Consider the following 115,343-nt stretch of genomic DNA (forward strand, 5'->3'; position numbering starts at 1 on the left):
AACTGCCATCTTGAAGCTCCTGCTGCGCGTCGGCATATTCAGGCTTCTTGGCTCGCTTATCGGCCTCCTGCTTGCTCTCGGGAATCACCTGCAGCTGGCGGTCGAATAAGCGCCGTCCCAGCTCGTCTCCCCCGATGTGCGTCCCGTTCTTTAGTGTGACGCCATTGCGAATATCGTCTTCGGTTACGCTCTGGAGCGTCTTGGAGAGGGCGATCGCCAAGCTGTTACCTTTATCCAGCAGCTGGGCCTCCGCATCCTCATTAATTTCATGCCATTCGAAAGAGTAGATCACGCCCATCAAAATAAACAGGATCACACCGGTAAAAATCATAAACTTTCCAGTTAAAGTTGAGAACCAGTTCGTCATAGGAATCCCCCCCGTTTACCGAGACCGCTGAAAAAGTCATCACTGCGAGTCCGGAACATTCTTCCGATCGCTGTTGTCCCTGAATTTCTTTGATTATATACCGCTTATAGCGATTGAAATCCGGTGACAAAGGCGAACGCTTTCTCTTCTACAGAACGATTCCGTACTCTACGCTTGTTTTTTCAGCGGCCTCCGTTTACCATGGATGCTTTTTCCATCATTATACATGGTTGTTTGGGAAAATAGTCCTATTCTCGTTAGAAAATTATGACAATTTAAGAAACAATGCGACAAATTTCTCGTAAATCGACCCTAATTAGGACCATCGCTGCAGTTAGGATCCTCCGTATGGCCCGCTAATCGGCGGCCTCCTCCCTGAGGTAGACCGCTGAAAAAACGAGAGAAATGACCGAAAGAACGCTTTCCTATTCATTTTCTATTTATAGTTCTCGTCTGCACCGTTTCCTCCCCGGATCATATCGGCGACGGCCGTATAAATATTGGGCGGATGCTCCGCAAGGCAGTGGCATAAATATAAATACCATGCCTCCCCATACGTCAGATAAATGCGTACGCGTAGTCCCGCTTCCTTCATTCGCCCGCTAAGCTCGGGACGAATGCCGTAGAGCATTTCAAGCTCGGAGTGCTCGCTGTGCAGCAGCCCTTCCTGAACGAGCTTTTCGATTAAAGGCTCGTCATGCGTAGCCGCAGATACAAACCGCTTCGCTTGAATACAGCGGCGAACCAGAGCGGCAAACCGCTCGTTCAAGGCATCGGAACGGGGCATAGCCTGCAGTGCAGGCTCCTGGTAGGCGCCTTTCACAATACGCAGACTGCCCTGGAGCGGGAGCAGCTCCTCCAAGTCTCCGGGAGTGCGATAGAGATGCGCCTGCAAGGTAATACCTATCTGGGGATACCGGCTAGCCGCTTCCTTATATAGAGCCAGAATGGAATCGGTCTTGGCCGACTCTTCCATACTGATCATCAAGGTGCACCCGTTCAAGCCTGCCTCTTGAGCGAGCTCCTGGAGATGCTGTGAAGCCAGCTCCGAATCGATCGAGAGCCCGATATGGGACAAGTCCAGCGAAATGCGGCCGGGCCGCCCCATGGCTCCTGCGGATCTTATCAGTTCTCTGAACTGCTGAACGGCCTGCCTGCATTCGGTCAAGCTCGTTACATTCTCGCCGATGAATTCAAGCGAGACAAGGTACGCCCGGCTCTCCAGCCGGGCAGCTGCATCCAGCGCATCCTGCATCGCGTCGCCTGTGACAAAACGCCGGGCCGCCCGGCTTACTAGACCGTACAGCAACGGAGACTGCTTCAAATGCTGCTTGACGTCTTGGCGCCGAGCTGCGGATTTGAGCGCTTCGGCAAACTGCTGTTCAATCGTCGTATCTCTCATATGTGTTCCTCCCTCCGGTTACTGAGAAACATTATAAAATGGAGGGAGCGGGCACGTATTGTACAAAATTGCTGCAAGCCGCATTTAAGCCTGCATTGCCGCCGCATACTTCTGCGGGGTGATGCCGACGGTTTGCAGAAACGTTCGGGTCAGATGGCTCTGATCATAGAACCCCGCTTCCGCGCCGATGTCGGCGATCGGCCGGCGCTTGCAAAGCTCTTTTTTGACATAATTGATTCGAAGCAGATTCTGGTAAGCATGGGGAGGCAGGTGGCTGCCCTTCTTGAATAAGTGACTGAGGTGGTACTTGCTGAGGCCTGTCGCGTTTTCCAAATCGGACAGCGTGATCTTAGCTTGATAATGCTCATGAATATATTCTTTGATCCGTTTCACATGCTTCGGCTCGGCCGCCTCGCGGCGCTCTGCCTTCCCCCCGCTGTCACAGCCCAGCATTGGAAGCAGCTCTATAAAGCCGGCCTCGATTTCCATCGGTGAAAGCAGCCCGTCGAAGGCGCGGACACACCGGTTCACAGCCTCTCCGATGCCCCGGGCCTGCCGATGCTCCATAAGAAACGGAGCTTCTCCCGGCTGGCCGTCAGGGAACACTGCCTTTATCCAGGCGGGATGGATAAACAGCATTTTGTAAGTCCATCCTGAGTCGGGGGCCGGATTGCAGGCGTGCGGCATGTAAAGAGGGAAGCACACTACGCTGCCCTCATCGCCCTGAAGCTCCTTGCCCTCATACCAGACCCGCGTTGTGCCGCGGTCAATGATACCAACGGACAGCTCCTCGTGAAAATGCTTCTTGTAGCATAGGTCCTGCAAGCTGCACCATTTGGCCTCCAGATGCGGCAGCGACGCTTCCCGATAAAAACGGATCCCCTTCATCATTACACAACCTTTCCTGGAACGGATCTGTCGACGGGCTACCTGCCCTGTACGAACCGCAGCAGAAGACCGGTCTCCGGCATCCGGTAGCCTCCACCCTCCTGCGCATGCAATACCATAAGTCCGGAAAGGATGGACAAATACGATGCGATCAGGCGGCTTGCATCTCCTTCGGCAATCTCGCCCAGCTGCTGGCCTTCGGTAAACAGCGGAAGCAGCTGTTCGACGAACCTCTCCATCGAATAATGCTCGACCAGCTGTCTGGCTTCCTCGGGAACCCCTTCCGCCGTACGGGTCTGGTGGATCAGCAGAAAGTAAGGCGCTCCTTTCTCATCCAGAATGTTTTCCGTCAAAGCTTTTATTTTCTCTATCGGCGATCCGGGGAGCTCATATATATGATTCATCTCCGATGCCGCTTCCGTCATCGCATCCCGGACAAGAGTGATAAACAGCTCGTCTTTGGACTTAAAGTAATGGTACAGCAGCCCGTGACTGATGCCGGCCTCGGCGGCGATCATGCTCATCTTGGTACCGAGGCACCCCCGCCGTGCAAACACCTTCAGCGCTGCCTGCATAATCTGGTCTCTGCGCTCATCCCGAATCTGGTGCAGCTGCTCATCGTTTAAAGGCGCCATGGATTTCTCACTCCTTTGGCCTGTCATTTGGCGTCGTTTATGAGTATATCATGACTACGGACAAGATTTAAGGGATTTAAGGGCGGTGCACCGGCAAAATCCGGCAGCATCTCCTCCAAGGCTGCCTCTAAAGATCCGCCGTGCTGCTCCTCCAGCTCGCGAAGCCATTGTTCCCCTTCCTCGGAAGCGGAGAGGACCGAAACGGACCATCTCCGGATTCAAAATCTCCCCTGGCGACAGCATTAACGTATTGACCGCCCAATAAAGCCCGAACAGCTTGCTGGTCCTGCCGCTGCGTCGCATGCTTCAAATACAAATCCATATATTTCGAACCAAAGGCGATGCCTTTTAACGGCTCCGCTCCTTCATAGGATACGCCGTTCCACTGCATGCCTTCCGCGCAGTTTAACCACCAGGCAGGCTCGATCACCCGCTGCAGCTGATTCAGCACTTCCTTTTCAAAACCGTCTGTGGATTCCTCGCTACGCTTCTTGAAGCACGCTTCCAGCACCTCCGCTTCTATTGCGACCACCGTCATCCCTTGACCGTAAATCGGATCATAGATGCACAAGGCATCGCCGAGAACGAGCAGTCCGGCAGGCCAACGCTCCATTCGTTCATAGTGTCGGCGGTATAATTCCGGCACCCGAAATGCGCGCGGCGCGGTGATCGGCTCAAGCTCCCGCGTCAGCTCGTCAATCAGCGGACTCGGCAGCGCGGCTACAGCCTGCTCGAAGGAAGCTTCGTCCGTCGGCGGATACTGGCCGCCCGGCCGGTAAAGCAGCACCTCGGCAACGTTATGCTCAATAAAGGAGAACACGCCGGTAAGGGTTCCCTGTACCGGCTGCCCCGCGATATTGACAACATCCCATTGCTCAGGAATATGACTCATGTCCGCCGGTACCCGGTAGCGCCGCGTACTGTAACCTAACGATTTTTTCAGCACAACCGGCTTCGGAACCGGGTAACCGAGACCTTCCAGCCACTCCGGCAGCCGCGAGCCCCGACCGCTCGCGTCGAACACCCAGTCGGCGTGAAGCGTCCTCTCCTCCCTTCCCGCTTCGCGTTCGCCGCACCCGGACTCCGTTGACTGCCGCACCGTCAGGTGAAGCCAGCAGTCCTACGACATCGCATTTCGTCAGAACACGAACCTGAGGCATGGCCATCACCCTCTGACGAAGTACCCATTCGAGCACCGCTCTGCTGAATTTAATATCATGGCGCGGATATTTCCCCTCAAAGCTGCCATAAGCATTCATGTTAAATACGATTTTGTTGAAGGAGGAGGGCGCTCCCTGAGCCAGTAAATCTTCCTCATAGCCTGGGAACAGCTTCTCCGTGATCAGCTTGCCGCGCTGCGTAAAACGGTGCGGGTGAAACGCCTGCGGGGTACCCGCCCGGTTCTCGGGCGCAGCGGAGAACTCGTCTTTGTCTATAATAAGAATTTCTTCGAAAAATTGCGACACAGCTTTTGCCGTCATGAGACCGGCGATACTTCCGCCAATAATAATTGCCTTGCCTTCGTTAGGGATCAACATAAGATCACTCCTCATTTTTTTGATTGACCAATTCAGTCAATATTGGGACAAAAATTTTTTGCAGTCATGATCGTCACGATCGACTCCCCTAAGGACAGCCGGTCTGCAAGAATAAGACTGCTTTCATTCACTGGTTTTTTTGATTGACTCATTCGTTCAATTCCAAGATAAACGATTTCCTTTCAATCGTCAACCCCTTTTTTGGTCTAATTTTCCTTTTTATTCTGAGACTGGGCATGGAAAGGAATGGAAAGAGACATTTGCCCCTGCCCATTCCGATACCGATACCGATAGCCGGATCATTCCAGCAGACATATCCTGCATGCACCCGTTCTCCTGCTCTTTCCAATGCTATTTCCATGCCCTTAGCGGTTCAACCGCATGACCTGCTTTCAGATTCCATAAAGGCATTCGGAGCTGCAGCCGGATTGGGCTATTATAACCGCCGAATATCGCTCATCACTCGCATCGGCCTATCCTCCCAACAAGCTTCCACTATCCGCCATGCGCTGACGGCATTATTCAATCCAGCCCACACACCGCCTTACAATTCGACGCGATAAATGCAGGGGGTCCCTTCTTTGTCGGAAGTAAAAATAACAAAGGAACTGTCGGGAGCAAACGACGGATGCGGGTGCGCATCCTGCGTATTTCCGTAGCTGGCCCATGTCGTGCCATGAGAGCACAGCCGTTCTTCCGTCCGGTTGTTGACATCGACCAGATAAATAAAATGCTGTTCCTTCAGCTGTCCGTCACCGACGATCCTTGTATTCTCGCGGTTGGAAATAAAATGGCAGTATTTCGAGCAGTCCATCCAGATCTCCTCTGTCAGCGTCTCCGGCTCGATGAACCGGATGCTCTCGTTCACTCCATGATCGTGATTCCGGTACACGAAAGCGAATCTTGCTCCGTCAGCCAGCCAATACTCGTGCGTAATCAGCTCTTCATGCGTTTGCGTTTTGGCGCAGCGGAGTCCGGAGCCGTCGGCTTGCACCAGCCACAATCTAGCATCAATCCGGTTCCACGGCCCTTCGTGGCAAAAAAGCACGGTCGAAGGATCTCCCGGCCGAAGCTGCGGATGCCCGAGCCAGCAGTGCGGCTCTTCGTGCACAATATGGCTCGATTTCCGCTCCAAATCGACGTAGACGATGCGGCAGTGCGGCTTCTTCGCCCATTGGGGCTCGAAGGCTGACCAATCGCCACGGCTCGGCACCACATCGCGCTCGTTCATTTCCACCAGCACCAAATAGCGGTCATCCGAGCTGAGCCCCGGATTGGCATTCGGCTGCCAGCCCTCCGGGGTTTCGTAGCAGCACTCCTCGGACAAATCAGCCATGTCCAGCCGCATCACCCGCCGGTCCCGGCAAAAGATCAGCTGCCGGTCATCGCTCGTCAGCGAGCAGCTGAAATCATGCACGCCCCCTCCTTCCGTCAGCTGAAGAGCGGAGCCGTCCCGCAAATCCATCCGGTACAGGTTCCGGTTCCCGTCCCTGTCGCTTGCGTAGATGAGATACCGGTTGTCATTGGTTACCATTTTGTAATAAAAATAGGGATGGTGATTCACTTCTCCCGGTGACGTTAACCTCGTTACCGCCCTTCCTGTATAAGGGTCTGTGTAAGGATGAAACGTATTCCTGACTATATCGCCCTTGGCCATGCCGCTTCCCCTCCGCTTTCATTTCTATTTCGCTGCTGTCTCTAGCGCAGCATTTCCTGCTTTTCCATCGGCTTTAACGGTAAGGTTAGCGCAAGCACCGTTCCGTTCGGCGTACGGTACTCTGCATACACCTGCGGCCGTTCGCCCGGCACAGTGCCTGTATCCGCCGGCAAAGCTCCTGCACCCGTATCCGCTTCGCGGCCTGCTTCCTGTCCTCCCGCCGCCCCTGCGGCTAATGAAGCGGAGGCTTCCAGCGCTGTCCAAGGTGCCCTCCGCCAGCCTGAACGCAAGAACGAGCAGCGCCTGCTCCATTGCGCGGAAATCGAATGTTTTGCGCGCTCCTTCATAAAGAATATAGTCGAGACAGAGCTTCTCCCCATCCTGGACGATGCTCCAATGCGGCGTCTCCCCGTCGAATGCGGCGAAAGCAACATCCGCCTGCATATTCACGCCATTCCCCAAAGAAACGGATACATCCGAAGCTTCTCCTTCCTTTCCGATTTGCGGCTTGATGCCTTCCACCTGCCCGCCTAGTTCGAAGCGAAGCCGAAGATCGGCGGCTTCAATCGTGCCGTCAATCGGATCGAGGCCGATATGCGTGTCCCCTCCGTTCGTGCAAAAGCCGATCCCAAGCAGCACGTCACTGCGCTCCTGCACGCTTGTGAATACAGCGGATGAATAATCGTAGCCGTCGTGCAAAAACCGGAGATGAACATAGCTGAATCCGTCGCCGGCCGGCACGTAGGCCAGCAGGTTGCGGCGCTGGTTCCACATGACGTCCTTGCTGAACGTCCCTAAGCTGACGAAGCCGTCCTTATACGTCGTTGCCGTATTGACGGGCCTGCCCTCCACATTTTTTTGCATAACCTGACGATATTCCTTCGTTTCGGCCAGCTGAAAATACGGAAAATACCGTTCGGGGCAGCGGATCTCGTTCCCGTACCAGTCCAGATTATATGTGAAAGCTTTATCGTTTCGATTGGACGGCGATGGTGACGGAGACGGCACGCCGGCCGTTAGTAAAAAGGAACGGACCGCATCCGTCATCACCGTACTGTAGCTGCGGCTGTGCGGGCCCGACCACTGTCCCGTAGGCACATGGTAATGCTCCGCAATCATGCGCCACGCAACGTCCAGCATCTCCCCGCTGAGCTGCTTGGCTTCCGGCAGCTGCGTCGAAGTGTGGATGCTTGAGAGCTCCTGAACCGCAACGACAGTATACGTCGGGCTGTTAAATTCCTGGAACGTCCCCAGCTCGCGGGTATAGGCGGCGAATTTGCGCAGCCGTTCCAGCCCGTACGCAGCGAAGCGCTCCACACCGTACACTTCCCCGGCGATCAGCGTGACGAACGCTCCCATAATCGCGATGTTCGTGTAGCCGGGTCCGACATCCCGCTTAATAATCGCCTCGCACGCGCAGTGCACTGCCTCGCGGACGCGTTCCCGCAGTGGTGCAGAGAGGCGTGCGCCATGCCGCTGTTCCGCCAGCACCAGTCTTTTCCCGCAAAAATCCGCCCAGTTCCAGTCCGGCGGCGCCATTTGCGTCAAAGGCTCCTCCAGAAACCAGGCCATATCCCATAGGTGGCATGCTCTTTGTTCTGATCCTGCAGGCTGATAACCTTATCCAGAATGTCCTCGGCCCGCTGCAGATAAGCGGTGTCTTCGCTATCGAGCAATCCAAGCGCATATACCAGCGCCGCAAGCGTAGGATGCGTATGCGTGACCTGCTTCAGCGTCGTATGGTAGCCCGGCGTGCTGAACGGCTTAAGCACCATCCTTGCTTCCGGATCGTACTCCGGATGCCACCGCTCCAGCTCCCCCAGCAGCGACTGTTTATGATTTAATGTCATGATCAACACTCCTCCATTCGTTTCCTGGTTTAGATGACGAGTTTATTAAACAAGCATCCCGATCCTCGCACGCTCGGACGGACGGGATCAGGATGCTCCCCGCTCCTGCTAATTGGATTTCAAATTTTTCTGATACCATTCCTGCGCTTGTTTATCCACATTGTCCCCGCCAAGACGCTTCCATTCCTTACGGAGCTGCTCCAGGCCCCACTGCGGCGTATATTGCGCTCCGCCGGTAATGACCTTCGTTTCAATCTCCTCGGCAAGCGGAGCGAACGAAGTCTGAATTTCACTCAGCTCGGGAAAGGTCGGGTTGAACGGAAGATCGCGACGGAACTTGTTCTTCATCGCTACCTGGAGCGATTCTCCCTGCACCTTCGCATATTCCTGGGAAATCGGGTCCTGCGCCGCCATAATCACAAAGTCCTCCGGCTTCGGACTGTATTGATCGAGCACGGCATATTCCGGCGCATAGATGATCTCCTTCTTATTCTTCTCCGCATCAATCGCCTGGGGAACACCGTTCACCATTTTATAATGAACGCCCTCCTGACCGAAGCGGACGTCAAACCAGTTCTTGTCGATCATCCAGTCCAGCAGCTGAACGGCCGCCTTCGGATCCTTCATATCTTTGTTGAACACAATAAGACGGTTGGCCGGCGGCTCCTGATACAAGCCGAACTTGCCGTACTTGGTTGCGACAGGCTCCAGCGGAACGAGCTTGGCATCCGGCACATTCTGCTTTAATTCCCGGTATTCGGCCGGAATGTTCCAGCTGGATAAGTAGACGCCCGCTTTGCCTGTTACGAGCAGCTGGCGCTCCTTTTGAAAGTTTTTGTCCGTAATGTATTCCTTATCGACCAGGCCTTCGTCGAACATGGTTTTCAGCAGCGCCAGTACATCCGCGTAGCAGTCAGGTGAAATTGCCTTTGACGATCTGCCCGTTCTCCAGATACCATAAGCCGCCGTGAGCCGCATACAGCGCCTGAATGATGCCCGTATAGTTAAAATTAAAGGCGGCGCCAAGCGTATCGTTTTTCCCGTTGCCGTCCGGGTCCTTCTCTTTGAATGCCCGCATGACCGTCAGCAGTTCATCCATGGTGGTCGGCATCTTCAGTCCGAGCTTATCCAGCCAATCCTGACGAATCCACATCGCATGGTTGGCGATCGTATCGATTCCGCGGGCGCTCGTAGCTATATAGGTTTTGCCGTCGAACATCGTATAAGGCTTCAGCTCCGGATGCTCCTTCAAATACGCTTTGTACGAGGTGGAATATTTCTCGATATAGTCGTCGATCGGCTGTATCGCTCCTTGATCCTTCAAGGTCGACATATAGTCCCGGCCGAACTCCCACATCAGATCCGGCGCTTCCCCCGCAGCAATCAGCGTGTTCAGCTTCTGGGTCGATTGGGTGCGGAGAATAGGAACCCACTTGACGTTCAGACCGGACTTCTCGTTAATATATTTGGTCACCCGGTTGCTTTCATATGTTCCTTCATCGCTGGCAACCTGCCCCCGATCCAGAATCGTGATGCTGACCTCGCCTTTGGAGGCGCTTTCCTTTGAAGGCGAATCTCCCTTCCCTTCCTCCCCGGTGGAGGAGCAGGCCGCAATCATCGACGTTGTCAAGGTGACCCCAAGCAATGTGGCGATTTGTTTCCGTTTATTCATAGACATTTCCCTCCGTATGATGGAATGTAACCTCGAACCGCATGACCTCTTTGCCTTGTGCTCGCATCAGCCTTTAAGCGATCCGATCAGCACGCCTTTGACGAAATACTTTTGCAGGAACGGATACACGCACAGAATCGGTGCTACCGAAATAATAATGGCGGCAGCGCGAATCCCCTCCGGCGATACCAGTGTCTGCATCGTGGCGCCTTCTCCCCCGCTGGTCGCGTTCGCGTTCAGCAGGCTTTGACTTGTCGTGTCAATCATCTGCAGGAGCTTCACCATGAGAGACTGCTTGCCCGAGCTTGTAATATACATCAGCACATTCATATACGAATTCCACCAGCCGACCGCATAGAACAAAGTAAGCGCCGCAATGATCGGAAGCGATAAGGGCAGGATGATTTTCCAAATGATAACCAAATCGTTCGCGCCGTCGATGGCCGCAGACTCTTCCAGCTCGGAAGGCAAATTTTCAAAAAACGTTTTCATCACGAAAAAATTGTATGTGCTGACGAGCGCCGGCAGCCACAAAGCCCAGTAGGTGTTCATAATTCCCAGCGTTTTAATCAGAATATAATTGGGAATAAGCCCGCCCCCGAACAGCATGGTGAAAGTAATCAGCATCAGCAGCACGTTGCGTCCTTTCAGCCGTTTTCGGCTTAACGGATACGCCGCAATAATCGTCGTGAAGATATTCAAGGCCGTCCCTACCACGGTGATGAGCACCGTATTTTTCATGGCAACGAGCAGCTGTCCGTCCTGAATCAAATTGTCAAAGGAAGCGAAAGTCACATCCTTCGGCCACAGAAAGACCTCCCCCGAGCTGATGGCCCGCGAGCCGCTCAGGGACGTGGCCAGCACGTTGACAAAAGGAAACAGCGTCAGCACGGCAAGAAATGCCAGAAACAGATACAGCAGCCCATAGAGTAGCCTGACGGTTCCCGTTGAACCTCCGGTCATCGTTTCCCCTCCTTACCACAGCCCGTTCTCGCCCATGGCTTTGATGATTTTGTTCACACTGATGATCAGAATTAGACCGATAATCGATTGAAACAGTCCCAGCGCCGTCGTATAGCTGTACTGCGAGCCTTCCAGCCCCACATGGTACACATACGTGCTGATAACGTTCGAAACCTGGTATACCGCTTTATTCTGCAGTATAAAAATTTGCTCGAAGCCGACGTCCATCATCTGTCCTACGCGCAGAATCAGCAAAATCGCGATCGTGCTCCGAATTCCCGGCAGCGTAATGTGCCAGATGCGGCGAAGCTTGCTTGCGCCATCGATCTTGGCCGCCTCATACAGCTGCGGGTCGATGCCCGCCATGGCCGCCAAGTACAGAATGGTGCCCCAGCCGGCGCTCTGCCAGATTCCGGATAAAATGAACATGACCGGCCACCAGAAATTGCTTGCCATAAAGTAAACCGGCTCGATTCCGAACGCCTTGATCACGGTATTGACAATTCCCGTCGATGGCGATAACAACGCGATCACGATGCCCCCAAGCACAACCCACGAAATAAAATGCGGGATGTACAGCAGATTCTGGATGGTGCGTTTATACCATTCTATGCGGACCTCATTGAGCAGAATCGCCAGAACAATCGGGACGGGAAAGGCGAACACGATGCCGTAGACGTTCAGCAGCAGCGTATTCTTCAATACATTAAAGAAATCGGGACTCGTGAACAGCCGTTCGAAATGCTTGAATCCAGCCCATTTACTCCCCCAGATGCCGTCGGCAAAGCGGTAATCCTTGAAGGCGATGATCTCGCCCAGCATCGGCGCATACTTAAATATAAAGTAATAAGCCATCACCGGGACGAGCAGCAAATATAAATATTTGTCCCGCTTGATGTGTTTCCATGCGCCCTTCAGCTGCCGCTTAGGTACTGCGGTTGAAGATACGCCGGCCCGTTCCGCTGCTTCGCCGGTTGGTGTATTCATTGCTCCACCTCCTCTCCGTATACTGTGTCACAGCCCTATCGTAAGCGCTATCCGGACGTTCTGGGTAGCTTCACTTTTTATGGTGTGCACTTTTTTTACAGTTGCGGCTTTTTTTAACCCTACACCGTTTTTAAGGTTTGTGCTGTTCCCGGTACTCTCCGGGCGTCTGGCCGGTGTACTTTTTGAAAATGCGGGTAAAGCTCTGCGGATTGTTATAGCCGACGCGCTCGGCGACGGTATTGATTTTGAGACTCGGATCCTGCAGCAGCTGCTTCGATTTCTCCATCCGGATTTGAATCAGACAATCCATAAAATTCATTTCCGTCGATTCCTTGAACAGCTTGCTTAAATAAGGTACGCTCAGCTTAAATTGAGAAGCCAGCAGGTTGAGCGACAAGTCGCTGTCCATATAATGCTGCTCCAGGTAGGCGACGATTTGATTGACCGTCTCGCTGCCGTTCCTGCTCTCCCGCTTCTCCTGCGTGCGTACGATCAGCTGGCTTAGAAATGCCGAGATATAGCCCTTCATATCGTCCACGTTGGCGCATGTATCGATATCGTGATAAATATTTTCCTTCGGGTCGAGAAACTGCTTGATATCCAGTCCTTTATCCGAGATCGCCTTGATGGAATTCATAATGAGCTGGATGCACATCTGCTTCATCATGTCAGGCGGGACATTGCTCGCTACCATCTCATAGAACAGCTTCTGAAGCTGCGTCTCCAGCCTGGCCTCATCGGTTTCGCGGATCGCTCCGACCACGGCATCTCCCATCGCCCAGATCCGGTAAAATTTATCGTTAGGATGGCCCGCGATATCGTCGATGGAAATGACGGTATTATCGCCCATAATCAGCTTATATTTCAAAGCGTTCAGCGCTTCCTGGTAGGAGCGGTGAATCCCTTCGAGTTCTAGCTGCGGACTGCCTACGCCTATCGTAACGGTCTGTTTAAAATGCGCCGACACATAATCCTTCACAAGATCGGCTACCTGCAGCGCCTGCAGCTGATTCGCCTGCGGATCGTCCTCCTCGAAGCTCATAATGACCGCGACGACGCCGTCGTTCACCTCTACGGATACGCCCTTGCATACACCGGCAACCAACTCGCCGGCCACATTGCTGATCGCATACGTAAATAAATAAACGTCGCGTGGCGAAGCGATCTCCTGCCTGCGGTTCAGCTCGATCACCAGCACGACAAAGCGCGCGTCGAAAAATTCGACACCGAGCATATCGAAATATTTGCGCATCCGGCTGTAATTCGTCTTGTCGGCCATCAGCAGACTCATGATCAGACGCCATTTTAACGCAGGCAGGCTTTCGTGCATCTGCTTCTGCAGCGTTTCATTGTCCGACATCATTTGCTTGAAGAACTTTTCCAAGTAGGTCAGGTCCCCGTGGCGGCCGATTTTTTTCTCGGCGAACGAACGGAAGAACCGGTCCAGCGGACGAAACGTGTAGCTGCTGACCGCATACACCAGCACGACCGCAACGATAAACATGCCTGCTGCGATAGCGTAGAGCAAGTTGCGGATAATTTCGAGCGGACGGTTCATCTCCGGATTGGGCACGACACTGATATATTTCCATCCGTTGTATGCGCTCGACACATAAAAGGTCGTATAGCTTCCGTCCTGCGTATCCCTGATCGCGTAGCCGCTGCCGTTCAGCTCCTTCAATTCCGGAATTGCCGCAATCCTGCTCAGGGGCTGCAGCAGCAGCGACTTATTCTGGGATGAAATAATAACGCCCTGCTGATTGACGACAAAGGTCTGTCCCGGGCGCTGTTTATCAACGTCTTCGATCAGATTGGCTACCGTACGCTCGTCGACATTGACGATAATCGCCCCTTTGCGGTATTGGGGATTGCTGATCAGCGGAAATTGCCGCACGAGCGTCATTACATTTTTGTCCAGCTGAAAGCCGGAGCTGATCTCCGTAATCTTTCGGGTGCCGAGCCACTGCTGGTACCGCGGCATTTGGTTAAAAGCCTGCAGCCAGCTCATATCGTAGAAATCCGCCTCATCTGCAAAAGTGCTGTCCGTCAGCAAACTCTTATTCTGTATCGAGTACAAGTAGAAGGACGAGATGTTGTCGTTGGCGTTCATCAGCGTCTTGAATTTGCTGTTAAGACTGTTAAAATGGCTGAATCTGAGCTCATCGTTCGTATACCTCCCGTTCAAAAAGAAGGCTACCTCCGGCTCCTGGATAAAATTGATCGTATTCGTATCGATTTCGCGCAGCATCATCTCGATTTTTTGCTGGCTCAGATGAAGGAGCGCGATGTTCGTATCCCTCAGCTGCTCCTCGAGGCTCCCTTTGGAGCTGAGATAGGACAGCCAGGCGGTGGAAGAAATAATGAGCAGGAACACGATGCCGTAAATGATTTTGAATCTGGCCGTAATATTGCCTTGAAACAAATGGATCTCCCCTTTCGACAAATCGGTAAGCAAAACCATATGTAAGCGCATACAGTAAATGGAAGTATCTTACTCTCCATCCTTATGGTTCAAGCATACCACATGAAGCGGGGATTCGACGACGCTCCATAAAAAATCGTGAAGCCAGGTTCAAGCGTACGGGGGGCTCAACCGAGGTTAAGGCAGCTGTAGCAAAACAATCCGCAAAGCAGCACAAAGCCCGAACGTGTCCGTCCGGGCTTTCCTCTTGCGTATTATTAGAATGTCGTGCCTCTGCTTAGCAACGGTCATGCACCAGCTTGAGCTCAGTTGTCATGCCTTGGCTGTATAACGTAATACATCTGCTTGTGCAGCTGCCATACTTTAATTGTGCAACTGTTATGAACCCTCTTCGCTTGAGCGCAGTCGCCATGTTATCAGCTTGCGGTATTTATCCGCGCTTTCAGCGCTTCGAGTGAGCATCTGATGGATTCCTTACGCAGCAGAAGCTTCTGCTCGGTATCCGCCGCAGCAAAAAAAGCGTCGCATGCCGCCAGCTGGAGCAGCGTATTTTTTGCCGCCTCCGCGGCAAGCTTGTCGCATCTCACCAAGTAGATGCAGATGCTGTAGCACAGCTCTTCATAGTGCTGCAGTACGGATAGACGCTGCTTCGTCACCACGGGAACCCTTCCTTACATTTGGAATTGGATGATTATTGTCTGCTGCACTCCCATTATAGCGGGAATCCGTTCATCCGAAGAGTACTATCTTTATCTAGTACCCTTTGGGGGCCGCGCCCTCCGGGCGGGTGTCCTCCGGCAGCAGGCCGATCAGCTCCGTCACCTTCGCATCCGGCTTCGGATAGGCGAGAGGCAGCTCCCGCAGAGCTTCTACGATCAAGCTGAGCACCACAAAATCTCTAAACCAGCGGTGGTTGGACGGAACGATATGCCACGGCGCTTCCTTAAAGCTGCAGTGGCTGAACACATCCTCGTAAGCCTGAACGTAGTCGTCCCAATAATTCCGCTCCAAAATATCGTTCGGATCGAACTTCCACGTCTTCTCCGGATCTCTGAGCCGCTGCTGCAGCTTCGAAATTTGGAACGATTTAGAAATATGCAAAAATATTTTGAGCACCTTGGTGTGATTATCGGTCATCAGCTTTTCAAAATGCTTGATCTGCTTGAACCGGCGCTTCGCTTCCTCCTCGTCCGTCTGCCCGTGTACGCGGGTAATAAGCACTTCCTCATAGTAGGAGCGGTTAAAAGCCGCGATATATCCCTGCGCGGGCGCCTCCCGGTGCGTTCGCCATAAAAAATCGTGCGCCGCTTCCTCCGCACTCGGCTTTTTGAATGAAGACACGCGGAAGCCGTGGGGATTGACGCCTGAGAACACCTTTTTAATGGCGCCGTCCTTTCCGCTGCAATCCATCCCTTGGAAAACGACAAGCAAGGAATACTTTTTTTGCGCGAACAGCTTGTCTTGAAGCTCATTCAGTTCTTCCTTCAGCTGTTCGAACTGCTCCTGCACCTCTTCTTTTTCCTTGAAGGAGCTCGTATCGCCGGGATCATAATCGCTAAGCTTGATTCGCTTCCCTCTCGGCAGCCTGTAGGATGCATCCATCAAGAACAGCCTCCTTCCAAAACATAGAATGCTGTTTATTACCCTTTTGCCGAAGGGTTGTCCCACCCTCCATTCAGGATGGCTGATTTCATTGCAGGGAAAAAATTCACCACGCCGCAACCTTTCCGGGAACCCGTCCGTCTGTAGTAGTAATTCCGACACTTCAAGGAGATGAACCCAATGACAACCGGATTTAAAATGGTGACCGGTTCCGTTCTGCTCGCCGGGATGGTCGCTCTCAGTGCTTGCAGCCTGAGCGGCGGCGCCGATTCCGCCACGACAGGCAAGCCGACGGCACCGCCGGCCTCGCCCGTTGAGCCTGCAGCGCCGGCTTCATCGTCCAATGCTGCTGCGTCGGCTTCTTCCGGGCAGGCTTCGCAGGCCCCGGCAGCGGGCGCCTCGCCCGCCCAAACGGCCTCGCCGCCTTCCCAGAGCGCAGCTCCGGCTGCTCTGGATAAGCCGGCTCCATCCGGGCAGACGCAGACAGCGCCTTCCGCTCCTGCGGCTTCCGCTGCAGACACCGCAGGCACGGCCAAGCGGCTGCAGCAGCTGATGGAGCTGGCCAAGTCCGGCCAAGTCCCGGATATCGCCTTCGCCGCTCATACGAATCTCATGGATGATGTAGAGAAATCGTGGGGCGCAGCCGATAAGAAAGACTCGGCAGGCAGCGGCATTTATGCCGTTTACAGCAAGAAGCACGCGGTTATCGGCTTCAATAAGGGCAGCCAGATTTTCGATGTGCGGACGAATGATCCGAAGTGGCGGAACCTTGACGCTGCAGCAGATCCAGCAGACGCTTGGACAGCCGCAGGATACGAAAGTAAACGGAGAGGATACCATCTACATTTATAAAGCCAGCAATCAGTTTCAGCTGAAATTCATCATTCCGAAATCGACGGGAAAAGTTGACCACATCTCCGTTTTCTCCCCGCAGGACTCGGTAAACAACATGGCAGGCTGACCTGATCGGCAGCTTAGAAGCGATCTAACTATACTTATATGTCAAAGGAGAATGAATAATGAAAACTACAGTACGCACCGCTGCACTATCGCACGCTTTGCTAGCTTCCTCCATCGGCCCCGCCTTTGCTGCCGACACGTTCACGGATGTGCAGAACAGTCCGGTTAAAGATCAGATTGAAGCCCTCCATGCCAAGATATTGTGCAGGGCGTAACTGATGATCAATTCGCTCCTGAGCAGCCGATCAAGGCATCCGAAGGGATCACGATGATTGTCAAAGGGCTGCAGCTTAGCGCCAGCGCGCCGAAAGGAGTGGATTCCGCTGCAACGCCTTGGTATGAAGGGGCGTTCGCAAGCGCCCGCGCCAACGGCATCGATCTTCCGGCCGAAGCCGATCCTGCCGAGGCTCTGACCAAGGAGCAGTTTGTGCATTTTGTGATGCAAGCGCTGGAGAAGTCCGGCCGCTTCCCGATGATCAACCTCGTTCCTGTGCCAATTGCCGACCAGGATCAGATGACAGTGGAATATCAAGGCACGATCCAGCGGGCTCTGCATTACAAGCTCGTATCGCTTGATGAGAGGGGAGGCTTTCATCCGAAAAGCAAGCTGACCCGGGCCGAGGCCGCGATTATTCTCTACCGGGCGGTCCAGCTGTATGAGAAGCAGCTGAACCCGCAGCAGCCATCCGCTGCGACCGACACGGACGCTTCCGGTGCGCAGCGCTGGATGAACGTGCCGGAAGGCGTGACGCCGGCAGCCAACGAGTAAAAAGGAGCCGGGCTGATTCGAGGCAGCGATCGGAAAAATGTTCCGTACTCGTAGCGATGACTTTTCAGTGGCCTCGCTGCTTCATGGCTCCTTTGAAGCAAATTTTGCGCGTCTTCAGGCTGTCGTAGCTGTGGCATACCCGCATGCCGTCCCGTCGATGGCCTAGAGCGAGTGTAGCTATTCTGCCGTTCGCGAATGCAGGAGCGCGCTGCGATGCTGGACGGAGGTTAGGCTAGGCGCATAGAACGCCGAAATCTTCGAGGCGCATTTGATGTATGGCCGTCGCCCGGCCCCAATAAACAAGCAAAGCTATCCCTTATTCGCCTTGACAGGCAGGGATAGCTTTTTTTAACTTGATTGAGGATCGGCTAAGCGTTCCTTTCCTTATCCCGCAAGAAACCGGAGCAGCATGATCGAAAGCATGCCCGCTATGACGGTAAACAGCAGGCTGCGCGTGAGCACGGCTACAAGCACCGTGGGCAGTGCAGCCCACAGCTCCGGATGCTGCGTGAGGGGAACCCATTTCCCGTCGGGCACGAACAGCGCCTGGCCGATCAGCGCAGCCATTACGGATACAGGAACGTAGTTCAGCCAGCGCAGCCCCCAGGACGGCAGCTCAAGGCGGCTCAGCAGCAGCAAAGGTACCACCCGGGGCAGGAAGGTCACAAAGGCCGCTCCGAGAATAATAACGAATACGTCCCATCTTACTTCCATTTCTCAATCACCATCCCTATCGTTGAGGCGGCAATCGTCGCTGCAATAATGCCGAGGCTTCCGGAGAAAATGAACGAAGCTCCGACCACGCACACTATGGCGGCGGCAGCGGCTGTCAAATCCGGCTTCCAGGTGCGTCTGCTCATCAGCGTCAGAACCAGCAGACCGATAAACATGCCCGTTAAAGCATAATCCAGCCCGAACCGTTCGGGATTAGTAATCCATTGCCCAAGCAGCGCCCCGGCCAGATTAGCCAGCCACCAGGTGAAATAGGCGGTCAAATTCAATCCGTTCATCCATTGAAATTCGATACGGTTCTTCTCCGCTGCCTTGTTGACCGCCACACCGAAGGTTTCATCGGACAACAAAGCCCCTGCCCATAGCCCCTGAAGCGGCTTCAAATGCCGAAAATAAGGCGATAGGGAAGCGCTGAGCAGCAAATAACGGAGGTTTACGAATAAAGTCGTTATCATAATAGCAGCCGCCGAGCCTCCTGAAGCCATCATCCCCACGGCAATGAATTGGGCCGAGCCTGCGTAAAGAATCAGGCACATCAGCGTAATCTCGGCGAGACTGAGCCCCGCTGTTTTCTGTACTACCCCCGCCGCAATGCCTATGCTGATATAACCGAGCAGCGTCGGGACGCAGTCTTTCACCCCTTGAATAAAGCTGTCCCCATCCTTGCGGGAGACGGCTTGCTCGCCAGGCATATTCGTTAAATCCATCATCACGCCTCCTTGTTCCACATAAACTGACCTATTATAGAAGTTATTCCTATAACGACTATCAAAATCACCAATAAAATACGGTTCAACGAATTGAACCGCGAGCCTTTTTAATAACTCATATAGGGTAACCTGCCGAAAGGCATGCCAAACATCCTTTAGTTTAGCAGTTGTCTCCGTTCGGAAGCCGCTTGCCTGTGACCACCTGGATCAAATCAGGCCTCTCTCTCCAGTACGCTTCCACTTTCTCGGCTCCGAAGGCTTTCGCCACCTCCGCAAACATGATGTCATGCCTTATGTACTCGACGGCGACCAGAACCAGCGCAGGATCCTGGGTTTTGACGGCCCATGCCGGCGTGTTTCCGGAAAAGTTAGCGATCAGCACTTCTTTATTGTCGCGGGCGACGATCGTCAGACGGCCGTGCATGCGTTCCTCCGCAACCTCAGGAGACATGTAATCATGATGGAAGGTGACGCCCATTTGCAGCTGCTTGCTGCCGAACAGAATGGAAAATACCGACACCCCATCCTCCACCCGCCTATTAACCGCGCTTTGGATGAAAGGAACCTGCGGCTCCCAAATTGAGATCCACAGCTCGGATTCCGCCTGCTCGACCATCTCCGCCATTTCGGCGGCAACATGCTCATCGCTGCTGATCCGGCGAATCACATGGACCTTCCTGCTCGCCCTCCAGGGCGGAAAGCTGCTGCTCCAGAAAGTCGAACGATTGCTCGAAGTGGCTGCGCAGCCTGCCGATCAATTCCTTGGCCGCTACCGGCGCATACGTAACGGGCTCGGATGGAACGGTATGTACGGCCGCTTTATCCAGCAGCTTGCCCAGCACTTCGTAGATCATCGAGCGCGGGACGCCGGAGCGCTTGCTGATTTCGTAACCGGTAATCGGAGAATGCTTCAACAGCGTCACGTAGGCCTTGCATTCGTACAGGGAGAAGCCTAATTTCTGCAGCTCCTTAAAAATATCGTCCATCCGCAGAGCCCCTTATTAGTAGTTAGTGTTATACTTACTATAAAAACAGACCGCTGGATTGTCAATCTAAAAATGTGCCGGCTCGTGGAATCATCAGCCTTTCTTCCTTGCTGCGAAAGTAATGGAGCGGCAGCGGAACCGTGTAGGCTGTTCATATTTCTCTTCCTCTATCGTAAGAAGCTGCGTCTCGTAACGAAGCACCTCCCAATCGGCATACAGCTGCTCCAGCAGCGTAAATGCCTCAGCTGTCGGCAGGTTCAGCTCAATCAACGGCTTCACGGGCCGGCCGCTGCCGGATTCAAATTCCTGCACCTGCGTGTTGATCGACAGGCAGTGAATGCCGCCGGGCCGCGCCCCCAGCTTCATCCGCTCAACAACCGCCATCATGGCCTCGACCGACGCCATATGCTCCAGACAACCGCAGGCGACAATATAGTCGTAACCGGCCTCCGGTATCGGATAATGCTCCACATCGGCTCGGCAGGCTTCAACTACGCTTGCTACTCCGTACTTACCGGCATTCTCGCGCAGCTTCTGTACCGCCACCTCCAGCAAATCCACGCCGGTCAGCTTGCCTCCGCCCGGTTTAAGACGCAGCGCGATCGGGATGGCGTGACGCCCGGCCCCGCAGCCCAGATCAAGTACGTCCGCCTTCGCGCGATCATGTATCATTTGCTCCAGCAGCTCCATCACAACCGGCTCAGGCTTGGACATCCATGTTCCCGGCTCCAGAATATCATGCTCGTTATACAGTTTATGATGATAGTTTTTCTCGGCCTTGCGGGCTTGAACAAACTCGGCTTCTCCCATAGTTCCATCGCTCCTCGTTTGAAGTTTGCTTACGCTTCCTAGGATGTTCATACCCGAAAACGCAGTGTGACTAACGCGCAGACGCAAGTCTGTCCCCGCTTCGTCCCTCTCTGCCCAAATACAGCAAAAAACCGGCTGCAACAGCCGGTTCTTCGATTGTTATAACAATTACTTCGTGACGCCGGTATAAATATGAATCGCGTCCCGCAGAAACTCGGCGGTACCTAACCGAGCCTGATCGTAATAGGCGCGAAAGCGTTCATCGTCCACATACATTTGGGCAAGTCCCGCATGCGCTTCCTTACTGTATTCGCTCCAGTAGAGGGTGAGCCACCGCTTGTGCAGCTCCGCCGCCTTCTGGGCCGGCTCGCCCGCCGGATCTCCGGTCTCATAAGCCTCCGCCAGCGCGGCGGTTATTTCTTCGGCAAGCCTCGTCGCTTCGGCATACTCCTCCTCGGTCATTCCTTTCAGCTTCTTATTTGAGCGATCGACCGTCTCATTGCCGTATTTCTCCCTGATCTCTTGACCGTACTTTTTTTCGTTCTCAACATTAACTGCTGCTTAAAGCCTTCAAATTTCTCTTGATCCGTCATGGTTTGTCTCCCTTCCCGAGAAGCAATCGTCTTGTCCACATTCGCTATTAATAAATCCAGCTGCTTCCTTTTGCCAATCAGCTGCTCACGGTGCTCCATCAGCGCCTGCAGTCCGTTAAACTGCGGAGCGCTGACGATCTCATGAATAGCCTCCAAGCTCATCCCGAGCTCCCGGTAAAAAAGAATTTGCTGCAGCCGGTCCACCTCTGCCTCGCCATAGATCCGGTAGCCGGACGAGTTGACTCTTGCCGGCTTAAGAATGCCGATTTCATCGTAATACCGGAGCGTTCTGGTGCTGATGCCCGCTAGGCGGCCCAGCTTTTGTACGGTATATTCCATGGAATCACCTCCTGACAAAATCACTGTACACCTTTACGCTGCGTCAATGTCAATGGCTTTATCCGTATAAATGAATAGTGCTGACCCTATGTTTGTGTGGGGGAGGAAATGGGTATGGGGTTCCAGCCGTTATTGAAGTCGTGTTCCATTGGATGAGATAAAAGCAGTGGGAACACGACTTCAAAGACGGCTCGTAAACTTTCCACCCCATACCCATTTCCTCTTTGGATTTACGTTGTGTCGGGAGTTCATATAATACCTTACATTACTTAAGTTTAATTTACGTTGCTTTACCATATCTTACCTTTACTTTTACCTTTACTTTTTATCCTCGCCGTTGCCTGAGCAGATTTCCATAAGGGTCATTCCTATGTATGCTCTTGCAGCTTTTTTTGAAATAGCAGCAGCCGCAGCTTTGCTCTGATGCAATCGCGTTCCTTACTGCCGAGCGCCTGCCGGCAAAATAAAAAGCAAGCATGCGGCGAAGCATGCTTGCTAATTATCGGCAATCAGCCAAGCCAGGCGGCTGCCAGCCGTTTCATTTCTTCCATCGGGAAATTCGCTCCAGGGCAGGTCGTATCGGAAGAAAGCTCCTTATGACCGACAATGTCCGGCTCCTTCAGATTGTATTTCTTCATAAAATAAGCGGTTAACCAAGCGCCCGCCTGGAGCTGCTTGTCGGGCATCTGCTGGACATCGTAATCCCCTTGGAAGCCGATACCGATCGACCGGTGGTTCCAGCCGCGGACATGGGCGCCCACATGCTCTCCCCGGGCTTTGTAGATGCTTCCGTCGAAACCGATCCAATAATTATACCCGATTCCCTTCCAGCCCTTCTTCTTATGAAAACGGTGGACGTCATATAGACCCCAATCGGCCCGGGACATATGATGATACACGATGATATTCACTCCAGGCAGCGGCTGCAAGGGAGAGCTGAAGCAAAGCATCCCTTTCTTGATCCTGTACCGTCGTCTCATGCAAGCCCACTTCCTTTCCGCATTCCATTCTGTAGACAAATACCGACAATATTCGATTATATCTATAGCATATGAGCGGCAAAAGCGCAGCGGCACGGTGAATGACGATATCCTGTCCACTCTATAACCGAAAACGGATTAATCGAAGTGCACATCCTTACGGATGCCGTCCACCTCTCTCGCTTTCCATTCCCCGGGATTGACGCCCTCCAGCTCCTTGAATACTCTGCTGAAATGATGGATCGTTTTGAAGCCCGCCCGCTCGGAGATCTGCTTCAAGCTCAATGCCGAGTAGGCTATCCATTCCTTCGCCTTCTCAATCCGGATTTGTCTCACATACTCCGAAAAGGTGCAGCCATAGCTCTGTTTAAAGAGCTGACTCAAGTAGCTTTTGCTGTAGCACAGCTGCTCCGCAGCGGACGACAAGGTCAGCTCCTCTCCGTAATGCTCCCGGATATACCGCTCCAGCCGCTGCGCCGCTTCCGCCGGCATCTCATCCCCGTCCCCTTCCGGGGCTTGAAGACCTGTTGCGGGCAGCTTGCTCCCGTCCCCTTTTCGCGCCAGCCTATAGAGTATCTGCAGCAGCGACAGGCTCGCCAGCTCGCCGTAATACCGCTCCTTATGAGTGCCTTCGGCGCGAATGTGCTCAAGCCTATATTTCATCTCCATCGAGGCGTCTGTCTGGTAAGCATGAATGGAACGTGCAAGCTCCGTCAGCGCCGGTTCGCTTAATTGAAATTTCAGATCAAGCGTCCGGCATTTCGTTTTTCCCGGAGACACGAATCCGTGGCTTACTCCCGGACCGATGAAGAACAGCGTGCCGGGAGCAATCGGATACACATTTTCATCCAGATGAAAGCTGCCTTTGCCGTCAATAAAATAAATAATTTGATAAAAATCATGCGCATGCAGATTCAGCCTGCCGCCATGATCGTAGTCGTATCTGGACGTCCAGCGTATGTCCACTCCGTATTTTTCCATGGTGTGCCTCCGTTCTTCCGGTTATCCGGTCTATAGACAAAAACAGCGGTCCTTCAGATAAACAACTCTCCGTCCCTTCCAGCTACAATGAACAACGAATATATCTCTATTGTACCAGACCAAAGGAGTGAACCGTTTTGATCATCAGCGACCGTTTTCCACGCTATACCGACTATGCCCCCTCCGTTCCGGTGTGGTGCTTGACCCCCCACGGCCAAGGCGCCTTCCACCGTTTCTTCGATACGTCGCCTGTCAGCCCCTCCGGCAGATACGTTGCCCTGCTTCGGATGCCGCAGGAGGAACGGCTGCCCCTCCCCGGCGAATCTGCCGAGGTCGTTCTGGTGGATCTTCACACCGCGGAAGAGCGGGTCGTGGCCGTAACTTACGGCTGGGAGACGCAGCTTGGGGCCAATATCAATTGGGGCCCGGACGACACGGCCCTTTACTTTAACGATGTGGATACGGCAACCTGGGAGCCGTTCTGCGTGAAGCTGAACCCATTGACCGGGGAGCAGCGTCGGCTTGAAGGCTCGATCTACCGGATCTCGCCGGACGGCAAAACCTTGATCTCCGCCTGCATGAAGCGGATGCGCCGCACCCAATACGGCTATGGCGTTGTGGTGCCTGACGAGCATGTGCCGCGCAATTTCGGCTTCCGCGAGGACGACGGCCTGTACGTTACCGATACGGAAACCGGAAAGCGGCGTCTTCTCGTATCGATCAAGGACGTCTTCGACCGCGCACAGCCGGCCATTGACAAGTCTCTGTATGAGCGCGGGGAATGCTACGGCTTCCACTGCAAATTCAACCCGCAGGGAGACCGTCTTATCTTCACCATGCGGTGGTTTGACACAAATGAGGCCGAGCCGTGGAACAAGCTGAACGAATATCCGCTGAAGTTCTGGGTGCTGACGATGAAGCCCGACGGCAGCGATATTCGTGTGGCCGTCGGCCCCGAGCAATGGGACAAAGGCGGACACCATATTAACTGGTACCCGGACGGACAAAGGCTTTCGATGAACCTCTGCCTGGACGGCAACAAAAAAATGTATCTCGTACGGGCTAATCCGGACGGCACCGGACTAAGCAAGATTCTCGACAACATCCCCGGTTCCGGCCATCCGACCGTCCACCCTAACGGACGCTATATTTTGACCGATGCGTACGAGAAGGAAAAAGTCGCCTACGGAGACGGAACCGTTCCGCTGCGCTGGGTCGATCTGGCTGCGGAAAGCGAGACGACGCTTATCCGTGTGCAGGTAGGCAATCCGGGGACGGCCGTATCCCCTGCGCTGCGGGTCGACCCTCATCCGGCCTGGGCTCCCGACGACAGGCATATCGTCTTTAACGGCTTCGTCGACGGAACGCGCCGCGTCTTCATCGCGGACCTCGGCTCCGTGCTCGGCCAGCCGTCCTAATCGGCGCCGCCCTGAAACGCCTGCGTGAGACCCCCTTCCCCCTCAAGGAAGGGGGTCTTTCGATCGTAAACGGCAGTGGGCGCAATCATGCTGCGAACGCGCCGGCGCTGACGCTGGCGCTCTCCTTTGTCCCCGGCTATTGCCTGTTGCCCGCTAAAGCGGGGGCAGATCAATAGGTTGGGGGACAACCGCGACTGAGCGCAGAGGCAGCGCACACGCTGCCAAGGCTTGCGGCTTCGGCTTCCATTAAGGAAGCCGTCTCTGTATGGCAAAGAACCCTCCGTCCGCAAGCTGCTTGCGCCGGAGGGCCCTCGATTATTACTTCTTCACCGCTTGGTAAGCCCGGTTCATTTCATCGATGACCTTCATGTAAGTCGCGTCCGCTTTGAGCTTGGCGACATAGCTGTCCCACGCTTCAATCGGCTCCTGCCCCATGATGACCTTCGTTTTCAGATCGTTCATTTTCTTCGTGTAATCCGGGCCGGCCTTCAGCCAGGTTTCGGAAATCAAGCCTACGCTCGGATCGTCTACGCTTGCGGTTTCCCGCTCGTCCACGATCTTCTTGTTGCGCTCGAACAGCTCCTTCGGCATCCCGGTCCGGTATGCCCACAGATATTTATCGAAGCGCTCGAAAATTTTACCGAACGAGCTTTGGGACACGCTGTCCTTGAACGCCTGCTCCGTAGCGATTTTAAATCCGTCCTTGTCCGTCGTGTAATGAATGTCCGGCAGGCCGTAGCAAGCGAGCAGGAAGCCTTCCTCGGAAGCGCCGTAATCCATCAGCGACAGGATCTTCTTCATCTTCGCTTCAGGCACCGATTTCGGAATCAGATATACGCCGCTGAAGCCTGGCGTCGAAGGCGCATATTTGCCTGCGGGAGAACTTAAATAGCTAAGCGGCAGGAAGTTCGCTTCCGGATTCGTCTTGATCAGCTCCGCTTGTACCCGCCAGATCGCCTCGATTGTGTTCGGATAAATCCCCGCATTGCCGGTTTTGGCCAAGTCTTCAGACTGCGTTTCTTTCATAATTGCATAATCCGCAGGCATGAAGCCTTCCTTGTAAATTTTGTTCAGCCACAGCAGCGCTTCCCGCGTCCCCGGCTCGAAAGTCGTATCGATCAGCTTGCCGTCCTGCGCCTTCCATTTGCCGTTGCTGTGGTTCAGCACGCCTTCCACCCAGCCAAGATCGTTCCTCGGCACGAGCGGAATCGTATCCTTCTTGCCGTTGCCGTCCGGATCTTGTTCGGCGAACGCTTTCATCACATTGTACATATCGTCCAGCGTTTCCGGCACCTTGAGATTCAACTTATCCAGCCAATCCTTACGGATAATCGGCAGCCCCGGCCCCCCATGCAGAGGACGGACGGATGGAATAATATAACTTTTGCCGTCAATCTTCGTCTTCTCCCATACCGATTTCGGATATTCCATCAGGTGAGGATAATCCTTCAGGAACGGCGTCAGGTCCCAGAAAGCGCCCTGCTGAATCATCTGGCGCATCAGCGAGCTGTTGAAATCCAGCACCTTCACCAGATCCGGCATTTCGCCCGAAGCGAGAACCAGGTTGATTTTGTCATTATAGCTGTTCGGTGAAGTCCACATGATGTTCAGCTTCGTGTTCGTCCGCTTCTCGAATTCCTTCAGGACCGGATTGTCCGTTCCCGGCGCTTCAGGCGTGTTGAACTCGGTAATGATGCTGATGGACTCCGGCGCTTCGTTCGTCTTGCCCGCCCCATCCTTGGCGGCGGATGGCTCGCTGCCGCAAGCGGACAGCATAGTTGTGGCGAGGATCGCCGAGGCGGTGGCGGCCGCCGCTTTTTTCATATTCATCTTCTTCATGGCAGAACGTTCTCCCCTTTTCTTATGTTCCAGGTTATCGGCCCTCCGGCCGTTACTCTTTAATGGAGCCCAGCATGACGCCCTTGGCAAAATGCTTCTGAAGCATCGGATAAATAATCAGAATCGGCAGGGTGGCCACGACGACGGCGGCCATCTTTAAGGTCTGCGCGGGCAGCTGCTGCTCATTCATAATTTCCGCAGCTCCCGAGCCCTGCGACGAGGTCGACGAATCGATCAAAATATTTTGCAGCAAAATTTGCAGCGGCCATTTGGACGAGACGTTGATGTACAGCACGGCGCTGAAATAGGTGTTCCAATAGCCTACGGCGTAAAACAATCCGAACGCGGCAAGCGCAGGCAGCGATAACGGCAGTATAATGCGGAAGAAAATACCGAAATCGTTATACCCGTCCATCATCGCCGCTTCCTCCAGGCTCGCCGGAATGCTGTCGAAGAAGCTTTTCATCAAGAACACGTACCATCCGCTGCTCAACACGGGAATAATCAGCGACCAAATGCTGTTGATCATCCCCAGATCCCGGACGAGTATGTAATGCGGAATAATGCCCGGGCTGAACAAAATCGTGATCAGGATCATCATCATCAGCTGCTTGCGGATCTTCAACCGTTTGCGGGACAGCCCGTAAGCCAGCGACGCCGTCACCATCAGACTGAGCAGCGTCCCGACAATCGCCAGAAAGGCGCTGATTCCCGTTGCGTTCAAGTAAGTGGAGGTCGACAAAATATACTGATAGGACAGAATCGACCATTTCTCGGGAAACAGAACGAACCCCTGCTTGCGGATGTATTCCGCCGGATCGGTGAAGGACACGATAAACACGTAATACAGCGGGAACAAGGTGACCACACCGATCAGCGCGAGGATCGCATTGTTCGCAGTCCCGAATAGCCTGCTCTCTTTCATCTAGTACAGTCCCTCCTCGCCATAACGCTTCGCCAGCTTGTTCGCGGCAATGACCAGCAGCAGCCCGATCACCGATTTGAACAGACCGACGGCGGTGCTGTAGCTGAACTGGCCCTGCTGAATCCCGTTGCGGTACACATAAGTCTCGAACACGTCCGCCACCTCGGATACGGCGCTGTTCATCATCAGAAACACCTGCTCGAAGCCGACGTCCATAATTTGCCCCAGCCGGAGTATCAGCAGCGTAATAATAATGTGCCGGATACCCGGAATCGTGACGTTCCAAATTTGTCTCAGGCGGCCCGCTCCGTCCATCTTGGCCGCTTCATACAGCTGAGGGTCCACTCCGGCCATGGCTGCCAAATAAATGATGGTGCCCCAGCCCGTTTCCTTCCATATGCTCTGCGCGGTCAGCATCCACCAGAACAGGCGGGAATTGGTCAGAAAGTCCACCTGCGCATAGCCGAGCATAGGCAGCATCTTGTTGATAATCCCTCCGCTCTGCGAGAACAGCAGGAACGTAATTCCCGCGATCACGACCCAGGAAAGAAAATGCGGTAAATAGACGATTGACTGGACGATCCGTTTGAACATGGCGGAGCGCACTTCATTCAACAGCAGTGCGACCACAATCGGCATCGGAAAATAAAAGACGATATTCATCAGGCTAATAATCATCGTATTGCGGAAAAGCAGTATAAAATCCGGATTGGAGAACAGCTCCGTGAAATGACGGAAGCCGACCCATGGGCTTTTCCATACCCCCAGATACGGAGAGTAATCCTGAAACGAAATGATAATGCCCCACATGGGAACATATTTGAACAAAATAAAATACAATACGCCCGGTAAGATCAGCAGGTAAAGAAACAAATCCTTTCGAATACCGGATAAAGCCCTCATGCGCTTGCCTCCTTGACGTTACGTTGTAAGCTTATGCTTTTCCCGGTACTGGCCTGGGGTCATTTCCTCGTGCTTTTTAAAAATACGGTTATAATAGGTAGGCTGGTAGCCTACATGCTCGGCGATATCGTTGATTTTCATATCGGTGCTGACCAGCAGCTCCTTCGACTTCTCCAAGCGCAAATTCGTCAAATAATCGATAAAATTAATGCCCACCATTTGCCGGAAGCTCGCGCTCAGCTTCTGCGGGTACGTGCCGAACCGGTCTGCGCATGCCTCTAGGGAAATATCCGTCATATAGCTTTCATGAAGCAGGGCGAGGACCCGGTCTACGATCTGCTTGGTCTGCAAATCTTTAATCGACTGCATTTCCTCGATAAAAGGACCGATCAGTCTCTGCTTGAACCATTCCAGCATCGCTCTCGGCTCGCGGATTTGCAGCAGCTGCTCGTACAGGTTCACCCCTTGATAAATATGCTGAGGGCTGCACCCGATTTGAAGCATCGCAAACTGGACGTTGCCGAGCAGCTGGAGCATGCTCTGTTGAATGACGAACTCCTTGCTCGTGTTTCTCTGAAGCGTTTCCATGAACTCTTCGGCACATTGAGCCGCCTGGTCGCCCAGGCCCATCTGCATGGATTGAACCAGCATTTTTTCCTGAATAAACGGGTACGGTGTCGCGTGTTCGCCTCTCAGCACGATATCCTCGGAATCGATAATCGAATTTTCCATTGCTATGTCCCTAAAGCGGATCGCCTGACGGGTATCCTCCAGAATCGTCGGAACCTGCTTTAACGAAGAAGTGACGCGGCTGATGCCAATGACCGCCTGCAGCTTCAAATATGCCTGCAGCGGCTCCATCAGACGCCTTGCACAATCGAACAGCTCGGATTTGATCTGTTCTCTCGTACGCGCAAGCGGTGAAATCAGCAGCAGCCCCAGCGTAAGGTCCTGAAAGTTAATGATCTGCGCCTGACTGTTCGCGCTGCTCATAATTTCGCTGACAATATTGGCGGCGGCAAAGGTGAGCAGCTGCTCGTCTCCCTTGGACAAATTGCTGTAGGCATTCATCGAGCCGTACAATTGAATGACCAGCATCGAGCATTGGCAGTCCTCGCTATCGATCCCGAACTGCTGCAGCTCCTCCCTCATCCGTTCCTCTGACAACGAGCTGAGATGGCCTTGCACAAGCTGGAGCAGGAAGCCCTCCCGCAGGGCGGGAATCGCTTTTTCCATCTTCGTCTGCAGCGCCTTTCGCTCACGGTTCATGTAGTTCCACCGGTTCTCGATATACACGACCTCATTTTTTTCGCTAGCGGCCATCCCCTTGGCGTCGGAGCCGAAGACGCTCATCAGATGCTTGAACGGCCGGTACAGCTGTTTGGAAGCATACCAGGACAGCAGAACCGAAAGCAGCAGGCCCACGAGACTCGCTCCGAGCGGCAGCCTGGAGATCAGCTCTACCGGCTTGGTCAAGTGCGACAGCGGCGTCGCGGATACATAGAGCCAGCCGGTATTTTTCAGCTTGCCGTAAGAGACGATATAGGTCTCCTCCTCCTCGGAGTAAAAGAACGATCCGGCCTCCTCCTGGCGCTGCAGCACTTGCCCGCGAATCGTCTCGTCCAGCGTGCCGGCAGCCGCTTCCGCGTCAGACCGCTGACTGTTAACGAGGTAGTCGCCGTGCGGACCCAGAAGAAATGCCGTGCCTTGTCCGACCGGATTCAGCTGCTGCAGCAGTGCATTCAGCTCCTCGGCATTCAGATCAACGATAATCACCCCATAGGAGGGATCGACCGTGATAGGAACCTTTTGCACGAGAGACAGGCTCATCCGGTTCGCCTCGCCTGCAGACTGCGGCAGCGCATCGGTCCAGAAAATGAACTGCTTCTGATCGAGCAGCGACAAGTACCGCTCCCTCTCCCGCGCGTCCTTCAAGGTCCGGCTGCCGTTATCCCCGTCGATCAGCAGGCCCCTTCCTGATTCAAAAATAAAGAAACCTGATGAATCAGCGGATTCGAGCTCTTCATAACTACAAGCTGGTTGTACAGATCGAGCGTGAAGCGCACATCCTTCGTAATCGAACCTTTCCCTGATATCCTTGAATACCGGATTATACGCCCATTGGTTCACCGTAAATTTCAAGTGGGCTAGCTGTGCATCCATCCTTTCCGACACTTGCTCATATTGAAGCTTTTGCGTCCGGCTGACCTCCTTCTCGATTTCACGAATGCCTATGGAATACGTGATCACGGTCAGAAGCGCCATCGGTATGCTGGATATGAGTAAAGTAATGATTAAGCTTTTATGGAAGAAGCTGACGGCTCCTTGCGGTTTTGACCCTTTTTTCATCTTGTGCATATCCCTTCTTCCAGCGGCTTACGCTTACTATAGAATCACGCTGCATTGCGTACAACTGGACATTTTTATTTGCGCTCCGAATACCCATTGTACATTTTTCATCCAATGAATTATACTTTTTCCGACAAAAAAATAACCGCATCATGGTGCGCCAATGCAGCATTTCTTGTCGATTTTTATGCGGTTGAGCCTTGTAAAAAAATATGGCGGTCAACGGCTCCGGCCGGGGGCTGGTTCATATTTCGGAATCAATATGGTAGTATGAATTGTAAAAGCAATGGTACGATTCAGACGTTATGTGGGATCGCGTGCGAAAAGAGGTGGTAAGGATGGGGATAGGTAGTGCGTACGTCATAGGCTTTATCGCCGTTATCATCGTCTGCGCAATGACCTTTTGGGTAACCAAGAAGGCTTATTCGCGCAAATGGGACGAAGAAGAATAATGGACAAAGCTGCCTGAGACAAGCAATAGGCTCCCCTTACAATAGACAGGTGAATGAATAAACCTGCTGCGGTAAGGGGAGCCTATCCGAAAAAAACTCAGACAGCCTTATTTAATTATCCGGCCGGGTCAGCCTGCGTTCGGGGCTAATTCCCGGTTAGCGGCAGCACAGCCGCTCGGGCTTGTACCGGCGGCCATGCCAAGCCATAGCATCCGTCTCAGATTCGGCGGATGGATAGGCCTGATCGTCTCATATAGTAAAATTTACGATATAATGCTGTGGCAATTTTGCGTTATTCGTTTAAAGCTTTTTTCAATGAAGCCAAATTATTGTTCATTAAACCGATGTAGTCCAGGTTGTTCTTCTGATCGTCTGCCGTCAACCCCTCAATCGGGTTCAATACGTCCGTCTTGGCGCCGATTTCTTGAGCGATCGTGCTCGCTACCTTCGGATCGACCAGCGTTTCGAAGAAAATCGTCCGCACCTGTTTCTCCTTCGCAAATTTAACGATATCGGCCATTTTCTCAGGCGATGGCTCCTGCTCCGGAGAAAGTCCGGCGATCGGCACCTGGGTCAAGCCGTACTGCTTGGCCAAATAACCGAAAGCTGCATGCTGCGTAACGAATTCTTTGTGCTTCGTCTGGCTCAAACCGCTTTTAAAGGACTCGTCCAGCTGCTTCAGCTTGGCTATGTAGGCATCCGCATTCTTCTTGTAGTCCTCTTTGTTAGCCGGATCGGCTTTCTCGAACGCCGCTTCGATGGAGGCGACTTCCTTCTGGGCCAGTACAGGATCGAGCCATACATGCGGGTCAAGCACTTTTTCATCTGCGCCGTCTTTATGCTCGTCGGCATGCGCGTGGTCGTGACCTTCCTCCTCCTCTTCCTCCGGGAGCCCTTCCATCAGATCGATGCCTTTGCTTGCCTCCACAACGATCCGCTTGTCATTCGCCGCGCTCTCCAGCGCCTTCTCCGCCCATCCCTCTACAATACCGTTGTAGACGAAAATATCCGCTTCCTTGACCTGCGCCATATCTTTCGCGCTCGGCTCCCAATCGTGGGGCTCCGCTCCTGCGGGAATCAATCCGATGACGTCGGCATGGATTCCCGCCACCTGCTTGCTGAATTCTACCATCGGGTAAAAGGTGGCCACGACTTTTATTTTTTTGCCGCTGTCTGTCGGCTGCGGAGCTGGAGCGGTGCTGGCCGCACCGGTATCGGCCGGGGCGCCCGTGCTTGTGCCGGATGGATTTCCCGTGCACCCTGAGAGTAATAGGACGGCTGCTGCCGCCGTAAATAAGGTTTTCTGAAGCTTTGCTTTCATTGTGTTGTTCCTCCTATACGATTGTTTGTTAGGTTATATGTTTATATGTTTAAGCATCCTCCGAAAATCGGGAAAAAACGCGGGCTTCCTGCATCTCTTCCTGCCGGCTTCGATGATTGAAGCGCTTGTTCAGCTTCACGATCAGTTTCTTCAAACCGATGCCCGTCACCAGGAAAGCCAGCAGCGCAAGGGCAATCGTTCCTCCCGGCGGCGTGCTGAACTCGTAGGAAGCCGTTAAACCGGTAAAGACACCCGTCAATCCGATGGCCATCGCCAAAAATATCGCCGCCGTAAAGCTCGGCGCAATACGGATAGCCAGCGCAGCGGGCAGCACGATCAGCGAGGAAACGAGCAGCACGCCTACAATCGGCATCGCTGCCGCCACAATCATGCCTGTCAGCACGCTGAAGCCAAGCGAGATCCATTCGACCGGAAGTCCGTTGGTCTTCGCGGTCTCCTCGTCAAACGTCATTTGATACAGCGGCCTGCGGAAAATATAGAAAAAGATGCCTCCGATGATAGCGACGAACAGCATTAAACCGAGCTCCGTACTGTTGACTGCAACCACCGATCCGAACAAATAAGAGGAAAAGCTCTTATTGATGCTCTGATTGAGGCTCATAATGACCACCGCGCTGGACAAGCCGCCTACCATAATAATCGCGATGGAAATTTCGCTGTACGTGCGGTAGGACCGTCTCACGTATTCGACCGCGACGGAGCCGGCTACAGCGGTTATAAATCCGGTTAAGGTCGGATTATAATGCAGATAGGCGCCTGCCGCTACACCGGCCAGAGATACGTGGGAAAGCATGTCGGCCATCAGTGCCTGCCGCCGCAGCATTAGATATACGCCCAGCACGGAAGCGAGCAGCGCTATGATCCCACCGGCACAAAATGCCCGCTGCATGAAGTCGTAGTGCAGCATTTCCATCCGCCATCCTCCTTTCGTTCCAGTGAAATAATCCGGTCGAGGTAGCTGTCCACCTCGGACAGTCCATGCGTCACCATAACGACGGTCCGGCCTTGCTCCCTCACCTGGTGATGCATAAAAGCATAAAAGGCGGTTCGGCTCTCCTGATCCATCCCCGTTGTCGGCTCGTCCAGAACGAGCAGGTCCGGCTCCTGGGCCAACGCCCGCGCTATGCAGATCCGCTGCTTCTGTCCGCCGGACAGCTCACCGATTTTGCGGTGGCGCAGCTCCCACAGTCCGACCTGCCGCAAAGCCTGCTCGGTAAGGCTGTAGTCGTCTCTCTTAAGCCTTCTCAGCCAGGAGCCTTTGACGAACCTTCCGGAACCGGACGAATTCCAGAATCGTGCTCGGGAAGCCTCCGTTAAATGAAGCAATATGCTGAGGCACATATCCGACGACCAGCTTTCCTCCCTTGCTGTTGACGGGGGACAGGTACGCTTCCCCCTTCCAGGGCCGGAGCAGGCCGAGCATGACTTTGAGCAAAGTCGTCTTGGAGGCGCCGTTCTGTCCCGTCACGGCAACAAACTCGCCTGCCTGAATGTCCACATTCGCCTGTTCCAGACACGGCACATCGTTATAACCGAACTCCACTTCCTTTAAAGATGCGAGCAGCATCGTTTCATCCCCCCTTTTTTTCTCTGGCATCCGCCTGCAATATATGTAATAATTACGATATACAAGTGAAGCGAGCTGCTTATGAACAGGTTCCTATGGAAACAGGAATTGAGAACAAGCATTGCACTGCGAGGAACTCCGGCTTCGGCGCAGGCCGCAAACACCGATTCCTCGGCGGAAGCCGCCACGCTGAAAATGCAGACGCCCCTGCATTTAATTGTAATTATTACGTTTTAACGAAATTGAATATAACGCTTGTTCGCCTGACTTGTCAATGTTTTTTTTCGAACCATATGCCTGCCCCGTGCCTATTGCGCAGGATTTGCCCAAACGCTTGAGACTGTAGTATTCTATTTTGTGCAAAATGTAATTATTACTTTTAAGATACATATTTCTTCATTCGCCGAATACGATGAAACGTATATCCTGCTTAAAGAAAGGAAGAGCCTTATGCGCATTCCCGTTATTGTATTGAGCGGTTTTCTCGGCAGCGGGAAGACCACGCTGCTCCTTCGCCTGCTGAACGAAGCCGTACAGCGAGGGCTCAAGCCCGGCGTCCTGATGAACGAGCTGGGCCGTCAGGATGTGGACGGTCTGGTCATCCGCGGATTCCAGGACACGCCCGTCGAAAAGCTGCTCGACGGCTGCGTCTGCTGCAGCAAAAAAAGCGAGCTCGGCGGAAGTCTGCGCCAGCTGCTTCAGCGTCAGCCGGATGTGATCTTCATCGAGCTGACAGGCGTAGCGAATCCCGAGGAAATCGCGGACGCCCTGACGGAGCCGGAGCTCCTTCGCTTTATGGCTCTCAAACAGGTGGTGACCCTGCTGGACGCCGAGCACGTGCTGGATTACAACAGCCTGTTCGCCTCCGATCGGCAGCTCGTCCGCACCGTACGGCGCCAAATGGAGGTCGCCGACCTTATTATCGTGAACAAAACCGATCTGGTGCCTGCCGCACAGCTGGCCAAGATTGAAAAAGCGGTCCGCAAGCAAAATGAACGTGCGCCAATCGCCTATGCCGTGCAAAGCGAGGTCGACCTTGCGCCGATCATGGAGCAGTTAAAACCGATAGCTTCGAAGGCTGCCGCCTTCCAAAGCTTTAAGGTGCTGCGAACCGTTGCCGCTGCGCCGGGGCATTCCCATGCCCATGATGATGCGGCGCCTGCCGCCGAGCCGCTCTCCTACTCGCGGGTTCAAAGCGTCACGCTGCCGTGGCCGGAAGCCTCGGGGTTGACGCAGGAGCAGGTGGAGCGGTTTCTGCGCCGGTGGAAGGATCGGCTGCTGAGAGCCAAAGGCTATCTCCGCTTCGGGCCGTCCGCCTCCGCCTTCCTGCTGCAATTCGCCGGAAAGCGTGCCTATTGGGAGCCTGCAGCCTTTGACGGCACTCCTTATGTAGTGGTGATCGGACTGGATTTGGACGAACGGCTGCTGCGGGATGAATGGGAGCAGCTCGGATGAAGAAGGGAAGCATCGTTCGCGGCCTCGCCGGAGCTTTCCTTGCGGGCTGCCTGCTCTCCGGCTGTCAGGCGGAGGTTGCTTCGTCCGGGGCTGCTCGGCCTGTTGCGGACGAAGCAGCAGCCGGGAAGCCTGCAGGAACGGCCCGCGCAGCTGCCGGCTCTCCGGCGGCTGCTCAGCCCGCTCCAGACGCTGCATCGGGCGGGAAGCCTGCGGGCGGGGCCGGTACGGCTGCCGGCCCTTCTGCCGCGGCTGCCGTGCCGGCCGGCAGCGAAGAGCGGACAAGCGTCGAGCAGCCGGATTCGGTGCTCGTTTTGGTGAACAAGCAGCATGCGCTTCCCGAAGGGTACAAGCCCTCCGACCTTGTCGAACCGGACGTACCCTTCCTGTTCAAGGAGCATCTGGAGAAACGGCTGATGCGCAAGGAAGCGGCCGCTGCATTGGAGAAGCTGTTCGCCGGCGCCCGGCAGGACGGGATCGAGCTGGCAGGCGTATCGGCCTTCCGCTCCTTCAGCACGCAGCGTGCGGTTTTCGGCCAGTATGTCCGGCAGGACGGTGAAGATAAGGCACGCAGCTACAGCGCCGTACCCGGCACGAGCGAGCATCAGACGGGACTCGCGATCGATCTGTCGGGAAGAAGCGGAGCTTGTGCCGCGACCGACTGCTTCGACGGCACGCCGGAGGCCCGCTGGATAGCGGAGCACAGCTACGAATACGGCTTCATCCTGCGCTACCCGAAGGGCCAGGAGGCTTTGACCGGATATCAATATGAGCCTTGGCACATTCGCTATGTCGGCGTGAAGGCCGCGGCTGATATATTCAAGCAGCATCTCACTTTAGAGCAGTATCTCGGCGCATTATAATGAAACGATACAGCGGCAAAGTTAACAAGACAGGGTGAGCTGCAGCGATCCGCCTCACTTTAGCATGCCGCGTATTCATACGTATACCAGTATGGCGGCTCGCAGCCTTTGCAAATCAAAAAAACGGCTGAACAGGGACTCGTTCCCCGTTCAGCCGTTTCATCATTTCCTCGCGTTATTCCGCTGCAATTTATTCCGTTACAATGCCATGAACGAGAACCGGCGCATCCGCATGACCGGCAATCCGGATGTTGTCATAAATCATTTCGACCACATCCTCCACCTGCTCCCGGTTCGCGTGAATCGTTACCAGCGATTCACCGGTCTTGACCGGGTCGCCGACTTTTTTGTTAAGCATCAAGCCGACCGCAAGATCGATCTCGGATTCCTTCGTCGCGCGCCCCGCGCCCAGCAGCATAGCAGCCGTACCGATTTCATCGGCAACAATTTCGGCGACAACGCCATCTTCCCGGGCCGGCACTTCGATGCGGTAAGCCGCTTGAGGCAGCTTCTCCGGATGATCGACGACAGAAGGATCGCCTCCTTGATTCGCGATAAATTCCTTGAATTTCTCTAGCGCTTTCCCGTTGCGGATCACTTCTCTCAGCATGTCTTCCGCTTCTTCAAGCGACGAAGCTTTGTTCGCCAGAAATACCATCTGCCGGCCGAGCGCGAGACACAGCTCCTCCAGATCCTCGGGCCCGTTCCCCTGCAGGGTATCGATGGCCTCCTTCACTTCCAGCGCGTTGCCAATAGCAAAGCCGAGCGGCTGGCTCATATCGGAGATAACGGCCATCGTCTTGCGGCCGACATTGTTGCCGATGCGAACCATCGCCTGCGCCAGCTCCCTGGCATCCTCGGCTGTCTTCATGAAAGCGCCCGCTCCGGTCTTCACGTCCAGCACGATAGCATCCGAGCCCGCCGCGATTTTCTTGCTCATAATCGAGCTGGCGATAAGAGGAATCGAATTGACCGTCGCGGTGACGTCCCGCAGTGCATACAGCTTTTTGTCAGCCGGGGTCAAATTACCGGTTTGGCCGATTACCGCGATTTTATGGCGGTTCACCAGATCGACGAACTGCTCCTTGCTGATCTCCACATGGAACCCTGCGATCGCCTCCAGCTTATCGATCGTTCCTCCGGTATGACCGAGTCCGCGCCCGGACATCTTCGCCACCGGGATATCCAGCGCCGCCACCAGCGGAGCCAGCACCAGCGTCGTCGTGTCGCCCACGCCTCCCGTCGAGTGCTTGTCGACCTTCACGCCCTCGATAGCCGACAAATCGATGGTTTCCCCCGAGTTGACCATCGCCATCGTCAGATCCGCTCTCTCCCGCTCCGTCATATCCCGGAAGAAAACAGCCATCGCCCATGCGCTGACCTGGTAATCCGGGATTTCGTTTTTCGTATAGCCCTGGATAATAAAGTTGATCTCGTCGGTTGTCAATTCTCCGCCATCGCGCTTCTTCTCAATAAGATCTACCATTCTCATCGTCTTGTCTCTCCTCATGCTATATTCTTAAAACAACCCCACAAAGTGGGGGCGAGCTTGTCGAGAAACCCTGAACTTGTGTGATACTCCGGTAGGGTATCCTCCTCCAACCGCTGTTGAAACTCGTGAATTGGATTAGATTTAAAAGTATTTTCACGGATTTCAAAGGCGGACGTAAACTAAGCGTTTTTCGTAGAAAAACGGGCTTCGTAAGCTTGGATACCCCACCTGCGTCGAGGCCACTGAAAAAGGTATCGCTCCGAGTCCGGAACATTCTTCCGATCGCTGTTGTCCCTGGATTTCTTTGATTATATCCCGCTTGTAGCGGTTGAAATCCAAGGACAAAGGCGAACGCTTTCGCTTCTACAGAACGATTCCGCACTCTCCGTCAGTTTTTCAGTTGCCTCCCTGCGTCTGTGCTCCTTTTTCACTTAAAGGCGGGTTTCTCGACAGCCTGACCAAGTGGGGCTTTTGCTTCGAAGCGGATTCGGGTACTTTGCGGGGGCCCCGAAATATGTTCAAAAAAACACCCAGCGATGTCTTTCAAAGCTGTTCGACCGTGGTTAACGAAAGTATATAGTGCCGATAGGAAACGTTTTTACTGCGCTGATGCTTGTATCCACTTAAACTTTCCTTTGTGGTAATAAAGGCTGCCGCTGAAGGCCTCTGCAGCCCGCCGCGCCTTAGAGCGATACGGCCGTGTCCAGGGCCACTTCCATCATGTCGTTAAACGTAGTTTGCCGTTCTTCCGCCGTTGTCTCTTCCCCTGTCAGCAGATGATCGCTCACCGTCAGGATGGTCAGCGCATTGACGCCGAACTTCGCCGCCAAGGTGTACAGCGCGGTTGTCTCCATCTCTACGCCAAGCACCCCGTAGTCCATCAGCTTCTGTACGATCGATTTATCGTCGCGGTAAAACATGTCGGAGCTGAAAATATTGCCGACATGCAGCTTCAAGCCCTTGTCCACAGCACGTTCATAGGCCGCTTTCAGCAGTGAAAAGCTGGCGATCGGCGAATAATCGAACCCGCCGAACACATGCCGGTTCATGCTGGAGTCTGTGCAGGAAGCCTGCGCCAGAATGACGTCGCGCACATGAACATGCTCCTGCATGGCGCCGCAGGTACCGACACGGAACAAGTTACGGACGCCGTATTGGCTGATCAGCTCATTCGCATAGATGCTGATCGATGGAATGCCCATCCCGGAGCCTTGAACGGAAACGCGCTTGCCCTTGTAAGTCCCTGTGAAACCGAGCATTCCCCGCACCTGGTTGTAGCAGATGACGTCTTCCAAATAAGTTTCAGCTATATACTTTGCCCGCAGCGGATCGCCCGGCAGCAGAATGGTTTCAGCAATTTCGCCTTGCTTGGCTCCAATATGAACGCTCATGGACATGTTCCCCTTTTATCGAAAATTATTTCAGCTCCGCCAGAAAGCTCTTCCCGTGTTCCGGCAGCGTAACGCCAAAGTTATCCGCAACGGTAGCACCGATATCCGCAAATGTGGTACGAAGCGGAAGCTCCCTGCCGCCTTGAGAGAAGCGCGGCGAATAGACGAGCAGCGGGACATATTCACGCGTATGGTCGGTTCCCCGATACGTCGGATCGTTGCCGTGATCGGCGGTAATGATCAGCAGATCGTCCGCCGTCATTTTGCCGAACACCTCAGGAAGACGGGCATCGAACGCTTCCAGCGCCTCCCCGTAGCCCTGCGGATCGCGGCGGTGGCCGTACAGCGCATCGAAATCGACCAGATTGACGAAGCTGAGACCGGTAAACGGCTGATCCATCTCCGCAATCAGCTTATCCATCCCGTCCATGTTGGACACGGTGCGAACGGCTTTCGTTACCCCTTCGCCGTCGTAAATATCGGAAATTTTGCCGAGCGCGATAACATCGAAGCCCGCGTCCTTCAGCGTATTCATCGTGGTCGGACCAAACGGCTTCAGCGCATAGTCGTGACGGTTCGCCGTCCGCGTGAAGCCGCCGGCCTCTCCAACAAACGGACGCGCGATAATGCGGCCCAGCATGTAAGGGCTCATCCAGCGTAATTTTGCGGCAAAACTCGCAAATCCGGTACAGCTCCTGCAAAGGCACGACATCTTCATGAGCCGCAATCTGGAGCACGGAATCCGCTGAAGTATATATGATCAGAGCCCCGGTCTTGACATGCTCTTCACCAAGCTCTTCAATAATCTCGGTACCGCTGGCCGGCTTGTTGCCGATGACCTTGCGGCCGGTATGCTCCTCGATCCGGGAGATCAATTCCTCGGGGAAGCCGTCGGGAAATACCCGGAATGGCGTATCGATGTAGAGCCCCATAATCTCCCAGTGGCCTGTCATCGTATCCTTGCCCCGGGACGCTTCCTGCATTTTGGTGAAATAAGCAAGCGGCTGGTTCGCCTTGGCTATTCCTTCAATTTCCCGAATGTTGGACAAGCCCAGCTTGGCCATATTCGGCATCTTCAGCCCGCCGCGCTCCCGGGCAATATGCCCGAGCGTATCGACGTCATAATCGTCGAACTGCGCAGCGTCAGGCGCCTCTCCGATCCCGACCGAATCCATAACGATGAGGTGAATCCTTTTAAAATCAGCCATCTCCAAGGCTCCTTTATGCTAGTATGAATTACAAGAACAATCCGGCGACCGTCGCCGACAACACGCTGACCATCGTGGCACCGTACAGCAGCTTGAGTCCGAAGCGCGCAACGACATTGCCCTGCTTCTCATGCAGCCCTTTGACCGCACCGGCAATAATCCCGATGGAAGAGAAATTCGCAAACGAAACGAGAAACACGGATACGATGCCGACGGTGCGCGCAGACAAGCCGGTGTGCTTCCCGAGATCCAGCATGGCTACGAATTCATTGGCTACCATCTTGGTTGCCATAATGCTTCCCGCTTCCACCGCTTCCTTCCAAGGAACGCCCATCAGGAATGCAAACGGCGCAAAAATATAGCCGAGCAGCTGCTGGAAGGATACGCCGAAAATCCCGCTAAAAATGCCGTTGATTACGGCAATCAGTGCAACAAAGCCGATCAGCATCGCCGCGACGGTAATAGCTACCTTGAAGCCGTCCATAATATATTCGCCGAGCATTTCAAAAAATGACTGCTTCTCCTCTTCCTGAACCTCCAGGATATCCTCTTGCTTGGAAACAACGTACGGATTGAGGATCGAAGCAATAATAAATCCTCCGAATAAGTTCAATACGAGCGCTGTAACGACATATTTGGGATTAATCATCGTCATATAGGCGCCTACGATAGACATGGACACGGTCGACATCGCGGATGCGCACAGCGTATATAGACGCTGCTTCGGCAGCATGCCGATCTGTTTTTTTACCGAAATGAATACTTCAGACTGCCCGAGAATCGCGGAAGCGACCGCGTTATACGATTCCAGCTTCCCCATCCCGTTTACTTTACTCAATACCAGACCAATATATTTAATAATGAATGGTAAAATTTTCGTGTACTGCAGAATACCGATAAGCGCGGAAATAAATACGATCGGCAGCAGGACGGACAAGAAGAACGGCGCTTGTCCTTCGTTGGCTATCCCCCCGAACACGAAGTTAACGCCTTCGGCCGCATAAGACAGCAGCTTTTCGAACACGGATGCGAAGCCGCCGATCAGCAATTCCCCGATGCTTGTATTCAGCAGGGCAAAAGCCAGCAAAGCTTGCAGCACAATCATGACAAGAAGCGGCCGGTAGCGGATGCCTCTACGGTCGTTGCTTACTGCATAGGTCAAACCGAATACCACCAGCACGCCTAAAACGGCAACTAAATATTTCATGTTGTAGTTCCTCCAAATGTTTTGTTATTTAAGTATGCCTATCTTAAGCGCTTTCAATCTCTCCGCAAGAAGAAAAATCCCGAAGGATTACTTCTTCTTCATCGCTCCGGCCAGGAATGCCCCCGGGAGCAGCTGCGCCATGGTTCACTCTTCGGTGCTGCCTTGAAGATTCGTCAAATAAATTATCGTATGCTCATCGCAAATCTCGGCTAACACTTGACGGCAGGCGCCGCAAGGCGATACCGGACCGTCCGTATCCGCCACGATGGCAATCGCATCCACTGTAGTATGTCCTTCGGACACCGCTTTGAATACGGCCGTGCGCTCGGCACAGTTGGTTAATCCGTAAGAGGCATTTTCTATGTTGCAGCCCCGATAGACCTTCCCCCCGCTCAGCAGTGCGGCTCCCACCGCAAATCCGGAATAAGGAGTGTACGCCTGCTTACGCGCCTCAATAGCTTCTTGAATCAGCTGCTCTTTCATCGCTGGTTCCCCCTCGGTTTGGAGATTAGTAAGATGCCGAAGACTGGCCGCCTTCCATAATTTTCACGCCGGAGCTTGCACCGATCCGGGTAGCTCCCGCTTCGATCATCCGCTTCATATCTTCCAGGCTGCGAACGCCGCCGGACGCTTTAACGCCAGTCTGTTCACCGACGGTTTTACGCATAAGCGCAACATCCTCCGGCGTAGCGCCGCCTGTCGAGAAGCCTGTCGAGGTTTTGACAAAATCGGCTCCGGCCTTGACAGCCAGCTTGCTCGCCAGCACTTTCTCGTCATCCGTTAAAAGGCTGGTTTCGATGATCACCTTCACAAGCGCTTTGCCCGCAGCCGCTTCGACCACCGCCCGGATATCCTTCTCGACGAGCTCGGCGTTTCCGTCCTTCAATGCTCCTATATTAATAACCATATCGACTTCCGTTGCACCATTGGCAATCGCGTCCTTGGCTTCAAAAGCTTTTACCGCCGATGTCGTGGCGCCAAGCGGAAACCCGATGACGGTGCAAACCTTCACTTCCGTGCCCGACAGCTGCTCCGCGGCATAAGCGACCCAGGTCGGATTCACGCACACCGAAGCAAAGCTATATTTCTTCGCTTCTTCCGTCAACTTCGTAATCTCCGCTTTGGAAGCGTCTGCCCGCAGCAGAGTATGATCGATCATGCCGGCTAAATTCATGGTATGGTCTCCTTTGCCTATTGGCATATTATTTGGGAATGAATCTGTAATCGTTTATAGCATATCCTGTTTCCGGTGACTTCATGGCTATCATAACACGGACTTGAACGTTTGTAAAATGTATTATGAAATTATGTTCAGGTGTGGTTGTGGCAAAAGAATCCCCTCGATGAAAGATGCCTCCGATGGGAGTAAATAAAGAAAAAAACCTGGCCGGATACGGCCAGGCTTGGGGCAAGCCCAAAGCTTAGAGCAAACCTAAAAACCTAAGAAACTTGAGTAAACCCCATCCTCGGCGTGTGGGGGAGGAATGGATATGGGGTTCCAGCCGTTGTTGAAGTCGTGTTCCATTGGATGAGATGAATGCGGCGGGAACACGACTTCAAAGACGGCCCGTAAACTTTCCACCCCATATCCATTCCTCCTCTGATCTGCTTTGTGCTCACTTCAACTTTTATAAAAGGCGGAGCTTCGAGCAGCTATCGCAGCTTCGAAGGCCTGTCCTTGGCGGAAGCGGCTTTATTTAGGCTGACTGGTCGTTCTGTCACCGTGATTACCACGATCATCGGTTACAAGATCGACTATCACTAGCGGATGCTTTGGGCTCGCTTCCACTTTTTCTAAGTGCGGTGCTTTGATACAGCATTTGTACTCAAGCACCTTGCCTTGCCATTTGCGGAAGCATTTTTGCCCCTCGGATTAACGCCCTCTAGCTAACTTAGCAAAGCTTGGGCCGTATATTGATCGGTGACCAATATATTGGCGTACTTGCCGGTCAAGGCCGCTTGAATCGCCTCGATTTTCCGCTGGCCTCCGGCTACAAGAATCGACTTTTCCTTTTTCCGCAGGTCGGAGAGATCGATGCCTACCGTCCGGTTATTAATCTCATCGATACAAATGTTCCCCCGCGCATCGAAAAAACGGGAGCAAATATCTCCTGCGCCGGTTCGCTGCAGCCGTTCCTGCTCTTCTTTATTGAAATATCCGAGCCGAAACAGCAGCGCGTCGTCCTTGACGGTTCCTACCGTAAAAACGGCGATATTCGCTTGACGCCCCAGTTCAATGATCCGCTGGATATGGCGGTCTTTTCCACCATTTCCTTGACGGCGATGCTGTCAAAAATGACGGGCAGCGGCAAATAACGAGCCGCCGTATGGTAGGCCTCGGCAAACAAGTTTACGATTTCCGCGGCGTAGGTGTTGACATGGGAATGGCTGACGCCCCCCTTAAGCTGAACGACCTCCACGCCCTTCACCTGCTTCGGCTGCAGCTGCCGCGCTACCGAATACATCGTCGTTCCCCAAGTGACGCCGATAATGTCCGTGTCCTGCACGATCTCATGAAGATATTCCGCCGCTTTCCTGCTGATATGCTTTTGAATTTCCTGGTATTCGTTCAAGGGCGAGTAGCACACCATGACCGTGTCCAGCTTATATTTTCTTTTCAAATCCTGGGCCAGGGCGTCCAAGTCCTCCAGCGGATCGACGATATCGATCCGGACATACCCGCGCTCTTTGGCATACTGCAGCAGCCTGGACACGGTGGGACGCGAAACGCCTAGCCTTGCCGCGATATCCTGCTGGCTGTAGTCCGACAGGTAGTACAGCCTTGCCGCTTCAATGCTTAATCTTTGCTTTTCATCCTCCATCGTTCCAACCCACTTGTCTGTTATTTTTCGCCGTACGGCTCTTCCCCTTATTATAGTCTCCCGAAGCAGAAGCACAAGCCGGCGAAGCGGACGGGGTGCGGTGGGGTTGATGACCGTTAAGGCTCATTCCCCGCCAGCTGGCTGAAATCGTCGACGAACGGGTACACATACGGCGATGTGGACGGCTCCGTCTTCTGGATGGTGACCGCGTCGATTTTCAATATGGTCATATCGTTATAAACGGTCGTGGACAGCTTGCCGGTCAGCTTCACCCAGCTGTCCTTCGGAAAATGAGCCGCGGCCGCAGACTGCACCATCACTCCAAAAGGAGTCGTGTCCGCAGAGCAGCACTGCATCGCCATGCGGGATACGACGAATTGATCCGGGGACATGCCGTCCTCCCGGTAGACGAAACCGGTGATTTGAACGCTTTTGCCCATGAACGCATCCTTGTATAAATCCAAGGTCGTCAAAAGCTCCATAAAGCCTTTTTCCCGAATCTGAATCAGGTCTTGGCCGTAGAGCTTTTTGCCCAGTCCGGCATACGCTTTCGTAAACGTATCTGTCGGGAACAGCGCGTCCAGCGGATCGTGCCCTGCCGCCGGTACGGCTTCGCTCCCCGGAGCGATCGGATCACTCTCCCGAGCAGCCGGCTTGCTCTGTTCGGCTTCCGGCGGCGCTGCGGACGCCGCTAGCGGTTCCTGGGCCGCAGCCGGAGAGCTCTGCGGCGCAGCCGCTGCGGTCTGGACGGGAACGGAAGCGGGCGGTGCCGGCTGATTTACAGCCGCGGTGCGGGCATTCAAATTCATCCCTTTGATCGCGGCGACCTGGCTGCCCATAACCGTATCCGGCAGCAGCAGGCCGAGCAGCAGCGGGATGAGGAACAAGCTGTACAGCACCGTATTTTTTACAGGTGAGGACGACGGCACGTGCTCGCAGCCGCAGGCTTCGATGTCCTCTTGCCCCGATTGGACCGCCAGCCAAATCTGAAAAACGGCGATAATAAATAGAAGAATCGCACCCAGCTTCACAAACGGCTCCATCTGAGGCGCTATGTAATAGATCAATTTGCCGGATTTGGCAAGATAAGCAATATACACGGAAAATCCCGCAAGGATGGCTCCCCGTATCCAATAATGCCGCGTAAACGTACGTTCTTCGTCCATGCTTTAAGCGCTCCCTTCGGTTTAGGATGATCTGAACAAGGATGGCTGGAAATAGAAATGCTGAAGCAGCAGCGAGCCGGTCAAAACCAATGCAACAATAAGCAGAACAAGCAGCAGGACGAATCTGGCTTTGAATACCGAGAGCAGCATCAGCGTGCTCTTGAAATCCAGCATCGGCCCGAATACCATGAATGCGAGCAGCGAGCCGGCCGAGAAGGTACTGATGAATGAGGATGCCACGAAAGCGTCCGAGGTGGAGCACAAGGATAACACATACGCCAGCCCCATCATGAACAGATGCGAGCTGACCGTACCGCCGCCAATATCCGCCAGACTGCTGCGGGGAACGAATGCCTGAATAGCCGCAGTCAGCAGCGCACCGAACATAAAATATTTTCCCATGTCAAAAAACTCGCTTCCGGCATGCTCCATCATGGCCGCCGCTTTACTCCTGCGGCTCCCATGCCGATGCTCCGCTGCGCTTCCGTTCTCACCCGCATAAAGCGTTGCCGCCGTATGCCGAAGCGGATTCTTCTTGACATACCGCCAGACGATCCACCCGATCGCGGCGCCAACGACGAGCGCCAGTCCCATCCGCGCATACAGCATATCCGGCCTCAACCGGAAAGCCGAGTAGGTAGCGGCGTAAACGATGGGGTTGACGATCGGCCCGACCAGAATAAACACGACGCCGACATAGAGCGGCATTCCTTTGGCGATCAGTCTTCGGATGACGGGAATCAGCCCGCACTCGCATACCGGGAACAGGATGCCGAGCAGGCAGGCGAAACCGAGGCCCAGCCAGGGATTGCGCGGAATCAGCCGCTGAATCCACTGTTCGGATACATAAACCTGCATAAAAGACGAGAGCAGCACGCCAAGCAAAATAAACGGCATCGCCTCCAGAACGAGACCGATGAACATCGTCTTGAACGACTGCAGCGGCGCGCTATCCGGTATCGTCCACCCCGTCCAGCCTGTCCAGACGCCCGGATTCGTCGCCAGAACAAGCAGCAAACTAATGAGGCTGATAAAGATAAGATGAATGCCCCATTCCGATACAACATGCTTCACTTTCCATAACCTCCTGATCTTGCGCCTTGATGCGATAAGTGTATATTAACAGTAATCATTACACTTTTCCACACCAGCGATTTCCAGAAAAGATCATGGCGAATCGTTCGCTGCTTTTGGCCCGATCCTCCACCCCGCCGGACGCGCCGGTACCGCTAGCCTAGCGCGGGCAATTCTGATAAACTACTGATGATATCCATCAGAAAGAGAGACAACGAATGAAAAGGTATTCACCCTATTACGAATATGACCGCGAAGCGTGGGCCGCTCTGCGCGACCATACCCCGCTCCCCTTGACGGCTGAAGAGCTCGAGCAGCTGAAGGGCTTGAACGATCAAATGTCCATCAAGGAAGTTGAAGAAGTCTATCTTCCGCTCACAAGACTGATTCATCTGTATGTCAAGGCTTCCCAGCAGCTGCACGACATTACTTCCTCCTTTCTCCGCAACGGCACGCCGAAGGTGCCCCTTACATCATCGGCATTGCCGGAAGCGTCGCGGTCGGCAAGAGCACCACGGCCCGTCTGCTTCAAACGCTGCTGGCCCGGTGGGAGAGCCATCCGAAGGTTGATCTGGTCACGACCGACGGCTTCCTGTATCCCAATGCCGTGCTGGAAGAGAGAGGCATCATGAACAAAAAAGGCTTTCCCGAGAGCTACGATATCAAGAAGCTGATTCGTTTTATCGCGGACATCAAATCAGGGAAGCCCGAAGTGCAGGCCCCCCTCTATTCTCACCTTACATATGATGTGCTGCAGGATGAGGTTCAGACGGTCCACCAGCCCGACATCCTGATCGTCGAAGGCATCAATGTGCTTCAGGTCAACAAAGGCGCCCGGGTGTTTGTCAGCGACTTTTTCGATTTCTCCATTTATGTCGACGCGCCGGAGAAAGATATCGAGCAGTGGTATATCGACCGGTTCCTGCTGCTCCGCAGTACTGCTTTTAATAATGAGCAATCTTACTTTCATCCCCACTTCTCCAAGCTGAGCCGGGAGGAATCGATCGTGACGGCAAGCCAGATTTGGCATGAAATTAATGCGAAGAATCTGCATGAGAATATTTTGCCGACGAAGGAGCGCGCCCAGCTCATTTTAACCAAGGGCGAGAATCATGCCATTCAAAAAATCCGCCTGCGCAAGCTGTAGCATCGCGGGCGGTCCTCTATCCTTTCATCGTTCATAGTAATTGTATTTCCCTTCATGGATAACCCTCAAGCCGCACCGGAGCAGCAGCCGCTGACTGCCGGGCGGTTTTTTCCTATGCCCTGTCCGGACTCACAGCATCCCTCCCCGCGCCAAAAACGCGGTAGGCGACAGCGAAGTAAACTTTTTGAACATTTTAAAAAAATAAGACGTATCATAATATCCCAAATAGTGGGAAATTTCACTGATCGTCATACCGGGGTTCACAATGAGATTGCGTGCCTCCATTATCCGCAGCTGGTGCATATATTGAATCGGAGATTGACCGTTCACCTCTTTAAATAAGGAAATCGTATAGTTGGGCGAACGCTGAATCATTTCGGCCAGCTGCTCAATCTGTACCTGGCTCCGGTAATGCTCAAGAATATACTGCTGAATCGTCTTGGCAAGCTTCAGCTTGATCGGGGAAACATCCGCCGCTTCGGCCTCCCTTCCGGCTATAGCCAGCAGCTCCTGAAGAATACCCAGCCGGATCAGCTCGGCAAAAGGCTTATTTTCCATATATTCGCGGTATAGGTGAATGAAACGCTGCTTCATGTATTCAAAATTGCGGATTTTCGAGTGGAGCAGGCGTCCGTTCGCCAGAAAAGGAATTTCGTTCTCATTCAGCGCGCTGTGATAAAAGTAGTTAAACAAAACCGTATATTTCTGATGCGGCTCTTCATTCCCGTTCTCCGCCATCCGGCTCGTTCCCTGCGGAATCAGCAGCAGCTCTCCCTCTTCTACCATGAGCGGCTGTCCGTTCAAGTAATACCGTACTTTCCCCTGCGTAACCAGCACGAGAATATGATGCTGAATAACATCCAGCTGATTTCTCCAATTAGGAATCAAGTTGTCAAAAAATGCGGAATAGATGCTGAGCATGGTGTCGCCCTCTCTGTAATGATACCGTTACCAACTCACCGGTTCGGCTATAGGTACACGTAATATTATACATTTTATTATGGCATACATCCTTGATTTGTACATCTTTTTATCATTTTACGAAATAGTTTTATACATCCAATCTTTGAATTGTACATGGACTGTATCTGGAGGTTTACCTATAATTTACCTTATCAGACTGATATGTAAGCGATTTCGCGAAATACCATTTTATAAGGAGGCACTGCCTATGAAACCTGGACTGCGTACCTTTACGCAGCTGCTAGCTGTATTAAGCCTGATTCAAATGAGCGCCTGCTCCCCTGCCGCACCTGCTGGCAGCGACAATGCCAAAGGGAATACATCTTCGGACAGCAAGGGAGCCGATAACGGCCAGGTCGTACTTCGGGTCATGGATTGGAGCGACAGCGTCAAATCGCTTCGGGATGAATTTCACAAGAAGTTTATGGAGAAATACCCGAACATCAAGATTGAGTATACCCAGCTGACCGTGGACCAGTTCAAGAACACTGTCATTACAGCTGTAAAAACGAACGACGCCCCGGACTTGTTTCCCGTACCGACAGGCATGAAGCTATCCACGCTCGTAAAGGATAAATGGTTTCAGCCGCTCGACCCTTATATCGACGACGCATTTAAGAATCAGTTCATTGACGGCACGTTTCAAAACGGCACGACCATGGTCGACGGTAAAATTTACTCGATCCCCGAGGCGATGTCCCTTCCCAGCACGCTCGTATTTTATAACAAAAAGCTGTTCCGCGAAGCCGGCCTCGATCCGGAGAAGCCTCCGGCCACCTACGCCGAATTCCGCGACTACGCGCAGAAAATTACCGCTGCGGGCAAGGGCAAATATTACGGCATTATCGAAGGCGGCAAGCAGAGCAACCGATGGCTTTCCACGCTCAGAGAATGGTCCTCGCTCGGCGGCAGCGGCTTGAACGGCAACTCTCCCGTCAGCCTCGCAACCAAACAACCGACGTACGATTCCCAGGCCGTGCTGGACGTATTCGGATTGTTCAAGGGCTTGGCCAAGGACGGCAGCTTTCATCCCAAGACCATGAGTATCTCCGCGCCCGAAGCGCGCGCATTGTTCGCACAGGATCAGGCCGGCTTTATTATTCAGGGAGCTTGGAACGTAGGCGTATGGAATAAAGATAATCCCAAGCTGGAATACGGCGTCATGGCTCCTCCACTGCCGGAAAGCGGGCGCAAAGGCTCCATACCGGTGACGAGCAGCGGCGCCTGGATCGGACTGTCCGCCAATTCCAAGCATCCGAAGGAAGCGGCGCTCTATTTGAAGGAATTTTATGGGGGCGACTTCTTCCAGCCGAAGCGGGTCGAATCCGGCGATTCCTTTTCCGTGGTCAAAGGCGTTAACGAGAAATACGCCAAAGCCCCCCAGTTGAAGGCTTATTACGATATCGTTCAGAATTACGGCCGCATGATTCCCGATCCAAGCGTAAGAAACCCGGATACCGCAGCGGTTTTCTCGGAATTTAAAGATGTCCATCCCGATGCCGGTGAAATCTTATCCGCCGTCGTTGCAGGGGCCATGAAGGATGAGAAGGAAGCGCTGGCCCAATATTCCAAGCAGCTTGGCACAGCCTGGAACAGCGCGGTCGAAGCCGCCAAAGGCAAAGGAGCCAAGGTGTCCGGCGCCGATTTTGAGTTCCCGAACTGGGATCCGATGAAGAATTACACCTCGGAGGATTACAAAGCGCTGAAGTAACCGCGCCGAGTCAGGAGGGAAAGCTATGGAGAATGCCGTTTTAACGCAGGAACCGGGCACAGCCGCTGCGGGGACGAGGAAGAAGCGCCTCCGCTCGGTCCAAGGCTGGTGCTGGCTGTTTATCGCGCCGAACCTGATCTTTTACGCGATGTTCCAGGGGTGGCCGATTGTTATTAACTGGTACTATGCGCTGCATGACTGGTTCGGCCTAAGCTCGGACATCCAATACGTCGGATTGCAAAATTTTAAAGATATCATACACGATATGTATTTCTGGAAGGCCTACGCCAACAGCTTCAAGTTTATGCTCGGCTCGGTTCCCCTGCTCCTGCTGCTGGCCTTATTCATTGCGCTCGTGCTGAACAATCCGAAGCTGAGAGGAGCAACCGTCTACCGGACGCTGTATTTTATTCCGGTCGTCACAACCGCCTCGATCGTCGGAATTATTATGGTCTACATCTGGGGCTCCGACGGTGCCGTCAACTTCCTGCTGACCTCCGCCGGCATCCTGAAGACCCCCGTCAATTGGCTGGGTGACGCAAACTGGGCGATGTTTACCGTCATCATCATCTACGTATGGAAAAACCTCGGGATGAACATGATCTACTGGCTCGCCGGACTGCAGACCGTCCCCCGGGAGCTGTACGAAGCGGCCCGAGTCGACGGCGCCAACAGCCTGCGTACCTTTATCTACATTACTGTTCCGCAGATCGCGCCGATCGGGCTGGTCATCCTGCTGCTCAACATTGCCGGGTCGCTGAAAGTGTTCGATTTGATCAAGACGATGACGGAAGGCGGTCCGTTCTATGCCACAGATGTCGTCTCTACCTATATTTACAGGTACGCGTTCTCAAGTGAAATGGGTCTGCCCCGGATGGGCTACGCTTCGGCAGCCGGCATCTTCTTCGCCTTCACCATCGTCCTGATAGCTATTCTTCAGGCATGGATCAACGGCAGAATCAATAAATCAGGCAAAGGAGGGCGAATCTCATGAGCACCGTTCGGGTGAAATCGTTCGGAAGCCGAGCCAAGTCGATTCCCGGCATGCTGCTTCACGTTCTGCTTATAGCCATTGCATTCATATGGATCTACCCGTTTCTATGGATGATCTCGGCCTCCTTCAAGAACCAGGATGAATTTTTCTCCAAGGGGCTCAGCCTGATCCCTTCTTCGCTGGACTTCTCCAATTTTGCGAGGGCATGGGACGCAGGACATTTTGACCGTTATTTTCTAAACTCCATCGTCATTACTACTGCGGTTATTATCATCGTGCTGTTTATTACGTCCACGTGCGGCTATGCGCTCGGCCGGTATGCGTTTAAAGGAAAGCGGCTCGTCGTAACGGTGCTGGCCGCCAGCATGTTCGTTCCGCTCGAGTTCTCCATTATTCCGATCTTCGAGCTGATCAAGCGGCTGGGGCTGATGAACTCGCTCAGCGGTATCATTCTGGCGGAATCGGGAGGCGGACATATCGTCTTCGTCCTCCTGTTCGCCGGCTTTTTCCGCCAGGTGCCGAAGGAGCTGGAGGAAGCGGCGATTATGGACGGCTGCGGCTTTCTGAGAACGTTCATTCATATTATGCTCCCCTTGTCCAAGCCGATTGTCGGCAGCGCGGTCATCATGCAGTTCATTTGGACGTGGAATTCCTTCCTGCTCCCTCTCGTGTTGACGCTCAGCAATCCGGATCTGCGCACCCTGGCGGTCGGCTTGTACGCTCTTCGCGGTGAAAATATCGTGGACTGGACCGGCATTGCGGCGGGAGGAACGATCGCGCTTGTCCCTATTATTGTCGTCTTCCTGCTGCTGCAGCGCTACTTCGTCGACGGAATGGCCGGAGCGGTAAAAGGTTAGCCGCCTATCGGAGTGCTGCATCATTAAACAATAAACTAAACCGCCAAAGGAGAATGCTGCATGAAATCAAATAAAACAAGAGTGCTGCTGCTGGATCTGGACTCCACCCGGCCGGATCATCTGGGCTGCTACGGCTATCACCGGAACACCTCCCCGAACATTGACGCTATCGCCAAGGAAGGCGTCCGCTTTACGAATTATTACACGTCCGACGCTCCGTGCTTTCCTTCCCGCACGGCGCTGATGACGGGCCGTTTCGGCATTCATAACGGCGTAGTCGGCCACGGCGGCACCGCCGCCGATGTTCGCCACGATGGCAGCGAGCGCGCTTTCCGCGACCGGCTGAACAAAGAGTGTCTTCCAGGGATTTTCCGCGCTGCCGGGATGAAGACCGCGCTGATCAGCCCTTTTGCAGAACGTCATTCTTCCTGGACGTTCTACGCAGGCTTCAACGAAATGCACAACACCGGCAAAGGCGGGATGGAATACGCCGAGGAAGTGACGCCGGTCGCGCTGCAGTGGATTCGCCAGCATGCGCAGGAGGATAACTGGTTCTTGTATATCAACTACTGGGATCCGCACACGCCTTACCGGACACCCGCGGATTTCCCCAACCCGTTCGAGCAGGAGCCCCTTCCGGAGTGGATTACGGATGAAGTGCTGGAGGCGCATAAGCAGAAAATCGGGCCGCACAGCGCGAGCGAAATTAATATGTACGACAACCGCACCCTGCCGCAATACCCCCGCCATCCCGGAGAGATTACCGACCGGCAAAGCTTGCGGCAGATGATCGACGGCTACGATATGGGTATCCGTTATATGGATGAGCATATCGGCCGGTTGTTCCAGGAGCTGAAGGCTCAAGGCGTCATGGACGATCTGATTGTCATCATTACCGCCGACCACGGCGAAAATATGGGCGAGCTCGGCATCTACGGAGAGCATGCGACGGCGGATCAAGGCACCTGCCGCATTCCGATGATAATCCGCTGGCCTGGACTCCAGCAGAACCATGTGGACCACGGTCTGCATTACCACTTGGATTTGGGTCCAACCTTGGCGGAGCTGCTCGGCTCCCCCGCTTACCCGAGCTGGGACGGGCAAAGCTACGCGCCGGCTCTGCAAACCGGCGCCGATTGCGGCAGAGACTACCTGGTCATTTCGCAATGCGCGCATGTGTGCCAGCGCAGCGTCCGGTTCGGCGATTGGCTCTATGTCCGGTCATATCATGACGGCTACCATTTGTTCGATAAAGAGATGCTGTTCAATCTTCGGCAGGACCCTTATGAGCAGCATAACCTCGCAGCCGAGGAACGCGGCGTCTGCAAGGATGCGGTCTATTATTTAAATGAATGGCACGATGAGATGATGCAGTCCATGCCTTTCGACGTCGATCCGCTGTGGACGGTGATCAAAGAAGGTGGGCCGTTCCATGCCAAAGGCTTCCTGAAGGACTATGTAAAGCGGCTCGAGGAAACAGGGCGAGACTACGGCATCGAAGAGCTGAAGAAGCGGCATCCGAGAGAATTTGCATGACCTAATTTGTTTAAATTCCTTCATTATCGAAATAATAGGCAGGTATGACCATACCGATATAAACGGAAGGAAGATGCTTTGTGACCGAGTCCAAGCCTAAGGGCTTCGTCCAATTTCGCGAGCCTGCCGCCAAGCTTACAGCCGATCTCCCCGGTGACGAAGAGATGCGGGAGCATCTTGAGGAAACTATGCAGAATGACGGTTATCCCGGCGGCTGCGCAGTCATCAGTACCGATCGGCAGGACAATGCCGAATAGCTGACGCGAAGGCGATGCAAAGAGGACGCTCTCTCGATAAGAGGAGCATCCTCTTTTTTTGCTTCAACACGGTTTCTCTTTCTCTGCCCCGGAGAGGCGAATCGCGCCCTGCTTTATCTCTCCGCTGCAGCCGACGGCCTCTGCATTTGGAGCCTGCCTGCCTTCTTCCCTTCCCAATTGACAAGGAAAATGCCTGCGCATATCAGGATGCCTCCCACACCCACATACCATTGCACCTGCTCCCCCAGCAGAAGCCAGCTGGACAGTACCCCGAAGAACGGGGCGAGGAATAAGAAAGAGCTGGTTTTCGCCGGGTCGCCATGATGAAGCAGATAAAACCAGATCGTAAACTGAATAATGGAGCACACAACCGCCAGAATCAGTATGATGGTTATGGATTCCGCCGTAATGACCCAATACGGTTTCTCCGCCGCAGCGCTCAGAACCAGCAGGGCAATCCCTCCGGCCAGCATCTGGTAGGCCGCCAGCACCGTTCTGTCAAAGGCGAAGCCCCACCGCTTGATCAGCAGCGTTGCAGCGGCGAAGCAGACCGCCCCGGCGAAGCAAATGAACGTTCCCGGCTGAAGCCTTAGATGGAAGCCGAACGTAAAAACGACGCCGATAAAGCCTACAATGACGCCAAGCCATTGGCTGCGGCGGTATGCCGCTCCGGTCAGCAGCGTCCCAAGCACGATAACAAGCAGGGGATTCATAAACGTAATGATCGCAGACTCGCTGGAGGTAATCCAGCGCATGCTGTAATACACACAGCCCATCACTCCGGCCGACTGAAACAAGCCGATCACGGCCGCCTGCCCCCACTGCTTCCCTCCCCGTGGTCTCGGTCTTTTTGCCGTCATGACCGCGAGCAGACCGCCCGCCAGAATATAGCGGATGCCCATTAGCAGGAAGGGCGGCGCGTACTGCAGTCCGAGCTTCCCGACGGGGAATGCGATCCCCATAATAAAAGTAGTAATCAAGATTAAAGCTGCATACTTGAAGGTATTCATCTCTCTATTCCTCCACTCTCTTTGTTGATGCTCTTATTGTAGTGGAGGTTTGGTTTTATGTATAATGATTATAAATGATACTTTCAATCATCCAAAATGATATCAAGCTTTTGCGGCTTGCATCGCTTGTCCGCTCCAAGGAGGTATATCGTATGGAAAGCTCCGATCTGCGCGTATTTCAAGCCGTTGCCCGGGAAGGCTCGATTACGAGAGCCGCTTCCCGGCTCGGCTATGTTCAATCCAATGTCACCGCCCGCATTCAGCAGCTGGAGTCGGAGCTCGGCACGGTGCTGTTCTACCGCCACAACCGCGGTATGACTCTCTCCTCCAGCGGCAAGACGCTGCTGGCCTATGCGGATAAAATCGTCGGCCTGCTGGATGAGGCCACCCTTGCCGTCTCAAGTGCCAGCGAACCCCGAGGGCCCCTGACCATCGGCTCGACACAGACCTGCGCGGCGGTCCGGCTGCCCAAGCTGCTGGCTTCCTATTACAGCAGGCATCCCGAGGTGCATCTTTCCCTGCTCACCGGACATTCGCAGGAATTAATGGAAAAGGTGCTGCAATACGAGCTCGACGGAGCCTTCATCGGCTGCCCCTGCGATCATCCCGAGCTGCAGTCCGTCACAGCTTTCAGGGAAGAGCTGATGCTCATCTCGGCCGCGTCTGTCCATCGTCTTGAGGAGGCGCTGACCAAGCCGATTCTTGTTTTCAGCACCGGCTGCTCTTATAGGGAAATTTTGCAGCGGTGGATGCTGTCCAGCGGCCTGACGCATTCCCTGGTGATGGAGTTCGGCACGCTGGAGGCCATCATCGGCGGCGTCTCCGCAGGCCTCGGCGTCTCCCTGATGCCGAAGGCGGTCATTCAAAAGCATGAAGCCGAAGGCTCCTTGCATGCGCATGTCATTCCCGAGCCGTTCCGTTATATGAATACGGAGTTCGTTACACGCAAAGGTTCTTTTCAAAGCAGCGCTCTGCAGGCATTTATTCAGACGCTTCCTCATTTGGACAGCACTAAACAAGCGCCTCTTCCGTCCAATCTGTAAGGAAGTCAGCAGTCAACAGTCTGCACTCCTGTCCAAACGGTTCCATGAAAAAACGCCTCCAGCGCCACTGATTTCGTGGTTTTGGAGGCGTCTTGTGCTTCCTTGCGGGCGAGGGCTGACTCCATCGCTGTTTCCTAGTTGGATCAGCCTATCAGTCCGGGTCAAGATACGCTTGGGGACTGCGGCTGCGCAGCCTTCGGCGTCCGCTTCGAGGTTATAAAATGCACCGAAATAAACACAATAAGGAAAGCAAGCATAAAGCCTGCGGAGAAGCGGTACATCACGGCATAGCCGGTCACCGAGGAAATGGCTCCGAGGATCATTGCGCCCAGCGCAACGCCAAGATCCGTCGAGTTATAGAACATGCTGTTAGCCATACTGTGCTGCTCCTTAGGAGACGATCGAAGCATCCAGGCCTGAATCGTGGGCTGGATGGCCCCGAAGCCAAGTCCGTACAGCAGCGCCGAAACAATCAGAAGCGGAAGCGACACTGCAAAAGAAAGCACGACCATGCTGGCGACTACGCAGACAGCGGCAGGAATCAGCACGGAGGCATGGCCCCGCTGATCGAATACGCGGCCCGAAATCGGCCGGATGATGATAATGGTGATCGCATTAAACAGGAAGAACAGTCCGACCTGCTCCAGATGAACCGATTGGCCGAACAAAGCGATAAAGCTGAGCAGTCCGCTATAGGTAATCGACAGCAGCACATTCAGCAATGCCGGGAATACCAGCTTGACGTTAAAGCGCTGCTTGCCCCCGGAGGCTGCGGCCGAGACTCCCGCCTGCGCTTGCAGCGGCCGGGGCGGAATTGAGCGCGACAAAATCAGAATCGGAAAAATCAGGAGCGCCGTAATCGTTCCGGTCACAGCCAAAGTATTGAAGCCGTGCTGCTTCATCATATTCAAGCCGATCATCGGGCCGATAGACATGGCCAGACTGGTAGAAAGACCGAAATAACCGATGCCTTCTCCCATACGTCTGCCGGGAATAATCTGCGAAACGAGCGTCGGAATCAAGGTGCTTCCCATCCCGAACCCGATCCCGTAGCCAACCCTCATGGCCAGCAGCGAACCGATCGAGCTTGCCCATATATAGAACAAGGTCATGAGCGCGGCAAGTGCCAGGCCTATGAACAAAAGCACGTCGCGATGAACCTTCCGGATCAGCGCGGCTGTTAAAAACCGGGTCGCAATAGCGGACAAAGCGAACACGCTTGTCACCAGGCTCACGGTTAAGTCGCCCGCATGAAACATCCCTTTTACATAGGCGGGAAAGGAAGACAGCAGCATCTGCAAATTCAAAAACAATAAAAAAGAACCGATCGTCAAACAAATAAACGATTTCGTCCAAAGCTTCGCCGGTTGATCTACATTCGTCATATTTCTTCGTCCTACTCTCTATCCGTTAATTCGCCGACGCGGGTATTGATTCGGGCAAGGAGCTTCATGAAAAGCTCATATTCCTCCGCGCTCATGCATTGCTTGATGTCCTGGATCAGCTGCTTCTCGATCGGCAGCGTCACATCAATCAAATCCTTTCCTTTCTCGGTAATAAACACGAGAAAAGAACGCCGGTCCGCTTCGCCCGCCTTCCGGTACACATACCCTTTCCCCTCCAGCTGATCGAGGATACGGGTCGTCGTCGGCCGGTTACCCGGACCGCTCGGCCAGCTCCTTCTGGATGAGACCGTCCTCTCTGCATACCTGGTACAGCACTGACCACTGCTCAGGGGTGATCTCGTGCTCCCTTAACCGGGTATGAAGCACGTTCGACAGCTTGCGGTACGTCACGCCCATTTGAAAACCAATGGAAAGCTCCAGCCCATTGTCCATTGTTTTCATAAGTCACCTTTCCTTTCCGCCCAAATGATTGCTACAACAACTATAATGAATGCAATTAAAAATGTCAACCGGAGCCTACGGATGCTTACAACCGATTGGCCGCATTTTTTTGCGGATTTTTCACATGTTTTCAAGCTTTTTTATACAAGAAAAAACACGCCGGCGAGGCGTGCCCAAATTGTAATATCGTGTCCGCTATATAAACAAGGAGTCAAACAAGCCCGAGGATTTCCCCCTGAAGCTCTTACATCGTCTGTCCGCTGTCAATCGTCAGCACTTGACCGGTTAAGGCTTTCTGCTCCAGCGCCGCGCAAATCATCTCCGCTATATCCTCCGGCGTAGAAACGCGCTGCAGAGGCAAGTGCCCGGCCAGCCGGTGCATCTGCTCCTCCCGGCCATCCCACCAGCGGGTTGCGACGGCGCCCGGCGCCACGCAGCTGACGCGAATGTGCGGGGCGAGCGCACGCGCCAGCGATTTGGTCAAGCCGTGCACCGCGGCTTTGGACACCGCATACGGCATCGAGGAGCCCAATCCGGTGATCCCGGCAATGCTGCCGACATTCACAATGGCCCCTTCACCTGCGGCTTTCATCCATGGGGCTGCGGCGCGAGCGCAGTAAAACATGCCTTTGACGTTCACCGCATACAGCTCATCCCATATCGCTTCCTCGGCTCCTTCCAGATCGTCCAGCGGCAGATGGCGCGTAATGCTGGCGTTATTCACCAGCCAATCGATCGTGCCGAATTGCTTCGCTACCCGGTCCGCCATCTCCCTGGACCTTCCCGGTCCTGCGACACGTCCGCCCGGACGGTCATCGCTTGACCGCCCCGGCTTCGGATCAGCTCCGCCGTCTCTTCCGCTTCTGTACGGGAACGCGAGTAGTTCACCGCGACGGCGGCCCCTCTTCGAGCCAGCTCCAAGCATACGGCCCTCCCGATCCCCGTTCCTCCTCCTGTAACCAACGCCGCTTTCACCTGATTGTTCATACTCCGCTTCTCCTCTCCTTATTCGTGTTCTGCTTGCCTGTTTTTAGTTTAATCCGTACAATTCATTTTGTATAATTGAATTAATGAATCGATATATTCAATTTTTTTGAACTGATAATATGAAGGGAAAAGACCCCCTATGGATGTAAAAACATTAAAAACATTTCAAACCATCGTTGCCTGCGGCAGCTTCCATAAGGCTGCAGAGGAGCTGAGCTATGCCCAATCCACTATTACGATGCAGATCCAGAAGCTGGAAGCCGAAGTCGGAGTTCAGCTGATCGAACGGGGCAAGCATCTTAGGCTGACCGAAGCCGGCCGGTTATTCTACGAGCAGAGCCTTCCGATTCTGCATGACCTGCAGCAGCTGCAGACGCGTATGGCCGACATGCAGGCAGGCGAAGCCGGCCATGTCCGGCTCGGCGTTACCGAGCCGGCTGCCAGCTATCGGCTGCCGGGCATTTTACAGCCGTTTGTCAGCGAATTTCCCCGCATTCGGGTATCGGTCGATATCGGCAGCACAGCCGTATTATGCGAACGCATACTCAGCGGCGAGCTGGATCTTGCCCTTGCTTCCGCCCCGGAGCTGGGGGCCGGGCTTTATTTCGAGCCCCTGTTTACCGAGCAGTTCGTGCTGCTGCTTCCCGAAGGGCACCCGCTGGAGAAGCTCGAAGCCGTCGCGCCGAAAGACATGCGCGATTATCGCTTGCTGATCACTTCCGAAAGCTGTCCCTACCGTAAGAAGCTGGAGCTGGTACTGCAGGAGTCGGGCCGGACTCCGATGGATACGATGGAGATTGGCAGCATGGCCGCGCTGCAGTATTACGTTCAAAGCGGCCTTGGCATCGCGCTGGTACCCAGAGTCGGGCTTTCGCCCGCTCCTGCAGGGACGATCATCCGGCCCGTGAAAGGACGTCCGATCGACATGACGTGCGGCCTGATCTGTAAGGCTTCGGACTATCCTTTGAAGCAGGCCGGGGCCAGGCTGTACCGCCGCCTCCAGGAGCATTTTAGGTCTGAATGACGCTCACAGCGCGAAGCGGCCCATTTTCCCATATCCGTTCGGCCGTTAATCCGGACATAATAAAACCAGGCAGCTAGCATTGGCCGGCTGCCTGGCGAATTCGATTTTTGGGACAAAAATTTCAAAAAAATGCTTCAAAGCATCTCCGCAATCTTCGCGGCAGTATGTTCCCCGTTCAGAATACAATCCGGAATGCCTACGCCATAGTAGGAGCATCCGGCCAGCAAGACGTTGGGGTACGCAGCTCCCAGCCTCGTCTCCAAATCTTTAACCAGCTGCGGGTGCTTCAGATGATAGTTAGGCATCGTTTCATCCCACCGTGTAACCTCGACCGACACCGGCTGGTTCCGTAATCCCGAGCGCCGCCTCGACATCCCGTCGTCCGACCTCCATCAGCTCCTCTTCGCTCAGAGACCGCAGAGCTTCATACTCCGGCCCGGTGTTCTTATAAAAGAGTCGGACAAGCAGCCGCTTGCGCCCGGACGTATGCTCCCACTTGCGGCTGGTTCAGGTACAGGCGTTGCACCTCAGATCGCTGCCCGGGGCGGTAATGAACCCTGTGCCATCCTTGGGCAGACGGCTGTCGGGAATATCGTATCCCATATAAATGCTGGTCAGCGAACGGTTCTTCAGCTGATCGAATGCCTCATCCAGCTGCTTGTCCTGCAGCAGCCGCTGCGCTACGGGATGCAGTGTGCTCAGCACGACGAAATCCGCTTCGACCGTCTCCCCGTTGGACAGAGCGACCCGGTACCTCCCGTAATCCTTACGGACGCTTTCGGCGCGCACGCCTTTATAGATATCCGTTGCCGTCAGCCGTTCCTCCAGCCTGTCGATCAGCGAGGACATCCCCTGCTCGAACGACATAAACTTTTTATCGCCGCTGCCCTGGAATTTCTTTTTATTTTCGGCTAAGCCCTGAATGATGCTGCCGTATTCGTTTTTATAATCCAGCAAATACGGGAGCGTGGAAGCGATGGTCAAATCCTGCAGCTCCCCCGAGTAAACGCCGGACAGTACCGGCGATATTTGCTTCTCCACCAGCTCGCTGCCGAGAAAATGCTCCAGAAACGCGCCGATCGAATCTTCCTTGGTAAACGTCTCGTTCGGTGTGTAAAAGTCCTTCAGCGCGTCGACCTTGCCCTGCGCAGAAACGAGGTTGGTCGAGGCTAACGATTCCAGGCTGAGCGGGATGCCGAAGACGGCATCCTTCGGAATCTGCTTCAGCTCCCCTTCCGTATGAATAAACGAGATGCCGGTCGCGTTATAGACTACCTGCTCCTGCATGCCCAGCTCGTCGAGCAGCGGGGCGACATTCGTTTTGCGGGTAACAATCGAATCGGCTCCGGTTTCCATAATCCAGTCCCCCGACTGCACCGTTCTGATTTTCCCCCAGACGGTCATCCGCTTCAATCAGAATAAGCTTGGCCTGCTTTTCCATCGTTTTTAACGATTTTTGAAGGTAATATGCTGCAGACAATCCGGTGATGCCTCCGCCGATAATGACAATGGTTTTCAATGCGTTCCACCTGCCCAATGAATAAATATCCTGTGCTTGATCTTAGCCCGTTAAATTAACAGTGCATGTCATAATTGTATTATAGCGTTTGCCAGGCTTCGATAACCATGATTAAAGTCACTTCCCGCTTGTAAAATAGACAATTTTCATACATCCGACATTTTTTAAGCGATTACAGCGGTGAGCAGCACTTATTTTTTTCACAGGCTGCAGCTTATCCTTAGGCATCCGCCCTTCCTTCTCCCTTCCGCGGCTGAATACATTAGGAGAAATCGTTACTTAATTCCATCCGATCCGCAAAACAAAAGGAGAGCTGCTATGTCAACCAAGAAGAGGAGATCCGTGCGAACGCTTGGGAGCAAATCGAACCAAGACAGCCGTGCTACTGCGCAGCAAAAAGCTTCAACCGTACATTCCGGAAACGAGACGCTGGAGCTTCCCTGTGTTTAGCCGTATGCTCCGTAAATATGACATGGTCTATGTCAAGCCGGTTCACGGCTCCTTCGGACTAGGGGTAATGCGGGCACGGATCAAGGAGAACAATCGCTCCGTTCGCTATGAGTACCACTACGAGAAACAAAGGCGGAAATATACTTCCCTCCGCAAGCTTTACGCTGCCATGAATCGGAAGAAGCTGAAGAAAGCCTATCTTGTTCAGAAAGGCATTCCTTTATTGAAATGGGATAAACGGCCCTTTGATGTGAGAGTGATGGTGCAGCGAACGGCGACCAAGCCCTGGAAGGCTACCGGCATTATCGGAAGGCTGGCTCATCCGCAAAGGGTTGTGACTAATTATCACAGCCAAGGCACACCGCTGCCTATCGAGCTCCTGCTTAAACCCTATTTAACCCGCACCCAGCGGATGCGGTATAAGTCCATACTTAAGCGGCTCAGCTTGCATGCGGCCAAGAAGCTGCAAAGCAAATTTAAGGGTCTTCGCCAAATCGGCGTCGATATCGGTATCGACCAAACGTTTCATCCGTGGATATTGGAGGCTAACACGTCGCCGGATCCTTATATATTCAAACAGCTTCCGGACCAAAAGGTATTCCGCAGAGTCATGCGTTATGTGAAGGCGAACAGGAAGAAGCGGAGAAGATGATGTTCGGCTGCTTTGGCGCCTCTCCCGGCAAGCCGCGTAAAAAGAGGGTGTCCCAAAAGTAAATTTGGAGACACCCTCTGGAACAAAATAAGATGACATTCGAAAAAACCAAGGAGCTATGCGATCTGTTCTCGCTTAGCTCCTTGGTTTTTGGTATCTATTGCAGCTTTCTTAAGTAGATTGTGGGCAAGGGAAAGCCACCCGACCTCCAGACTTACTTTTGGTAAGCCACGAAGCAGAAATCTTCTAAATCCTCTGTTGTTTTTCATATCACCAAACACAGGCTCCGGCTCGATCATGCGCCTCACTGCCAGGGCATAACCCTCTTCACTGCGGAGCTTTTGCCTTGCTTGGCCCTTTAGCCGCAAATACTTCATGCTGACTTTGATCTCACGGTTACCTTGGGCCTTCGTACACTGTGGTTTCAGCGGGCATTCCTCACAGCTGGTGCTTCGGTAATGCCTGTGTTCGATTTCATACCCACTTTCTGTTTTTTCCTTACTTACCCGACGAAAATGGAGCGGTTGTCCGGCTGCGCATGTCCACGTGTCTTGCTCGCTGTTGTAGGTTCAGTTGTCGATCTTACTGATGTCCTTTTGCCATGCCTTGCTTTTTTCGCGATGGTACGTGCTGTACTTTACAATGGCTTCGACTTTGTTCTGCTCCAAATAGTCATAATTCTCCTCACCGCCATAGCCCGCATCAGCGATGACGGTGTGTGGCAGCTTGCCGAACTGTGATTTTATTTTCTCCAGATGAGGGATGAGGCAGCGCGTATCGGTCGGCCGCTGGTGAACGCTGTAGCCGAGAATGAATTGATTTTCAGTGCCAATCTGTACGTTGTAACCCGGCTTGAGCTGGCCATTTCGCATGTGGTCTTCTTTCATTCGCATAAATGTGGCGTCATGGTCCGTTTTGCTGTAGCTGTTTCGATTTCCTAAGATGATCTCATGTGTCTCATACTTTTGGAGCCGCGGAAGCAAGTCCTTGCGGAGCGCACGCACCGCCTTCTTTAGCGGTTTATCTTTAGGCTTCTCCTGCAGGCGCTCTTCCAACTGCTTGACGGCATGTTCCAGCTTTTCACTTGTGATGGCAGATGACTCTCCCAGCTCGTGAAGATCCCTGCCCTCATGTGCTCCTTCTTCTTGCCTCTCAGCTTCTTCAATGGCGGCGAACAAGGTCTGGACTTTCTCCTGGAGCTTGGCCTTGTGCTTCACGACAGCCTTTCCCCAAACAAACGTATAGCGGTTGGCATTGGCTTCGATCTTCGTGCCGTCCACAAAGTAATGCTCCAACTGCACATAGTTCTCCTCTGCGAGGAATTGAAGAACGGCCGTAAACACAGTCTCCAGTACAGTTTTCATTCGTTCCGAACGAAAGCGGTTGATGGTACGAAAGTCTGGGCGCTGCCTGCCTGCGATCCACATAAACATGATGTTTTCACGGACAGCCTTGGCAATCTGGCGAGAGGAGTAGATGCGTTGTGTGTAGGCATAAATGATGACTTTGGTTAACATCTTGGGGTGATAGCTATCTCGTCCGCCTCCGGGGTAAGCGGCGTCGAAGATAGCGTCGTCGAGACGATTGACGGCAGTGTTTACAACGCGAACGAGGTGGTTTGCTGGAATGTCCTCTTCTAAATCCATTGGCAGGCAAAGTTGATCCATGGTATATTGAATGTACAAAAGAAACCTCTCCTTTATGTGAATGGTGGGTGGTACTTCCATTTTACCAAAGGTAGGTTTCTTTTTGTTGTACAAAATGAGAGGGCGTCCCTCAGTCATTTAATGACTTATGGGACACCCTCCAATTCGTTTAGGTGCGTATGCCTGCACCAGCGTGCTAGAAGGAATGGGGTCTGGGGCCTGGCGCGCGGCCTCCATCTCTAAAGCTGAAGTATTATAGCGGTGATCATGCAGCTTAAAGGCAAAAAAAGACTGCAATGCATCGGCATCGCAGTCCTCTAAAGAGAATAAGTCCGTATCGGCCGGCAGCTACCATTTCTGCCTAGGTCCATCCGTCATTCCCTGATATGCATCAGGAAATCCGGCTTGGACTCATGGATAAAAAGTGCTCTCCGGCGTCGTTGTCGGGCACCAGCGCGAATTCAGCAAAAACTCGATAAGCACATTCTTCGCAGCATCCGTTCCGATATAATGCAGCGCCTCGGCGGCATGCCCTCGAACGTAACGGTTTTCGTCCTCCAGCGCCTCGGCAAGTGCTGGCACGGCGGCATCGGCGGCTGCTCCTATCCGGCAGAGCGCCAAGCCGGCGGTAAACCGTACCTGTGCATCCTCATCCTTCAAGCAGCGGATCAGATGGCTTACGACAGGATCGTTCGGCGCTCCGATCATTCCCAGCGCTTCGGTCACCGTATAACGGATGACCGGCTCGGCCGCTTGGTCAAGCAGCGCGGCAAGCTTGGGAACGGTCGAGGCGGCCTGCTGCCCCAGCTCCCCAAGCGCAAAGGCCGCATGAACAACCGTCTCGGTCCGCTCGTCGGAGAGCGCCGCGGCAAGTCCGTCAACCGCTCCGGTTCCAGGCCGCCGACAAGCCGTAAGCCGCTGTCTTGGACACCTTGACGTTCTCATGGCGCAGCCCCTGCAGCAGTGCCTGTACCCCGGCTTCGCCCATGGCTGCAAGCCCATACGCGGCGTTGATCGCGTTCGGCTCGAAAGCGTCTTCCAGCTGCGCCGCGGCGGCCTGCACCTGAGCGGCATCTGCGGCAGCCGTGTCAGCCAAGCTGCCTACTTGTCCGGACAGCCAATTCCATGTGTCCTTCCACATGTTGTCATGCTCAGCGATCTTCGTGCTGAACGAGGCCGGCTGCCTCCACTCGCGGTCTACGCAATCCCAGCTTGGAGCCGTCGGCGCTTGCGTACGCATAAACTCGAATTTCAGCATAAAGCGCGGCTTGCCAAGAATGTTCGGCGTGGAGCGGTGCCAAATATCGTAATGGATCAAGGCGAAGGTGCCTGCTTTACCGCTGGCTACCGCTTCCCCTTCCGCTTCGTCGGATTCGAAGACGCGGGTCTCGTAATTTTGCGTACCCGGCATCACGCCCGTCGGGCCCAGCTCCACCGGCGTATCCTGCGGGAAGTACATAACCATCGCCCACCACGGATGGTGGTTGCGCATTTTTTTATAGCCCCAATAGCTGTCTTTATGCCAACCGCCGGCTTTCGGCGATGCGTTGAAATGTCCGTGTCTGTGGGTATGCATTAAATAGTTGGGTCCCAGCACGCTGGTCAAAGCTCCGGTCACGATCGGATGATCGAATACCTTTTGCAGATCGCGGATTCGCGGCAGCAGATTATTGCCCGGGTTCCCCTCTTGGTCATACACCTGGTTCAGCTGCTCGGTCAATCTTTGATGAAACTCCTCGGAGAAGTCCGTCTGGAGAATCAGAAACCCTTCCGTAATAAACGTTCTCATTTGTTCGTCGGTCAGCAATACAGGAACTTCGCGGCCCATGCGGCTCTACCTCCTAAATGAATTGTGGTGATGCTCCAAATTATACAGATTCAGGAAGGCAGAGCATATGGAGAAAGCTAATTCAAATTTGCACAAAAGTAAGCATTTATAGACCAAATCATGCCATAATGAAGGCCATTATCAGCTGCCGGATAGAAGCAAGCGTCACCGCGTCTACCTCGCACCGGGCGGCCTCAAGCTGCAGTCCCCGTTTCCCTTCTTCTGACGACCGCAAACGAGGCCAGCGCTGACAACAAAGCAAGCAGCATTCCGCCTCCCGCCATCCACGGATGATATAGAACCGTACCTGCGGTATTCGCCGCCGCGCCTCCGAGACCGGCTCCGAGCGCCAATCCGAGATGAATAACGGAAGTATTCATGCCAAGCACCAGATTGCTCGCATGGGGAGCCTGTTGGATAAAGTACATTTGAAGCGGCGGCGCATTCATAAATGTCGAAGCGATCCACAGCATGATCAAGGCTAGGGCCGCCCATACCGGAGCAACCAGCATCGGTACCAGACTTAACGACAGAAAGGACAGCATAAGCGTCGCTGCAATCATCCGTACACTCCCCCACCGGTCTACTCCGATGCCTCCGGCGCGGGAGCCCAGTATGCCTATGAATCCCAGCGCGAGCATCGTCAGCCCTACCTCCGCGGTTGTCAGATGGAGCACTGACTGCAATAACGGCGTTAAATACGTCAGAACGATGGAGTTGCTCATGTTCAGAAAAAAGGTAACCAGCAGCCCGGTAACGATAACCGGATGGCGCAGCACGGCAAACTGCTCTTTAAATCCTGCAGGAGCGTCGCCTTCGATCTCCGGCAGCAGGCGCAGCAGTCCCAGCAGCACCAGTATGCTGAGGAGGCCGAGCACCGCAAAGATCGTCTGCCAGCCCCGCCACTCCGTAATAGCTATGCCCAGGGGCACGCCCAGCGCCATGGCGCTGCCAAAGCCAAGCGCGATCAGGCTGATCGCCCGGCCGGTCTCTTCAGCCGGTACGAGCTTGGCAATGGAGCTGATCGCCGCGACAAGAAAGACGCCTGCGCTCATGCCCAGAACGATCCGTGAAAAGATCAGCAGCCCCAACCCCGAGCTTACATATGAAGCCAGACAGCCTGCAATGAAAACAGCCAGAGCAGCCGTCAATATTTGTTTTCTCGGCAAGCGCGAAGTCAATGAGATAATAACAGGAGTTCCTATCGCAAACGCGACGGAATAGGCTGTGATGAGCTGGCCCGCCAGACCGACGGACAGGTTCAGATCCTCAGCAATGACATTTAATATACCTCCTACCACAAGCTCCGCACCCCCCGTCAAGAACGCCCCCAGCGCCAGCAAATATAAGGTTAAACGCTTCATCGTATCTTCCTTCCTTTCGCACCTGTACTCATATATTCAGTTCAATGCCTCGCTAGGAGGACGCGGGGAGCGCCACGTCTGGCAATCCTCTATGCATGCATCGGTTCCGCTTGATTGACATTATATGGGGTCTGCTAACATAATGTAAGAAGGCAATTCATTTGGATATTGTCCTGAAATTTTGACCAACTAATTTTTAGTAAGGGAGTTGCTGTGATGGAAACCTTCCCTCAGCAGGAAAACAGGGGCTCTAGCATCTGCGAGGTACTGCAAATTCTCGGCGCCAAATGGGCCTTCCTGGTCATTGCGGAGCTGGCCAAGGGCCCGAAGCGGTTTAAACAGCTTCAGCGGGATGTAGCTATCATCAAAACCCAATCGTTAACCGACACGCTGCGCCATTTGGCGCAGAACGGCATCGTCCTTCGGGAAGTGTTCCCTACGGTTCCGGTTTCAGTGCAGTATTCTTTAACGGAAAAAGGCTTGGACTTCCAGGCCGCGCTTATGGAAATGGAGAAATGGGCCGTCAAATGGGCGCAGCAGCCCTGAATGCTATTACGATAGTCCAGTCTTCGAATCTCTCAAAAAATTGGCATTTGCCACAGGCTAGTAGTATGATAAATAATAGATACAACACCTATTCATCGCCTTTATTTAAGTCTTAGGAGGAACACGAATGAAAAAGCATATTGCCCTGCTGAGCAGCGCCGCACTGGCCTTCTCCATGTTTGCTTCCGCAGCACTTGCCGATACGCCCAAAAAGGCTTCGGATTATAAAGATCTAACCTCGGTCGATGCGGCTCTGCAAGCCAAAATCGACACGTTATTGTCCAAAGGCATATTTGAAGGCGTCTCCGACGATACGTTCGGCATCGACCAGCAGATGACCCGTGCCCAATTCGCCAAGGTCGCGGCGCTCGTCTTCGGCTTGAAAGTAGATATGAACGTCTCGGCCTCCAGCTTTACGGACGTCCGCACGGATGACGCCGCAAACGGATGGGCCGTTCCATATATCGAAGCCGCGCGCGCCGCGGGTCTCGTAGACGGCGTTACGGCGACAACCTTTGCGCCGGGCGATCCGGTAACGGTAGGACAGCTCGATACCTTGTTCTTGAAGGGGCTCGGCCATCAGGTCGATGTGACGGCCAGTCCTTGGTATGCCGATGCCGTCAAGCAGGCTTCCGCGCTCGGCATCCATCCGTCGGATAAGAACGGAGACGCGGTGGCCTCCCGCGCAGATCTTGTGACAGGCGCTTACGGATCGCTTCCTGCTTCGCCGGATGTTCCACAGGAGGATTCTAATTTGGTCTCCGTAACTGCGGCGCAAGCAAACGGCGAGCATGCCGTAGACATCCGTCTGGACCGTGCGGTAGATACCTCTGCTGCCAAGCTGACGCTGACGAAGAACGGCACCGTTATTGACACCAAAACTGCCTGGTCGAGCGACAAGAAGCTTGCTACGCTCACTTTGTCCGACGAGGACGAGAAGCTGACCAACGGAACCTACAAGGTGACGCTCAGCGGCATCGACAGCTTGCTGGTGAAAACGGCTTACCAGACGTTTACAATCGGAACGCCCGGCCCTAGCTCCACTACCGGGGATATCAGCTATTCGATCCCGGACAGCTACGTGCTGAAGGACGTTATTGACAGTGGCATTACCGGGCTTGCAACGGGGTCCGAGGGCTATGTGAGCCAAACGGAAGCCGAGAATCCGACGCTCAGCATGTTCGCGAAGGAAATTGAAATTATAGCTACCGACAAGTCGGGTAACGAGGTAGCCATTCCGGGAATTATCCAGTCGATTACTTCCTCGAATCCATCTGTAGTGAAAGCGGCCGTTTCCTCCGACCACAAAGGCTATGTGCTCGGTAATAAAGCGGGAACCGCCAACGTGAGTGTCGTATACAGCACCGGCAGTGACAACAAGACAATGACCATTCCGGTTGAAGTGAAGAGCGACGCAGTGACCGCCGAGTTGATCGAGGCAAGAGACATGGGATCTTATCAATACATGACGGTTAACGGCAGCGTCTACTCCGGACTATTCGACGCCTACCAGGCGATGGATCTGCTCATCACCGACAATTACGGTATCGAATACGAGCAGGACGAGATTCAAGGTTATAATTTTGCTCTTACGACGATTCTGACTCCCGAAGATATTGTCGGCGACCCTAATAACGGTCCCGTCGGTACGGTCACGATCGATACCAGCGGCATCGTTCATGTAGATGGCAATGTCACCGGCTTTACGCTGGTTGCGAAGCTGCCGAACGGCAAACGCGCAGCCACCGATATTCATATGCGCCAACGTTAATTGGCGGATCGTTCGTTCCCTGATGCAGTCATCTGGCTGCATCACAACAAAGAAGCCCGTCGGCAGTATAGCCGACAGGCTTCTTTGTTTGGATGCTTATTTCAGCGCATCTGCGCTTCGGTTAGCTTTTACCGGAGGTGTGCAAAAGAATGGCGTCCAGGATGACATCCCAATCCCCTCTGGGGATTTCGTGGCCGGTTCCCTCCAGCGTCAATAAGGAAGCCCCGGGAATCGACCGGGCCAAGGCGAGTCCGTGCGCGTACGGAAGCACAGGGTCTTCCGTTCCATGAATAACCAAAGCAGGCGCTTTGATTTCATCAAGCTGTATGTCATACACAGGCTCGTTTTGCAGCAGCGCATGATTGAACATGCTGAGCAGGCTGTTCGCCCGCTTCACTTCGTCAGCCGCAAGCTTCATAGCACGCTTCTCGTCGAACGGATGGCTTGAGCCGCCCAGCAGACGCCAGCCTTCCGCCAGGTAGCGCGTTACAGCCGCTTCATCCGACCAGTCAAGCTGTGCGCTGTTCGCATGATATTGAAGAATCCGTTCGTCGATCGAAGGCAGCTCCTCTTCATAAGGCGCGTACAGACTCGACATCATCATTGTCAATGTAGATACCCTTTGGGGATGGATTACCGCAGCCAGCTGGGCAATCATGCCTCCCAACGACATGCCGACCAAGTGCGCCCGCTCTAATCCGTAACCGTTCAATACCTCCATCGCGTCGTCCGTCATATCCTTGACGGAGTAGTGCAGCTCCCCGGGAGGATACGCAGTAGAACGCCCGACATCCCGGTTATCGTAGCGGATGACGTATCTGCCCTTATCGGCTAAGCGCCGGCAAAAGGCTTCGTCCCACCAAATCATCGAAGCCATAGCCCCCATAATAAGCAGAATCGGCGGGTCGTTCGGGCTGCCGAAGCTCTCGGCGCATAACATTGCGCCATTCGAATCGATCATTTTTTCAGTCATCGTTATACCTCGTTTCCAAAAAATAGACTAGCGTTTTCCGGCTGTCTCTGAAACTTAGCGTAAACGAATGAATTTGATAATCATGACGCAGCCTCTCCTTTGGATTCAGATGAGAGGTTTCCCTCACCGCCATTATAGCATATTTATGTGCTGGAAGCCGCGCCAGAGCCTTGACGGAGCAAACGGAACCTCAGATGAATACCGTTTCCGCATACTGTTTGCGGTAGCTTTGCGGAGCGATGCCGGTTTCCAATTTGAACAGCCTTGAGAAATAGTTGGGATCGGTTATCCCTACCTCTCCTGCAATTTCAGCGATCGGCTTGCTGCTCTGCAGCAGCAGCTTCTTGGCCTGCTCCACCTTAAGGCGGTGCATGAATTGCAGCGGGGCTTGTCCGGTCTCGCGAATAAACAGCTTGCGCAAATGAGATTCGCTCAGCTGCACCCATTCCGCCAGCTCGCTTACCTTCGGCGTAAGATGCGGGCGGCTCAGCAAATGATGGATAACCGTATGTACTCTGCTGTCCCAGCCGCGGGCCGGAAGCTCCGTATTTTCGTAGGCGCCGGGCTGCAGCAGCAAATGAAGCATGCGCAGCATTTGAGATTGAAGCAGCAGCGAGCTTAACGGATCCGCGGAGGCGCTCTGGTGCAGCATCTCGTTCAGCAGCAGGTTGAAGTCAGCCGCGGCTGACTTGTAAATCACGGGCAGCTGAAACGCTTGCGCCCAGCCGCGGCGGTTCAGGAAAAGAATCTCCGCATCGAAGTTCAAGCTGATTAACCGCACTTCTCCCGTCAAAGGGCTGCCGTTCAGCACGCTTTGATCCGGAAGGAGACAAAGCTCTCCCTCACCGCATGTATACGGGCTGCCGTTCAGCGTCAGCCGCAGCGAGCCTTTGTCGACATACCATACGACGGAATGGTTCAATATTCTATCCCGGATCCGCCAATGGGCATCCAGGCTGTAGCGTTGAATGTGCAGGAATCGTACCTGCAGCGACTCGACAAACAGTTGATATGCAGCCATATGCCGGTATGCCTCCCGTTTTCTTAATGAGCCAAAGTACAAACCTTCCCTCATATAATAATGAACGGGAGGTGCTTTTTATGAAAACACGAAGTGTCTTGATCGCGCTATTCGGACTCTGGTTTACGGCAGCGCCATGGATGTTCGGCTATACCGGTCACGCTGCAGCTGTGTGGATGAGTGTTGGTTTCGGCATCGTTCAAGTTATAGCATCCCTCTGTTCGCTTCGCCAGGCATCGGGTGATTCACCGCCTAATCTGATTACTTTTGTTACAGGCATAATTATGGCCGTTTTGCCGTTCACTTTGTTTACGACGGGCCATCATGCCGTTTGGATTACAGCAGCCATCGGCGTACTTACCCTCGTGCTGAGCTTTACCAATCTGAGCCATAGACAGCGGCCTTAATCGCCGATTTCGGCAATCAGCTTGGCAAATCGGAGGCGGAGCTTAGTTGAACAGGAAAGCAGTTAAATAACCCCACAAAGCGGGGCTTATGCTTCGAAGCGGACTCAGGTACTTTGCGGGGCCCCGAAAACATATAAATTGTATCATGTTTAAAAAGCCGGCGCTCGCCGGCTTCTTTGCCTATAGGCCTGCCGCCTGCTTATAGGTCAGGCACAGTCCCTTTTATCGCCTCGTTCCGCTTGAACGTATCTTCACCCGCTACAAGAAACGTCTTGATCCGCTGGGTGTCTCCTCCCCACTGCTCTATCAAAAAGCGCACCTCCGGCGTAGTATACCGAACCGAGAAGGCGACGCGCGGCACATTCGAGCTGTTCGCATTGGAGCCGTGGATGGTCGCTTCGTTGAAGAAAGCGATCTGGCCCGGCGACATTTCCAGGGCCACTGCCCGGCTCTCATCCACCTGATCGGCCGCCAGGCCCTCGCCGAAGGCGCTGTTGGCATCGCCCGTATCGTTGTGCCGGACAACGGTGTTATGGGTGCCGGGAATGACCTTCAAGCACCCGTTCTCTTCAATCGACCAGCCGAGACTGACCCAGGCCGTCGCATTAATCGCAGGCTCCATCGGCCAATAGTTGATATCCTGGTGCCACGGGATGTATTTTTCGCTGCCCGGAGGCTTATACCAGAAATGCATCGCCCACAGGATCAGATCGCTGCCCAGTATTTCCTTCATCGGCTCTACGATGCCCGGGTGGGTTGCAAGCTCATACGCCCAGCGGTATTGATGGTGCCAGGCCGATAAATTTTTGGCGGTGGCGGCAGGCTCGTACCGGGACTGCTCCAGCGCGTCAAAGAACAGCCGGTAATAATACTCGGATTCCTGCAGGGACAAGCCCTGAACAGGTCCGCTGTAGCCTTCCTCCCGGTATTGCCTGATCGAGAACGGGTTGCCTCTTGTTATCATATAAATAACCTCCATCGGTTGGATTTTACATTTCTTATTGTAAAATCAGGTCTGTCCGGAGGGCAGATAACAAATCAATTATTACTAGCACAAAACGCTTATTCGTGGAGCCATGGCAACGCTCTGCGCAAAAGTAAGTCTTCCGAACGATGCAATCGGCTCCGTTTTATGGTAACCTAGGAAAGCCGATCCGGGACGAACATACGTACGCAGTTCCGGACGGCGCGCATCTTAGACGAACCGGAGGAGTTGCACATGCTTCAAAGAACACACAGTGCGGCCGGGGTGCTGGCAGCGGAATGGGTGCTTCATGCCTATCATGTTCCCCTTCTGTCCTGGGATACGGCAGGAGCTCTGCTGCTGGGCTGCTTTGCCGGACCGCTCGCCGATATTGATAAGCCGGGGTCCGTGATGGCCAAGCTTTTTTTCCCGGTCTCATCCCTCCTGCGAATGCTGCACATTCACCATCGCACCATGACGCATTCTTTATTATTTCTAGTATTGCTGGCCACGGCTTCCTTTCCTATTCCGGCCTTATACTACTCAACCTTTTTACTGGCATACGCTTCTCACCCGCTGATCGACCTTCTCAATGAGCAGGGAGTAGCGCTGTTCTGGCCCGTCCGTACAAAAATCCGGCTGCTCCCCAAATTTCTCGCTATCGACACCGGCTCGCGGGCGGAGGATGTCTTTTGTTTTCTGCTGATCTGCCTCTGCTTCTGGCTGCCGGCGCGCGAATGGTGGATCGGTTGGATGCAGCTGGCTATGCGATAGACAAGAGCGGGACAGCAGTTGAAGATAAGCTGGGCCTACACTGGAGATAAGCTGGACAATAGCTTGGATATATGGCAAAGAACCAAGTTTCGTTAGACGGCCTCCGCCGTCCCCGATGCGAAAAACCGGTCTATACCGCTGCAGAGGCTGCCTTGTCGTCGGGTGTGACCAGCACTTTCTTCTCCCACGCCCGGCTTCTCCATCGGTACAGAAGCAGCAGCCCGCGCAGCCCCTCATCCATAACGAATACCGCCCACATGCCGATCAGGCCGAAGCCCCAATGAATCCCGAGCAAGTAAGTGCAGGGGACGCACAACCCCCAAATGATGCACACGCCGGTCATCACGATAAAACGGGCATCTCCCGCCGCGCGAAGCGCTTCTCCGATGACGATGTTCAAGCAGCGGGCCGGCTCCAGGAGAAAGCCCATCGTCAGCAGAAAGGCCCCAAGGGCAATAATCTCCGGGTCACTTCGTAAACAGTCCGAGCAGCGCCTCCCTGAACAGCACGATCAGCGTTACGCACAGCATCGAAAGAAGCAGGCTCAAGCCGAGGCTTCGAAACAGCTGCCGGTAGGCCTGCTCCTTCTCCCCCGCTCCGACAAGCCTCCCGATAATGATCTGTGTCCCGCGGCCCAGAGAAATCGCGAGCACCATAATGAAATACATAATATTCTGCGTATAGATACGAGTCGAAAGCATCTCCGCACCCAAGGACGTAATAAAATAAGTGGTCGCCAGCTGGCTGATGGAATAGACCAACTGGTTCCCCGCGGTCGGAATGCCGATGCTTAAAATCTTTTTCAGATCTTCGACTTTGCTTTGGATGAAATTCGAGAGGGACAGCCGCAGCCGAACCACTTTTCTTAAGATCAGGCTATAGACGATTAAGCCTAACGCCTGACTGCATACCGCGGAGATGGCAACGCCGGGAACCCCCAGCTTCGGAAATCCGAACGGACCGAAGATGAATAAATAATTTCCGAACAAATTAAGCAAATTCATGCCTATGCTTACCATCATCGTGTACCTTGTAAATCCGTGCACCTGGGTAATGGCCGATATGGTCAGATTGATTGCCTGAATGAACAGCGCTCCCCCGACAATGGACAAAAACACTTCGGCCTGAGCCAATAGATCCGGCTCTAATCCAAACAGGCTGAGCAAGGGCCGGCTGAATCCGATCATGGTTATGCTGATCAGCAGACCGAATACAAAATTAAGCGAGATCGCGCCGGCCGCAAACCTGCGCACCTCCTCCGTGCGTCCTGCGCCGAGATACTGCGAAATGACGATGGCGGAGCCTGCGGAAATAACCTGAAGCAGCAAAAAGGTAAAGATGATAAGCTGATTCGAAACGCCGACAGCGGCGACGGCTCCGTCAGATACATGACTGACCATAAAGGTATCTGATGTCCTCATGAACATTTGTAAAGAGGACTCGATAAATAACGGCCATGTTATGGCAAATAGGCTCAGCTTCTTCGTGTTCGTCATCCTGGCGTCAGGCTCCTTCGGCGGGTCAACAGCTCCGCAAGCAGATGTAGTAAGCGCATACATTACCTCTCATTGTATGTCGTATCCTGAGCACGGTCAATTCAAAAATCGCGACATCCGCTCCCGGCAAGCCTTGTCTCCTCAGAATGTCTTTCTCATCCTTCGAATTCACTGATATAATAATAAAACAACCCCACAAAGTGGGGCTATGCTTCGAGGCGGACTCAGGTACTTTGCGGGGCCCCCGAAATTATAAATGCTGATAGGTTAAAAAAATACCCTTTCCATTGGAAAGGGCATCTCAAACACAATAGGAGAACCAAATGATTCTGCACAAAGGGGAAACTCTGTTCCGTCAAGGAGAAACCGGGCCGCTGTACCGGGTCAAAAGCGGGCTGCTCAAAATTATGCGCGTTCATGCCGACGGGAATGCGATTCTTGTCAATGTGATTGTACCTAATGAAATGATTCCTCATCATTCGCTCATAAGCCCTAATCCTTATTTCGGCACGGCGGTCGCCCTCGTCACCTGTGAGATTGAGGTCATTCCCGCGGCCGAATGGTATGCCGCCCTGGAGCAGGACCCGGGCAAATGCCGGCTGATCGCGCTTCAGCTGCAGGACAAGCTGCGTATGATGCAGCAGCGGATCGACCAGTTAACCGCTGTCGCTCCAGCCGAAAAGCTGTCCAAGCTGCAGGCGTGGTTTGAGCGCTATATCTCCCCTTCAAGCCTCACCGACGTTCTGACTCAAGATGAAATCGGCCAGTTCATCGGTCTCCGGCGCGAAACGGTAAACCGGCTGCTGCGGGCCCAGGTATCAGACGACGCCTCCGAAACAAAGCCGCGTATCCAGCGCGTGCGCGCTCACAAAGTCCCGGCCGGACCGAAGAATTCATAGTGAATCCGGCTGGAGTCTACGCCCCATTGCTTCAGCATCCCGTTCACAGCTTTCATAAAAGGAACCGGGCCGCAGAAATAATAATCCGCTTCAAGGGAAGCCGTCGTTTCGGCAAGCCAAGGCAGCTCAATATACCCGTGCTTGTGGAAGGCTTGAAGCGTTTGATCCTGCTCGCTAGGGCTATCGTAGACCCAATATACCGAGATCTGCGGATGGTTGCGGGCGAGCTCTTCCACATGCGACTTCATCGCATGCAGCTCTCCGTTGCGCGCGGCGTGAATGAAGGTAACCGGACGCTGCGGATTCGTGGCAGCCATCGTATTCAGCATGCTGATCATCGGTGTGAGTCCGACGCCGCCGCTGATCAGCACAACCGGTTCCGTTCCTTCCTGATTCAGCGTAAAATCTCCGGCCGGTGCGGAAAGCAGCAGCATATCCCCTTCCTGGATCTGCTCATGCAGGTAAACCGAAACTTTACCGGCCGGACGCCCCTCGATTTCGTCTTCTCTTTTCACGGAAATCCGGTAATACGGCTGGCCCGGCGCGTCCGACAAACTGTACTGACGGATGTGCGTATAAGTATCCCCTCGGATTTCAACCTTAACGCTCACATATTGTCCAGGCTCGAACGCTGGAACCGGCCCACCCTCCTGAGGCACCAGATAAAACGATGTGATGACTTCGCTCTCTTTCACTTTATTCGCAACCCGGAACGGTTTGAAATCCGCCCAGCCGCCCTTTTGCTCCTCCGCCTGCCGGTACATCTCGTCCTCTACTTGGATGAACACATTTGCAATCACTCCGTAGGCTTCGCCCCAAGCTTGCAGGATCTCATCGGTAGCCGCATCTCCAAGAACCTCCTTAATCGCAGCAAGCAGATTTTGCCCGACGATAGGATACTGCTCCGGCTTGATGCCAAGGCTGCGGTGTTTATGAGCAATTTGCCGGACAGCCGGCAGAATGGCCTCCAGGCGATCGATATACAAAGCTGCCGCATACACTGCGTTGGCCAGCGCCGTTTGCTGTCTTCCCTGCTTTTGATTGGCATGATTGAATATATTGAGCAGCTCCGGATGGCTGGTGAAAAGCCGTTCATAAAATCGTTTCGTAATGGCCGTTCCGTGGACCTCCAATACAGGTACGGTTGATTTGATAATTTGAATTGTTTTTTCGTTTAGCATAGCGTTTGCACTCCTCTGTACTTAGGTTTGAACCCAGTATACCCGCCGGGGAGAGCTGTACTTGTGATTCTAATCACATAAAATCCTAACGATCTGTGACAGCCGATTCCTTTGCTTACGCATAGCCGTTTCCATGATTGGGAAACATAAGACATATTTTTCCGGGCAGCTTATTAAAGTCATTTCTCGGGGCAGGAATCGCGATGAACAGTACAGGAAATAAACTCAGCTTTATCCAAATCAGCATGATGCTCATGCTAACGATCGGGTTAACCAGCCATGTAATCGTCAATCCCATGATTCTAGACGCTTCCGGCAGGGATGCGTGGATATCGGTTATTATAACTGGGCTCATCTATTGCCCATGGTGCGGAGTATTGCTGCTTATTATGAAGAAATCCGGCCAGCAGAAGCTGCAGCCGTGGCTGGCACAGCAGACAACCCCTCTTCTATCCTGGATCTTGATGGCTCCGTTTATTGCGCAGCTTTATTTGATGGGCGGCATGACCGTCTTACATACTTCCATTTGGACGGTAACGAACTATTTGCCGGCCACCCCGAAGCTTGTCCTTATCACCGTGCTGACGCTTATTTGTCAATACGCGGCGAAAATCGGCATCCGCGCTATAACGATAGCTTCCGGCATTCTGCTGCCGACCGTTGTGCTGCTGGGCTTTTTCGTCGCCGTATCCAATGTGCCCGAGAAAAATTACCAGCTGCTCAAACCATACCTGGAACACGGCTGGCAGCTGCCGATTAACGGCATGATTTATGCAGGCAGCGGGTTTGTTGAAATTGTGATTCTGCTGTTCATGCAGCACCATTTGAAATCACAGGTAAAATACTGGATGCTGCTTGCGCTGTCCGCCATTATAGTTGGTATTACTCTGGGGCCGGTCATCGGCGCGATTACCGAGTTCGGCCCGCAGGAAGCGGCGAAGCAGATGACCTCTCCCTATGAGCAGTGGCGTCTGGTCAAGCTGGGCGACTATATCGAGCACGTGGACTTTCTCTCTGTGTATCAATGGCTGTCGGGATCCTGCGTGCGGATCAGCCTCTCGCTCTTTTTGCTTGGCGATGTGCTCCCTATAACGACACGCAAAGGACGGAACATTGTGCTTGCCGCCGTTACGCTCAGCTATATCTCATTGTCTATGCTGCCAATTAATCAGAATGATTACTATTTATGGACATACCGATACTACTTTCCCGGCGCGCTGATCATTACCTTGATATGTACCACGCTATGGGCTGGTTTTTCATTGTGGACGCGCAAAACAAAGGAGAAGCCGACATGAATATGCCAAAAGCAGAGACGCCGCCCCTTTGGACAAAGCAGCGGCTGCACCAGTTATTCGAAATGTCTGCCGACGTCATGTTACAGGTGAACCTGCTGGATAATACGGCCGCCTCAGAGATTATGCTGATCTACGCGGAAGGACTGTGCGACACTACCCGCATCAGCGACTCCATTCTCCCCGGACTTCAGGAGCTGTATTGCGAGGAAGGGTTCGATCAGCTCCGGAACGGGCATCTTTGGGGAGTGCTGCCGTTAGTTCCCCTGCCAGCGGATGCCCAGGCGCAAGAAATTATGGATACGGTCTATTTGGGGGATCTTCTTCTGTTCTTTTCCGGACCGGGACTTCTGTTCAAGCTGAATACAAGCACGCCTCCAAGAAGAATTCCGCAGGAATCCAGCACCGAGATATCGATTAAAGGACCGAAGGACGGCTTCGTGGAGGATATTACTACTAATATTGCGCTCATCCGCAAACGGATCCGGAGCAATACCTTGTGCTATGAAACGATGGTGCTCGGCAGACGGACCCGGACGAAAACAGGCCTGCTTTACATCAGCGACATCATCAACCCGCAGCTGGTGACAGAAGTCCGCAAACGGCTGAACAAGATCGATGTCGACGGTGTTTACAGCATGGCTCAGCTGGAGGAATCGCTGGCGGACGTGAAATACTCGCTGTTTCCGCTGCTTGATTTCACAGGACGGTCGGATTTCGTGGTCGCCTCGCTGCTGGCAGGGCGGTTCGTCATTCTCGTTGACGGCAATCCGTTCGCTCTAGTGGGACCGGCCGGATTTTCGTTGATTCTGAAATCGCCCGAGGATGTCCATTTCAGCTTCCAATACATCTCGTTCGCCCGGTTGATACGACTGTTCAGCTTCTGGCTGTCTATTCTGCTTCCCGGCTTCTGGGTGTCCATCGTTGCCTTCCATCAGGATCAAATTCCGTTCCGCCTTATGGCTACCGTTGCCGTCGCCCGGATCGGTCTGCCCTTCTCCGCGCAGCTGGAGATGTTCATCCTGCTCGTATTACTGGAAATTTTCCGCGAAGCGGGGGTTCGTCTGCCCAGCTCCATCGGCCAGATCCTTACGGTAGTAGGCGGACTTGTTATCGGGGATGCCGCGATCCGGTCCGGGCTCGTCTCTCCTTCGGTCGTTGTCGTCGGATCCATTACCGCGGTGACGGGCGCCACCTTGGTGAATCAGGGCCTGAGTACAGTCGTAAGCATCGTCAGACTTGGCATGTACCTGGTCTGCTGTTTCCTGGGGATGTACGGCTTTATTCTAAGCCTGATTCTGCTGCTTTTTTATATGTCCAAGCTTTCATCCTTCGGCGTGCCTTATTTTTCGCCGCTGTCGCCTCCGATTTTCAGGGATATGCTGAAATCGTTCATGAGAATGCCGTGGGATGTCATGAGAAAAAGGCCATCCTTTCTTCATTCACAGGATTCGAGCCGTCAAGGAGAGGATTCAAATTGAACAAAGTGGTTACCGTCTGCTTGAGCCTGCTGATGTTATTCCTGCTGACCGGCTGCTGGAACTCCAAGGACATTCAGACGATGGCTTACGTGACTGGCCTTGGGCTGGATTATCAGAACGGAAAATATATCACCTATGTGCAGGTGCTCAACTTCTCCAACATTGCCAAAACCGAGGGCATGGAATTAGGAAGTACGGTACCGAACTGGATCGGGCGGGGCGAAGGCAAGACGATGACGGAATCGTTCAATGCCATTTACACCTCCTCGCAAATCCGTGTTTTCTGGGGGCATTTGAAGGCTATTGTCTGTACGGAAAATTTGTTAAAGCGCGCCGACCGCATCAAAGAAGCTTACGATATGATTAACCGCTACCGTGAAGTCAGATATAATGTGCTGATCTACGGGACCAAAGTGCCGCTGCGGGACATTTTTACACAAAAATCGATTCTGAATTTATCGCCGCTGGATACCGTTATGTACAGTCCAACCCAGATTTATGCACAGCGTTCGTTCATCCCTCCCATTTACGGGTACAAATGCGTCGCTCATTTAAACGAGCCCGGCAGCGAGAGCATCATCCCCTCCATATCCATAGTTGATAATAAATGGACGGTCGATTACAAGGACAAGCCTATGCTGCGAATTAACGGGGCTTATTTCTTATCGGATCAGCAGCTGAGGGGATGGTTGAAGGAAAGCGATCTGGCAGGGTACCGCTGGCTGCAAAAAAAGATGCAGCGGTCCGCTCTGCAAATTATTGATGACAACAATCAGGCTGTTGCAGCTCTGGTTCTGGTTCGTCCCAAGCCGGAGATTATTCCGATCGTTCAGAACGGCACCCCGTTTTTCCGTATTTCTGTCAATGTGAAAGCTTTTATCGAAGAGCTGACGGCCGATATCACCGAAAAAGAGCTGGAAATACGCGCGGCCAAGGCCGTGAAGGAAGAAATTTGGACCACCTATAAAAAGGGGCTAGCCACACAAGCCGATGTATTCCAGTTAAGTCAGGCTCTTTACCGGAATTATCCGAAAGTATGGAATGCCGAGCGTCAAGAGCAGGCATTTTTTCTGAATGAGAGCTCCCTCAAGCAGATTGACGTTAAGGTTCACCTGCTTCACACCGGGAAATACAAAGGACGTATAGAATAAAATTCAGCCCTGCACCGATCTTCGGGTCCAGCTGTTTCTTGGGATCTGCCTCCCATGTCAGTCTGACTGCGCCAATCAGCACAGCCGACATAGCAATCTATCAGGGCATTCGGAACACGGCAAGCGATACTGTCCCAAAAAGAGAACACCGGCAGCCGGTAGTCCAACTCCCAAATGATATTTTCCAGCGCGCGCCAATCCCAGGCGCGTGTTACGGCGATGTACAGCGGTCGGTCGAACCCCACGCAAGACGCCTCCGAATCCACGAAATACGCGGATTCAGAGGCGTCTTTGTTCGATCCTATTCAGGATGGATATGGGGAGTATAAGAGCAATAAGCGGCTTTTGAAAGCGTCTGCCGCCGTACATTTTAATAAATAAAACACTCGTTTAGGCTCTTGTGCTCGCTTTACCTTCCATCGGATATGGCATTATGCACAAGCTGATTCCGCATCCATTCGCTGTTGACCAAGCTGTCGCCTTCAGCCGTCAAACGCTCGTACAGCCGAAGCCGGTATTGCTGAATAAGCTCCCGGCAGTCAGGATCGTGAATCCGGTTCGTCAATTCATACGGATCCTGTTCCAAATCGTACAGCTCATCCACATCCGTCGTATTCCAGATATACTTCCAACGTTCCGTACGGAGCATCCGCTGCGTATAAAGGCCGAACTGCTGTCCGTTATAGGTCGTTACCGCCTCAGAACGCCAGCCGTCCGCCGTCTCGCCCCGCAGCAATGGAAGCAAGGAACGCCCGGGGAAAAACTCAGGCACCGGCAGCTCCAGCAGTTCCAGTATGGTTGGGGGAAGGTCCAGCATATTGCAGACGAACCCGCCGCGCTTCTCCCCGCCCTGCCCGGTAATCGGCGCATATTTCACGATAAGCGGCACCCTGACGACATCGTCATACAAGATGTAATGCTTATCCATCATCCCGTGCGAGCCGCACATATCCCCATGGTCCGCGGTAAAAACAATCATCGTATTGTCTGCGGCGCCTGACGCTTCAAGAGCTTGCAGCACCCTGCCGATAGCGTCGTCGGCTTGGCTGATCACAGCATAATAGCGGGCCGCAATCGGAGCCCAGTCGTCCCATGTATAATCTTGAACCTGCCAGCTGAGCAGCTGCTGCTTCTGGATATAAGGCTTATCCGCGAACGTATCGCCGAAGCCGCCCCACGGTGGAATATCCGCCGCGGCATACATCGATGCAAACGGCTCGGAAGGCCGGCACGGCAGATGCGGCTCGGTAAAGTTCAGCTGGATATACCAGGGCTCGGACTGCGTATCCGCCGAAAGCCGGCGGATCGTTTCGCAGGCCCGTTCGGCCAGCCAATGGGTTTGCGCGTCCGCCAGCGGGATCGGGCTGGCTTCCCCGGCATAGCCTGCCTCCCATTTCACGTCCGGGTATTTATGCGCGATCATTTCATGATACCCGGCGAACCCGACATACTCATCGTAACCATACTCCAGGGGAGTGTGCTTCGGATGCACATCCCATTTGCCGAGGTGCACGCGGCGATACGCGTGCTTACTCAACTCGCGCGGCCAGGCATATTCGGACGACTCCAGCGCCGTCACCGGCAGGCCGTTCTTGAAATTCCACAGCGCCCCGAACGTTTCCGGCCGCCGGCCGCTGATGAATGCCTGCCTGGCCGGGCAGCAGGTGGGAATAGGCGTAAACGTATGCTCAAACCATAGGCCTTCCGCGGCCAAGCGGTCGATATTCGGCGTTTGCACCGGATAGGCGCAGCTGTAGCCGATGCAATCGTAACGAAGCTGATCCAGCATAATGAAAAGAAGGTTAGGCTTGGTCATGGCGCTTTGATCCCGTAATTGTTTTCCTTGGACCACCCGTTTTCACTCATTTTTTTCTTGACCCCGTCCACCATGATTTTTTTCAGGTCCGCCAAATATTTATCCTGCGTACTTGTGCCTTCGAGATACAGCTGCCCCAGCTTCTGGTTGTTTTCCGTTACATTCTTGTCGACCTCGCCCGCATAAATATTCAACTGCATCCGGTCTCCAACGAACTGGAAGCCCTTCAGCTTATCGGGCAGCGCCGCATTCTCGACAACCGGGGTGCGGTACAGGCTCTCGGCGAGCAGCCCCTGCACCTTCGGAGACGTCGTATAGGCGAGAAAATCGACCGCGGCATCCATTTTCTCCGGCGCAATCGTCTTCGGAATCGCCATATTGCCGGCAGGCACGCCGCCGATTTCCATCAGCTTTCCGGCCGCGTCCGGGTGGTTCTCCTTGGTCAGGTACGGCAGCGGGAAGGCCGCCATCTCGAACTTGCGGGCCGAGGTTTCGTACAGGGCTTTGCTCTGCGCCGAGGTCCGCATGACCATCGCCGCTTTCCCCTGCAGGAACAAGTCGCCCGCCGTATCAAAATCAAGGCCGTTATAGCCCTTCGGCCAATATTTGCTCCAATCCTTGACGATGGCGAATACATCCTTGTACGGCGATTTCTCGATATCGATAATGCCCTGGTCCACGCCCCTTACGTATTCATTCACTTCGATGAAGCCGCTCTTATCGATATCCAGCTTCTCGTAGACGCCGGTCAGCAGCTCCTCGGTCAGAATCCGAATCGTCCAGTTGTAATTATAGTCGCCGGGCTTCGAATTGGGGAAGGCGAACGGAACGACGTTCAGCTTGAGCAGCTTTTCCTGCGCATCGAGAAACTCGTTCCAGGTTTTCGGAACCTCCTTGATGCCCGCTTGGGCAAACAAATCCTTATTGTACAGAACCCGTACCGAGTTCACGTAGTTCGGTACGCTTGCATACGTCTTGTCGTCGCCGATCAGCTGCTGCAGGATCGTCTGAGAGAACAGCTTTTCCCAGGGCTGGTCCCCGGAGTAAGCCGTTTTTTGCTTATAATACGGTGTGAGATCCACAAGCAGTCCTTTTTTCAAATCCTCCTGGTCCCAAATGTAACGGGTTGTAAAAATATCCGGAGCCGTCTTGCCGATCAGCTGCGTAGTTACCCAGGTACGATGCTGCTCGACGCCTGCAAAATGCTGCATCTGCAGGTTGACCTTCACGCCGGAATGCGACTCCATATAGGTTTTGGCGATGCTGTCCCATGACTGGCGCTCCGCTTCGTCTCCATCGCTTTCGAGCATCACCATGACGTTCAAATCGATGGACTTGCCGTCGCCGCCGGAAGCGCTGTTCCCGGAATCGGACGAGCAGCCGTTCAGCAGCAGCATAGCGGAAACGGCGCCAAGCAGCGGCCGCATCCAATGATTGCGCATGTTCATTATTATCACCTCACAAGTTATCGCTCAGGTTGTTACCCTTTGACCGCACCGGCCGTAATCCCCGAGACGAACGATTTGGTTGCGAACAAAAACAGCAGCAGCAGAGGCACGGAGGAGATCACATAGCCTGCGAACTGCAGACCTTGAACCTGGTCCAGCGAGCCGTGGACGCTTGAGAGCGCAAGAATTACCGGCTTCACCTTGTCTCCCGACGTGACAACAAGCGGCCACACATAATTGTTCCAGCCGAGCAGCGCATTGATAACCGCTACCGTAGACAGGATCGGCAATGACAGAGGCAGCGCGATCTGCAGATAAATTCTGCCGTCCCCCGCTCCCTCTACCTCCGCCGCTTCCAGCACGCCGGTGGACAGCCCTTCGAAGAAGGTTCGGATCAGCATCGTCGCCATCGCGGATGCGCCGGCCATCGGTCCGAAGATTTGCGCCCAATACGTATTGATCAAGCCTAAATTTTTGAACAAGATGAACTGCGGAATAAGAATCAGGAACGAAGGCACCATCATCAGCATAATGATCAGGTAATACATCAAGCTCTTACCCCAGAAAGAAAACCGGGCGAACGCATAGCCCGCCAAGCTCGCATTGACCAGCACGCAGATAATAATGCCGGCGGTAATGAGGATCGAATTCCATAAAAAAGGCCACAGCTGAACAAACGCATTCGCATAATTGCTCCAATGCAGCGGCAGCGCCGGGAACCAGAACTCGTGAATGACCTGATCCCGGTATTTCAGGGAAGTGACGATCAGCATATAAAAGGGGACAAGCGTCAAAAGCAGCAGCAGCGTCAATACGGCGCAATTCGCCCATGTGCCTATCTTTTTCATCATGTTCCCCCTATTCCGCCTGGTTCGCCGGTTTAATGAAGCGGTTCGCCGCGAGCGTGCACAGCAGCAGCACGACAAACACGACCACCCCGATCGCCGAGGCGTAGCCCAGCTCGTTGTATTCGAAGCCTTTTTTGTACAAATACAGCGCAGGCGTGAGCGTGGAGAAGCCCGGCCCGCCGTTGGTCAGCACCAGCACGTTCTCGAAGCTTTGAAACTGCTGAATGAAGGCCAGAATAAGCACGAGCCTAAGCTGGCTTCGAATGAGCGGCAGCTCGATATGCCAAAGCCGCTGCAGCCCGTTCATGCCGTCCATCCCCCCGACCTCGAACAGCTCCTGCGGCACGGCAAGCAGGCCGGCCAAATAAATCAGGAAATAAATGCCGGAAACCCAGGGGAAGTTAATGAACACGATGGGCCAGAGGGCCGTTCCGCTCTCGCCGAGCCAGGCGTGAATCCAGCTTTCCAACCCAAGCGCTCCGAGAAGACGGTTCAGCAAGCCGTCCCCGACATAGATCCATTTCCACAGCAGGAAGACGATGATATGCGGGACGACCATGGGCAGAACAAACATCGATTTAAAAAACGACTGCAGTCCCGCCTGCCGGAGCCGGAATACGCCGATGGCGGCCAGCAGCGGGAGCGTCAGCTGAATAACAACGAAGCTGCCGGTAAACAAGACGATATTTTTCAACGAAGCATAAAAGGTTTGGTTCATGAAATAAATTGGTGAAATTATCCAGACCGATAAACCGGTCAACATTCGCTCCGTTCCATTCATAGAACGATTGCACAAACGCGTGCACGAACGGCGTGTATTTGAACAACCCGATCGATAAGAGAATCGGCGCAAGAAACAAATACGCCTTGAGATGCTTCCAGCCTCGCCTTCTCAGAGCATCGCCGGGATTCATGCGTACGGAAGGATACGATTTCGACGGAGCGGCTTTAAACAAAGCGGTTCCCCTCCTTACTCCCTACTTCTTACTCTATGCCAGGCACCTCGACAACCTGCCCTCCGGCTTGATGCGAGCGGATGGCCGCCTCGATAATTTCCTGCGCGGCCAGCGCTTCCGCCCCTGAGCCCTCGATTTCCCCGGGAGCCGCCTGCTGCTTGATCTGCTCGATAAAGCGGTCGATCCGGTTGCCGAACGTGTCGTTAAAGCCCTGCATCCCCCGCATGATGGAATTGCTCATGACAATCTTATCGCTGCTGTGACGCGGATAGTAGGTTGCGCTTTCGTAGACGTTCTCGATCACGAAGCGCCCTTCCGTTCCCGCCGCCTCGCACCATTCGATCGGGTGCAGCATCGACATATCGTAGCTCCCGGTCAAATGGCCGACCGCTCCGTTCGCGAACTCCAGGTTGACGCTGGCCGTCGACCAGGTTTTTCTCCCCGGCGCTTTCGTCATAAAGGACTGCACCCGCTTCACATCGCCGAAAAAGTAGCGCATGACATCGATCGAATGCGGGTGCAGTGCGCGCATGTGAAACCATTCGGTAAAATCAGCTTTGTTATCGATCGTCAGCCGCATATTGATAAACAGCGGAGCGCCGAGCATGCTGCGCTCGATCCATTCCTTGGCCTTGGCGGCCGCCGGCGTGAACCGGTGATTCAAATTGCAGCCGAAACGGATGCCCCGCTCGGACGCAGCCTTCACCATGGCTCTCGCTTCCTCAATATTATTGGAAATAGGCTTCTCGACAAGCACATCCTTGCCCGCTTCGATAGAGATCATCACCGGTTCATAGTGATGGCTCGCCTTCTCCTCGCCCCCGGTCGCTACACAGACCATATCGATCTCTTCGGACGCAAGCAGCTGGCGAAGATCCGTATATGCCTTTACCCCATAAGTTTCCGCCGCTTCCCGGGCACGCTCCTCCATCAGATCGCATACCGCGACCAGCTCGGTATCCGGATGCTGCTTGTAATAGCGGCAGTGGATTTTGCCGATATTGTTTACGCCGACTACGGCTATTCGTATCATGAAACGTTTCCCTCCTTATATTGGGCTGAATCCGTATCGCAGCTTCGCTGTACTTCATAATGAGCGTGCCGCTGCAAGTCAAGATTCACCCGTTGTGAAATGAAAGAAGAACGCACCGCCGGACTTCTGCGGTGCGGAACATGCTATTTCGCTTTGTTCGCCTGCAGCGAACGAGCGGTAAGCGAGCTGCCGATATGCAGCGTATCGTAGGCTTGCTGGGAGGATGTGAACGGCGCATCCCCTTTGCCGTGCCAGCCAAGGTTCGTGTACATCGGGTTCGTGCGGCCCGTTTCCTGTTCCCGGCGCTGAATATGCGCTTCCATTCGGGCGGTCAGCAGCTCGACGACAGCCGGCTCCTGCTCGGCAACGTTATGGTTCTCCTGCGGATCTTCGATCAGATTGTACAGCTCCACCTCAGGCTTGAAGTGAAAATCCGGCTCCAGCGCCCGGATCAGCTTCCAGTGCGGCGTGCGCCAGCCGTGCTTGCGCATCCATGTGCATTCCGTCAGGTACAGCTCGCTGATTTTGCGCTCCGGCCGCCCCTCAATGAACGGTACCAGGCTCCGGCCGTCCGGCTCCAGCGGCTCGTCGATGCCAAGCAGCTCCATAATGGTCGGCATGATATCATGGATGACCGTAACGTCCGATACCCGTTTGCCGGCAGGAATTTTGCCCGGAAACTTGAGAATCAGCGGCACGACAAGCGTGCAGTCATACAGCCCGTGATGATCGAAGTAGCAGTCATGCTCATACAAGGTTTCCCCATGGTCCGAGGTTACGACGATCAAGGTTTCTTCCGTTATGCCCAATGCTTCGACGGCTTGAAACAGATTCTGAATGCAAGCATCCATATAAGCGACGGCGCCGTCATACTGGGCGCTGACGTATTCCTGGTCGGTCACGCCTTCGGGTATCCAGGATTTCAGGAAATCCGCGAACGGTTTGAAGTCGTACACGGGCTCCATCGAATCGTTCGAAGGGTCTTTCTCATCACCGCCGTAGAAAATGCGCTCAAACGGCTGAGGAGGCAGGTAGGGCGAATGCGGGTCGATATGTCTCAGGAAGAGGAAAAACGGCTTCTCGTCCTGCGCCAGCCGCTGCAGCTCGGGAACGGCCACCTCGTTCAAATTTTCCGCTTTCGGGCATCTGCCGCTCTCGTCCGGCATCCAGGCTTCGTAATCCAGATACTTTTGAAAGCCGCGTGCGGAAGGATTTCCGGTAAACCCGACGCAGGTCGTGTTATAGCCCTGCTCTTCCAGCACCTCCGCCAATGTTTTCGCCCCTACCGGGCCTTTGTGCCGCAGCGCGACGACGTCGGTGCCGAAGCAGTCCTTGCCGGTCAGCATAGCCGCGTAGGCCGGCGTGGTCGGGATGCTCGGGCTGAAATGCTGCTCGAACAGTACGCCCTCGCTTGCCAGCTTATCCAGATGAGGGGTGGTCAGCCTGCCGTAGCCATATCCGCTCATGCGGTCTCTGCGCAGACTGTCAATGCCCAGAACGATCAAATTCGGTTGTTTCGGGGAAGTCGACATTGCTTCTTCACTCTCCTTTGATATCCATGAAGAACGCCCGGTTAGCGGGCGCCCAGCTGCTTCAAGCAAGCGTTCAAGTAGCCGTAGGTTTCAGCGGCGATAATGGAAATTTGCGCGAGCGAATGCTCCGGCTTCGCACCGATGACCTCAAGCACCACCGGGCCGTCGTACTGATGATCCGTCATTGCCTTGCAGTAGGCGAACAGGTCGATATCGCCCCGGCCGCAGGCCTGCAGCTCGATCGGCCCCGGCCCCTGCTCGCGTCCTTTGCAGTCGCGGATATGGACGTGCTTGACCCGGCTGATGACTGCAGGGAGCGCGTCCTCCGGGTTTTCATTGGCTCTGAAAATATGGCTCGGATCCATATCGATGCCGAACGCCGGGGAAGCCACCTCCGCCATAGCTCTCAGCGTCGTTGGCGTATCGTGGATAGCCTGGCCGATATGCGCCTTCACGCACAGCGTGATCCCCAAGGAAGACGCCTGCTCGGAGAAGCGCTGCAGCTGCTCGATCGACCGCTGGACATCCTCTTCGACGCCCGTTTTGCCGCCCGGACCGATATTAACGATAGGAATGCCGATTTCCGCCGCCGCTTCAAGCGCGGTGAACAGACGCTGCTCGTCCTTGACACTCCCGAATTCCATTGACAGGAAGCTTAGGCCTTCGCCCTGAACGATCGACCGCAGCTCCGCCGCCTGCTCCTTCCAGCGGGACAGGTCCAGATGCTCGCACATGCCCTGAATCGCCGAAATTTCCACGCCGTCATATCCGCTGAGCGCGATATGGCGCGCCGCTTCCGCAAAGCTGAATTCTTTAAACAGCACCGAGTTGACACCTAATTTAATCATGTTTTATGACACGCTCCTCTTATCGGCAGTTCCTTCTGCCGTTGGAATAATAGCCGTTCTCTTCAAACAATCTGTTCCTTCAAAAGCTTCCGAATAATCGATAAGCTTACTTAGTTCATCCACTGCGGGTCGCCGTGGAACGCCGGAAGCGGGTGAGGTCTGACAACGGCGCCGCCCTGCTCGTACGATTCGATCACCGCATACGTATATTCCAGCACAGCCAGCGCATCGCGTCCGGAGGCGCGGATATGCTCCCGTGGCACGCCGTTCGTGATATCCTCCAGGAAAGCATGCAGCCTGTTGTTAAAGGTGGAATTGAATTCGGTGACTCCCGAAGAGGTTACCTCAGGCTCAGGATGGGAGCCGATCGACGGAACGCCCTTCTGCGCCCGCCAGTAGGACACCTTCTCCACGCAGTTCTCTATGCAGAAGGTTCCCTTCGTGCCGCCGACCTCCATCGTCCACCAGCCGCCCAGGCCATACGTGGCATCGCCCCTTTGACTCAGCAGGTAGCCTGCGGCGCCGCTTGCGAACTTCACATGAATGCTGTTGATGGAAACCGTAATATCGCCTGCGCTTTTGCGGAAGCCCGCTTGATTCGAGAACGTCTGGATATGGGTAATATCGCCGCAGTAATAGCGCATGACGCTGAAAGGATGCGTTAAAAACGCTTTCATATGGAAGTAAGGCTGGCCTTTATCCTTCGGCGATTTCGGCACCGAATACAGCTCCTCGCCGCCGTTGAAGCCCATTTTGGCAAGGCAGTACACCGTTTCGCCGATATCGCCTGCATCCATATATTGTCTGGCTCTTTCCGCCGGTGCGGAGAAGTAGTGGTTCAGGTTGCAGCCCAGATACACCTTCTTCTCGGCCGCAAAGCGGACCAGCTCTCTTCCTTCGAGAATATTGTTGGCCAGCGGCTTCTCGATTAGCACATGCTTGCCGGCTGCGATCGCCTGCATGGCGGGCTCAAAATGCCAGCTCCCATTCTCGATGCCGCCTGTCGTAACATCTATGATTTCGATATCCGGCTCCTGCTGAAGCATAGCCTCCAGGCTGTAATAAGCTTTGACGCCATGCTTCTCAGCCGCTTTATCGGCCCGTTCCTTGACTACGTCGCATACGGCAACCAGCTGGGCCAGCGGCTCGCTTGCGTAGCAGTCTGCGTGCCGATTCCCGATTCCATTCATACCGACAATCCCGATTTTCAATGCCATACGTTTCCGTCCCGTCGCCCGGTCCGCCCATGCTTAAGCGTCCAAGCGGGGACTGCACCACCTTTCTTCGTTCAAGTGTAAAAAGCCCGGATTACGAAAGCTTCTACCTGGTGTCTGCCCTTCATCTGAATCTGCAAGTGCATCAAGTACATCTGTACTTGCATTTGCGTGGACAGATGAGCTGCATCTGAATCTGCGGCTTCATCTGCATCTTTATCTGTAACTCTTGCACTGGTATTCATTGTCTTATTTATCATAATCTTCCTTACAGGCTGCGGCATTGCCTATTGCGACATCCTCAGGGCCGATTGCGACATCGTCCAAGCACGCCCTGAGGAACTTTAAGAGCCATGTCTGGCCCGCCGTTCATCCTCCAGCGTGTCGTAACGCTCCCGCAGCGGGTTCTGAATCCACGCTTCCCAGGAGAGGCCCACCCCTTCCAGAATCGACTCGATCCTGCGCCGAAAAGGCAGCTGCGACTCCTGAATCTGCCGCAGCATCGGATCCGGCCGCCCGCCCAGCTTGCGGGCAACGAACCGCATCAGCTTCTCTTCGAGCTCTTCAGCGATGACCGGTTCCCGGTCGGCCAAATTGACAAGCTCCTGCGGGTTCGTCCAGCAGGTCGTACAGCTCCGTGACCGGGCGTTGGAACGGCCCCGGGTCATAATAACGGATCAGCTTATAGCGATCCGTACGGATGGCCCGCGCCGCCTGCCAGGCGCATTCGCTCAAGCAGACCTCCTCAAGCGTGCCGTCGGCCTCGCCAAGCATCGACGGCCACAGGGTGCTGCCGTCGACGCCGTCCGGAACGTGCAGCGCCGGCAAGCTCAAGCCCGGCGCTGCGGACCGGACAACGGCCTCAAGCACCGTCGGCAGCAGGCCGCATGCTGGACGAAGCCCTGCACGCGTCCGCCGGCTGGAATTTGCCCGGGCCACCGCAGGATCAGCGGCACATGCGACCGTCGGCTCGTAGAGACCGCAGTGATCCCAATAAATATCGTGCTCGGTCAAGCTCTCACCATGGTCCCCGAAGAGCACGAGCAGCGTCTCCTCCTTGATCCCAAGCTGGACCAGCGTTTCGTCCAGCTCGCGGAGCAGATCGTCCAAGTAGCGGATCTCTGCGTCGTACAGTGCATTCATATATTCCGCATCGGTCACAGGACCGAGCAGCTTGTAATGATGATGCTTGAAGAATGGATAGGCCGGATGCTCATAGGCCCGCTCCATGCTGGAGCCGCCCTCCCGGTAAGGGCCCTTGCTCGGTTCATAAAATGAAGGCACATAGGCTTCGGGCGGCAGGTAAGGCGTGTGCGCATCCCAATAATGAAGGAACAGGAAAAAGTCCTCATCCTTATGATCCCGAATCCACGGCAGCGCCAAATCGTTAACGGTTCTGCCGTCAATCCAGCGCTTGGGTCCCGAGCTGTTCAAATAATAGTTGTATCCGCGTGCAAACCATTCCTTGAGATTGTACAAATTATCTACGGCACAAGTGGTGAAGCCTGCTGTTTTCAGCTTGGACGGCAGCCACTCGACCGTTTTGGGCAAATAAGACAGGTCGGAGCCGTGCGAAACCAGGCCGGTGGTCAGGCCGATTTTGCCGGTAAAAATGGCCGAATGCGCTACTTCGGTCGGAATGTCGGCCGCATAAGCCCGCTCCATCAGGACTCCTTCCGAAGCGATCCGGTCGATATACGGACTCGTCGGCTTGCTGTATCCGTAGCAGCCCAGCCGGTCTGCGCGAAGCGTATCGAGCGAGATCATGATGATTTTCATCGGTTGCGCGCCTCCTGACCGTTTGCGTTCCCCGTCTCCGGCACCTCTTGACCGGCTGCGATGCACTGCTGTACGGCCAAATCGGCGATTTCCTTGTACCGGTTCCTGTACAGCCATTCCAAAATCCGCTCTGTATTCGCTTCCACAGTCTGATGCTGCGTATCGATTACGATATCTGCGCATTCGGGTTCCTCATACGCATCAGAAATACCTGTAAACTGCTGAATCTCCTGCCTTCTTGCCTTGGCGTAAAGCCCTTTCACGTCCCTGGCCTCACACTGCTCCAATGAGCAGTTTACATAAATCTCTACGTATCCGCTCACATGCTCCCGCAAATAGTCCCTCATTTCACGGTAAGGCGTAATTGCGGAAACCAGCACCATAATCCCATGCCGGGACAGCAGGTTGGCCACGAATGCCATGCGGCGGATATTTTCAAGCCGGTCTTCGCGGCTGAATCCAAGCCCTTTGCCGAGTGTCGTGCGTATGGCGTCCCCGTCTAGCAGTTCTACCGGTCTTCCGGCTTCCAGCAGCCGCTGGTACACCTGGACGGCGGTGGTCGTTTTCCCCGAGCCCGAGAGGCCTGTAAACCAAAGTACACTACCGCTGGAGCTTTCCATGTACTTGCCTCCTCTTTAGCGTTTTCTGTCTTATGCGAAAGCTTTATTATCGGGCGATCTTGCGACAGCCCCGACTCCTAGCTTTATTGTACTTTGCCCTCCGGGCCGGTTCATTGTGCATTCCGCCAATCGCATGGTCAATGCGGCCTGACTTGGATTGCAGCCCAGCCTTGATATACTAATGTACAGCCCTTGACCGGTACGGTCAGCCTTTGACCGATCCGGCCGTCATGCCGGCAACAATCTTTTTGTTAAAGAAGATAAACAAGATCAGCGGGGGCAGAGAAATCAGCACCACATCGGCAAACAGCAGGTTCCAGGACGTCAGGTACATGCTCATAAAGTTGTACAGCGTCAGCTGGACAGTGGCATTTTCGGAACCGGGCAAAAAGTACAGCGGATTGACGAAATCGTTAAACACGCTGACGGATTGAATAATAATGATGGTCGAGGATACCGGCTTCAGCAGCGGAAAAATGATATGCGTAAACAGCTTCAGTCCGCCGCAGCCGTCGATAAACGCGCTCTCGTCGATATCCCGGGGAATCGTCGCCGTGAACGCTTTGTACAAAATAGCGCAAAACGGAAAATGAAGCGCAATTTCGACCAGCGTCAGCCCCGGCAGCGTCTTGAACAGCCCTACCGTATTCAACACCCAGATGGTGGGCACGACAGCGGGAGGAATCATTAATCCGGCCAGCACAAGGAAATTCAAGAGCGCGGCGCCTCTTCCCTTCTCCCTGCGCTGCAGCACAAACCCGGCCAGCGAACTGAACACAACCATGCCCGCGATCGAAAGCACGGTCAGCACCGAGCTGTTAAAAAACGCGCGGACCAGCATATGATCTGCCGCAGCCAGCACCGCCTGATAATTCTCGATGATATGAAACGAATCCGGCCAGCTCATGTTCATATCCGCCGCTTTGGTAGGCGATTTGAACGAATTGATTATGACGAAGTAGAAGGGCACCCAGAATATAATGGTCGAGAGGATCAGCAGCAGAATGCTGACGCTCCATTTTTGTACCGTGCTGCTCACAGGTTCACCTCTCTTCTGTTCAGGAACATATACAGCGGAAATGCAAGCACCGAGATGGCGATAAATAAGATGACGTTGCCCGCCGTAGCCAGCCCGTAAAAACCGGCCTGATACTGCTTATAGATAATCGAAGCGATAAGGTCGGTGGAAAAGCCCGGCCCCCCTTTGGTCATAGCCCAAATGAGGTCGAAGGTCCGCAGCCCGCCGATAAACGCCAATATAATGACCGAGTTCATCGCCGGCCGGCTCAAGGGCAGGGTAATGTGCCAAAAGCCCCGGAACGCGTTGCCCCCGTCCATTTTCAGAGCTTCATAGTAATGCTGCGGAATGGACAAAATCCCGGCAATATAAATGACCGTTGCGATGCCGACACCCTTCCATACGTCGACCAGGGCGACGGAGAGCAGCGCGATCTTCGTATCGCCCAGCCAGTCGGGACCTTCGATGCCGATGGAGGCAAGTGCAGTGTTAATGACCCCTTGCGTCGGGTGCATCATCGTGCTGAACGCGATCCCTACGGCGATCGTACTGAGCAGCGTCGGGAAGAACACCATCGAGCGGAAATAATCCTTGAACCAAACGCGCGAGGTCAGCAATGTGGCCAGCAGCAGCGCAAGGATGACCTTCAGGCCGCAGGTGACGACCGCGAAGATGATCGTATTTTTAAAGCCGATTTTGAGTGAGGATTCCTCGAAGAACATCACATAGTTATCCAGGCCGATATACTGCCAGCTCGTTAGAGTCCATCGTGTCAAGCTGAAGAACAGCGACATGACGGTCGGCAGCAGGTAAAAAACAAAATAGATGATGCCTGCGGGCAGCAGGAACAAATAAGAGTACATTCTCTTTTGCGTCGTCGTCATTCATTTCCCTCCTGTACGGGTCTTTCTGCGGGTACGGATGAAACCGGCCCTGCAAGAAACGATTGCAGGGCCGGATATCCTATCGCATGGAAGCCAAGCGCAAGTGCTGGACGGTTAACGGCTGCGCCGCCCTTTTACCAGCCCGGCAGGTTGAGCTGCTGCGCCTGCTTCTTCACATCTTTATCGTAGTCGGCGGCTCCGTCTGCAGGCGATTTTTGTCCTGTGCCGACTTCAATCAGGATGCTTTCCAGGTTCGGCCCTTTCACCGGGGAAACGAATTCCAGCGCCGGCACCGTTTTGCCGTTGTCAAAGTAAGTCTGCATATCCTTTACTGCCTGATAAGCATCGTCCGGTACGTTGATTCCTTTGACAACATAAGGACCGTTCGCCTTGCTCTTGGACATGTAAGCCTTTTGGCCTTCCGCCGAGATGAGGAATTCAACGAACTTTTTGGCGGCCTCGACGTTCTTGCCCTTTTTATTAATATAGTAGGAGTTCGGCATCCAAACGGTAAAGCCGTTAATGTTCGGGTCATCGCTCGGAATCGGGAAGACGCCGACGTCCTTCTGCTTATCCGGATAGTTCTGGGCCAGAGCATCGATTGCGCTGGTCAGCATCGGATATTGGACGCCGGTTCCCTCTGCGAGCATTTTCAGGCCCGTATCATACGTGGTGGCGAGGAAATCTTTGTTATAGTAGCCTTTCTTGAACACTTCGCCGGTCATTTCAAAGCCGCGAAGCGCCGCCGGCGTTGTTGCATATTTGGCTTTGTTGGCCGTATAGTCCTGTGCGAATGTCGGGACCTGCGTCTGCACATTGTATTGATTCGCCAGCACGAACAGCTGGGAGGTCCATGTCGTCTTGTAGGAGCCGATGACCGCCGTTTTGCCTGCGGCTTTGATTTTGTCGCTGTTGGCGATAAATTCCGCCCATGTTTTCGGAACGCTCAGGCCAAGCTCCGCATAGACCTTCTTGTTGTACAGGATGCCGCCGACATTGGAGGAGCCGCCCGGAACGCCGAATACTTTGCCGTTGGAGCTGACGGTTTCCTTATACGAATCCAGCAGATTCGCCATATACGGCTCCTTGGACAGGTCGACGAAATTTTCCTCCGGATTCAGCGCCTTCAGCAGCGAGCCGGAGTTGTAGTACAAAATATCCGCCATCTCGCCTGTAGCCAGCCGCGTCTTGACCAGGTTGTCCCCTTCGGTGCCGTCCGGCTTAATATCAAATTTGATTTTGATATTAAGCTTCTTCTCGGCCTCGGCTGCAACCGCTTGCGTAGCAGGGTACGGCGTACCTGTCGAGCCGATCAGCAGCGTGAGCGTCGTCGGCTCCGCGGCCTTGCCGTCCGCAGGGGCTTTGCCGTCTCCGGAAGCCGGAGCCGTGCCTGAAGCCGGCTGGCCGGATGAGCTGCAGCCCGCTGCAAGCGCAGCGATCAAAGCCGCAGAAGTGAATACAGTAAACTTTCTGGCTCGGTTCATGTTTCGTTCCTCCTTTATTTGACAAACCGGCTGTTTCTTCATGCGTCGACCCTTCTCGTATTGTGGTGGCGTTGTCATGTTTTCATTGTATAGCCGGCGTCAGGTCCCGAATACATGCGATTTGTACGGAATAAGGGGGGGGATTTTTCCTATTTGATTGTCGGCCGCTTTCTCGCATAGTGCATCGGCGTCACCCCGACGAATTTTTTGAACAGAGCGCTGAAGTGCTTCGTGTCCTCGTAGCCGACCAGCTGGCTGACCTCCTGCAGCCGTTCAATGCCGCCGCTGAGCAGCTCCTTCGCCTTGCGGATCCGATAGCCTGCAATATAATCGGAGAAGGTCGTGCCCGTCTGGCTCTTGAACATACGCGACAAATAACCCAGGCTGACATGGTGCTCGGCCGCGAACTGCTGCAGCGAAATATTGTCCTGATAGTGGGCATGAATGTGCTGCAGCAGCACAGGCACGAGCCCTTTCGGATTCAAATCCTTGGGTTCCTGCCCGCAGTACAGGCTGAACAGCTTCTCCTTCAGCCAGTCGAACAGCTCGTCATAGCCGGTAAAATCATTCAAGCAGCGCACATCCTCCTGCAGGTCGTTCAAGCTTATCTTGTCGCTGCCGGAGGAAAGCAGATGATATTTCAGGGAGAACAGCACATCCTGGATAAATAACCGCAGCTGGCGTTTCGTCACCCGCTTCAGGCGCATCTCCTCGACAATTTGCCCGAGCATCTCCTGCCCCTTCAGCAGCTCGCCTTTCTTGCAGTGAACCTCCATGATGCGCACCTTGTCCCATACGCTTAACAGCTCCGCCTCCTTCGGCTTCGCCCCGAACGGCAAATAAGTGCTCATCCCGAAGATCATATGCTCCTCCAGCGAGTCCTTCAAGCCTGCATAAGCACGGCGCAGCGGACGGCTCTCTTCTTTGATGGCGACGGCCATATGCGCCGGGACCGGCAGCTGCTGGAGCGTCTCATAAAGCCGCAGCAGCACAGGCTGCATGGCAGCCGTCTGCGCCGTTGCGGCGATCGGCACAAGCAGCACCCGCTGCCGGCAGTCCAGGCCCACGCATTGAATGAGCGAGGAAGGATAAGGCGGCTGAGCCAGCTGCCGGAGCCAAGCGTCAAAATCGAGCTCAGCGATTTTCCACCCTTTGATCCGCGGATCTTTTTCCAGCGAGAGCAGCACGATGGCGTATAATCGTTCGTTCCATTCGCGCCAAAGCTCCGCATCCGGCACGCTGTCGTCTTCGGCCAGCAGCATTTGGGCGAGCGAGCCGTTCACCCAGGCGTCACGGCGCCGATGCTCCTGCTCCAGCTGATTAAGCGCTTTATCTACCGCTTGATACAGCACTTCTTTTTTTACCGGCTTCAGCAAATATTCGCCCACGCCGAACTGCATCCCCTGCCGGGCATATTCGAATTCGTCATGAACGCTCAGGATCATGCACTTGACGGCGGAATCCAGCTTAGTCAGCTGCTCGATCAGCTCCAGACCGTCGATGCCCGGCATGTTGATATCCGTTATGACAAGACTGGGGCGCAGGTCGGCCGCCGCCGCCAGCGCGTCATCCCCATTGTCGAAGGCATAGATGCGGTGCTCCGGCTCATAGCGGGCCAGCAGCGTCTCCAGCTCCGCCAGCGCCCAGCGCTCATCCTCCACTACATAAATGTTCAAAGTGCAGCCTCCTTCGCCGAATTGTGTTTCACAGCGAACGGTATCACAAGCGATACCGAAGTGCCTTCACCCGGCTTGCTGTATATATTCAAGCCGTACTCTTTGCCGTAATAAAGCTGAATGCGCTGCCGTATATTGAGCAGGCCGATGCCATGGGAAACCTCATCGTAAGGGTTCAGCGGGTTCGTCTTGCGAAGCGCCTCATCCAGGCGTGACTTCTCCTTGTCCGAGATGCCTTCCCCGTTATCCTGTACGGTTATAGTAAGCACGCCCTGCGCTTCCGCCGCCTGGATCGTGATGCAGCCTCCCGCTTTCATTCGGCGCAGCCCGTGATTCACCGCATTCTCCACGAGCGGCTGAACCGTCAGCTTGAGAATGGATGCTTGCAGCAGCTCCGGCGGAATGTCGCAGCGAAGCCGGATCCGGCTGCCGAACCGGTGCTGCTGAATTTTGAAGTAATTGTCGATATGCTCAATTTCCTCCCGCAGTGTGACGGGCTGGTGCAGGTTTTTCATGCTGTATTGGAAAAGTCCGGCAAGCGATTCGGAAATTTCGGCGACCTCTTCGATGCCGCGCAGCCGGCTGATGGATTTCATGATGTTGAGGGTGTTGTACAGAAAATGAGGGTTAATCTGAGCATGCAGCGCCGACAGCTGGGCGTTCTTCTCCGCCAGCTTCGATTCGTACACCTCGTGGATCAAATGGGAAATGCTGCTGAGCATATGGTTATACATCCGGCTCAGCTTGCCGATTTCGTTGCGTCCCGTATATTCGACCCTGTGGCTGAAGTCGCCCAGCTCCACACGCGACATGTTGCGCATCAGATGGCTCAGCGGCAGGGTGATTTGATGAGATAAAAAGTAGGAGACGGCCGCAATGGAAAGCATCGTCAAAATGCCTACCACCAGCACGATATCCTGAATCCGTTTTTGCTTCAGCAGCAGCACATGCTTCGGGAGTAAAATGACCGTATACCACCCGGTATAGTCTGGACCTGACAAAGGTGTACAGGTAGTCGGTATCCTTCCAGCGCAGCTCGCCTTCCGATCCGGGGCGCTCAAACACGCCGGTATCGAACCTCCCCTGGCCTTCCCCGTTCAGGGTGCTGCCGTTTTCATAAATGATCCGGCCTTCATCCGCCACGATCAGCACATGCATCGTGCTCTCCAGCTCGTTGGCCGTAGCATTGGCAAGCACCATATTGAATGCGTTTACATTGATCTGAATACTTACAAAGCCGATGATCGTCTGCGTCGGGATTTTTGTAATCTTGCGGATAAAAGAAACGACTCTTTCGGGAGAGCCCTCTTTATCGGTATGTACCTCAACGGATGGCAGCAGAGCGAACGGCTTCCGGTTCAGAGAACCCGAGAAATCCTTCAGCTGCTCTTCCGACAGCAGCTCCCGCGGCTTCGGCTCCACCAGCTTCGAATATTGATACAGGTGCTTATCCAGCGAGTAAATGGACATGCTCTGAACGTAGGTTTTGGGGTAAGAGAAATTAAACAGGATGGGATTGAGCTTGTAGCCGACCACTTCCTTCTCGATCGGATCGGACGCCTTGTAGAAATCGAACAAGATATTCTGGATCGACGGGTCGATGGAAATCGCCAGCGACAGCTCCTCCACGCTCTGCATGTACAAATCGATCATCTCCGAAAACTGCTTCGAAATAATGTTCGATAAAGAGAACGTCTGATGCTGAATATCGCTGGTATTCTTATAATAGAAAATAGAGCAGGTAATCCCGACAATAAACAAGGATACGACGGAAAAAGAAATAAACATTTTCGTCTTCAGCATCCGGTCATTCCAGCGGCGCATGCTTCCCCCTCCTCGGCCTGCGGAAGTCAAGAGGATTCACGGTATTTGCCCGGCGAGCAGCCGACCTCGCGATGAAACAGCCGGCTGAAAAAAGCCGGGTCCTCGTAGCCGACACGACCCGCGATGGTGATGACCTTCTCGTCGGTCTCCAGCAGCAGATGCTTCGCCCGCTCGATCCGTATCCGGTGAATCATGTCCACGACGGTCATGCCCAGAGACTCCTTGAAAATCCGGTTCAGCTGCCTGGAGCTGATATTAAACAGCTCGCACAGCACGGGGATGGATACTTTCTTATCGTAATACCGCTCCAAATAGCCGCAGATACGGCGGACAAGCAGCTGCTTGGCGCTGCTGCGCACGGTTTCCTTGCCGCACTGCCCTTCCGCCTGCCTGTAAGCGCGGGACAGCAGGATCAGCAGCTCCACCATTTGAAGGCGGATCAGCGTTTCGAAGCCGGGCTGGCGGTTATCGAATTCATGGATAATGGTTTCGAGCAGAAACAGCGAGCGGGTCGCATCCTGCCCGTTCAAATTCAGGCAGCGATGAAACCGCTCTCTTTTATCAAGAAACGGGTGCACGTAGAAGTAGTCCATTGACTGGGAAATGCCCAGATCCAGCAGCCAGTTGCCCTGAATCAAATCGGGCATGAACAGGCAGTTGATAATTTCGATTTCCTTGCCCGGATTAATACTGTAGGTGTGCACCTCGCCGGGATTAATAATAAATACGTCGCCCGAGCGAATCTCGTAATAATTCCCTTCAAATACATGCTGCGCTTCCCCCCGGACCACATAGACCAGTTCCACGAAGTCATGCCCGTGCAGCAGCGGCACATGCTCATGATCGTGAAAAAACCGGCGGATCCAGAACGGAAACGAATGCTCCTTAATAAATTGGCTGCTGTGTAACTGTTTCTCCATTGGGAAAACCTCCTGCATAGTTTACGAAGGAATGCCTGCTCCGCAAGCGGATTTCCCGTGACGTGACTACAACGGGAGGCCGCCGGCTTTAATGAAGCCGCGAGATTGGAGCTTAGGCTGGATAACAATTTGAAACCCCTTTAGAAAGGTCATTTACCGACAGACGGCCAATCCTGAAAGCGGTTTGTACATTTGCAAGCGCATAGTTGTATGACGACCCACAACCTAATCATACGGGAAGCCGGAAATTCGGTCATGGTCAATTCAGACATTATTATAGCTGATTTGTACGCAAAAAAGCAGGAAAACTGTCGCTTTCTTCAGCTGCAGAAAAAGCGACTTGATTCGGCAAGCGTTCATGCCGCGGATGAACAGGCTTTTGACAGGCTTTGCTCCCGCAAGCCACAGTAAAAAGACCGGCGGCGGAGAGCTTGACGTTTCCCGCGCGCGGTCCTGCCTTTCCGGCAACGCTGCCGGCCGAATTACATATACGTAATATTTTTCCCGTAAAATATTTCGTCCATTTCCCATTTCAGACTCTTGGTAATGTCCTCCTGCTCTTCTCTGGACAGCTTGTCCTTCGTATAGCCGAACAAGTAATTGTTTAGATCGAACTCCCGCAGCTTGCATTTGGTATGAAAAATATTTTCCTGATACACGTTCACGTCGATCATATCGTAGAGGGATTTGATCTCGTCGGGAATATAGTTCTGAATCGAACTGATCTCATGATCGATAAAATGCTTATGGCCGCTAATATCCCGTGTAAACCCGCGGACCCGGTAATCCATCGTCATGATGTCCGTATCGAAGGAGCGGATCAAATAATTCAGCGCTTTCAGCGGCGAGATTTCCCCACAGGTCGATACGTCGATGTCGGCGCGGAATGTGCTGATGCCTTCATCCGGATGATATTCGGGATATGTATGTACGGTGATATGGCTCTTATCCAGGTGCATCACCACATTATCAGGCAGAGGTCCGGGCGACTCCTCGAACGATTCTGTAGACGCCGTCTCCACCGGCCCCTCCGACACCAGCATCGTAACGCTGGCTCCCTGCGGCTCATAATCCTGCTTGGCCACATTCAGCACGTGGGCTCCGATGATTTCCGACACATGATTTAAAATATTCGTTAACCGGTCCGCATTATACTGCTCATCGATATATTCCAGGTACGCCCTGCGTTCCTCGCTCGTCTTCGTGAAGCAAATATCGTACATATTGAAGCTTAAGGTTTTCGTCAGATTGTTAAAGCCATGCAGCGTGATCCGCTGTTCCGGTGTCCATTTCAATGGGGCTCTCCTCCTTTACCTTCAGTATGTCTTCTTTCCTTTTTCTGTATGCCTGATTTCTCCGCGGGAACGTCCGCTTCCTCATGTATTACCACTTTGACCCCGATTAAAAACAATATCAGGGCCAATTTCCTGCTGGCCGGATGGAACAGGAGTCCAAACATATGCCCCTGTCCCTACATAAGCTAGACATGTGACCGAAGAGAGGAGGATGCAAGTATGGGCGGTTTTGGCGGATATGAGTCTTCTGCTTCGATTCTGGTTCTGTTTATTCTGCTGGTTATCGTCGGTTGTTCTCTGTTGTTCTTCGGATAATGAGAGCCACCCCGGCTTGCTTTAAGCTAAAAGAATGACCTCCACCGATGTGGAGGCCAGAGCGTTGATAAACCCATGGATTGGTATGTGGTACTCCGGTGGGGTATCCTTCTCCAGCCGCTGTTGAAATCCGTGAATTGGATTAAATTAAGCGGTATTTCATGGATTTCAAAGGCGGACGTAAACTCTTCCAAAGGATACCCCACCTGCGTTTGGTACGCATGGTTCTTTATCGACTCGACAGCCTGACCTCCACCGGTGTGGAGGCCTTACATACTTATTCGGTATCCGTCATGTTTAATTCGGTCCTGCTGCTGATCCCATCACTCACCGCATAGCGCCGGAGCACGAGATACAGCTCGGCCTTGGTCGAATTCGCGTAAGGCTCAACGAACAGCATACCGACTACGAGCGCAAGGGCGCCGAGCAAATACCAGCCTAGAAAAGACAGGTCGAGCACGAACATGTTCCATTTATGTCCGCGGGTCATCTCCCTGCTTAACGTTACGGCCCGTTTGGAGCCGATCTGCGGATTGTCCGCCAAAATATACGGCACCATGCTGTACGAATAAGCTTTGATAATGCCGGGAATGAAGAACAGCAGGAACCAAAGGAAATTGAATACCGCTCTAAGCAGCATAGCCTTGACGATGGCCCCGTATTTCCCCCGGGCAAACGCATAGCCCAAATAGTTCATATTTACCTCGGCCAGCGCCGCCTGTTTAAAATATTGGCGTACGCCTACCTCCAGCGGAAAGCCGAGAAAAATGCGGAAGGCAATGACCGCTAAACCTATCACGATACCTAGAATGACAGCGATAATCATCACGGCGATGAATGCCGTATGGTCCGTTGCAGCATGCCAATCCTGATTCAATCCGGGCATCAGCGAGCTTGAAACGCCGCCTGGCTCTGTACGTCCTCCGATACGATTTTGAAAATTGCAGCTGGGCATGCCGCCGCTTATGACAAGCATCAGCAGGCTGACGAGGAACGCCTTCCAATACGACGTTCTAAGCGTATCCTTTGCCCGCTCTTTCAGTTCTCTGCGCGTCCACATTACCGCTTCGCCCTCCTTTTCATGGAACAATTCAAACCGTAAAACAAGCCGCACAGCTGAAGCTTCACGAGAGGCCGTTACATTTTTCCCTGGCGAATCCAGCTTAATATGCGGAAGGTGCCGAGAAGCGCAACGATAAGCAGCAGCGCCAGTCTTAGCAGCCATGAGTTCAGCAGATGCAGCTTGCGAAGCTCTTCGCCGTTCAGCATGACAAAAACGGTCAACCCGATGAACACCAGGTACATCGCTATATTCGGCACCATCCATAGAACTCGCAGCTTTCTATTCTTCATTGCATTCACCTCTGCCGGAGAATCCGGAGCTTCCCCGTTCCTTCCAGTTGTTTGATGACCGGATGCCCCTTGCAGCTCCTTCGCAGGCGCCCAAAATCCCTCATTATTATAACAATTCCGCTAAAATTTGGATATAAAAAACTGCAGCCTCTCCACAACCCATAGAGTATACTTGTTCCGCTATGGTATAATGTTTAATATTATGCGTTGGGTCACGGAGGGATGAGACAACATGGCTTTCGGCATCAGGAGAAGCGAATTGCAGCAGTGGAAAGCAGCCGTGGCTCGCGGCGAGCTGGCGTTTCTCACCCACTATTGGTACGATCCCCGCTTTCCGGACATGAAGACTGTAACCAAAGTCGGCTGCGCCGATTTAGATAAGCTGACCGCCTGGTGCACAGCGAACGGACTGAATCCCAGGTACATTCACCACCGCCGTTCCTTCCCCCATTATGATCTGATGGGAGCCAAGCAAATCGAAATATTGCGCAAAGAGCTGCTCTATTCCCATCTGGAGCGGTTTCATATCATGTACAAAGAATAGGAGTCGTCATATGGATATTATTGAGCTTTCCATGCATTTAATTGATGAAGATACAGATCAGCCCAGATATCAGTTCGACGAGGATGCGCTGCAGGAGCTTATGAAAAGCATCGACGAGCTCGGTCTGCTGTCCCCGATCAAAGTAAGAACCGTCCCCGGCGGGCGGTACAAAATTATTTACGGCAACCGCCGATACAAAGCGAGCCAAATGCTGGGACGCCCGACGATTCCGTGCATTGTCTCTAACGTGACGGATGAAACGGAAATTTACCTGGAGCAAATCGCGGAAAATTTGACGAGGGAAGGCTTCTCCCCCATTGAAGAAGCGGAGGCGTTTCATAAGCTGTTGAACGACCCGAAATTCAGCAGCTCGACCAAATTTCTGTCCAGCCGGCTGGGCAAGCCCGAATCGTACATAAAAAATAAATGCGAGCTGTTAAAATTCGGCGGCGCCGTCAAAAAGCTGATTGTCAGCGGAACCGAAATCCGAAAGGACAAGCTGACGGAGGATCAGCTTCTCCCTCTGAAGGATTTGCCGCTGGAGCACCGCGATCCTCTGGCGCTGATCATGGCCAGGGATGAAATGCCGGTCAGCGATGTGAAGAAGATCGCCAAGCTGTTTAAGGACAAAACCATCTCGTCCGGCACGAAGGACAAGCTGCTGTATAAATCGGGCCACGAGCTGCTGGAAACGTGGTCTGTCTACGAGCAGAACCGGGCCGAGCCGGTCCAAGCCCGCCGCAGCCAAAGCGGCCAAGAGCGATAAAGCCGGGCAAAAAGAAGCGGCGCCGGCAGCTGCGGCTCAAGCGCAGGCTGCGGTACCTGCGGGCATCGCAGTCCCGGCAGCGCCGCAGCAGCAACGCTCCGGCTTAACGCCGCTGGAGAGCAGGCTGCAGCAGCTGCTCGCCGCTCTTCCTGCCGGCGGCGCGCTGCCCGAGTCTGAAGCGGAGGCAGCCGCAGCGCCGCAGGATCGGGAGCAGTTCGCTCAAGATGTTGAGCGGCTTATCGAGACGCTGGAGAGCCACCTGGCCGCTTGGAAGAGCGTACAGGAGCTGACGAAAGCCGGCTTGCTGACGGCAAGCGCAGCCGCCGAATAGCTCTTATAGATAATGCACCCTATGCTGTATTATTTGTAAGCTTCGCGGCTTGCAAAACGGCCGCTGGAGCAGGACCCGTTGAATGAAGAATGGGTCCTTTTCCTTTTCTTATGCGTTCGGGTCCCAGAGCCGTTCCACCCGGGCAAGCTTCTGGTCTTCCCAGGTCAGCTTATAAATGTCAGGCTTGCTGGTTTGCGTCCAAAATTCAAAACCGTAGCTTTCATCGAATGCATTCAGCAGGATCGTCATAATATTCCCGTGCGTGCCCATCGCGATCTTCCTGCCCTGTTGTTCCTTCAACAAAGCCTGTACGACCGGAACCGCCCGTTCCTGCGCACGGCGCGTGCTTTCTCCTCCGGGCAGACAAAAGTCTTTATCGATAAACGACCGTCGGATGCCGTCAAGCAGCTGTTCTTCCGGAATATGGATCTCCATGCTTCCGACCGCTCGTTCATTCAGCGCTTCCAGTTCCCGGATGGACTTGCCCATCCGCTCCGCTAACGGTCTGATCGTCTCTACCGCCCTAACATAAGCGCTGGAGACAAAGACATCGATGCCCTCGTCCTTTAAGATGTCCGCAATTTTAAGGGCATCCTCATGTCCCTTGGCGGAAAGCCCCCGCGTCCGCTCGCTTCCCAGCACGAACGGAGATACTGCATGCCTGATCATATAAATATAAGTTTCTGCCACGTTTCTGCCTCCCTCACGTTGGTGATGAAATCCCCGTCAAACTCTAGTTCATTCCTCCTACTGGTTACCGGATTACCTCGATTAATTCGACTGAGTCCTCTTTGGAAAACCGCTTGTCGAATGGATTGTCCCATACAAAGAATATTTCTGCCACGCTATCGGTATACCATACCTCGTAATAAACCGTTTCGATCACTTTTCCATCCACACGCTGGAAATAAAACTGGTAGTCCGGCGGTGCTTCCTTGCGTTTTACGTCTTTTTTCCACTCCCCGTTTTTTACATTGACCATACTCCTAACTTTGGAAACCGTCTTCGGGTCTGTCACTTCTTTGTAGTTTTCGAACTTGTTTTCCAGACCGGCTCTCTTCAAAACGATTAATTTTACAGCATCGGGACCCTCGCTGTTCTCGCATCCGGCAGATAATACCGTGATGATAACAAACATAATCAGGATGGAAACGGCTCTCATGCATACCTCTCATTCTGTAGTGTGGCAAACGAGGCTTACTGCTGCCTCTATTGAGTTTCAAGTTCACGCAAAGCAAAGGGCAGGCTGTGCCGGTTATTCTTCTTGTCGATCCAGCGATTCAAGCGGCTGCGCCTCCCACTGCATGCCTGTCCTAACATCGCCCGGATAAGGGATATGTTATAATGGGGGACACATCCTGAACAACGAGAGGTCGTTTTTTTTTATGAAATTTGTCATTAGGCTAAGGGCGTTTAATTTTTTGTATTTTGCCATGCTGGCCATGTTTCTTTCGTTTCTTCCCGTTTATCTTGATGCCCAGGGGCTTACTGCGACCCGGATCGGCCTCATTATTGGGACCGGCGGAATCATTACGATTATTGCCCAGCCTTTATGGGGAATCATCAGCGACCGCAGCCGGACGATAAAGAAGGTCATGCTGCTGCTGCTTGTCTGCTCGACGATCATAGGCTCCATGCTCTACGCATCCGGGAGCTTTGTTCTCCTGCTTCTGTTTACCATGCTGCTCTACTTCTTTCTCATGCCGCTGGACCCGTTGACGGAAAGCTTGAATTTCCAGACCGGTGAGGCATACGGAGCCAGCTATGGGTCGATCCGGACCTTCGGTGCCGTCGGGTACGCCGTCATGTCTCTAGCTGTAGGCTATGCCATGCTGTACTTCGGAAGCCGCAGTCTGTCGTTCCTGTTCGCGGTTATGGGTATCCTCAGCCTGATCGTATGCAGCTCGCTGGCGGATGCCCCGGCTGCAGGCAAGCCCGTCACTTTCAAAAGCTTACGGAGCTTCCTAAGCTATCGCCAGACCGTCTGGTTCCTGCTGCTGATCTTTATTACAGCCGTTCCCCAGCGGATCAACGATACGTTCCTGGGCGTCTATATCCGCAGCCTGGGCGGAAGCCCAGAGCTGGTCGGCCAAGCCTGGTTTTTTGCTGCAGGCAGCGAAATTCTCGTGTTCGCCTTAAGCTTCTGGTGGCTCCGCAAAGGCAAAGAGCTGCTGATCATTTCTTTCTCAAGCGTATTTTACGTTACCCGGTTTTTCATATCGGCGTGGATCACCGATCCGCAGTCGCTGGTTTTGGTCCAGATTCTGCAGACGTTCACCTTTCCCGTATTTTATTCGGCGGCGATTCAATATTTATACCGGATCGTACCGGAGGAATGGCGGGCCACAGGACAAACCGTGCTGGCCCTGCTCTTTTTTGGCGTATCCGGCATTGCAGCGTCTTATGCAGGCGGATGGCTGTATGAGCTCCTTGGCGGTCATACTTTGTACTTGGTCATTTCCTCCATCTCTCTTGTCGGGCTCCTATTCAGCTTATCGCTGTACGCCTTGTATGAGCGAGGTTCCCATATTGCCGTACAGGAAAAATAAAGAAGCTTCCATTCGGAGCTTCAGGCTGTTAAGAAACCCGCTCTAAATAAAGACGCAGGCGGTGGTATCCAAGCTTACAAAGCCCGTTTTTCTTCGAAAAACGCTTAGTTTACGCCCGCCTTTGAAATTCGTGAACATACCATCAAATCTAATTTCAACTCACGGATTTCAACTGCGGCTGGGGGAGGATAGCCCACCGGGGTATCACATAAATTTTGGGTTCCTCAACAAGTTTCTGACAACTTTCCGCCCTCAGCCTGCGGTTACCAAGGGAGACAGCCAGGGCGAGCCGTTTCCTTTCCTCGGCTTCTTACCCGATTTTTTCTTCAATCCGCTTACATATCCGCAGCCACAGCCGCAGCTACATATTCTCATGCCTTATTCCTCCCATGCATTCCTGCTGTTCTTTACGGTATACGGCTGTTATCCCCGCTTCGCATGGGCAAATATGATACCCAAAAACATTTTATCGGCTGAAAAGTATACTTTATCAAGGATCGGCACGCTTTAGTGTTATGATAGAACAGACGCTGCGAACGATAAAACATAAAAAGGAAGTGCTTCCCTTTTGGCTTATTCTTGGAAACGCAATCTATTCGTGCTGTGGATCGGCGCCTTTCTAGTCAGCATGGCTTATTCGGTCTCCATCCCGTTCCTATCCATCTTCTTGCAGGACGATCTGGGGGTTAATGATCACTTGGAGGCATGGACAGGGGTCATCTTTGCATTAACCTTTCTCTCCAGCTCCCTGATCGCGCCGTTCTGGGGCTCGGTTGCCGATAAATACGGGCGAAAGCTGATGATGCTGCGCGCCGGCTTTTGCTTATCCTTGGCTTACTTCCTGTATTTCATTGTACAAAATCCTTACGAACTGATTGCCGTCCGCATTCTGGAAGGCCTGCTCGCCGGCTACATACCGTCCGCCATCGCTCTGGTTGCAACCAATACGCCGGAAAAGCATGTCGGCTATGCCTTAGGCATCATTTCGACGGCCAGCGCCGCCGCTTCCATCATGGGACCGCTGGTCGGCGGCTTCGTGAGCCATCTGATCGGCCCTCGCGATACCTTTTTCGTTGCCGGAACCCTCGTATTCATCGCTTTTATCATTGCACTGCTTTGGGTAAAAGAGCCTTCCTTCAATAAATCGGAGGGCAGGCGTTCCTCGGTTACGCAGGATTTGAAGGCAGCCGTTTCTAACCGCAAGCTGATGCTGGCGCTGCTGGTCGTATTCGTGACCTCCACATCGATTATGATTTTGGAGCCGCTGTTAACGATCTATGTGCTGAAGCTCGGCTCGGATTCCTCCACGGCCTCGCTGCATGCCGGCATTATTTTCTCCGCGGTCGGCGTAGCCGCTTTAATCGCCGCTCCGCGATGGGGTAAGATCGGCGCGCGGATCGGTTACGAGAAGGTGCTGTTTATCGGTCTGCTGGGCGGGGGAATCGGGAGTTTGCTCCAAATTGGCTTTCACAGCCTGATCGGATTCGGCTCGCTTCGGTTTGTGTACGGTCTGTTCTTTGCAGGGGTGTTTCCTGCGCTTAACGCCCTGATCGCCAAATATACCGACCCGGGCTTCCGCAGCCGGGCCTTCGGCCTCAATCAGTCGGCCAACCAATTCGGCCTTCTCATCGGTTCGCTGATCGGCGGGCTGATGGCAACCCAGCTGTCCATTCCATTCGTTTTTGCAATGAACGGAACCCTTCTGCTGCTGGTGGCCGTGCTGTTGAAGGTTCCGCGCTTCGCCCTGGTCTCAGGGAAAGCCTCACCCAACGAAAGCTCGCATTCTCCGAGCGCATAAGATCAGCTATACCAATTGTTCATTGAGCAGCTCTTTCGGCAGCCTTCCTTCGAGTCTTCTTATTCCAAAGCCGAAGCGGAAACGTAGATGAACCGCTCGAAGCGTGCCATGACATGGCTCTTCTGCAGCGGATGGCGTTCATATAGATAGTCGACGAAATAGCCCGGATGCTCTGAATTCCCCTGGAACATATCGTAGTGCAGCGGGATCACCGTTTCGAACCCGGCCGCGACAGCCAGCTCGGCGGCTTCCCTGAAATTCATATTGCCGATAATGTTTTTGGCATTCCGGAACACATCGCGTCCGTTAATCGGCAGCAGACCTAATTCGATCGCCTCGGCCTGAAGCGACTCAACCAGACCCGGATAAACGATCGTATCGCCTGCGTGATACATCTTGACGCCGTTCATCTCCAGTACGTATCCGACACAGCGGTAGCCGAGCTCGGGATCGTACTCCAGCTCCTCATGCGCGGATGGAAGAGGCTTCACACGAAAGCCCGCTTCGCTTCTCCATTCATCCGTTCGGGCCGTCACGATGTGATCGTCAGACACGCCAAGCTCCAGCAGCATTTCGCGGCAGCAGCCCGGCGCCATATAGCGAATGTCCGGCTTCGAGGCGGCCAGCGCCTGAATCGTCCGTTTATCGAGATGATCCGAATGCTCATGGGTAATCAGCACATAGCTGCCGTCCGCTATCTTATCCGGCGCAAACGGCGGATCGAAGCTGCGGCTCGGCGAAGGGTCCAGGTACGGGTCGATATAAAGAACCGTCTCCCCTCCCTTTACAATGATGCCGCATTGGCCGATAAACCACAGCGCGAGCATGCCATAAGGAACCTTGGTCGCAGCCACCTCGCGGACCAGATCGTCGCCGGTGCGATGTTTATGAATGGTTGTCAATGATATGTACCCCTTTCCTCTTATCGTTGCGCTCCGGGGTTACACACCCAGACCGCCTGAAATGGTAAGCTCCGTCCCCGTCACCTGACTGGATTCCTCGGAGAGCAAGTATACCGCCCCGTGGGCCATGTCCTCCGGAGTCTGCATGCGTCCGCTCGGTACATAGCTTTCCGCCCGGCTGATCAGCTCTTCGGCGTTCTTCCCCATGCTCTGATGAACCTCTATTTCCCCTTCGGAAGCAACCCAGCCGACGGTAATCCAGTTGGAGCGGATATGGTCTCTCATATAATTGTGCGCGATGTGACGGCTTAGCGTAAGCAGCGCCCCTTTGGAGCAGGAATAGGCGGCGAGATCCTTCGCCCCCTTATAGCCGTTCAAGGAGCCCATATGGACAATGGATCCGCCGCCGGTGGACAGCATCGCCTGAACCGCATGCTTGGTGCAGAAAAAGGCACCTTTTACATTGACGTCCATAATCGTATCGTACAGCTCTTCGGTCGTATCCACTAGGGATGAACTGGGGTAAATTCCCGCATTGTTCACCAGTCCGTCCAACCGGCCGAACCGGCGGACGGCCTCTTCAATCAGCTGGCGGCAGGCCTCCTCGCTGCGAATATCGGCGTGCAGGAAGACAGCCTCCGTCCCGTATGCTTGCTTAAGCTCTTGGGCGGTCTGCCGTCCTTCCTCCTCATGGATTCCGTTCAGAACGAGCCGGGCGCCTTCCTCGGCGCATTTCATGGCAATGCCTTTACCGATTCCGCGTGTCGCCCCTGTAATGACGATGGCTTTATCTCTCAAACGCTCTCCCATAAACTGCAGCTCCTCCTATTGAACAATCGAAAAAGCGCTTACACATCCGCTTTCCGATGCATCTAATTTGTTTCCCGGCAGGCTTGCGCTGCAGCAAAGGAACCGCCCTTTGAAATTTAAAGGCAGTCCCTTCCGTGCAGAACTTACTTATGCTAAAACTTCGACGGCAGAACCGCATCCGTCACAAGATCCCACTCGTGAATTTCAAATCCTCTGGCTCCCAGAGCTACATAAGGGTCCTGGCCCACCCATTGCTGTACTTCCTGCTCCGATTCCGCAATATACACGACAAGACCGCCGGCGCCGTCAACAAAACGGCCTCTGGCAAAAATTTTCCCTTCGCTGTTCCGCTGCGCCAAGTAATCCAGATGCTGCTGGCGGTACTCCTGGCTTTTTTGCTGATCCTTCATCGGTAAAAAAACTGCAAAATACTTCATCCGTTTCTCGTCTCCATTCTAATCAAATAGGAAGTTGTCTCCAATTCAGCGACATACGTCTATACTATCATGGATTGCCTGGAGTTTGCCATCCATATCCGCACGATGTCTAAGCTCGTCTGATCCGGTAACGAAACAGCGCTCCGGGAAGTCCTTGGAATTGGAGCCTGCCTTGGCCGATTAAGGTCCACAGCCGGTAGTCGATGAACGAGTCTCCCACCAGCTGCTTCCACTGCATGAGCGCTTCGCCTGCCGCACGGCCTGCATGGACGAATGAAGCGTCCTGGAGCTCCGACTGCAGCCGGTCTATAAGCGCGAGGAGCGGCTCATCAAAATAATGCTCAGGGACATGCTGAATGGCCCCGTCCCTCCATATTCTCAGCGTGCTTCCGGCACCGGAAAGCTCCAGCCACTCCGCCTCGAACCGCCTTCTCTCCCGCTCCGTCAGCAGCGGAAGCGCATCGCTTCCCTGCACGATTGCCTGCAGCGATTCAAATGGAATCTCCCCCTGGGCAATCGGCTCTTGCCCCGGATCGCCTGATTGCGCCATAGATGCGTAGGCACGGGTTCCATTGACAATCCGGATCGGATTGCGCTTATGCCTAAGCAGATGCAGTACGAACCTCAGCGCTGTCTGGTCATGGGCATTGTCGTAGTGCCAGATCGTAATCCGCTTCTCTGCCGGAATGTCTGCAAGAGTGGTAAGCATGGCTCCAATCTGATGCTCGCGATGATGAAAGCTGTAGTGCAAATAACATGGAAACCGCTCTATAAACCAATGATTGCGGCGCTGCTGGCCTTCCGTTTCCTCCAGCGCATCCAACGGGCCGAGGGAAAAAAGAGTATCGAAGGCCAGCACCCTGCTCTCCAGCCTTCTGCCCAGATTGCTGAGCGCCACCTTCATCGCACCGGCATCGGACTGACTGAATACGAGGTGAACCTGATCTCTGCGCGCCTCTTCCTCCTGTTGACTTTGACGGGCGGAAGCGAGGGTTTCCTCCCACCGCTGCAGCAGCGGCGTGCTCGTCCCTTCCGCGGACGCCTCCGTCTGCTCAAGAAGCGCCAGGACAAAACGCCTGAGCTCCCATGGGCGAAGCTCGTCAATCTCCTTCTCGAAGCTGTGCACCTGGCTGCTCCTTTCTCCCAATAAGGGCGGATATGTATTAGCAGCATAGCCCCATTTTACAATAGCTTCCCTTCTTTTCCCAGGTCAACCGGCAAAAAGAGCCCAAGCTTACCGAAAATCCGGCATGCTCGAGGCTCTTTGACGGCTATACTCATATCATGCTTTTGCTGATGACAAAATTATCGGCCATCATTGGCCATATGGCCGGGTCCTCCATGCCTAGCCGCCATAGTGCTATTCCGCGAATACCCATCCGGTGGGCAAGCTCCATCTTCGCCTGAATGCTCCTTGCATTCTCGAACCAGACCTCGTGCGGATCTCCGTTCTCATCCGTGTAAGCGAACATGGGCGTTTGCGTCTTTTCATCGAAAATAATGTCCTTGCCGTACTTCTTCGCTAAATTCATCGCCATGTCGTAGGTGGAATACTTGCTTCTATTCGTTCTCAGGTTAAAATCAAAGCCGAAGACGGATAAAGCCGCCGTAATTTTGCCCGCAGGCATCTGGGTTACCGCATACCCGACGACGCTTTCCATCCAATCGATCGATACAACGGGCCCCGGACCGCTTCCCGGCCAGCCGTGCTCATTGTACAGCATCAGAACGAAATCGTCGGCGACCCTCCCGATCAGCCGGTAATCAAATGGGGCCGAGAACAGGTTCGACGGATCCTCCGACGTTTTGGACGGAACATCTACGGAATAGTAATAACCGTGCTCCTTCATGACGCGGCCCAGTTCCGTATAAAAAGCCGACAGCTTCTCCCTGTCCTCGTAGCGCACATCCTCGAAATCGATATTGATGCCGTCAAAGCCGTACGCCTGAATAAGCCCGACAATCTCTTCTATAAATGTGCTCCTCGTCTCTTCGGAATCCAGCATTTCATGAATGACATCCTGGTTGACGCTCGGTTTCCCCGATTCATACAGCAGGTTATGCAGAGTAGGCAGCATCTTGATATTATGCCGGTGACCGAATGCGATCACCTCCCGCATGTAGTCATCTGTGAACGAAGCCGGAAACTTCTCAATCTGCGTCGGATGCTCCCTTGAGATGCGAAAATGGAACATCCCCGTATTGGATAGCTCGGAGGTATTCCTGACAAACGAAT

General features: G+C 53.9%; 105 protein-coding genes and 9 pseudogenes (2 of these 114 running past the window's edge). 29 read left to right on the forward strand and 85 right to left on the reverse strand.

What is annotated here, in order from left to right; all coding sequences use genetic code 11:
• The 16 genes from ACHHV8_RS17385 to ACHHV8_RS17460 form a co-directional block, all read right to left on the reverse strand.
• Positions 1-367 carry the start of a methyl-accepting chemotaxis protein gene (locus ACHHV8_RS17385; RefSeq protein WP_395160025.1) on the reverse strand. The gene continues 1,616 nt to the left of window position 1, outside the view, so only the first 367 of its 1,983 coding nucleotides appear in the window; it begins with the start codon at positions 365-367; its stop codon lies beyond the left edge, outside the window.
• A 436-nt stretch (positions 368-803) separates the two neighbouring features.
• Complete coding sequence (locus ACHHV8_RS17390; protein ID WP_395160027.1) at positions 804-1,769, reverse strand: proline dehydrogenase family protein; 966 nt, start codon at positions 1,767-1,769, stop codon at positions 804-806.
• An 84-nt stretch (positions 1,770-1,853) separates the two neighbouring features.
• Positions 1,854-2,660 (reverse strand): AraC family transcriptional regulator, encoded by an 807-nt coding sequence (locus ACHHV8_RS17395; protein ID WP_395160029.1) that lies wholly within the window; start codon positions 2,658-2,660, stop codon positions 1,854-1,856.
• 35 nt (positions 2,661-2,695) lie between these two features.
• A complete protein-coding gene (locus ACHHV8_RS17400; protein WP_395160031.1) occupies positions 2,696-3,292 on the reverse strand; it encodes a TetR/AcrR family transcriptional regulator in 597 nt (198 codons plus the stop codon).
• A gap of 127 nt (positions 3,293-3,419) precedes the next feature.
• Positions 3,420-4,184, reverse strand: a complete 765-nt coding sequence (locus ACHHV8_RS17405) for an FAD-dependent monooxygenase family protein (RefSeq protein WP_395160033.1) — start codon at positions 4,182-4,184, stop codon at positions 3,420-3,422.
• Positions 4,168-4,830, reverse strand: a complete 663-nt coding sequence (locus ACHHV8_RS17410) for an FAD-dependent monooxygenase family protein (protein WP_395160035.1) — start codon at positions 4,828-4,830, stop codon at positions 4,168-4,170. The genes ACHHV8_RS17405 and ACHHV8_RS17410 overlap by 17 nt, the downstream gene beginning before the upstream one ends.
• Before the next feature lie 544 nt (positions 4,831-5,374).
• Positions 5,375-6,487, reverse strand: coding sequence for an oligogalacturonate lyase family protein (locus ACHHV8_RS17415; RefSeq protein WP_395160037.1), 1,113 nt, complete (start codon positions 6,485-6,487; stop codon positions 5,375-5,377).
• Positions 6,488-6,511: 24 nt separating this feature from the next.
• Entirely contained in the window at positions 6,512-8,035 is a 1,524-nt protein-coding gene (locus ACHHV8_RS17420) for a hypothetical protein (protein ID WP_395160039.1), read from the reverse strand.
• Positions 8,032-8,337, reverse strand: coding sequence for a hypothetical protein (locus ACHHV8_RS17425; protein WP_395160041.1), 306 nt, complete (start codon positions 8,335-8,337; stop codon positions 8,032-8,034). Before ACHHV8_RS17425 ends, ACHHV8_RS17420 begins: the two co-directional genes overlap by 4 nt.
• Before the next feature lie 108 nt (positions 8,338-8,445).
• Positions 8,446-9,216 carry a type 2 periplasmic-binding domain-containing protein gene (locus tag ACHHV8_RS17430; RefSeq protein ID WP_395160043.1) on the reverse strand — a complete coding sequence of 257 codons (771 nt, stop codon included), beginning with the start codon at positions 9,214-9,216 and terminating at the stop codon, positions 8,446-8,448.
• A gap of 34 nt (positions 9,217-9,250) precedes the next feature.
• The gene (locus tag ACHHV8_RS17435; protein ID WP_395160045.1) at positions 9,251-10,009 is read right to left on the reverse strand and encodes an extracellular solute-binding protein; all 759 of its coding nucleotides are present in this window, start codon (positions 10,007-10,009) and stop codon (positions 9,251-9,253) included.
• 66 nt (positions 10,010-10,075) lie between these two features.
• A complete protein-coding gene (locus ACHHV8_RS17440; protein WP_395160047.1) occupies positions 10,076-10,972 on the reverse strand; it encodes a carbohydrate ABC transporter permease in 897 nt (298 codons plus the stop codon).
• 12 nt (positions 10,973-10,984) lie between these two features.
• On the reverse strand, positions 10,985-11,959 hold the full coding sequence (locus tag ACHHV8_RS17445; protein ID WP_395160049.1) for an ABC transporter permease: 975 nt from the start codon (positions 11,957-11,959) through the stop codon (positions 10,985-10,987).
• A gap of 130 nt (positions 11,960-12,089) precedes the next feature.
• Positions 12,090-14,381: a helix-turn-helix domain-containing protein gene (locus ACHHV8_RS17450; RefSeq protein WP_395160051.1), complete on the reverse strand. Its 2,292-nt coding sequence runs from the start codon at positions 14,379-14,381 to the stop codon at positions 12,090-12,092.
• Between the two features lie 416 nt (positions 14,382-14,797).
• Entirely contained in the window at positions 14,798-15,040 is a 243-nt protein-coding gene (locus tag ACHHV8_RS17455) for a hypothetical protein (RefSeq protein WP_395160053.1), read from the reverse strand.
• Between the two features lie 94 nt (positions 15,041-15,134).
• Positions 15,135-15,983 (reverse strand): PPK2 family polyphosphate kinase, encoded by an 849-nt coding sequence (locus tag ACHHV8_RS17460; protein ID WP_395160055.1) that lies wholly within the window; start codon positions 15,981-15,983, stop codon positions 15,135-15,137.
• A 180-nt stretch (positions 15,984-16,163) separates the two neighbouring features.
• Between ACHHV8_RS17460 and ACHHV8_RS17465 the strand changes: the two genes are divergently transcribed.
• The 4 genes from ACHHV8_RS17465 to ACHHV8_RS17480 are packed head-to-tail and all read left to right on the forward strand — an operon-like array spanning position 16,164 to position 17,712.
• Positions 16,164-16,835, forward strand: a complete 672-nt coding sequence (locus tag ACHHV8_RS17465) for a YjgB family protein (RefSeq protein ID WP_395160057.1) — start codon at positions 16,164-16,166, stop codon at positions 16,833-16,835.
• Positions 16,732-16,944 (forward strand): DUF4309 domain-containing protein, encoded by a 213-nt coding sequence (locus ACHHV8_RS17470; RefSeq protein WP_395160059.1) that lies wholly within the window; start codon positions 16,732-16,734, stop codon positions 16,942-16,944. The genes ACHHV8_RS17465 and ACHHV8_RS17470 overlap by 104 nt, the downstream gene beginning before the upstream one ends.
• A gap of 58 nt (positions 16,945-17,002) precedes the next feature.
• A complete protein-coding gene (locus ACHHV8_RS17475; RefSeq protein WP_395160061.1) occupies positions 17,003-17,158 on the forward strand; it encodes a hypothetical protein in 156 nt (51 codons plus the stop codon).
• Positions 17,146-17,712 carry an S-layer homology domain-containing protein gene (locus tag ACHHV8_RS17480; RefSeq protein ID WP_395160063.1) on the forward strand — a complete coding sequence of 189 codons (567 nt, stop codon included), beginning with the start codon at positions 17,146-17,148 and terminating at the stop codon, positions 17,710-17,712. The genes ACHHV8_RS17475 and ACHHV8_RS17480 overlap by 13 nt, the downstream gene beginning before the upstream one ends.
• 384 nt (positions 17,713-18,096) lie before the next feature.
• Here the strand turns inward: ACHHV8_RS17480 and ACHHV8_RS17485 are convergent, their stop codons facing one another.
• The 7 genes and pseudogenes from ACHHV8_RS17485 to ACHHV8_RS17515 form a co-directional block, all read right to left on the reverse strand.
• A complete protein-coding gene (locus tag ACHHV8_RS17485) occupies positions 18,097-18,426 on the reverse strand; it encodes an AzlD domain-containing protein (RefSeq protein ID WP_395160065.1) in 330 nt (109 codons plus the stop codon).
• The gene (locus ACHHV8_RS17490; protein ID WP_395160067.1) at positions 18,417-19,151 is read right to left on the reverse strand and encodes an AzlC family ABC transporter permease; all 735 of its coding nucleotides are present in this window, start codon (positions 19,149-19,151) and stop codon (positions 18,417-18,419) included. Before ACHHV8_RS17490 ends, ACHHV8_RS17485 begins: the two co-directional genes overlap by 10 nt.
• Positions 19,152-19,314: 163 nt before the next feature.
• Positions 19,315-20,140, reverse strand: a pseudogene (locus ACHHV8_RS17495) (TrmB family transcriptional regulator).
• Between the two features lie 93 nt (positions 20,141-20,233).
• The gene (locus ACHHV8_RS17500) at positions 20,234-20,950 is read right to left on the reverse strand and encodes a class I SAM-dependent methyltransferase (RefSeq protein ID WP_395160069.1); all 717 of its coding nucleotides are present in this window, start codon (positions 20,948-20,950) and stop codon (positions 20,234-20,236) included.
• 168 nt (positions 20,951-21,118) lie between these two features.
• Positions 21,119-21,882, reverse strand: a pseudogene (locus ACHHV8_RS17505) (MerR family transcriptional regulator).
• A 509-nt stretch (positions 21,883-22,391) separates the two neighbouring features.
• Positions 22,392-22,862 carry a peptidoglycan recognition protein family protein gene (locus ACHHV8_RS17510; RefSeq protein WP_395160071.1) on the reverse strand — a complete coding sequence of 157 codons (471 nt, stop codon included), beginning with the start codon at positions 22,860-22,862 and terminating at the stop codon, positions 22,392-22,394.
• 138 nt (positions 22,863-23,000) lie between these two features.
• Entirely contained in the window at positions 23,001-23,843 is an 843-nt protein-coding gene (locus tag ACHHV8_RS17515; RefSeq protein ID WP_395160073.1) for a helix-turn-helix transcriptional regulator, read from the reverse strand.
• 137 nt (positions 23,844-23,980) lie between these two features.
• Between ACHHV8_RS17515 and ACHHV8_RS17520 the strand changes: the two genes are divergently transcribed.
• On the forward strand, positions 23,981-25,261 hold the full coding sequence (locus ACHHV8_RS17520) for a TolB-like translocation protein (RefSeq protein ID WP_395160075.1): 1,281 nt from the start codon (positions 23,981-23,983) through the stop codon (positions 25,259-25,261).
• Between the two features lie 318 nt (positions 25,262-25,579).
• Here the strand turns inward: ACHHV8_RS17520 and ACHHV8_RS17525 are convergent, their stop codons facing one another.
• From ACHHV8_RS17525 to ACHHV8_RS17555, 7 genes and pseudogenes are all read right to left on the reverse strand, one after another.
• Complete coding sequence (locus ACHHV8_RS17525; protein ID WP_395160077.1) at positions 25,580-27,100, reverse strand: extracellular solute-binding protein; 1,521 nt, start codon at positions 27,098-27,100, stop codon at positions 25,580-25,582.
• Between the two features lie 52 nt (positions 27,101-27,152).
• Positions 27,153-28,025 carry a carbohydrate ABC transporter permease gene (locus ACHHV8_RS17530; RefSeq protein WP_395160079.1) on the reverse strand — a complete coding sequence of 291 codons (873 nt, stop codon included), beginning with the start codon at positions 28,023-28,025 and terminating at the stop codon, positions 27,153-27,155.
• Complete coding sequence (locus ACHHV8_RS17535; RefSeq protein ID WP_395160081.1) at positions 28,026-28,928, reverse strand: ABC transporter permease; 903 nt, start codon at positions 28,926-28,928, stop codon at positions 28,026-28,028.
• An 18-nt stretch (positions 28,929-28,946) separates the two neighbouring features.
• Entirely contained in the window at positions 28,947-31,277 is a 2,331-nt protein-coding gene (locus ACHHV8_RS17540; RefSeq protein WP_395160083.1) for a helix-turn-helix domain-containing protein, read from the reverse strand.
• Between the two features lie 744 nt (positions 31,278-32,021).
• Entirely contained in the window at positions 32,022-33,050 is a 1,029-nt protein-coding gene (locus ACHHV8_RS17545; protein ID WP_395160085.1) for a metal ABC transporter substrate-binding protein, read from the reverse strand.
• Between the two features lie 49 nt (positions 33,051-33,099).
• The gene (locus ACHHV8_RS17550; protein ID WP_395160087.1) at positions 33,100-33,984 is read right to left on the reverse strand and encodes a metal ABC transporter permease; all 885 of its coding nucleotides are present in this window, start codon (positions 33,982-33,984) and stop codon (positions 33,100-33,102) included.
• Positions 33,927-34,638, reverse strand: a pseudogene (locus ACHHV8_RS17555) (metal ABC transporter ATP-binding protein). Before ACHHV8_RS17555 ends, ACHHV8_RS17550 begins: the two are co-directional and overlap by 58 nt.
• 450 nt (positions 34,639-35,088) lie before the next feature.
• Between ACHHV8_RS17555 and ACHHV8_RS17560 the strand changes: the two are divergent.
• Together ACHHV8_RS17560 and ACHHV8_RS17565 are read left to right on the forward strand one after the other, a co-directional pair.
• Complete coding sequence (locus ACHHV8_RS17560; protein WP_395160089.1) at positions 35,089-36,093, forward strand: CobW family GTP-binding protein; 1,005 nt, start codon at positions 35,089-35,091, stop codon at positions 36,091-36,093.
• A complete protein-coding gene (locus tag ACHHV8_RS17565) occupies positions 36,090-36,953 on the forward strand; it encodes a M15 family metallopeptidase (protein ID WP_395160091.1) in 864 nt (287 codons plus the stop codon). The genes ACHHV8_RS17560 and ACHHV8_RS17565 overlap by 4 nt, the downstream gene beginning before the upstream one ends.
• A gap of 190 nt (positions 36,954-37,143) precedes the next feature.
• Here ACHHV8_RS17565 and ACHHV8_RS17570 read toward each other — a convergent pair whose 3' ends face one another.
• The 9 genes and pseudogenes from ACHHV8_RS17570 to ACHHV8_RS17610 all read right to left on the reverse strand — a co-directional run bounded on the left by ACHHV8_RS17570 (position 37,144) and on the right by ACHHV8_RS17610 (position 47,313).
• Positions 37,144-38,445, reverse strand: a complete 1,302-nt coding sequence (locus ACHHV8_RS17570; protein ID WP_395160093.1) for a pyrimidine-nucleoside phosphorylase — start codon at positions 38,443-38,445, stop codon at positions 37,144-37,146.
• A 683-nt stretch (positions 38,446-39,128) separates the two neighbouring features.
• The gene (gene deoD / locus ACHHV8_RS17575; protein ID WP_395160095.1) at positions 39,129-39,836 is read right to left on the reverse strand and encodes a purine-nucleoside phosphorylase; all 708 of its coding nucleotides are present in this window, start codon (positions 39,834-39,836) and stop codon (positions 39,129-39,131) included.
• A gap of 25 nt (positions 39,837-39,861) precedes the next feature.
• Positions 39,862-41,044 (reverse strand): annotated as a pseudogene (gene deoB / locus ACHHV8_RS17580) (phosphopentomutase).
• Positions 41,045-41,072: 28 nt separating this feature from the next.
• Positions 41,073-42,251 carry a NupC/NupG family nucleoside CNT transporter gene (locus tag ACHHV8_RS17585; RefSeq protein ID WP_395160097.1) on the reverse strand — a complete coding sequence of 393 codons (1,179 nt, stop codon included), beginning with the start codon at positions 42,249-42,251 and terminating at the stop codon, positions 41,073-41,075.
• 144 nt (positions 42,252-42,395) lie between these two features.
• Positions 42,396-42,734 (reverse strand): cytidine deaminase, encoded by a 339-nt coding sequence (locus ACHHV8_RS17590; RefSeq protein WP_483874882.1) that lies wholly within the window; start codon positions 42,732-42,734, stop codon positions 42,396-42,398.
• Between the two features lie 25 nt (positions 42,735-42,759).
• Entirely contained in the window at positions 42,760-43,425 is a 666-nt protein-coding gene (gene deoC / locus ACHHV8_RS17595; RefSeq protein WP_395160099.1) for a deoxyribose-phosphate aldolase, read from the reverse strand.
• A gap of 713 nt (positions 43,426-44,138) precedes the next feature.
• Positions 44,139-45,073: pseudogene (locus ACHHV8_RS17600) on the reverse strand (sugar-binding transcriptional regulator).
• A gap of 116 nt (positions 45,074-45,189) precedes the next feature.
• Entirely contained in the window at positions 45,190-46,239 is a 1,050-nt protein-coding gene (locus ACHHV8_RS17605) for a TIGR03943 family putative permease subunit (RefSeq protein ID WP_395160101.1), read from the reverse strand.
• Positions 46,240-46,260: 21 nt separating this feature from the next.
• Positions 46,261-47,313 (reverse strand): permease, encoded by a 1,053-nt coding sequence (locus ACHHV8_RS17610; protein WP_395160103.1) that lies wholly within the window; start codon positions 47,311-47,313, stop codon positions 46,261-46,263.
• 218 nt (positions 47,314-47,531) lie between these two features.
• Between ACHHV8_RS17610 and coaA the strand changes: the two are divergent.
• Positions 47,532-48,460, forward strand: a pseudogene (gene coaA, locus ACHHV8_RS17615) (type I pantothenate kinase).
• Between the two features lie 129 nt (positions 48,461-48,589).
• Here the strand turns inward: coaA and ACHHV8_RS17620 are convergent.
• A complete protein-coding gene (locus tag ACHHV8_RS17620; protein ID WP_395160105.1) occupies positions 48,590-49,381 on the reverse strand; it encodes a helix-turn-helix domain-containing protein in 792 nt (263 codons plus the stop codon).
• Between the two features lie 250 nt (positions 49,382-49,631).
• Here ACHHV8_RS17620 and ACHHV8_RS17625 point away from each other — a divergent pair, with 250 nt between their 5' ends.
• The 5 genes from ACHHV8_RS17625 to ACHHV8_RS17645 all read left to right on the forward strand — a co-directional run bounded on the left by ACHHV8_RS17625 (position 49,632) and on the right by ACHHV8_RS17645 (position 54,778).
• Entirely contained in the window at positions 49,632-51,134 is a 1,503-nt protein-coding gene (locus ACHHV8_RS17625; protein WP_395160107.1) for an ABC transporter substrate-binding protein, read from the forward strand.
• Positions 51,135-51,159: 25 nt separating this feature from the next.
• Entirely contained in the window at positions 51,160-52,128 is a 969-nt protein-coding gene (locus ACHHV8_RS17630; protein ID WP_395160109.1) for a carbohydrate ABC transporter permease, read from the forward strand.
• Positions 52,125-52,985 (forward strand): carbohydrate ABC transporter permease, encoded by an 861-nt coding sequence (locus tag ACHHV8_RS17635; RefSeq protein ID WP_395160111.1) that lies wholly within the window; start codon positions 52,125-52,127, stop codon positions 52,983-52,985. Before ACHHV8_RS17630 ends, ACHHV8_RS17635 begins: the two co-directional genes overlap by 4 nt.
• Positions 52,986-53,045: 60 nt before the next feature.
• Entirely contained in the window at positions 53,046-54,521 is a 1,476-nt protein-coding gene (locus ACHHV8_RS17640) for a sulfatase family protein (protein WP_395160113.1), read from the forward strand.
• A gap of 80 nt (positions 54,522-54,601) precedes the next feature.
• Positions 54,602-54,778, forward strand: a complete 177-nt coding sequence (locus ACHHV8_RS17645) for a hypothetical protein (protein WP_395160115.1) — start codon at positions 54,602-54,604, stop codon at positions 54,776-54,778.
• Between the two features lie 113 nt (positions 54,779-54,891).
• Here ACHHV8_RS17645 and ACHHV8_RS17650 read toward each other — a convergent pair whose 3' ends face one another.
• Positions 54,892-55,788, reverse strand: coding sequence for a DMT family transporter (locus ACHHV8_RS17650; RefSeq protein ID WP_395160117.1), 897 nt, complete (start codon positions 55,786-55,788; stop codon positions 54,892-54,894).
• Between the two features lie 152 nt (positions 55,789-55,940).
• On the opposite strand from ACHHV8_RS17650, the gene ACHHV8_RS17655 reads away from it, so the two are divergent.
• Complete coding sequence (locus tag ACHHV8_RS17655; RefSeq protein ID WP_395160119.1) at positions 55,941-56,831, forward strand: LysR family transcriptional regulator; 891 nt, start codon at positions 55,941-55,943, stop codon at positions 56,829-56,831.
• A gap of 161 nt (positions 56,832-56,992) precedes the next feature.
• Here ACHHV8_RS17655 and ACHHV8_RS17660 read toward each other — a convergent pair whose 3' ends face one another.
• The 4 genes and pseudogenes from ACHHV8_RS17660 to ACHHV8_RS17675 all read right to left on the reverse strand — a co-directional run bounded on the left by ACHHV8_RS17660 (position 56,993) and on the right by ACHHV8_RS17675 (position 59,665).
• A complete protein-coding gene (locus ACHHV8_RS17660; RefSeq protein WP_395160121.1) occupies positions 56,993-58,216 on the reverse strand; it encodes an MFS transporter in 1,224 nt (407 codons plus the stop codon).
• A gap of 11 nt (positions 58,217-58,227) precedes the next feature.
• Positions 58,228-58,437 (reverse strand): hypothetical protein, encoded by a 210-nt coding sequence (locus tag ACHHV8_RS17665; protein WP_395160123.1) that lies wholly within the window; start codon positions 58,435-58,437, stop codon positions 58,228-58,230.
• Between the two features lie 49 nt (positions 58,438-58,486).
• Entirely contained in the window at positions 58,487-58,678 is a 192-nt protein-coding gene (locus tag ACHHV8_RS17670) for a MarR family winged helix-turn-helix transcriptional regulator (RefSeq protein WP_395160125.1), read from the reverse strand.
• A gap of 244 nt (positions 58,679-58,922) precedes the next feature.
• A pseudogene (locus tag ACHHV8_RS17675) lies at positions 58,923-59,665 on the reverse strand (SDR family NAD(P)-dependent oxidoreductase).
• A 139-nt stretch (positions 59,666-59,804) separates the two neighbouring features.
• Between ACHHV8_RS17675 and ACHHV8_RS17680 the strand changes: the two are divergent.
• Positions 59,805-60,689, forward strand: a complete 885-nt coding sequence (locus ACHHV8_RS17680; RefSeq protein ID WP_395160127.1) for a LysR family transcriptional regulator — start codon at positions 59,805-59,807, stop codon at positions 60,687-60,689.
• 134 nt (positions 60,690-60,823) lie between these two features.
• Here ACHHV8_RS17680 and ACHHV8_RS17685 read toward each other — a convergent pair.
• Positions 60,824-62,208 (reverse strand): annotated as a pseudogene (locus tag ACHHV8_RS17685) (protoporphyrinogen oxidase).
• Between the two features lie 352 nt (positions 62,209-62,560).
• On the opposite strand from ACHHV8_RS17685, the gene ACHHV8_RS17690 reads away from it, so the two are divergent.
• A complete protein-coding gene (locus tag ACHHV8_RS17690; protein WP_395160129.1) occupies positions 62,561-63,310 on the forward strand; it encodes a YheC/YheD family protein in 750 nt (249 codons plus the stop codon).
• A 116-nt stretch (positions 63,311-63,426) separates the two neighbouring features.
• On the opposite strand, the pseudogene ACHHV8_RS17695 reads toward ACHHV8_RS17690, so the two are convergent.
• The 4 genes and pseudogenes from ACHHV8_RS17695 to ACHHV8_RS17710 all read right to left on the reverse strand — a co-directional run bounded on the left by ACHHV8_RS17695 (position 63,427) and on the right by ACHHV8_RS17710 (position 68,148).
• Positions 63,427-64,995 (reverse strand): annotated as a pseudogene (locus tag ACHHV8_RS17695) (IS1182 family transposase).
• 372 nt (positions 64,996-65,367) lie between these two features.
• The gene (locus ACHHV8_RS17700; protein WP_395160131.1) at positions 65,368-65,901 is read right to left on the reverse strand and encodes a HEAT repeat domain-containing protein; all 534 of its coding nucleotides are present in this window, start codon (positions 65,899-65,901) and stop codon (positions 65,368-65,370) included.
• Entirely contained in the window at positions 65,834-66,784 is a 951-nt protein-coding gene (locus ACHHV8_RS17705) for a phytanoyl-CoA dioxygenase family protein (protein WP_395160133.1), read from the reverse strand. Before ACHHV8_RS17705 ends, ACHHV8_RS17700 begins: the two co-directional genes overlap by 68 nt.
• A gap of 194 nt (positions 66,785-66,978) precedes the next feature.
• The gene (locus ACHHV8_RS17710; protein WP_395160135.1) at positions 66,979-68,148 is read right to left on the reverse strand and encodes an MFS transporter; all 1,170 of its coding nucleotides are present in this window, start codon (positions 68,146-68,148) and stop codon (positions 66,979-66,981) included.
• Between the two features lie 216 nt (positions 68,149-68,364).
• Here ACHHV8_RS17710 and ACHHV8_RS17715 point away from each other — a divergent pair, with 216 nt between their 5' ends.
• Entirely contained in the window at positions 68,365-68,694 is a 330-nt protein-coding gene (locus ACHHV8_RS17715) for a winged helix-turn-helix transcriptional regulator (RefSeq protein WP_395160137.1), read from the forward strand.
• Between the two features lie 127 nt (positions 68,695-68,821).
• Positions 68,822-70,465 carry an S-layer homology domain-containing protein gene (locus ACHHV8_RS17720; protein WP_395160139.1) on the forward strand — a complete coding sequence of 548 codons (1,644 nt, stop codon included), beginning with the start codon at positions 68,822-68,824 and terminating at the stop codon, positions 70,463-70,465.
• A gap of 121 nt (positions 70,466-70,586) precedes the next feature.
• On the opposite strand, the gene mle is transcribed toward ACHHV8_RS17720, so the two are convergent.
• Positions 70,587-71,438, reverse strand: a complete 852-nt coding sequence (mle, locus tag ACHHV8_RS17725) for an alpha/beta fold macrolide esterase (RefSeq protein WP_395160141.1) — start codon at positions 71,436-71,438, stop codon at positions 70,587-70,589.
• A 190-nt stretch (positions 71,439-71,628) separates the two neighbouring features.
• Entirely contained in the window at positions 71,629-72,459 is an 831-nt protein-coding gene (locus ACHHV8_RS17730) for an AraC family transcriptional regulator (RefSeq protein ID WP_395160143.1), read from the reverse strand.
• Between the two features lie 80 nt (positions 72,460-72,539).
• Here ACHHV8_RS17730 and ACHHV8_RS17735 point away from each other — a divergent pair, with 80 nt between their 5' ends.
• Positions 72,540-72,866, forward strand: a complete 327-nt coding sequence (locus tag ACHHV8_RS17735; RefSeq protein WP_395160145.1) for an SPW repeat protein — start codon at positions 72,540-72,542, stop codon at positions 72,864-72,866.
• Between the two features lie 199 nt (positions 72,867-73,065).
• On the opposite strand, the gene ACHHV8_RS17740 is transcribed toward ACHHV8_RS17735, so the two are convergent.
• Complete coding sequence (locus tag ACHHV8_RS17740) at positions 73,066-73,830, reverse strand: phytanoyl-CoA dioxygenase family protein (protein WP_395160147.1); 765 nt, start codon at positions 73,828-73,830, stop codon at positions 73,066-73,068.
• Between the two features lie 255 nt (positions 73,831-74,085).
• Here ACHHV8_RS17740 and ACHHV8_RS17745 point away from each other — a divergent pair, with 255 nt between their 5' ends.
• Positions 74,086-74,604: a metal-dependent hydrolase gene (locus ACHHV8_RS17745; protein WP_395160149.1), complete on the forward strand. Its 519-nt coding sequence runs from the start codon at positions 74,086-74,088 to the stop codon at positions 74,602-74,604.
• 130 nt (positions 74,605-74,734) lie between these two features.
• Here the strand turns inward: ACHHV8_RS17745 and ACHHV8_RS17750 are convergent, their stop codons facing one another.
• Together ACHHV8_RS17750 and ACHHV8_RS17755 are read right to left on the reverse strand one after the other, a co-directional pair.
• A complete protein-coding gene (locus ACHHV8_RS17750; RefSeq protein WP_395160151.1) occupies positions 74,735-75,034 on the reverse strand; it encodes a hypothetical protein in 300 nt (99 codons plus the stop codon).
• Between the two features lie 37 nt (positions 75,035-75,071).
• Positions 75,072-76,100: an MATE family efflux transporter gene (locus tag ACHHV8_RS17755; RefSeq protein WP_395160153.1), complete on the reverse strand. Its 1,029-nt coding sequence runs from the start codon at positions 76,098-76,100 to the stop codon at positions 75,072-75,074.
• Positions 76,101-76,423: 323 nt separating this feature from the next.
• Here ACHHV8_RS17755 and ACHHV8_RS17760 point away from each other — a divergent pair, with 323 nt between their 5' ends.
• On the forward strand, positions 76,424-76,999 hold the full coding sequence (locus ACHHV8_RS17760; protein ID WP_395160155.1) for a Crp/Fnr family transcriptional regulator: 576 nt from the start codon (positions 76,424-76,426) through the stop codon (positions 76,997-76,999).
• Here ACHHV8_RS17760 and hmpA read toward each other — a convergent pair.
• Positions 76,966-78,180, reverse strand: coding sequence for an NO-inducible flavohemoprotein (hmpA, locus tag ACHHV8_RS17765; RefSeq protein ID WP_395160157.1), 1,215 nt, complete (start codon positions 78,178-78,180; stop codon positions 76,966-76,968). The two genes, ACHHV8_RS17760 and hmpA, sit on opposite strands and share 34 nt — an antisense overlap.
• A 203-nt stretch (positions 78,181-78,383) precedes the next feature.
• Between hmpA and ACHHV8_RS17770 the strand changes: the two genes are divergently transcribed.
• The 3 genes from ACHHV8_RS17770 to ACHHV8_RS17780 are packed head-to-tail and all read left to right on the forward strand — an operon-like array spanning position 78,384 to position 82,107.
• Positions 78,384-79,478 carry a GerAB/ArcD/ProY family transporter gene (locus tag ACHHV8_RS17770; RefSeq protein ID WP_395160159.1) on the forward strand — a complete coding sequence of 365 codons (1,095 nt, stop codon included), beginning with the start codon at positions 78,384-78,386 and terminating at the stop codon, positions 79,476-79,478.
• Positions 79,475-80,956, forward strand: a complete 1,482-nt coding sequence (locus ACHHV8_RS17775) for a spore germination protein (RefSeq protein ID WP_395160161.1) — start codon at positions 79,475-79,477, stop codon at positions 80,954-80,956. Before ACHHV8_RS17770 ends, ACHHV8_RS17775 begins: the two co-directional genes overlap by 4 nt.
• A 5-nt stretch (positions 80,957-80,961) precedes the next feature.
• Positions 80,962-82,107 (forward strand): Ger(x)C family spore germination protein, encoded by a 1,146-nt coding sequence (locus ACHHV8_RS17780; RefSeq protein WP_395163543.1) that lies wholly within the window; start codon positions 80,962-80,964, stop codon positions 82,105-82,107.
• A gap of 409 nt (positions 82,108-82,516) precedes the next feature.
• Here ACHHV8_RS17780 and ACHHV8_RS17785 read toward each other — a convergent pair whose 3' ends face one another.
• The 19 genes from ACHHV8_RS17785 to speD all read right to left on the reverse strand — a co-directional run bounded on the left by ACHHV8_RS17785 (position 82,517) and on the right by speD (position 103,302).
• Positions 82,517-83,923: a sulfatase family protein gene (locus ACHHV8_RS17785; protein WP_395160163.1), complete on the reverse strand. Its 1,407-nt coding sequence runs from the start codon at positions 83,921-83,923 to the stop codon at positions 82,517-82,519.
• Positions 83,920-85,365 (reverse strand): ABC transporter substrate-binding protein, encoded by a 1,446-nt coding sequence (locus tag ACHHV8_RS17790; RefSeq protein WP_395160165.1) that lies wholly within the window; start codon positions 85,363-85,365, stop codon positions 83,920-83,922. The genes ACHHV8_RS17785 and ACHHV8_RS17790 overlap by 4 nt, the downstream gene beginning before the upstream one ends.
• A gap of 38 nt (positions 85,366-85,403) precedes the next feature.
• Positions 85,404-86,222 (reverse strand): carbohydrate ABC transporter permease, encoded by an 819-nt coding sequence (locus ACHHV8_RS17795; protein ID WP_395160167.1) that lies wholly within the window; start codon positions 86,220-86,222, stop codon positions 85,404-85,406.
• A gap of 7 nt (positions 86,223-86,229) precedes the next feature.
• Positions 86,230-86,982, reverse strand: coding sequence for a carbohydrate ABC transporter permease (locus ACHHV8_RS17800; protein ID WP_395160169.1), 753 nt, complete (start codon positions 86,980-86,982; stop codon positions 86,230-86,232).
• A gap of 221 nt (positions 86,983-87,203) precedes the next feature.
• Positions 87,204-88,208 carry a Gfo/Idh/MocA family protein gene (locus ACHHV8_RS17805; RefSeq protein WP_395160171.1) on the reverse strand — a complete coding sequence of 335 codons (1,005 nt, stop codon included), beginning with the start codon at positions 88,206-88,208 and terminating at the stop codon, positions 87,204-87,206.
• 143 nt (positions 88,209-88,351) lie between these two features.
• Complete coding sequence (locus ACHHV8_RS17810; RefSeq protein ID WP_395160173.1) at positions 88,352-89,740, reverse strand: sulfatase family protein; 1,389 nt, start codon at positions 89,738-89,740, stop codon at positions 88,352-88,354.
• Positions 89,741-89,781: 41 nt separating this feature from the next.
• Positions 89,782-90,588 carry a sugar phosphate isomerase/epimerase family protein gene (locus ACHHV8_RS17815; RefSeq protein WP_395160175.1) on the reverse strand — a complete coding sequence of 269 codons (807 nt, stop codon included), beginning with the start codon at positions 90,586-90,588 and terminating at the stop codon, positions 89,782-89,784.
• 110 nt (positions 90,589-90,698) lie between these two features.
• Complete coding sequence (locus tag ACHHV8_RS17820) at positions 90,699-91,805, reverse strand: Gfo/Idh/MocA family protein (protein WP_395160177.1); 1,107 nt, start codon at positions 91,803-91,805, stop codon at positions 90,699-90,701.
• A gap of 341 nt (positions 91,806-92,146) precedes the next feature.
• Complete coding sequence (locus ACHHV8_RS17825; protein WP_395160179.1) at positions 92,147-92,395, reverse strand: hypothetical protein; 249 nt, start codon at positions 92,393-92,395, stop codon at positions 92,147-92,149.
• A complete protein-coding gene (locus ACHHV8_RS17830; RefSeq protein ID WP_395160181.1) occupies positions 92,367-93,581 on the reverse strand; it encodes a sulfatase family protein in 1,215 nt (404 codons plus the stop codon). Before ACHHV8_RS17830 ends, ACHHV8_RS17825 begins: the two co-directional genes overlap by 29 nt.
• On the reverse strand, positions 93,578-94,201 hold the full coding sequence (gene cysC / locus ACHHV8_RS17835) for an adenylyl-sulfate kinase (protein WP_395160183.1): 624 nt from the start codon (positions 94,199-94,201) through the stop codon (positions 93,578-93,580). The genes ACHHV8_RS17830 and cysC overlap by 4 nt, the downstream gene beginning before the upstream one ends.
• Positions 94,202-94,406: 205 nt before the next feature.
• Positions 94,407-95,240 carry a carbohydrate ABC transporter permease gene (locus ACHHV8_RS17840; RefSeq protein WP_395160185.1) on the reverse strand — a complete coding sequence of 278 codons (834 nt, stop codon included), beginning with the start codon at positions 95,238-95,240 and terminating at the stop codon, positions 94,407-94,409.
• Positions 95,237-96,103 carry a carbohydrate ABC transporter permease gene (locus tag ACHHV8_RS17845; RefSeq protein ID WP_395160187.1) on the reverse strand — a complete coding sequence of 289 codons (867 nt, stop codon included), beginning with the start codon at positions 96,101-96,103 and terminating at the stop codon, positions 95,237-95,239. Before ACHHV8_RS17845 ends, ACHHV8_RS17840 begins: the two co-directional genes overlap by 4 nt.
• A 134-nt stretch (positions 96,104-96,237) precedes the next feature.
• Entirely contained in the window at positions 96,238-97,587 is a 1,350-nt protein-coding gene (locus ACHHV8_RS17850; RefSeq protein ID WP_395160189.1) for an ABC transporter substrate-binding protein, read from the reverse strand.
• A gap of 149 nt (positions 97,588-97,736) precedes the next feature.
• Entirely contained in the window at positions 97,737-99,263 is a 1,527-nt protein-coding gene (locus tag ACHHV8_RS17855) for a response regulator (protein WP_395160191.1), read from the reverse strand.
• On the reverse strand, positions 99,260-100,084 hold the full coding sequence (locus ACHHV8_RS17860) for a sensor histidine kinase (RefSeq protein WP_395160193.1): 825 nt from the start codon (positions 100,082-100,084) through the stop codon (positions 99,260-99,262). The genes ACHHV8_RS17855 and ACHHV8_RS17860 overlap by 4 nt, the downstream gene beginning before the upstream one ends.
• Positions 99,990-101,087: a cache domain-containing protein gene (locus ACHHV8_RS17865; RefSeq protein WP_395160195.1), complete on the reverse strand. Its 1,098-nt coding sequence runs from the start codon at positions 101,085-101,087 to the stop codon at positions 99,990-99,992. Before ACHHV8_RS17865 ends, ACHHV8_RS17860 begins: the two co-directional genes overlap by 95 nt.
• A 26-nt stretch (positions 101,088-101,113) precedes the next feature.
• Positions 101,114-102,007: an AraC family transcriptional regulator gene (locus tag ACHHV8_RS17870; RefSeq protein ID WP_395160197.1), complete on the reverse strand. Its 894-nt coding sequence runs from the start codon at positions 102,005-102,007 to the stop codon at positions 101,114-101,116.
• 482 nt (positions 102,008-102,489) lie between these two features.
• Positions 102,490-103,302: an adenosylmethionine decarboxylase gene (gene speD / locus ACHHV8_RS17875; RefSeq protein ID WP_395160199.1), complete on the reverse strand. Its 813-nt coding sequence runs from the start codon at positions 103,300-103,302 to the stop codon at positions 102,490-102,492.
• A 219-nt stretch (positions 103,303-103,521) separates the two neighbouring features.
• On the opposite strand from speD, the gene ACHHV8_RS17880 reads away from it, so the two are divergent.
• Positions 103,522-103,617, forward strand: a complete 96-nt coding sequence (locus tag ACHHV8_RS17880; RefSeq protein WP_395160201.1) for a YjcZ family sporulation protein — start codon at positions 103,522-103,524, stop codon at positions 103,615-103,617.
• 277 nt (positions 103,618-103,894) lie between these two features.
• On the opposite strand, the gene ACHHV8_RS17885 is transcribed toward ACHHV8_RS17880, so the two are convergent.
• Together ACHHV8_RS17885 and ACHHV8_RS17890 are read right to left on the reverse strand one after the other, a co-directional pair.
• Positions 103,895-104,677 carry a DUF975 family protein gene (locus tag ACHHV8_RS17885; protein WP_395160203.1) on the reverse strand — a complete coding sequence of 261 codons (783 nt, stop codon included), beginning with the start codon at positions 104,675-104,677 and terminating at the stop codon, positions 103,895-103,897.
• A gap of 77 nt (positions 104,678-104,754) precedes the next feature.
• Positions 104,755-104,970 (reverse strand): hypothetical protein, encoded by a 216-nt coding sequence (locus ACHHV8_RS17890; protein WP_395160205.1) that lies wholly within the window; start codon positions 104,968-104,970, stop codon positions 104,755-104,757.
• 232 nt (positions 104,971-105,202) lie between these two features.
• Here ACHHV8_RS17890 and ACHHV8_RS17895 point away from each other — a divergent pair, with 232 nt between their 5' ends.
• Positions 105,203-105,514, forward strand: a complete 312-nt coding sequence (locus tag ACHHV8_RS17895; protein ID WP_395160207.1) for a hypothetical protein — start codon at positions 105,203-105,205, stop codon at positions 105,512-105,514.
• A 10-nt stretch (positions 105,515-105,524) separates the two neighbouring features.
• Complete coding sequence (locus ACHHV8_RS17900; RefSeq protein WP_395160209.1) at positions 105,525-106,280, forward strand: ParB/RepB/Spo0J family partition protein; 756 nt, start codon at positions 105,525-105,527, stop codon at positions 106,278-106,280.
• A 439-nt stretch (positions 106,281-106,719) separates the two neighbouring features.
• Here ACHHV8_RS17900 and ACHHV8_RS17905 read toward each other — a convergent pair whose 3' ends face one another.
• Both ACHHV8_RS17905 and ACHHV8_RS17910 read right to left on the reverse strand, forming a co-directional pair.
• Positions 106,720-107,301: a histidine phosphatase family protein gene (locus tag ACHHV8_RS17905; RefSeq protein ID WP_395160211.1), complete on the reverse strand. Its 582-nt coding sequence runs from the start codon at positions 107,299-107,301 to the stop codon at positions 106,720-106,722.
• 64 nt (positions 107,302-107,365) lie between these two features.
• Positions 107,366-107,773 (reverse strand): hypothetical protein, encoded by a 408-nt coding sequence (locus tag ACHHV8_RS17910; protein WP_395160213.1) that lies wholly within the window; start codon positions 107,771-107,773, stop codon positions 107,366-107,368.
• A 223-nt stretch (positions 107,774-107,996) separates the two neighbouring features.
• Between ACHHV8_RS17910 and ACHHV8_RS17915 the strand changes: the two genes are divergently transcribed.
• Positions 107,997-109,160: an MFS transporter gene (locus ACHHV8_RS17915; RefSeq protein ID WP_395160215.1), complete on the forward strand. Its 1,164-nt coding sequence runs from the start codon at positions 107,997-107,999 to the stop codon at positions 109,158-109,160.
• A gap of 568 nt (positions 109,161-109,728) precedes the next feature.
• A complete protein-coding gene (locus tag ACHHV8_RS17920) occupies positions 109,729-110,958 on the forward strand; it encodes an MFS transporter (protein ID WP_395160217.1) in 1,230 nt (409 codons plus the stop codon).
• Positions 110,959-111,017: 59 nt separating this feature from the next.
• Here the strand turns inward: ACHHV8_RS17920 and ACHHV8_RS17925 are convergent, their stop codons facing one another.
• The 6 genes from ACHHV8_RS17925 to ACHHV8_RS17950 form a co-directional block, all read right to left on the reverse strand.
• Positions 111,018-111,860 (reverse strand): MBL fold metallo-hydrolase, encoded by an 843-nt coding sequence (locus ACHHV8_RS17925; protein ID WP_395160219.1) that lies wholly within the window; start codon positions 111,858-111,860, stop codon positions 111,018-111,020.
• Between the two features lie 39 nt (positions 111,861-111,899).
• The gene (locus ACHHV8_RS17930; RefSeq protein ID WP_395160221.1) at positions 111,900-112,670 is read right to left on the reverse strand and encodes an SDR family NAD(P)-dependent oxidoreductase; all 771 of its coding nucleotides are present in this window, start codon (positions 112,668-112,670) and stop codon (positions 111,900-111,902) included.
• Positions 112,671-112,822: 152 nt separating this feature from the next.
• Positions 112,823-113,107, reverse strand: coding sequence for a YciI family protein (locus ACHHV8_RS17935; RefSeq protein ID WP_395160223.1), 285 nt, complete (start codon positions 113,105-113,107; stop codon positions 112,823-112,825).
• A 109-nt stretch (positions 113,108-113,216) separates the two neighbouring features.
• Complete coding sequence (locus ACHHV8_RS17940; protein WP_395160225.1) at positions 113,217-114,233, reverse strand: DUF1835 domain-containing protein; 1,017 nt, start codon at positions 114,231-114,233, stop codon at positions 113,217-113,219.
• Positions 114,234-114,384: 151 nt separating this feature from the next.
• The gene (locus ACHHV8_RS17945; protein WP_395160227.1) at positions 114,385-115,302 is read right to left on the reverse strand and encodes a glycosyl hydrolase family 18 protein; all 918 of its coding nucleotides are present in this window, start codon (positions 115,300-115,302) and stop codon (positions 114,385-114,387) included.
• Positions 115,215-115,343 carry the 3' end of a LysM peptidoglycan-binding domain-containing protein gene (locus ACHHV8_RS17950; protein ID WP_395160229.1) on the reverse strand. Its footprint extends 558 nt past the window's final position, so the window shows 129 of its 687 coding nt (coding positions 559-687); its start codon lies beyond the right edge, outside the window — the gene reads right to left on this strand; the stop codon is at positions 115,215-115,217. Before ACHHV8_RS17950 ends, ACHHV8_RS17945 begins: the two co-directional genes overlap by 88 nt.

Source organism: Paenibacillus sp. TAB_01 (assembly GCF_043945595.1).
Classification (GTDB): domain Bacteria; phylum Bacillota; class Bacilli; order Paenibacillales; family NBRC-103111; genus Paenibacillus_S.

Excerpts from the sequence above, each read along its gene's own strand:
- ACHHV8_RS17390 (WP_395160027.1), bottom strand. The coding sequence starts at position 1,769 with ATGAGAGATACGACGATTGAACAGCAGTTTGCCGAAGCGCTCAAATCC.
- ACHHV8_RS17395 (WP_395160029.1), bottom strand. The coding sequence starts at position 2,660 with ATGATGAAGGGGATCCGTTTTTATCGGGAAGCGTCGCTGCCGCATCTG.
- ACHHV8_RS17400 (WP_395160031.1), bottom strand. The coding sequence starts at position 3,292 with ATGGCGCCTTTAAACGATGAGCAGCTGCACCAGATTCGGGATGAGCGC.
- ACHHV8_RS17405 (WP_395160033.1), bottom strand. The coding sequence starts at position 4,184 with ATGAGTCATATTCCTGAGCAATGGGATGTTGTCAATATCGCGGGGCAG.
- ACHHV8_RS17410 (WP_395160035.1), bottom strand. The coding sequence starts at position 4,830 with ATGTTGATCCCTAACGAAGGCAAGGCAATTATTATTGGCGGAAGTATC.
- ACHHV8_RS17415 (WP_395160037.1), bottom strand. The coding sequence starts at position 6,487 with ATGGCCAAGGGCGATATAGTCAGGAATACGTTTCATCCTTACACAGAC.
- ACHHV8_RS17425 (WP_395160041.1), bottom strand. The coding sequence starts at position 8,337 with ATGACATTAAATCATAAACAGTCGCTGCTGGGGGAGCTGGAGCGGTGG.
- ACHHV8_RS17430 (WP_395160043.1), bottom strand. The coding sequence starts at position 9,216 with ATGTTCGACGAAGGCCTGGTCGATAAGGAATACATTACGGACAAAAAC.
- ACHHV8_RS17435 (WP_395160045.1), bottom strand. The coding sequence starts at position 10,009 with ATGAATAAACGGAAACAAATCGCCACATTGCTTGGGGTCACCTTGACA.
- ACHHV8_RS17440 (WP_395160047.1), bottom strand. The coding sequence starts at position 10,972 with ATGACCGGAGGTTCAACGGGAACCGTCAGGCTACTCTATGGGCTGCTG.
- ACHHV8_RS17445 (WP_395160049.1), bottom strand. The coding sequence starts at position 11,959 with ATGAATACACCAACCGGCGAAGCAGCGGAACGGGCCGGCGTATCTTCA.
- ACHHV8_RS17460 (WP_395160055.1), bottom strand. The coding sequence starts at position 15,983 with ATGGATGCATCCTACAGGCTGCCGAGAGGGAAGCGAATCAAGCTTAGC.
- ACHHV8_RS17465 (WP_395160057.1), top strand. The coding sequence starts at position 16,164 with ATGACAACCGGATTTAAAATGGTGACCGGTTCCGTTCTGCTCGCCGGG.
- ACHHV8_RS17470 (WP_395160059.1), top strand. The coding sequence starts at position 16,732 with ATGATCCGAAGTGGCGGAACCTTGACGCTGCAGCAGATCCAGCAGACG.
- ACHHV8_RS17475 (WP_395160061.1), top strand. The coding sequence starts at position 17,003 with ATGAAAACTACAGTACGCACCGCTGCACTATCGCACGCTTTGCTAGCT.
- ACHHV8_RS17485 (WP_395160065.1), bottom strand. The coding sequence starts at position 18,426 with ATGGAAGTAAGATGGGACGTATTCGTTATTATTCTCGGAGCGGCCTTT.
- ACHHV8_RS17490 (WP_395160067.1), bottom strand. The coding sequence starts at position 19,151 with ATGGATTTAACGAATATGCCTGGCGAGCAAGCCGTCTCCCGCAAGGAT.
- ACHHV8_RS17500 (WP_395160069.1), bottom strand. The coding sequence starts at position 20,950 with ATGGGAGAAGCCGAGTTTGTTCAAGCCCGCAAGGCCGAGAAAAACTAT.
- ACHHV8_RS17510 (WP_395160071.1), bottom strand. The coding sequence starts at position 22,862 with ATGAGACGACGGTACAGGATCAAGAAAGGGATGCTTTGCTTCAGCTCT.
- ACHHV8_RS17515 (WP_395160073.1), bottom strand. The coding sequence starts at position 23,843 with ATGGAAAAATACGGAGTGGACATACGCTGGACGTCCAGATACGACTAC.
- ACHHV8_RS17525 (WP_395160077.1), bottom strand. The coding sequence starts at position 27,100 with ATGAAGAAGATGAATATGAAAAAAGCGGCGGCCGCCACCGCCTCGGCG.
- ACHHV8_RS17530 (WP_395160079.1), bottom strand. The coding sequence starts at position 28,025 with ATGAAAGAGAGCAGGCTATTCGGGACTGCGAACAATGCGATCCTCGCG.
- ACHHV8_RS17535 (WP_395160081.1), bottom strand. The coding sequence starts at position 28,928 with ATGAGGGCTTTATCCGGTATTCGAAAGGATTTGTTTCTTTACCTGCTG.
- ACHHV8_RS17540 (WP_395160083.1), bottom strand. The coding sequence starts at position 31,277 with ATGAAAAAAGGGTCAAAACCGCAAGGAGCCGTCAGCTTCTTCCATAAA.
- ACHHV8_RS17545 (WP_395160085.1), bottom strand. The coding sequence starts at position 33,050 with ATGAAAGCAAAGCTTCAGAAAACCTTATTTACGGCGGCAGCAGCCGTC.
- ACHHV8_RS17550 (WP_395160087.1), bottom strand. The coding sequence starts at position 33,984 with ATGGAAATGCTGCACTACGACTTCATGCAGCGGGCATTTTGTGCCGGT.
- ACHHV8_RS17560 (WP_395160089.1), top strand. The coding sequence starts at position 35,089 with ATGCGCATTCCCGTTATTGTATTGAGCGGTTTTCTCGGCAGCGGGAAG.
- ACHHV8_RS17565 (WP_395160091.1), top strand. The coding sequence starts at position 36,090 with ATGAAGAAGGGAAGCATCGTTCGCGGCCTCGCCGGAGCTTTCCTTGCG.
- ACHHV8_RS17570 (WP_395160093.1), bottom strand. The coding sequence starts at position 38,445 with ATGAGAATGGTAGATCTTATTGAGAAGAAGCGCGATGGCGGAGAATTG.
- deoD (WP_395160095.1), bottom strand. The coding sequence starts at position 39,836 with ATGAGCGTTCATATTGGAGCCAAGCAAGGCGAAATTGCTGAAACCATT.
- ACHHV8_RS17585 (WP_395160097.1), bottom strand. The coding sequence starts at position 42,251 with ATGAAATATTTAGTTGCCGTTTTAGGCGTGCTGGTGGTATTCGGTTTG.
- ACHHV8_RS17590 (WP_483874882.1), bottom strand. The coding sequence starts at position 42,734 with ATGAAAGAGCAGCTGATTCAAGAAGCTATTGAGGCGCGTAAGCAGGCG.
- deoC (WP_395160099.1), bottom strand. The coding sequence starts at position 43,425 with ATGAATTTAGCCGGCATGATCGATCATACTCTGCTGCGGGCAGACGCT.
- ACHHV8_RS17605 (WP_395160101.1), bottom strand. The coding sequence starts at position 46,239 with ATGGACGAAGAACGTACGTTTACGCGGCATTATTGGATACGGGGAGCC.
- ACHHV8_RS17620 (WP_395160105.1), bottom strand. The coding sequence starts at position 49,381 with ATGCTCAGCATCTATTCCGCATTTTTTGACAACTTGATTCCTAATTGG.
- ACHHV8_RS17625 (WP_395160107.1), top strand. The coding sequence starts at position 49,632 with ATGAAACCTGGACTGCGTACCTTTACGCAGCTGCTAGCTGTATTAAGC.
- ACHHV8_RS17630 (WP_395160109.1), top strand. The coding sequence starts at position 51,160 with ATGGAGAATGCCGTTTTAACGCAGGAACCGGGCACAGCCGCTGCGGGG.
- ACHHV8_RS17635 (WP_395160111.1), top strand. The coding sequence starts at position 52,125 with ATGAGCACCGTTCGGGTGAAATCGTTCGGAAGCCGAGCCAAGTCGATT.
- ACHHV8_RS17640 (WP_395160113.1), top strand. The coding sequence starts at position 53,046 with ATGAAATCAAATAAAACAAGAGTGCTGCTGCTGGATCTGGACTCCACC.
- ACHHV8_RS17650 (WP_395160117.1), bottom strand. The coding sequence starts at position 55,788 with ATGAATACCTTCAAGTATGCAGCTTTAATCTTGATTACTACTTTTATT.
- ACHHV8_RS17655 (WP_395160119.1), top strand. The coding sequence starts at position 55,941 with ATGGAAAGCTCCGATCTGCGCGTATTTCAAGCCGTTGCCCGGGAAGGC.
- ACHHV8_RS17660 (WP_395160121.1), bottom strand. The coding sequence starts at position 58,216 with ATGACGAATGTAGATCAACCGGCGAAGCTTTGGACGAAATCGTTTATT.
- ACHHV8_RS17670 (WP_395160125.1), bottom strand. The coding sequence starts at position 58,678 with ATGAAAACAATGGACAATGGGCTGGAGCTTTCCATTGGTTTTCAAATG.
- ACHHV8_RS17680 (WP_395160127.1), top strand. The coding sequence starts at position 59,805 with ATGGATGTAAAAACATTAAAAACATTTCAAACCATCGTTGCCTGCGGC.
- ACHHV8_RS17700 (WP_395160131.1), bottom strand. The coding sequence starts at position 65,901 with ATGAGAACGTCAAGGTGTCCAAGACAGCGGCTTACGGCTTGTCGGCGG.
- ACHHV8_RS17705 (WP_395160133.1), bottom strand. The coding sequence starts at position 66,784 with ATGGGCCGCGAAGTTCCTGTATTGCTGACCGACGAACAAATGAGAACG.
- ACHHV8_RS17710 (WP_395160135.1), bottom strand. The coding sequence starts at position 68,148 with ATGAAGCGTTTAACCTTATATTTGCTGGCGCTGGGGGCGTTCTTGACG.
- ACHHV8_RS17715 (WP_395160137.1), top strand. The coding sequence starts at position 68,365 with ATGGAAACCTTCCCTCAGCAGGAAAACAGGGGCTCTAGCATCTGCGAG.
- ACHHV8_RS17720 (WP_395160139.1), top strand. The coding sequence starts at position 68,822 with ATGAAAAAGCATATTGCCCTGCTGAGCAGCGCCGCACTGGCCTTCTCC.
- mle (WP_395160141.1), bottom strand. The coding sequence starts at position 71,438 with ATGACTGAAAAAATGATCGATTCGAATGGCGCAATGTTATGCGCCGAG.
- ACHHV8_RS17730 (WP_395160143.1), bottom strand. The coding sequence starts at position 72,459 with ATGGCTGCATATCAACTGTTTGTCGAGTCGCTGCAGGTACGATTCCTG.
- ACHHV8_RS17735 (WP_395160145.1), top strand. The coding sequence starts at position 72,540 with ATGAAAACACGAAGTGTCTTGATCGCGCTATTCGGACTCTGGTTTACG.
- ACHHV8_RS17740 (WP_395160147.1), bottom strand. The coding sequence starts at position 73,830 with ATGATAACAAGAGGCAACCCGTTCTCGATCAGGCAATACCGGGAGGAA.
- ACHHV8_RS17745 (WP_395160149.1), top strand. The coding sequence starts at position 74,086 with ATGCTTCAAAGAACACACAGTGCGGCCGGGGTGCTGGCAGCGGAATGG.
- ACHHV8_RS17750 (WP_395160151.1), bottom strand. The coding sequence starts at position 75,034 with ATGGGCTTTCTCCTGGAGCCGGCCCGCTGCTTGAACATCGTCATCGGA.
- ACHHV8_RS17755 (WP_395160153.1), bottom strand. The coding sequence starts at position 76,100 with ATGACGAACACGAAGAAGCTGAGCCTATTTGCCATAACATGGCCGTTA.
- ACHHV8_RS17760 (WP_395160155.1), top strand. The coding sequence starts at position 76,424 with ATGATTCTGCACAAAGGGGAAACTCTGTTCCGTCAAGGAGAAACCGGG.
- hmpA (WP_395160157.1), bottom strand. The coding sequence starts at position 78,180 with ATGCTAAACGAAAAAACAATTCAAATTATCAAATCAACCGTACCTGTA.
- ACHHV8_RS17770 (WP_395160159.1), top strand. The coding sequence starts at position 78,384 with ATGAACAGTACAGGAAATAAACTCAGCTTTATCCAAATCAGCATGATG.
- ACHHV8_RS17775 (WP_395160161.1), top strand. The coding sequence starts at position 79,475 with ATGAATATGCCAAAAGCAGAGACGCCGCCCCTTTGGACAAAGCAGCGG.
- ACHHV8_RS17785 (WP_395160163.1), bottom strand. The coding sequence starts at position 83,923 with ATGACCAAGCCTAACCTTCTTTTCATTATGCTGGATCAGCTTCGTTAC.
- ACHHV8_RS17790 (WP_395160165.1), bottom strand. The coding sequence starts at position 85,365 with ATGCGCAATCATTGGATGCGGCCGCTGCTTGGCGCCGTTTCCGCTATG.
- ACHHV8_RS17795 (WP_395160167.1), bottom strand. The coding sequence starts at position 86,222 with ATGATGAAAAAGATAGGCACATGGGCGAATTGCGCCGTATTGACGCTG.
- ACHHV8_RS17800 (WP_395160169.1), bottom strand. The coding sequence starts at position 86,982 with ATGTTGACCGGTTTATCGGTCTGGATAATTTCACCAATTTATTTCATG.
- ACHHV8_RS17805 (WP_395160171.1), bottom strand. The coding sequence starts at position 88,208 with ATGATACGAATAGCCGTAGTCGGCGTAAACAATATCGGCAAAATCCAC.
- ACHHV8_RS17810 (WP_395160173.1), bottom strand. The coding sequence starts at position 89,740 with ATGTCGACTTCCCCGAAACAACCGAATTTGATCGTTCTGGGCATTGAC.
- ACHHV8_RS17815 (WP_395160175.1), bottom strand. The coding sequence starts at position 90,588 with ATGATTAAATTAGGTGTCAACTCGGTGCTGTTTAAAGAATTCAGCTTT.
- ACHHV8_RS17820 (WP_395160177.1), bottom strand. The coding sequence starts at position 91,805 with ATGGCATTGAAAATCGGGATTGTCGGTATGAATGGAATCGGGAATCGG.
- ACHHV8_RS17830 (WP_395160181.1), bottom strand. The coding sequence starts at position 93,581 with ATGAAAATCATCATGATCTCGCTCGATACGCTTCGCGCAGACCGGCTG.
- cysC (WP_395160183.1), bottom strand. The coding sequence starts at position 94,201 with ATGGAAAGCTCCAGCGGTAGTGTACTTTGGTTTACAGGCCTCTCGGGC.
- ACHHV8_RS17845 (WP_395160187.1), bottom strand. The coding sequence starts at position 96,103 with ATGACGACGACGCAAAAGAGAATGTACTCTTATTTGTTCCTGCTGCCC.
- ACHHV8_RS17850 (WP_395160189.1), bottom strand. The coding sequence starts at position 97,587 with ATGAACCGAGCCAGAAAGTTTACTGTATTCACTTCTGCGGCTTTGATC.
- ACHHV8_RS17860 (WP_395160193.1), bottom strand. The coding sequence starts at position 100,084 with ATGCGCAACATGTCGCGTGTGGAGCTGGGCGACTTCAGCCACAGGGTC.
- ACHHV8_RS17865 (WP_395160195.1), bottom strand. The coding sequence starts at position 101,087 with ATGCGCCGCTGGAATGACCGGATGCTGAAGACGAAAATGTTTATTTCT.
- ACHHV8_RS17870 (WP_395160197.1), bottom strand. The coding sequence starts at position 102,007 with ATGGAGAAACAGTTACACAGCAGCCAATTTATTAAGGAGCATTCGTTT.
- ACHHV8_RS17880 (WP_395160201.1), top strand. The coding sequence starts at position 103,522 with ATGGGCGGTTTTGGCGGATATGAGTCTTCTGCTTCGATTCTGGTTCTG.
- ACHHV8_RS17885 (WP_395160203.1), bottom strand. The coding sequence starts at position 104,677 with ATGTGGACGCGCAGAGAACTGAAAGAGCGGGCAAAGGATACGCTTAGA.
- ACHHV8_RS17890 (WP_395160205.1), bottom strand. The coding sequence starts at position 104,970 with ATGAAGAATAGAAAGCTGCGAGTTCTATGGATGGTGCCGAATATAGCG.
- ACHHV8_RS17895 (WP_395160207.1), top strand. The coding sequence starts at position 105,203 with ATGGCTTTCGGCATCAGGAGAAGCGAATTGCAGCAGTGGAAAGCAGCC.
- ACHHV8_RS17900 (WP_395160209.1), top strand. The coding sequence starts at position 105,525 with ATGGATATTATTGAGCTTTCCATGCATTTAATTGATGAAGATACAGAT.
- ACHHV8_RS17910 (WP_395160213.1), bottom strand. The coding sequence starts at position 107,773 with ATGAGAGCCGTTTCCATCCTGATTATGTTTGTTATCATCACGGTATTA.
- ACHHV8_RS17915 (WP_395160215.1), top strand. The coding sequence starts at position 107,997 with ATGAAATTTGTCATTAGGCTAAGGGCGTTTAATTTTTTGTATTTTGCC.
- ACHHV8_RS17930 (WP_395160221.1), bottom strand. The coding sequence starts at position 112,670 with ATGGGAGAGCGTTTGAGAGATAAAGCCATCGTCATTACAGGGGCGACA.
- ACHHV8_RS17935 (WP_395160223.1), bottom strand. The coding sequence starts at position 113,107 with ATGAAGTATTTTGCAGTTTTTTTACCGATGAAGGATCAGCAAAAAAGC.
- ACHHV8_RS17945 (WP_395160227.1), bottom strand. The coding sequence starts at position 115,302 with ATGTTCCATTTTCGCATCTCAAGGGAGCATCCGACGCAGATTGAGAAG.